107 protein-coding genes and 1 riboswitch (2 of these 108 cut by a window edge) are annotated in these 115,343 nt (G+C 45.5%); of the genes, 67 read left to right on the top strand and 40 right to left on the bottom strand.

Going from position 1 to position 115,343, the window contains the following annotated elements:
- From AB4384_RS07280 to AB4384_RS07265, 4 genes are all read left to right on the top strand, one after another.
- Positions 1-687 carry the 3' portion of an ABC transporter permease gene (locus tag AB4384_RS07280; RefSeq protein ID WP_017060134.1) on the top strand. 291 nt of this gene lie to the left of the window's left edge, so only the last 687 of its 978 coding nucleotides appear in the window; the start codon falls outside the window, past its left edge; it ends in the stop codon at positions 685-687.
- Between the two features lie 2 nt (positions 688-689).
- On the top strand, positions 690-1,628 hold the full coding sequence (locus tag AB4384_RS07275; protein WP_017060135.1) for an ABC transporter permease: 939 nt from the start codon (positions 690-692) through the stop codon (positions 1,626-1,628).
- Between the two features lie 187 nt (positions 1,629-1,815).
- Entirely contained in the window at positions 1,816-2,778 is a 963-nt protein-coding gene (locus AB4384_RS07270) for an SPOR domain-containing protein (RefSeq protein ID WP_372129209.1), read from the top strand.
- 199 nt (positions 2,779-2,977) lie between these two features.
- A complete protein-coding gene (locus AB4384_RS07265; RefSeq protein WP_372104531.1) occupies positions 2,978-4,219 on the top strand; it encodes an NADH:ubiquinone reductase (Na(+)-transporting) subunit B in 1,242 nt (413 codons plus the stop codon).
- 92 nt (positions 4,220-4,311) lie between these two features.
- Here AB4384_RS07265 and AB4384_RS07260 read toward each other — a convergent pair whose 3' ends face one another.
- The 4 genes from AB4384_RS07260 to AB4384_RS07245 form a co-directional block, all read right to left on the bottom strand.
- A complete protein-coding gene (locus tag AB4384_RS07260) occupies positions 4,312-4,563 on the bottom strand; it encodes a DUF6482 family protein (protein WP_017070091.1) in 252 nt (83 codons plus the stop codon).
- 146 nt (positions 4,564-4,709) lie between these two features.
- A complete protein-coding gene (locus AB4384_RS07255; protein ID WP_372129208.1) occupies positions 4,710-6,428 on the bottom strand; it encodes a hypothetical protein in 1,719 nt (572 codons plus the stop codon).
- A gap of 201 nt (positions 6,429-6,629) precedes the next feature.
- Entirely contained in the window at positions 6,630-7,985 is a 1,356-nt protein-coding gene (gene gorA / locus AB4384_RS07250; protein ID WP_136978536.1) for a glutathione-disulfide reductase, read from the bottom strand.
- Between the two features lie 188 nt (positions 7,986-8,173).
- Entirely contained in the window at positions 8,174-9,013 is an 840-nt protein-coding gene (locus AB4384_RS07245; protein WP_017060143.1) for a 23S rRNA (adenine(2030)-N(6))-methyltransferase RlmJ, read from the bottom strand.
- A gap of 280 nt (positions 9,014-9,293) precedes the next feature.
- On the opposite strand from AB4384_RS07245, the gene prlC reads away from it, so the two are divergent.
- Positions 9,294-11,336 (top strand): oligopeptidase A, encoded by a 2,043-nt coding sequence (prlC, locus tag AB4384_RS07240; RefSeq protein WP_171732313.1) that lies wholly within the window; start codon positions 9,294-9,296, stop codon positions 11,334-11,336.
- Between the two features lie 91 nt (positions 11,337-11,427).
- Here the strand turns inward: prlC and asnC are convergent, their stop codons facing one another.
- The gene (asnC, locus tag AB4384_RS07235) at positions 11,428-11,892 is read right to left on the bottom strand and encodes a transcriptional regulator AsnC (RefSeq protein WP_008218581.1); all 465 of its coding nucleotides are present in this window, start codon (positions 11,890-11,892) and stop codon (positions 11,428-11,430) included.
- 126 nt (positions 11,893-12,018) lie between these two features.
- On the opposite strand from asnC, the gene AB4384_RS07230 reads away from it, so the two are divergent.
- The 3 genes from AB4384_RS07230 (at position 12,019) to AB4384_RS07220 (ending at position 16,765) form a co-directional block, all read left to right on the top strand.
- A complete protein-coding gene (locus AB4384_RS07230) occupies positions 12,019-15,141 on the top strand; it encodes an EAL domain-containing protein (RefSeq protein WP_102320130.1) in 3,123 nt (1,040 codons plus the stop codon).
- A gap of 112 nt (positions 15,142-15,253) precedes the next feature.
- Positions 15,254-16,033: a class I SAM-dependent methyltransferase gene (locus tag AB4384_RS07225; protein ID WP_017063046.1), complete on the top strand. Its 780-nt coding sequence runs from the start codon at positions 15,254-15,256 to the stop codon at positions 16,031-16,033.
- A 141-nt stretch (positions 16,034-16,174) separates the two neighbouring features.
- A complete protein-coding gene (locus AB4384_RS07220; RefSeq protein WP_017060147.1) occupies positions 16,175-16,765 on the top strand; it encodes a hypothetical protein in 591 nt (196 codons plus the stop codon).
- A 112-nt stretch (positions 16,766-16,877) separates the two neighbouring features.
- Here the strand turns inward: AB4384_RS07220 and AB4384_RS07215 are convergent, their stop codons facing one another.
- On the bottom strand, positions 16,878-17,756 hold the full coding sequence (locus AB4384_RS07215; protein WP_372129206.1) for a carboxylate/amino acid/amine transporter: 879 nt from the start codon (positions 17,754-17,756) through the stop codon (positions 16,878-16,880).
- 52 nt (positions 17,757-17,808) lie between these two features.
- The gene (uspA, locus tag AB4384_RS07210) at positions 17,809-18,243 is read right to left on the bottom strand and encodes a universal stress protein UspA (protein WP_017060149.1); all 435 of its coding nucleotides are present in this window, start codon (positions 18,241-18,243) and stop codon (positions 17,809-17,811) included.
- 189 nt (positions 18,244-18,432) lie between these two features.
- On the opposite strand from uspA, the gene ftnA reads away from it, so the two are divergent.
- The 3 genes from ftnA to AB4384_RS07195 all read left to right on the top strand — a co-directional run bounded on the left by ftnA (position 18,433) and on the right by AB4384_RS07195 (position 20,796).
- On the top strand, positions 18,433-18,960 hold the full coding sequence (gene ftnA / locus AB4384_RS07205) for a non-heme ferritin (protein ID WP_004735556.1): 528 nt from the start codon (positions 18,433-18,435) through the stop codon (positions 18,958-18,960).
- Positions 18,961-19,028: 68 nt separating this feature from the next.
- Positions 19,029-19,352 (top strand): universal stress protein UspB, encoded by a 324-nt coding sequence (gene uspB, locus AB4384_RS07200; RefSeq protein ID WP_004735557.1) that lies wholly within the window; start codon positions 19,029-19,031, stop codon positions 19,350-19,352.
- Positions 19,353-19,602: 250 nt separating this feature from the next.
- Complete coding sequence (locus AB4384_RS07195) at positions 19,603-20,796, top strand: NAD(P)/FAD-dependent oxidoreductase (protein ID WP_102320562.1); 1,194 nt, start codon at positions 19,603-19,605, stop codon at positions 20,794-20,796.
- Between the two features lie 145 nt (positions 20,797-20,941).
- On the opposite strand, the gene AB4384_RS07190 is transcribed toward AB4384_RS07195, so the two are convergent.
- On the bottom strand, positions 20,942-21,835 hold the full coding sequence (locus AB4384_RS07190; protein ID WP_102320563.1) for a DMT family transporter: 894 nt from the start codon (positions 21,833-21,835) through the stop codon (positions 20,942-20,944).
- A 138-nt stretch (positions 21,836-21,973) separates the two neighbouring features.
- On the opposite strand from AB4384_RS07190, the gene rmuC reads away from it, so the two are divergent.
- The 7 genes from rmuC to tatC all read left to right on the top strand — a co-directional run bounded on the left by rmuC (position 21,974) and on the right by tatC (position 28,309).
- Positions 21,974-23,506: a DNA recombination protein RmuC gene (gene rmuC, locus AB4384_RS07185; RefSeq protein WP_102320564.1), complete on the top strand. Its 1,533-nt coding sequence runs from the start codon at positions 21,974-21,976 to the stop codon at positions 23,504-23,506.
- Between the two features lie 65 nt (positions 23,507-23,571).
- Positions 23,572-24,351: a bifunctional demethylmenaquinone methyltransferase/2-methoxy-6-polyprenyl-1,4-benzoquinol methylase UbiE gene (gene ubiE, locus AB4384_RS07180; RefSeq protein ID WP_026012235.1), complete on the top strand. Its 780-nt coding sequence runs from the start codon at positions 23,572-23,574 to the stop codon at positions 24,349-24,351.
- A gap of 98 nt (positions 24,352-24,449) precedes the next feature.
- A complete protein-coding gene (locus tag AB4384_RS07175; protein ID WP_102320565.1) occupies positions 24,450-25,055 on the top strand; it encodes an SCP2 domain-containing protein in 606 nt (201 codons plus the stop codon).
- Positions 25,052-26,686, top strand: coding sequence for a ubiquinone biosynthesis regulatory protein kinase UbiB (gene ubiB / locus AB4384_RS07170; RefSeq protein WP_102320566.1), 1,635 nt, complete (start codon positions 25,052-25,054; stop codon positions 26,684-26,686). The genes AB4384_RS07175 and ubiB overlap by 4 nt, the downstream gene beginning before the upstream one ends.
- Positions 26,687-26,739: 53 nt before the next feature.
- Positions 26,740-26,994, top strand: a complete 255-nt coding sequence (gene tatA / locus AB4384_RS07165) for a Sec-independent protein translocase subunit TatA (protein WP_017060154.1) — start codon at positions 26,740-26,742, stop codon at positions 26,992-26,994.
- A gap of 3 nt (positions 26,995-26,997) precedes the next feature.
- Positions 26,998-27,405: a Sec-independent protein translocase protein TatB gene (gene tatB, locus AB4384_RS07160; protein WP_017060155.1), complete on the top strand. Its 408-nt coding sequence runs from the start codon at positions 26,998-27,000 to the stop codon at positions 27,403-27,405.
- 148 nt (positions 27,406-27,553) lie between these two features.
- Entirely contained in the window at positions 27,554-28,309 is a 756-nt protein-coding gene (gene tatC / locus AB4384_RS07155; protein ID WP_017060156.1) for a twin-arginine translocase subunit TatC, read from the top strand.
- 288 nt (positions 28,310-28,597) lie between these two features.
- Here tatC and AB4384_RS07150 read toward each other — a convergent pair whose 3' ends face one another.
- Positions 28,598-29,359: a TatD family hydrolase gene (locus AB4384_RS07150; protein WP_017063053.1), complete on the bottom strand. Its 762-nt coding sequence runs from the start codon at positions 29,357-29,359 to the stop codon at positions 28,598-28,600.
- Positions 29,360-29,567: 208 nt separating this feature from the next.
- On the opposite strand from AB4384_RS07150, the gene hemB reads away from it, so the two are divergent.
- The 3 genes from hemB (at position 29,568) to polA (ending at position 34,601) form a co-directional block, all read left to right on the top strand.
- Positions 29,568-30,611: a porphobilinogen synthase gene (gene hemB / locus AB4384_RS07145; protein ID WP_017060158.1), complete on the top strand. Its 1,044-nt coding sequence runs from the start codon at positions 29,568-29,570 to the stop codon at positions 30,609-30,611.
- 76 nt (positions 30,612-30,687) lie between these two features.
- On the top strand, positions 30,688-31,122 hold the full coding sequence (locus AB4384_RS07140) for a GNAT family N-acetyltransferase (protein ID WP_017063054.1): 435 nt from the start codon (positions 30,688-30,690) through the stop codon (positions 31,120-31,122).
- A gap of 680 nt (positions 31,123-31,802) precedes the next feature.
- Positions 31,803-34,601 carry a DNA polymerase I gene (polA, locus tag AB4384_RS07135; protein WP_137002246.1) on the top strand — a complete coding sequence of 933 codons (2,799 nt, stop codon included), beginning with the start codon at positions 31,803-31,805 and terminating at the stop codon, positions 34,599-34,601.
- 507 nt (positions 34,602-35,108) lie between these two features.
- Here polA and AB4384_RS07130 read toward each other — a convergent pair.
- Both AB4384_RS07130 and yihA read right to left on the bottom strand, forming a co-directional pair.
- A complete protein-coding gene (locus AB4384_RS07130; RefSeq protein ID WP_137002245.1) occupies positions 35,109-35,708 on the bottom strand; it encodes a GTP-binding protein in 600 nt (199 codons plus the stop codon).
- A gap of 218 nt (positions 35,709-35,926) precedes the next feature.
- Entirely contained in the window at positions 35,927-36,586 is a 660-nt protein-coding gene (yihA, locus tag AB4384_RS07125; protein ID WP_017060162.1) for a ribosome biogenesis GTP-binding protein YihA/YsxC, read from the bottom strand.
- 148 nt (positions 36,587-36,734) lie between these two features.
- On the opposite strand from yihA, the gene AB4384_RS07120 reads away from it, so the two are divergent.
- The 5 genes from AB4384_RS07120 to hemN all read left to right on the top strand — a co-directional run bounded on the left by AB4384_RS07120 (position 36,735) and on the right by hemN (position 41,275).
- Positions 36,735-37,352: a cytochrome c gene (locus AB4384_RS07120; RefSeq protein WP_012602993.1), complete on the top strand. Its 618-nt coding sequence runs from the start codon at positions 36,735-36,737 to the stop codon at positions 37,350-37,352.
- Between the two features lie 557 nt (positions 37,353-37,909).
- Positions 37,910-38,548, top strand: coding sequence for a class I SAM-dependent methyltransferase (locus AB4384_RS07115; RefSeq protein ID WP_010433503.1), 639 nt, complete (start codon positions 37,910-37,912; stop codon positions 38,546-38,548).
- Positions 38,548-39,105 (top strand): Der GTPase-activating protein YihI, encoded by a 558-nt coding sequence (gene yihI, locus AB4384_RS07110; RefSeq protein ID WP_017060163.1) that lies wholly within the window; start codon positions 38,548-38,550, stop codon positions 39,103-39,105. Before AB4384_RS07115 ends, yihI begins: the two co-directional genes overlap by 1 nt.
- Positions 39,106-39,111: 6 nt before the next feature.
- The gene (locus AB4384_RS07105; RefSeq protein WP_017060164.1) at positions 39,112-39,600 is read left to right on the top strand and encodes a DUF2489 domain-containing protein; all 489 of its coding nucleotides are present in this window, start codon (positions 39,112-39,114) and stop codon (positions 39,598-39,600) included.
- Positions 39,601-39,883: 283 nt separating this feature from the next.
- A complete protein-coding gene (gene hemN / locus AB4384_RS07100) occupies positions 39,884-41,275 on the top strand; it encodes an oxygen-independent coproporphyrinogen III oxidase (protein ID WP_102320569.1) in 1,392 nt (463 codons plus the stop codon).
- A gap of 83 nt (positions 41,276-41,358) precedes the next feature.
- Here the strand turns inward: hemN and AB4384_RS07095 are convergent, their stop codons facing one another.
- From AB4384_RS07095 to glnA, 5 genes are all read right to left on the bottom strand, one after another.
- Positions 41,359-43,941 (bottom strand): EAL domain-containing protein, encoded by a 2,583-nt coding sequence (locus AB4384_RS07095; RefSeq protein ID WP_372129203.1) that lies wholly within the window; start codon positions 43,939-43,941, stop codon positions 41,359-41,361.
- A gap of 108 nt (positions 43,942-44,049) precedes the next feature.
- Entirely contained in the window at positions 44,050-45,453 is a 1,404-nt protein-coding gene (gene glnG / locus AB4384_RS07090; RefSeq protein WP_017059224.1) for a nitrogen regulation protein NR(I), read from the bottom strand.
- Between the two features lie 121 nt (positions 45,454-45,574).
- A complete protein-coding gene (glnL, locus tag AB4384_RS07085) occupies positions 45,575-46,651 on the bottom strand; it encodes a nitrogen regulation protein NR(II) (RefSeq protein ID WP_019826501.1) in 1,077 nt (358 codons plus the stop codon).
- Positions 46,652-46,819: 168 nt separating this feature from the next.
- A complete protein-coding gene (locus AB4384_RS07080) occupies positions 46,820-47,389 on the bottom strand; it encodes a DUF4124 domain-containing protein (protein ID WP_017059222.1) in 570 nt (189 codons plus the stop codon).
- Positions 47,390-47,781: 392 nt separating this feature from the next.
- Positions 47,782-49,191, bottom strand: coding sequence for a glutamate--ammonia ligase (gene glnA, locus AB4384_RS07075; protein WP_017059221.1), 1,410 nt, complete (start codon positions 49,189-49,191; stop codon positions 47,782-47,784).
- A gap of 562 nt (positions 49,192-49,753) precedes the next feature.
- On the opposite strand from glnA, the gene typA reads away from it, so the two are divergent.
- Positions 49,754-51,589: a translational GTPase TypA gene (typA, locus tag AB4384_RS07070; protein WP_017059220.1), complete on the top strand. Its 1,836-nt coding sequence runs from the start codon at positions 49,754-49,756 to the stop codon at positions 51,587-51,589.
- A gap of 144 nt (positions 51,590-51,733) precedes the next feature.
- Here typA and AB4384_RS07065 read toward each other — a convergent pair whose 3' ends face one another.
- On the bottom strand, positions 51,734-52,264 hold the full coding sequence (locus AB4384_RS07065; protein ID WP_372129201.1) for an AAA family ATPase: 531 nt from the start codon (positions 52,262-52,264) through the stop codon (positions 51,734-51,736).
- 31 nt (positions 52,265-52,295) lie between these two features.
- Positions 52,296-52,937: a DUF2959 domain-containing protein gene (locus AB4384_RS07060; RefSeq protein ID WP_372129199.1), complete on the bottom strand. Its 642-nt coding sequence runs from the start codon at positions 52,935-52,937 to the stop codon at positions 52,296-52,298.
- Between the two features lie 42 nt (positions 52,938-52,979).
- Here AB4384_RS07060 and AB4384_RS07055 point away from each other — a divergent pair, with 42 nt between their 5' ends.
- The 3 genes from AB4384_RS07055 to AB4384_RS07045 are packed head-to-tail and all read left to right on the top strand — an operon-like array spanning position 52,980 to position 55,279.
- Positions 52,980-53,921 carry a virulence factor BrkB family protein gene (locus AB4384_RS07055; protein WP_019826491.1) on the top strand — a complete coding sequence of 314 codons (942 nt, stop codon included), beginning with the start codon at positions 52,980-52,982 and terminating at the stop codon, positions 53,919-53,921.
- Positions 53,893-54,327, top strand: a complete 435-nt coding sequence (gene dtd / locus AB4384_RS07050; RefSeq protein ID WP_004735590.1) for a D-aminoacyl-tRNA deacylase — start codon at positions 53,893-53,895, stop codon at positions 54,325-54,327. Before AB4384_RS07055 ends, dtd begins: the two co-directional genes overlap by 29 nt.
- A gap of 16 nt (positions 54,328-54,343) precedes the next feature.
- A complete protein-coding gene (locus AB4384_RS07045; protein ID WP_102394592.1) occupies positions 54,344-55,279 on the top strand; it encodes a bifunctional GNAT family N-acetyltransferase/hotdog fold thioesterase in 936 nt (311 codons plus the stop codon).
- Between the two features lie 47 nt (positions 55,280-55,326).
- Here the strand turns inward: AB4384_RS07045 and AB4384_RS07040 are convergent, their stop codons facing one another.
- The 4 genes from AB4384_RS07040 to hslR all read right to left on the bottom strand — a co-directional run bounded on the left by AB4384_RS07040 (position 55,327) and on the right by hslR (position 60,713).
- Entirely contained in the window at positions 55,327-57,297 is a 1,971-nt protein-coding gene (locus AB4384_RS07040; RefSeq protein WP_372129197.1) for an AsmA family protein, read from the bottom strand.
- A gap of 154 nt (positions 57,298-57,451) precedes the next feature.
- A complete protein-coding gene (pckA, locus tag AB4384_RS07035) occupies positions 57,452-59,077 on the bottom strand; it encodes a phosphoenolpyruvate carboxykinase (ATP) (protein ID WP_017062492.1) in 1,626 nt (541 codons plus the stop codon).
- Between the two features lie 337 nt (positions 59,078-59,414).
- Positions 59,415-60,308 carry an Hsp33 family molecular chaperone HslO gene (hslO, locus tag AB4384_RS07030; protein WP_372129195.1) on the bottom strand — a complete coding sequence of 298 codons (894 nt, stop codon included), beginning with the start codon at positions 60,306-60,308 and terminating at the stop codon, positions 59,415-59,417.
- Between the two features lie 18 nt (positions 60,309-60,326).
- Complete coding sequence (gene hslR / locus AB4384_RS07025; protein ID WP_371707173.1) at positions 60,327-60,713, bottom strand: ribosome-associated heat shock protein Hsp15; 387 nt, start codon at positions 60,711-60,713, stop codon at positions 60,327-60,329.
- Positions 60,714-61,044: 331 nt separating this feature from the next.
- Between hslR and gspC the strand changes: the two genes are divergently transcribed.
- From gspC to AB4384_RS06965, 12 genes are all read left to right on the top strand, one after another.
- A complete protein-coding gene (gene gspC / locus AB4384_RS07020; RefSeq protein ID WP_017062489.1) occupies positions 61,045-61,926 on the top strand; it encodes a type II secretion system protein GspC in 882 nt (293 codons plus the stop codon).
- A gap of 41 nt (positions 61,927-61,967) precedes the next feature.
- Positions 61,968-63,992 carry a type II secretion system secretin GspD gene (gene gspD / locus AB4384_RS07015; RefSeq protein WP_215920959.1) on the top strand — a complete coding sequence of 675 codons (2,025 nt, stop codon included), beginning with the start codon at positions 61,968-61,970 and terminating at the stop codon, positions 63,990-63,992.
- Complete coding sequence (gene gspE, locus AB4384_RS07010; RefSeq protein WP_372129193.1) at positions 63,992-65,494, top strand: type II secretion system ATPase GspE; 1,503 nt, start codon at positions 63,992-63,994, stop codon at positions 65,492-65,494. Before gspD ends, gspE begins: the two co-directional genes overlap by 1 nt.
- A gap of 1 nt (position 65,495) precedes the next feature.
- On the top strand, positions 65,496-66,716 hold the full coding sequence (gspF, locus tag AB4384_RS07005; RefSeq protein WP_372129192.1) for a type II secretion system inner membrane protein GspF: 1,221 nt from the start codon (positions 65,496-65,498) through the stop codon (positions 66,714-66,716).
- An 88-nt stretch (positions 66,717-66,804) separates the two neighbouring features.
- Positions 66,805-67,248, top strand: a complete 444-nt coding sequence (gene gspG / locus AB4384_RS07000) for a type II secretion system major pseudopilin GspG (RefSeq protein ID WP_017062485.1) — start codon at positions 66,805-66,807, stop codon at positions 67,246-67,248.
- 78 nt (positions 67,249-67,326) lie between these two features.
- Positions 67,327-67,920 carry a type II secretion system minor pseudopilin GspH gene (gene gspH / locus AB4384_RS06995; RefSeq protein ID WP_017062484.1) on the top strand — a complete coding sequence of 198 codons (594 nt, stop codon included), beginning with the start codon at positions 67,327-67,329 and terminating at the stop codon, positions 67,918-67,920.
- Positions 67,907-68,302: a type II secretion system minor pseudopilin GspI gene (gene gspI / locus AB4384_RS06990; protein ID WP_017062483.1), complete on the top strand. Its 396-nt coding sequence runs from the start codon at positions 67,907-67,909 to the stop codon at positions 68,300-68,302. The genes gspH and gspI overlap by 14 nt, the downstream gene beginning before the upstream one ends.
- On the top strand, positions 68,289-69,056 hold the full coding sequence (gene gspJ / locus AB4384_RS06985) for a type II secretion system minor pseudopilin GspJ (RefSeq protein ID WP_017063073.1): 768 nt from the start codon (positions 68,289-68,291) through the stop codon (positions 69,054-69,056). Before gspI ends, gspJ begins: the two co-directional genes overlap by 14 nt.
- Positions 69,040-70,089 carry a type II secretion system minor pseudopilin GspK gene (gene gspK, locus AB4384_RS06980; RefSeq protein WP_017062481.1) on the top strand — a complete coding sequence of 350 codons (1,050 nt, stop codon included), beginning with the start codon at positions 69,040-69,042 and terminating at the stop codon, positions 70,087-70,089. The genes gspJ and gspK overlap by 17 nt, the downstream gene beginning before the upstream one ends.
- The gene (gene gspL, locus AB4384_RS06975; RefSeq protein WP_372129191.1) at positions 70,058-71,287 is read left to right on the top strand and encodes a type II secretion system protein GspL; all 1,230 of its coding nucleotides are present in this window, start codon (positions 70,058-70,060) and stop codon (positions 71,285-71,287) included. The genes gspK and gspL overlap by 32 nt, the downstream gene beginning before the upstream one ends.
- Before the next feature lie 20 nt (positions 71,288-71,307).
- The gene (locus AB4384_RS06970; protein ID WP_017062479.1) at positions 71,308-71,796 is read left to right on the top strand and encodes a type II secretion system protein M; all 489 of its coding nucleotides are present in this window, start codon (positions 71,308-71,310) and stop codon (positions 71,794-71,796) included.
- 1 nt (position 71,797) lies between these two features.
- Positions 71,798-72,577, top strand: coding sequence for a type II secretion system protein N (locus tag AB4384_RS06965; RefSeq protein WP_017063075.1), 780 nt, complete (start codon positions 71,798-71,800; stop codon positions 72,575-72,577).
- A 119-nt stretch (positions 72,578-72,696) separates the two neighbouring features.
- Here the strand turns inward: AB4384_RS06965 and cysQ are convergent, their stop codons facing one another.
- From cysQ to AB4384_RS06945, 4 genes are all read right to left on the bottom strand, one after another.
- Positions 72,697-73,524 (bottom strand): 3'(2'),5'-bisphosphate nucleotidase CysQ, encoded by an 828-nt coding sequence (gene cysQ / locus AB4384_RS06960; RefSeq protein ID WP_017062477.1) that lies wholly within the window; start codon positions 73,522-73,524, stop codon positions 72,697-72,699.
- Positions 73,525-73,560: 36 nt separating this feature from the next.
- The gene (nudE, locus tag AB4384_RS06955; protein WP_017062476.1) at positions 73,561-74,112 is read right to left on the bottom strand and encodes an ADP compounds hydrolase NudE; all 552 of its coding nucleotides are present in this window, start codon (positions 74,110-74,112) and stop codon (positions 73,561-73,563) included.
- Positions 74,113-74,401: 289 nt separating this feature from the next.
- Positions 74,402-74,986 (bottom strand): Fe-S biogenesis protein NfuA, encoded by a 585-nt coding sequence (nfuA, locus tag AB4384_RS06950; RefSeq protein WP_004741449.1) that lies wholly within the window; start codon positions 74,984-74,986, stop codon positions 74,402-74,404.
- A 109-nt stretch (positions 74,987-75,095) separates the two neighbouring features.
- A complete protein-coding gene (locus AB4384_RS06945) occupies positions 75,096-75,809 on the bottom strand; it encodes a ComF family protein (RefSeq protein WP_170962812.1) in 714 nt (237 codons plus the stop codon).
- Positions 75,810-75,902: 93 nt separating this feature from the next.
- Here AB4384_RS06945 and bioH point away from each other — a divergent pair, with 93 nt between their 5' ends.
- Together bioH and AB4384_RS06935 are read left to right on the top strand one after the other, a co-directional pair.
- Positions 75,903-76,679, top strand: a complete 777-nt coding sequence (gene bioH, locus AB4384_RS06940; RefSeq protein WP_017063077.1) for a pimeloyl-ACP methyl ester esterase BioH — start codon at positions 75,903-75,905, stop codon at positions 76,677-76,679.
- A gap of 355 nt (positions 76,680-77,034) precedes the next feature.
- A complete protein-coding gene (locus AB4384_RS06935; RefSeq protein WP_372129190.1) occupies positions 77,035-77,508 on the top strand; it encodes an ATP-dependent Lon protease in 474 nt (157 codons plus the stop codon).
- A gap of 252 nt (positions 77,509-77,760) precedes the next feature.
- Here the strand turns inward: AB4384_RS06935 and AB4384_RS06930 are convergent, their stop codons facing one another.
- The gene (locus AB4384_RS06930; protein ID WP_372129189.1) at positions 77,761-80,091 is read right to left on the bottom strand and encodes a Tex family protein; all 2,331 of its coding nucleotides are present in this window, start codon (positions 80,089-80,091) and stop codon (positions 77,761-77,763) included.
- 663 nt (positions 80,092-80,754) lie between these two features.
- The gene (gene greB, locus AB4384_RS06925) at positions 80,755-81,237 is read right to left on the bottom strand and encodes a transcription elongation factor GreB (protein ID WP_372129188.1); all 483 of its coding nucleotides are present in this window, start codon (positions 81,235-81,237) and stop codon (positions 80,755-80,757) included.
- Between the two features lie 178 nt (positions 81,238-81,415).
- Here greB and ompR point away from each other — a divergent pair, with 178 nt between their 5' ends.
- Entirely contained in the window at positions 81,416-82,135 is a 720-nt protein-coding gene (gene ompR, locus AB4384_RS06920; protein ID WP_008218409.1) for a two-component system response regulator OmpR, read from the top strand.
- A 153-nt stretch (positions 82,136-82,288) separates the two neighbouring features.
- Positions 82,289-83,584 (top strand): two-component system sensor histidine kinase EnvZ, encoded by a 1,296-nt coding sequence (envZ, locus tag AB4384_RS06915; protein ID WP_372129187.1) that lies wholly within the window; start codon positions 82,289-82,291, stop codon positions 83,582-83,584.
- 77 nt (positions 83,585-83,661) lie between these two features.
- Here the strand turns inward: envZ and recG are convergent, their stop codons facing one another.
- From recG to gmk, 4 genes are all read right to left on the bottom strand, one after another.
- Entirely contained in the window at positions 83,662-85,740 is a 2,079-nt protein-coding gene (recG, locus tag AB4384_RS06910; RefSeq protein WP_102249009.1) for an ATP-dependent DNA helicase RecG, read from the bottom strand.
- Between the two features lie 177 nt (positions 85,741-85,917).
- Entirely contained in the window at positions 85,918-88,044 is a 2,127-nt protein-coding gene (gene spoT / locus AB4384_RS06905) for a bifunctional GTP diphosphokinase/guanosine-3',5'-bis pyrophosphate 3'-pyrophosphohydrolase (protein WP_372051182.1), read from the bottom strand.
- Between the two features lie 53 nt (positions 88,045-88,097).
- Positions 88,098-88,370 (bottom strand): DNA-directed RNA polymerase subunit omega, encoded by a 273-nt coding sequence (gene rpoZ / locus AB4384_RS06900; RefSeq protein ID WP_009848003.1) that lies wholly within the window; start codon positions 88,368-88,370, stop codon positions 88,098-88,100.
- A 119-nt stretch (positions 88,371-88,489) separates the two neighbouring features.
- Positions 88,490-89,113, bottom strand: coding sequence for a guanylate kinase (gmk, locus tag AB4384_RS06895; RefSeq protein ID WP_017062466.1), 624 nt, complete (start codon positions 89,111-89,113; stop codon positions 88,490-88,492).
- A gap of 348 nt (positions 89,114-89,461) precedes the next feature.
- A riboswitch (purine riboswitch) is annotated at positions 89,462-89,561 on the top strand.
- 58 nt (positions 89,562-89,619) lie between these two features.
- Between gmk and AB4384_RS06890 the strand changes: the two genes are divergently transcribed.
- The 3 genes from AB4384_RS06890 to AB4384_RS06880 all read left to right on the top strand — a co-directional run bounded on the left by AB4384_RS06890 (position 89,620) and on the right by AB4384_RS06880 (position 92,160).
- A complete protein-coding gene (locus AB4384_RS06890) occupies positions 89,620-90,990 on the top strand; it encodes an NCS2 family permease (protein WP_017062465.1) in 1,371 nt (456 codons plus the stop codon).
- Positions 90,991-91,211: 221 nt separating this feature from the next.
- Positions 91,212-91,637, top strand: coding sequence for a phosphate-starvation-inducible protein PsiE (locus tag AB4384_RS06885; protein WP_017062464.1), 426 nt, complete (start codon positions 91,212-91,214; stop codon positions 91,635-91,637).
- Between the two features lie 310 nt (positions 91,638-91,947).
- Positions 91,948-92,160: a cold-shock protein gene (locus AB4384_RS06880; RefSeq protein ID WP_017071067.1), complete on the top strand. Its 213-nt coding sequence runs from the start codon at positions 91,948-91,950 to the stop codon at positions 92,158-92,160.
- 332 nt (positions 92,161-92,492) lie between these two features.
- Here the strand turns inward: AB4384_RS06880 and AB4384_RS06875 are convergent, their stop codons facing one another.
- Positions 92,493-93,359 carry a YicC/YloC family endoribonuclease gene (locus AB4384_RS06875; RefSeq protein ID WP_017063084.1) on the bottom strand — a complete coding sequence of 289 codons (867 nt, stop codon included), beginning with the start codon at positions 93,357-93,359 and terminating at the stop codon, positions 92,493-92,495.
- Positions 93,360-93,607: 248 nt separating this feature from the next.
- Here AB4384_RS06875 and rph point away from each other — a divergent pair, with 248 nt between their 5' ends.
- Positions 93,608-94,324 (top strand): ribonuclease PH, encoded by a 717-nt coding sequence (rph, locus tag AB4384_RS06870; RefSeq protein WP_009847983.1) that lies wholly within the window; start codon positions 93,608-93,610, stop codon positions 94,322-94,324.
- Between the two features lie 107 nt (positions 94,325-94,431).
- Positions 94,432-95,073, top strand: coding sequence for an orotate phosphoribosyltransferase (gene pyrE, locus AB4384_RS06865; RefSeq protein ID WP_017059267.1), 642 nt, complete (start codon positions 94,432-94,434; stop codon positions 95,071-95,073).
- A gap of 77 nt (positions 95,074-95,150) precedes the next feature.
- Here the strand turns inward: pyrE and lpxL are convergent, their stop codons facing one another.
- The 3 genes from lpxL to coaBC all read right to left on the bottom strand — a co-directional run bounded on the left by lpxL (position 95,151) and on the right by coaBC (position 98,142).
- Positions 95,151-96,131 carry an LpxL/LpxP family Kdo(2)-lipid IV(A) lauroyl/palmitoleoyl acyltransferase gene (gene lpxL / locus AB4384_RS06860; protein WP_017063085.1) on the bottom strand — a complete coding sequence of 327 codons (981 nt, stop codon included), beginning with the start codon at positions 96,129-96,131 and terminating at the stop codon, positions 95,151-95,153.
- Positions 96,132-96,170: 39 nt separating this feature from the next.
- On the bottom strand, positions 96,171-96,761 hold the full coding sequence (gene slmA, locus AB4384_RS06855) for a nucleoid occlusion factor SlmA (RefSeq protein WP_004741428.1): 591 nt from the start codon (positions 96,759-96,761) through the stop codon (positions 96,171-96,173).
- A gap of 139 nt (positions 96,762-96,900) precedes the next feature.
- A complete protein-coding gene (gene coaBC / locus AB4384_RS06850; protein WP_372129186.1) occupies positions 96,901-98,142 on the bottom strand; it encodes a bifunctional phosphopantothenoylcysteine decarboxylase/phosphopantothenate--cysteine ligase CoaBC in 1,242 nt (413 codons plus the stop codon).
- A gap of 223 nt (positions 98,143-98,365) precedes the next feature.
- Here coaBC and radC point away from each other — a divergent pair, with 223 nt between their 5' ends.
- The 6 genes from radC (at position 98,366) to AB4384_RS06820 (ending at position 102,386) form a co-directional block, all read left to right on the top strand.
- Positions 98,366-99,040: a DNA repair protein RadC gene (gene radC, locus AB4384_RS06845; RefSeq protein ID WP_017071069.1), complete on the top strand. Its 675-nt coding sequence runs from the start codon at positions 98,366-98,368 to the stop codon at positions 99,038-99,040.
- 291 nt (positions 99,041-99,331) lie between these two features.
- A complete protein-coding gene (rpmB, locus tag AB4384_RS06840; RefSeq protein ID WP_004728407.1) occupies positions 99,332-99,568 on the top strand; it encodes a 50S ribosomal protein L28 in 237 nt (78 codons plus the stop codon).
- A 13-nt stretch (positions 99,569-99,581) separates the two neighbouring features.
- Complete coding sequence (gene rpmG, locus AB4384_RS06835) at positions 99,582-99,749, top strand: 50S ribosomal protein L33 (RefSeq protein ID WP_002535344.1); 168 nt, start codon at positions 99,582-99,584, stop codon at positions 99,747-99,749.
- A 204-nt stretch (positions 99,750-99,953) separates the two neighbouring features.
- On the top strand, positions 99,954-100,478 hold the full coding sequence (locus tag AB4384_RS06830; protein ID WP_032546317.1) for a hypothetical protein: 525 nt from the start codon (positions 99,954-99,956) through the stop codon (positions 100,476-100,478).
- Between the two features lie 2 nt (positions 100,479-100,480).
- Entirely contained in the window at positions 100,481-101,290 is an 810-nt protein-coding gene (mutM, locus tag AB4384_RS06825) for a bifunctional DNA-formamidopyrimidine glycosylase/DNA-(apurinic or apyrimidinic site) lyase (protein WP_372129185.1), read from the top strand.
- 91 nt (positions 101,291-101,381) lie between these two features.
- Positions 101,382-102,386 carry an NAD-dependent epimerase gene (locus AB4384_RS06820; RefSeq protein ID WP_010433784.1) on the top strand — a complete coding sequence of 335 codons (1,005 nt, stop codon included), beginning with the start codon at positions 101,382-101,384 and terminating at the stop codon, positions 102,384-102,386.
- A gap of 72 nt (positions 102,387-102,458) precedes the next feature.
- Here AB4384_RS06820 and coaD read toward each other — a convergent pair whose 3' ends face one another.
- A complete protein-coding gene (gene coaD, locus AB4384_RS06815; RefSeq protein ID WP_371714009.1) occupies positions 102,459-102,941 on the bottom strand; it encodes a pantetheine-phosphate adenylyltransferase in 483 nt (160 codons plus the stop codon).
- A 1-nt stretch (position 102,942) separates the two neighbouring features.
- Positions 102,943-104,025 carry a glycosyltransferase family 9 protein gene (locus AB4384_RS06810; RefSeq protein WP_372129184.1) on the bottom strand — a complete coding sequence of 361 codons (1,083 nt, stop codon included), beginning with the start codon at positions 104,023-104,025 and terminating at the stop codon, positions 102,943-102,945.
- Positions 104,026-104,121: 96 nt separating this feature from the next.
- On the opposite strand from AB4384_RS06810, the gene AB4384_RS06805 reads away from it, so the two are divergent.
- The gene (locus AB4384_RS06805; protein ID WP_017071073.1) at positions 104,122-104,835 is read left to right on the top strand and encodes a 3-deoxy-D-manno-octulosonic acid kinase; all 714 of its coding nucleotides are present in this window, start codon (positions 104,122-104,124) and stop codon (positions 104,833-104,835) included.
- Positions 104,836-104,875: 40 nt separating this feature from the next.
- On the opposite strand, the gene waaA is transcribed toward AB4384_RS06805, so the two are convergent.
- Positions 104,876-106,138 (bottom strand): lipid IV(A) 3-deoxy-D-manno-octulosonic acid transferase, encoded by a 1,263-nt coding sequence (waaA, locus tag AB4384_RS06800; protein ID WP_372129183.1) that lies wholly within the window; start codon positions 106,136-106,138, stop codon positions 104,876-104,878.
- Between the two features lie 132 nt (positions 106,139-106,270).
- Here waaA and AB4384_RS06795 point away from each other — a divergent pair, with 132 nt between their 5' ends.
- The 9 genes from AB4384_RS06795 (at position 106,271) to pseI (ending at position 114,784) form a co-directional block, all read left to right on the top strand.
- On the top strand, positions 106,271-107,302 hold the full coding sequence (locus AB4384_RS06795; protein WP_372129182.1) for a UDP-N-acetylglucosamine 2-epimerase: 1,032 nt from the start codon (positions 106,271-106,273) through the stop codon (positions 107,300-107,302).
- Positions 107,303-107,311: 9 nt separating this feature from the next.
- Positions 107,312-108,091 carry a glycosyltransferase family 2 protein gene (locus AB4384_RS06790; protein WP_136981785.1) on the top strand — a complete coding sequence of 260 codons (780 nt, stop codon included), beginning with the start codon at positions 107,312-107,314 and terminating at the stop codon, positions 108,089-108,091.
- Between the two features lie 10 nt (positions 108,092-108,101).
- Complete coding sequence (locus AB4384_RS06785; protein WP_372129180.1) at positions 108,102-109,181, top strand: glycosyltransferase family 4 protein; 1,080 nt, start codon at positions 108,102-108,104, stop codon at positions 109,179-109,181.
- 74 nt (positions 109,182-109,255) lie between these two features.
- Positions 109,256-110,269, top strand: coding sequence for a UDP-N-acetylglucosamine 4,6-dehydratase (inverting) (gene pseB, locus AB4384_RS06780; RefSeq protein WP_372129178.1), 1,014 nt, complete (start codon positions 109,256-109,258; stop codon positions 110,267-110,269).
- On the top strand, positions 110,266-111,441 hold the full coding sequence (gene pseC / locus AB4384_RS06775) for a UDP-4-amino-4,6-dideoxy-N-acetyl-beta-L-altrosamine transaminase (RefSeq protein WP_016797626.1): 1,176 nt from the start codon (positions 110,266-110,268) through the stop codon (positions 111,439-111,441). The genes pseB and pseC overlap by 4 nt, the downstream gene beginning before the upstream one ends.
- Positions 111,441-112,130, top strand: a complete 690-nt coding sequence (gene pseF, locus AB4384_RS06770) for a pseudaminic acid cytidylyltransferase (protein ID WP_016789203.1) — start codon at positions 111,441-111,443, stop codon at positions 112,128-112,130. Before pseC ends, pseF begins: the two co-directional genes overlap by 1 nt.
- A gap of 3 nt (positions 112,131-112,133) precedes the next feature.
- Positions 112,134-113,204 carry a UDP-2,4-diacetamido-2,4,6-trideoxy-beta-L-altropyranose hydrolase gene (gene pseG / locus AB4384_RS06765; RefSeq protein WP_372125260.1) on the top strand — a complete coding sequence of 357 codons (1,071 nt, stop codon included), beginning with the start codon at positions 112,134-112,136 and terminating at the stop codon, positions 113,202-113,204.
- On the top strand, positions 113,185-113,742 hold the full coding sequence (gene pseH / locus AB4384_RS06760; RefSeq protein ID WP_372125258.1) for a UDP-4-amino-4,6-dideoxy-N-acetyl-beta-L-altrosamine N-acetyltransferase: 558 nt from the start codon (positions 113,185-113,187) through the stop codon (positions 113,740-113,742). Before pseG ends, pseH begins: the two co-directional genes overlap by 20 nt.
- Positions 113,735-114,784: a pseudaminic acid synthase gene (pseI, locus tag AB4384_RS06755; RefSeq protein WP_372125256.1), complete on the top strand. Its 1,050-nt coding sequence runs from the start codon at positions 113,735-113,737 to the stop codon at positions 114,782-114,784. The genes pseH and pseI overlap by 8 nt, the downstream gene beginning before the upstream one ends.
- A 4-nt stretch (positions 114,785-114,788) precedes the next feature.
- Here pseI and AB4384_RS06750 read toward each other — a convergent pair whose 3' ends face one another.
- Positions 114,789-115,343, bottom strand: partial view of a hypothetical protein gene (locus AB4384_RS06750; protein WP_372125254.1) — the 3' portion only. Its footprint extends 546 nt past the window's final position; 555 of the gene's 1,101 nt are visible here — the last part of the coding sequence; its start codon lies beyond the right edge, outside the window; it ends in the stop codon at positions 114,789-114,791.

Below are 115,343 nucleotides of genomic sequence, written 5' to 3'. Positions count from 1 at the left end.
CTTGAGCTTGTGTTCGGCGCTTCTCTGATCATTGTTTGTCTGTCGATTCCACTTGGCGTTTATTCTGCAATACACCCAAAAAGCTTCTTCACTAAACTGGTGATGGCGGGCAGTAGTATCGGCATTTCTGTGCCTGTTTTCTTAACCGCAATCATGTTGATGTATGTATTCTCTATTGAGTTAGGTTGGCTGCCGTCGTTTGGACGTGGTGAGACCGCAAACTGGTTTGGCTGGGAGTCTGGTTTCTTAACGCTCGATGGCCTTGCACACTTAGTGCTGCCGAGTATTGCTCTAGCATCTATCATGCTGCCTCTGTTCATTCGTCTAGTACGCTCTGAAATGCTAGAGGTTCTTAGCTCTGAATATATCAAGTTTGGTAAAGCAAAAGGCCTAGCGCTGAACAAGATTTACTACCAACACGCTTTGAAAAACACAATGCTGCCAGTACTAACGGTAGGCGGTGTTCAAATCGGTACTATGGTGGCTTACACCATTCTTACTGAAACTGTATTCCAGTGGCCGGGTACCGGCTTCCTATTCCTTGAAGCGATTAACCGAGTGGATACACCACTGATTACCGCATACGTTATCTTCGTTGGCCTGATCTTCGTAGTAACTAACACCATTGTTGACCTGCTATACGGCATCATTAACCCAACAGTGAACATCACAGGGAAAGGAGCATAATCATGGAACAAACAACAACAGCTCCATCTCGTTGGGAGCGATTCAAGCAGTCAGACATTCTGTACTACTTCTTACGTGACAAAGTGGCAATGGTGAGCTTCGCTATCTTTGCAGCTTTCCTTGTTATGGCATTAGCGGCACCTATTCTAGCGCCAACAGACCCGTATGACGTGACGTCTATCGACATCATGGATTCTGAGTTGCCACCATCTTGGATGGAAGACGGCGAAGAACGCTTCCTACTGGGTACTGATGAGCAGGGTCGTGACATCTTATCTACGATGCTTTACGGCTCGCGTCTGTCATTGACGATCGGTTTCCTAGCGGTAGGTCTTCAGCTGACTCTCGGTATCATCATTGGCTTGTCTGCAGGTTACTTCGGTGGTCGTATTGATAGCTTCCTGATGCGTTTTGCCGATGTTCAGCTTTCGTTCTCAACCATGATGGTTGCGATCATTGTCTCGGCCATCTTTAAGGCGAGTTTCGGTAGTGACTTCTACGCGCAATATGCGGTTGTTATGCTGGTGGTGATCATCGGTATTGCTGAATGGCCGCAGTATGCTCGTACGATTCGTGCATCGGTATTGGCAGAGAAGAAGAAAGAGTACGTAGAAGCGGCACGTGTGATGGGCTTTAGAGCGCCTCGCATCATGTTCCGCCATATTCTGCCTAACTGTTTATCACCGATTTTGGTTATCTCTACGGTACAGGTGGCAAATGCCATCATGTCAGAAGCGGCACTTTCTTTCCTCGGTTTAGGTCTTCCGGTAGACCAACCGTCACTCGGTGCCCTGATCAGTACTGGTTTTAACTACATTTTCTCAGGAGCATGGTGGATCACAGCATTCCCAGGTGTGCTTTTGGTAACATTGGTTCTCGTTATTAACCTATTAGGCGACTGGTTACGTGACGTGTTTAACCCGAAAATTTATAAAGGGTGATAGCCCGGTTTGATTTTTAGTAAAAAAAGTCACTAAATTAAGAGCCGTAAGCAATTACGGCTCTTTTTTTGCTTAATGGATCTGGAACTTAGTATTATTGACAGTGTCAATAATAGTTAAAATGGAATTCATGTTTTATCGATATAGATTCGGTAATAATTAGCCCGCAAGGGTTTAAGTGGTGGTTATGAAATTGACAATGAATGCTGTATGTCGTGCTGTGACGAGACATTATCGTATGGGGCTTATCGCTGCATCTCTTTTGGTATCGAGCCAAGTGAATGCAGAGTCGGTTCTATGTGATGCAACTCAGGCAAGCACCAACCAATTACCACAGCTAGAGCAATCATGTCCGATCGGTAAGGGTGTATGGGGCAGTAAAGCGCCTAAACGTCATTCAGATAACGAACTGTTTTGGGTTCAATGTGGCCTGCTGAATAAGCCTCTGTCACTGAGCCGAGCAAAGCCCCTATATGAGAAAATCTCGACCAACGTGTGGATGAAGCCGGAAGGCGGAGACTACCGTTGCTTAATCGGACCTTACTCTACCTTCTCTGATGCGAGAAAAGACCTAGCTCAGGTGCGTAAGGTTCCTGGTTACGGTGAAGCGTTTATTCGTATGGTCGATAAGTCGAAAACCTCATCACAGCCTATTGTGGCAAAACCAGCAGAGCCAAAAATGGTTAAGCCTAAGGCTCCTGCAAAAGTAGAATCTAAGCCTGCACCGAAACCTGTGGCTGCTAAGCAAGCGGCGGCGGTAACGAGTACTGCTGCTATTCAGACATTACCAAGCGGCAACGTGAGCTCAGACGATGATCTAGAGATCGAGATTCGCGTGAAAGCAGACATTGCGGGTAGCCAATATGCTATTCCTTACCTTCTAGATCATCAACAACAGTTCTACATGGAGCAAGGTAAGCCTTGGAGTCGCCTAGATTACGCCAGTGCTGAGTTAGTGTGTAAGCAGCTCAACATGAAGCTGATGACTGAAAAGCAATGGCAGAGCATCTTAGGTTCGAAGGTAATGGAGAAACAGAACTGGCCAATGCACCTACCTTACTGGGGCGCAGATAAGAAAGGTCTGTTTACCAACGGTAACGTGAATCAACTAAAAGGGTCTTCACTTCTCAATGTGATGTGTGTGAAATAACTCCGACATGCAGCAATACCAAATAAGCCTCAGCCATCGCTGGGGCTTTGTTGTTTATACGCCTCTCTTTTTCAACATCGGTTCGACTTTTAGACACTCGTTCTTCAAGACGAATTTGATTAAAAATTGTTAAAAATTGTTCAAATAGCGCGGCTGATGCGTAGAAAACCATAACTCAAGCAATAAGGTGATTGAGATTATGAGTTTAAAAAAACGATTAGAAGACGTGGCTCCACGCTTTGAAGCCGGAGGGAAGTACGAAAAGCTCTACCCAGTGTATGAAGCTTTCGCGACAATATTCTATACACCCGGAAACGTAAACCGCGGTATAACCCATGTTCGTGACAGCATTGACCTAAAGCGCATCATGATTCTGGTATGGCTGGCGACTTTCCCGGCAATGTTCTGGGGGATGTATAACGTCGGACACCAAAGCGTCCTCGCATTAACCTCCAGCTATCAACTTAACGAACTTGCCTCGGTTATTGAAAGCAGCTGGCGTCTGTCGTGGGCATTTGGTGATGCGCAGTCATTGGTGGCAAGTGGCTGGGAAAGTCAGATGTTGCTTGGTGCACTCTATTTCCTACCCGTTTATGCCACGGTGTTTGTGGTAGGTGGCTTCTGGGAGGTTTTATTTGCCGTTGTACGAAAACATGAGGTGAATGAAGGTTTCTTTGTTAGCTCGGTACTATTCGCACTCATTCTTCCGCCAACCATCCCGCTTTGGCAAGCCGCTTTAGGTATCACCTTTGGTATCGTTGTCGCCAAAGAGCTGTTCGGTGGTACAGGACGAAACTTCTTGAACCCAGCCCTTGCAGGCCGCGCGTTTCTCTATTTCGCCTATCCAGCCAACATGTCGGGTGGGCTTGTGTGGGTTGCCGCTGACGGCTATTCAGGCGCGACACCGCTGAGTCAATGGTATGAAGGCGGCAGCACGTCACTCATCAATAACATGACTGGCGAGGCGATCACCTGGATGGATGCCTTTATCGGTAATATTCCAGGTTCGATGGGTGAGGTGTCGTCACTGCTGATCATGCTGACGGGGTTGATTTTGATTGTGATGAAGATAGCGTCTTGGCGCATTGTCGCCGGTGTGATTGTCGGCCTTGTCGTGACGTCGAGTTTACTGAACTGGATAGGGTCGGATACTAACTCGATGTTTTCGATGCCGTTTTACTGGCACTTTGTGTTGGGTGGTGTTGCCTTTGGTACCTTCTTCATGGCAACAGACCCTGTATCTGCCGCGTTTACCAATCAGAGTAAATGGGCCTATGGGATTTTGATCGGCGTGATGACGGTCGGTATTCGAGTGCTTAATCCAGCCTACCCAGAGGGCATTATGCTGGCTATCTTGTTCGCCAACCTGTTCGCTCCGCTATTCGACGTTGTAGTGAAAGAGCAGAACATTAAACGAAGACTTAAACGGACATCGCGCTAATCTAGGTGATTAAAAGTGAAAGTGACTCCCATAAGAAAGGCTTGCATTGATGCAAGCCTTTCAATTTTTATCGCGATTGATTTGAGGTTGATTTAACTCCACTTCAAATCAATCTCGAAAGGCTGTGTGCTACCACAATGCTCACCACACATCTCGTCGTAGGCACTGTTGTGAACCAACATTGCCGATGCTACGCCTTGGTCGCTAAAGTGATCGCGTGCTTGGTTAATACTCAAAAACTTCATAGGGTGCTGGTGGTCATCTTTGATTAATTGTTTTTGCTCGCCAATAACTTGGTAAGCCAAGTAAATCCCGCCTTCAAATGATTCGATCAGTAGATTCATTACAAACTCCGTTGTTGTTTTGGATCGCTAAGATTTTGTTTTTGTATCTACGGGGATGGGGGCTTGAAGGTTCATCTATACTAAAAATGAAAAAAACCAGAAGCGTGCTTCTGGTTTATCTAGAGGTAAACGAATCAATTTAGCGATTAGTTGATTTTCTGCATGATGCTAGAGCTGCCGTTGCTATTACCGAAGCTGTCCATCTTACGACGAATCAGTAGGCCCTCATCCCAATCAGTGCCTGCTGGTTGGTATTCCCATTTAATGAAGTACTCATCGTTTGCGTGGCACGCTGTACCTGCTACATAGTCACCAGCGTCACAGAAGCGCACGACCGTGTTCAACTCAGTCAAGGTTGCTTTCGACTCGCGGCCCGCTTGGTTGAACCACCAGTAGTCGATAGTCGCTAATTCAGCGTAAGTATAAACAGACTCGCCCAAATCTTCCGGTGATGAAGGAGCACCATTTTGGCTTTCACACTCTGCGCCAGATATTGTGATTGCTAAGTCTGAGAAGACCATTCTCATGACTGCACTTTGTCCATCGCCACAAATCGCGGTGGTGTCCCATGTACCTGTGAAGTCGACGTAGCGCTCGGCATCTTTTGAATCAACTTCATAATAGTAACCAACGCGCTCTGTTGCACGAGATGGGTCATTGTTAGGGTCATCGCCTAGTGTTTCTTTTTTAACGATCTCGGAATAAATACCAGTCACAGGGTCAAAAGAGCCAGAGGTTGTGCTGCGAATCCATTTTGGCGTGCCGTTCTTACCATCATCCCAAACATGGTTGGCGGTGTAATGGTTTAGGTCTGATGCCTTTTCAGCATCAAACGGCATCCAGTCGATGTCCGAGTTTGTAAATTCTTCATCTGCCGTTGAAGACTGTGCTAGATCTCGAAGTCTGTATGCAAAAGGGTTGTTGAGCACAAACTGACTATCCGGTGTAAGATCGCCATTCTCATGGTCTATTTGGTTATCACCATCAATATCACAACCCTTCCTTTCTGGATCTTCTTCTTCGATCCATTGGTGCGCAGCGTTAGAAACACAGGTGAGGTACTGTTCTGCGAAGTTTTCCGACAATGAATAATCGTTCGATCCAGCCAGCATAGAGACGGAGTCAGCTGAGTTCACCTTGAATGTCATCTCGGTCATGCCACGAGTACGTTCAAACATTTCTGATTCCATAAGCTTATCAGCATGAACGTAGGTGAACTTTTCAGAGTTTTGAGTCACATCAATATAACGAACGATTTTACCTTCAGCCATAAAAGGATTAACGGTGTCTTCGCCGCGAGTCATTGAACCAAACGCATTTTGCATATGATCAAGAGCATCTTCTTCCGAAGTGATGTTTGCAGAGTCTACGCCCATTTCGTCTAAGAAGTCGATCACGCTATCACGATCATCTAAGCTTAGATCTTCCATCTTAGCTAGAGTCGTTGCATCAGGCGATCGCAGCGCATCTGGAATGGTCAGCACATCATCGGACGAACTACCAAATTCGTTATCTAAAGATTGAAGTAAAATCGCTAGGTTAACGGCACGTGCATATTTGCCCGCAGCTTCAAATGGAGTCAATACATCACGGTTGGATGCTGCGCCCACTTTTAAGCCATTTTCACCACCAATAAAGAAGGTCACTGTGTCGTTAGTTTTAGCGGTAAATTCGCCTTCGCTATTTGTAATACCGTTTAAGCCAGAACTGGTGTTGTAGTAGATACCTTCAACAGCGGCATCGATAAATTTGTTGGTTGTTGTTGATGGTTCTGTCGGTGTTGTGACACCTGAATTAGAACTGTCGCTACCACAACCTGTTAAAGCCACTGCAATCGCCGCTGCGAGAATACTCACTTTTTTCATTACTCGTATATCCTTTCTGTAATAGAGCTATTTGTTATTTTTATGCGTGTAATTTTATAGCGCGCGATTGTAGCGTGATCTTTCTTCCAAGTTAAGTGTGTAAAATGCTGCTCGGTTAATAAACATTCAAACATACGGTAAAAAACACAAAAAGCCGACAGATGTCGGCTTTTTCATAATATTTCTTTGACTTACAAAGGTTTAACGCATCGTCACAAATTCTTCGCTGCCCGTTGGGTGAATCGCCACAACAGAGTCGAAATCTGCTTTGGTTGCGCCCATCTTCATTGCAACGCCGAAGCCTTGAATCATTTCATCAACAGTGAAACCGATGCCGTGTAGGCCAACTACAGTCTCTTCTTCGCCAGCACATACTAGCTTCATCTTACAAGGTTGACGGTGCTGAGTGACTGCTGTGTACATTGCAGTAAAACCAGACGTGTATACCTTGATGTTGTCTTTGCCGTATTGCTCTTCAGCTTCTTGAGTCGTTAGACCAATGGTGCCGATAGGTGGGTGGCTGAATACAACAGTAGGAACGAGCGTGTAGTCCATCTTCGCGTTTGATTGACCGTTGAATAGGCGCTCAGAAAGCTGACGACCGGCTTTAACAGCAACAGGTGTTAGCTCGATGCCGCCTTCCATGATGTCGCCAACACAGTAGATACCAGGAACGTTGGTTGCTTGGAACTCGTCTACTTTGATGTAGCCACGATCGTTCGTCTCAACGCCAGTTGATGCTAGGTTGATAGCGTCAGTTGCTGGATGGCGACCGATAGCCCAGATTAGGTGGTCAACGTTTTGAGTGTTGCCGTTCTCTAGGTGTAGAGTCAGTGTGCCATCCGCTTCTTTCACAACTTCTTTAGGCACTGAGTGCGTGTGAAGTGTTGGACCTTCTGCTTCCATTACTTCTACTAGCGTTTCGATGATCATTGGATCGAAGCTACGTAGTGGAGATTCTTTACGACAGAACAAGTGTGTTTCTGTGCCTAGTGCGCTTAGTACACCTGCGATCTCAACTGCGATGTAGCCAGCACCGATAACCGCAACGCGTTTTGGTTGCTCCATTAGGTCGAAGAAGCCATTTGAGTCGATGCCGTATTCTGCACCTGGGATGTTTGGAATTGTTGGACGACCACCTACCGCGATCAGGATGTGATCTGCTGTGTAGTGTTCACCGTTCACTTCAACTGTCTTTTCATCAACGAACTTAGCAAAGCCTTTGATTACGTTTACTTTGTTGTTACCTAGTACGCGGTCGTAAGATTGGTGGATACGACCAATGTACGCTTGGCGGTTTTCAATCAGCTTGCTCCAGTTAAAGCTTTTTACTTCAACGTCGAAGCCGTAATCTTCAGAGTATAGGTTGATCGCTTCAGCAACTTGAGCGCCGTGCCACATTACCTTTTTAGGAACACAACCAACGTTTACACAAGTACCACCAAGGTCTTGAGCTTCGATAAGTGCAACCTTTGCACCGTGCATTGCTGCGCGGTTTGCTGATGCGATGCCGCCTGAACCGCCGCCGATACAGATGTAATCAAAATGAGTCGCCATTACTTTCTCCATTTATTGAAGGCTGTGGGTACAGTGAGCGCACTGAACACCTACGTCCTATAGATTCTTAAATTGTATAATTATTATATTGAGGGCAGATCGGTTGAACTCAATCTCCCTGTTTAAAATTTATTCGTGTACGTCACAATCTGCTTAATATTTGTCAGAGCATGACGTTAAGTTCGAGATTACTCGGGTACGATCCACTCTACTTTGAAGTGACCGGTCGCCGGCGCAATTGCTTCCTTCAAGAATGGAAGAATCTCTTTCATTTGGCTTTCTAGCTTCCAAGGCGGGTTGATCACAATCATGCCTGATGCTGTCATGCCGCGCTCGTTGGTGTCTGGTGATACGCCAAGTTCGATTTGTAGAATCTTGTTGATGCCTAAGCCTTCGAGACCTTCGATCATATCTTCGATATCGCAGCGATTTACTACCGGGTACCAAATTGCGTAGATACCGGTTGCCCAGCGCTTGTGGCTTTGAGCGATTGCAGTCACGACATCACGGTACTCTTTTGCCAGCTCGTAAGGCGGGTCGATCAGTACTAAACCACGACGTTCTTTTGGTGGCAGGCTGCCCTTTAAGCGCTTAAAACCATCTTCTTTGTAGATAGATACCTGACGATCACGGTGGAACTCTTGCTCAAGCAGCGGGTGATCGGCTGGGTGAAGCTCAGTCAGTACCATGCGGTCTTGGTCACGCAGGTGTGCACGTGCAACACGTGGAGAGCCCGGGTAGTAACGCAGTTTCTCGCCATTATTGAGAATGGAAATAGACTCAAGGTAGCTTTGAATGTCTTCAGGAAGGTCTGTTTGCTCCCACACACGAGCAATACCTTGCTTGTATTCACCGGTTTTTTCAGACCATTCATGCGTTAAGTCGTAACGACCTACACCAGAGTGAGTGTCATGATAAACAAAAGGCTTATCCTTCTGTTTCAAAGAATTAAGAATAAGGCTCTGTACGATATGCTTTACTACGTCGGCATGGTTACCTGCGTGGAAGCTGTGGCGATAACTTAACAAATTAAACTCTCGTAACACTCTCGATTTAGAGTGTGGTTAGTGTAGGTGGGGTTAATCAGACCATTATAACCCTCAATGGACCATAAATTCTCGAACAATTCAGGGACAGTCGTTCGCAATATGTGGTTAGTTATTGGTTCTACTATTGAAATTTGCCTTATTGGGCACTATTTAATAACTATTCGCAGGTGATTTTTTTAGGGCGAACCTGAGCCTGATGACTGTAAGACGACCTCATTACAAAAAAGACGAAAGTCTCTAAAGCCAAAGGAATGTTTATATGTCTAATCCGCTATTAACCTTCACGGACTTACCTCCGTTTTCACAGATCAAGCCAGAGCACGTAAAGCCTGCAGTTGAGCAAGTGATTGAAGCGTGTCGCAACAAGATAGAACAAGTACTTGAAGGTAATACTTCACCAAGCTGGGACAACCTAGTTGCTCCAATTGAAGAAGTGGATGATCGTTTAGGTCGCATTTGGTCACCTGTAAGCCATATGAACTCTGTCGTGAACAGTGACGAACTGCGTGAAGCGTATGAGAGCTGCTTACCTGTGCTATCTGAATACGGCACTTGGGTTGGCCAACACAAAGGCTTGTTCGAAGCGTATAAAGCGATCAAGGCGAGTGAAGCATTCTCTGCACTGAACCGAGCTCAACAAAAAACTATTACCGACGCACTGCGCGACTTTGAATTGTCGGGCATTGGCTTACCTGCAGATGAACAGCATCGTTACGGCGAGATCAGCAAGCGCCAGTCTGAGTTAGGCTCTCAATTCTCAAATAACGTGCTTGATGCAACCATGGGTTGGAGCAAGCAGATCACAGACGTAGCTGAGCTGGCAGGTATGCCTGAATCAGCACTGGCGGCAGCTCAAGCGGCGGCTGAGTCTAAAGAGCAAGAAGGCTACCTACTGACTTTAGATATCCCATCATACCTACCTGTGATGACCTACTGTGATAACCAAGAACTGCGTAAAGAGCTTTATGAAGCGTACGTAACGCGCGCTTCAGATCGCGGTCCAAACGCAGGTAAGTGGGACAACACTGAGATCATCACCGAGCAACTTAAGCTGCGCCACGAGATCGCGCGCATGCTTGGTTTCAGTACTTACAGCGAAAAATCACTGTCGACTAAGATGGCAGAAACGCCAGACCAAGTGCTTGGCTTCCTAAACGACCTAGCAGTAAAAGCCAAACCGCAAGGTGAGCGAGAAGTTGAAGAGCTGCGTCAGTTTGCAGAGAAAGAGTTTGGTGTTTCTGAGCTAAACCTATGGGACATCGCTTACTACAGCGAAAAGCAGAAGCAGAACCTGTTCGAGATCTCTGATGAAGAGCTTCGCCCATACTTCCCTGAATCGAATGTGGTTTCAGGCCTGTTTGAGGTGCTTAACCGTGTGTTTGGTATGTCGGTAACAGAGCGTCAAGGCGTAGACACTTGGCATGAGTCAGTGCGTTTCTTTGATATCTTTGATGCGACTGGAACACTGCGCGGTAGCTTCTACCTAGACCTATACGCACGTGAGCACAAACGTGGCGGCGCTTGGATGGATGACTGTCGTGGTCGTCGTATTACTGAATCTGGCGAGCTACAAACGCCCGTCGCTTACCTAACGTGTAACTTCAACAAGCCAGTTGGTGATAAGCCAGCACTGTTTACTCATGATGAAGTCGTGACTCTGTTCCACGAGTTTGGCCACGGTATCCACCACATGCTAACGCAAGTAGAAGCGGGCGCAGTTGCGGGTATCAATGGTGTGCCTTGGGATGCGGTTGAGCTACCAAGTCAGTTCCTAGAAAACTGGTGTTGGGAAGAAGAAGCGCTGTCGTTCATCTCTGGTCACTTCGAAACGGGTGAAGCGCTACCAAAAGAGATGCTAGAGAAGATGCTAGCGGCGAAGAACTTCCAATCTGCGATGTTTATCCTGCGTCAGCTAGAGCTTGGTTTGTTCGATTTCACGCTACACACAGAATACGACCCTGAAGTGGGTGCTCGCGTACTAGAAACGCTAGCGGATGTTAAGTCTAAGGTGTCGGTACTGCCAAGCCTAGATTGGAACCGTTTCTCACACAGCTTTGGTCACATCTTTGCTGGTGGTTACAGCGCGGGCTACTACAGCTACCTGTGGGCAGAAGTGCTATCGGCAGATGCGTTCTCAGCATTTGAAGAAGAGGGTATCTTCAACACTGAAACGGGTAATCGCTTCCTGAACAACATCCTTGAAATGGGTGGCAGTGAAGAGCCAATGGAGCTGTTCAAACGCTTCCGTGGTCGTGAGCCGCAAATCGACGCAATGCTGCGCCACGCGGGAATCAACGCATAATCACGGTAACTATCTAGTTTATTGCGAAAAGAGCCTCTAGTTAGAGGCTCTTTTTTTGTCTGTGCGTTATGCCAAGCAAGGCGAATCAATGTTATGGATTCACATTGCGGTTGATAGGGTTCTGCAATGAAATCAGTGTCTCTGTCGACTGAACTTCATCGATCGCTTGCAGCTTATCGATCAATACAAACTGCAGCTCTTCTATCGACTTACACATCAGCTTTACAAAGATATTGTAAGCACCAGTGGTGTAGTACGCCTCAACCACTTCGTCTAAGGCATTCAGCTTAGCGATCGCCGAGTGGTAATCTTTGGCAGCATTAAGGTTGATGCCAATAAAGCAACACACGTCGTAACCCAGTTTTTTGGTGTTTACCACAACTTCCGTTCGCTCGATAATGTCTGCCGATCTCATCTTTTCGATGCGAACGTGAATCGTCGCAGGGCTGACATCGAACTGCTTTGCCATTTCAGCGTAAGGAGTTCGTGCATCTTCCATCAAGGTTTTGAGAATGGCACGGTCTAGATCATCTAGACGAGCTGTGGTTGTGGACATGCATAATCCTTAGGTTGAATGAAAAACATACCGGCTTGAGTACACATCATAGCCAAGGGTGATAATATTAGCAGTAACTATAGGGTTAGGGTGAATTCAGTGCGATTTTCGTTATTTTTTATTGTGATGTGTTGGAGTGTTTTTGCTTCAGCTCAGGCAAAAGATGTGTTGGTTATTCACTCTTATCATCAAGGCTTTTTCTGGACAGATGATTTCCATAAAGGACTATCTGATGAGCTCGATCGCGATGGGTTATCTTACCGGGTTGTTTATCTCGATACCAAGCGAACTCAAAACGCTGAATACTTAGAGCGAATTTATCAGCTATACCGCACTAAGCTGTCGCATGAAGAGTTTGCCGCTGTAGTCGTCAGTGATAATAACGCCCTCAATCTGATGAAACGCTTAGCGCCCGAACTCAATGGCACGCCCGTTATTTTTGGTGGCATCAACAATTTTTCTCCGCAAATGATTGAAGGCTTGCACGCAACCGGTATCACTGAAGATATTGATATGGCGAGCAATATTGAGCTGATCAATCGACTTCAATCGACGGTTAAAAAAGTTTACGTGGTTACCGATCACTCGGTAACGGGTGAAGCTATTCGCGCTCAAGTGGATTTATTTCTACAAAAACGCCCTGAGTTTTCTGGGATGGTGGAGCAATATACGCCTGATTCTTATCAAGAACTGATGACGTTCGCGCAACGCGCTGATCTAACTAAAAGCTTGTTGTTCTGGGCCTACTACCGCGACATCAATGGTCGGGTCAGCAGCAAAGAAGACTGGCGTCAGCTCAACAAAAAAACTCAGATGCCATTGTATATTGTGCAAGATTTAGGACTTGGGTTTGGTGCGATTGGTGGCGTGATCCACAGTGGAGAAACGCAAGGTCGAGACACGGGGCGCGTGCTGTTGAGCGTGCTGAACAATCCTAAGGCTCCATTGCCATTGGTGGTTGCTGGCGCGCCAGAAATCAAACTCGATTACCAACAGATCTCACGTTGGGATTTGGGTGCAGAGAATGAAGCCTCAGTAACCTTCCTCAATAAGCCGAAGTCATTCTTAATGCGCTATCGCGATGAAATTCGCACCATCGGTTTAATGTTCTTGAGCATGTCGTGTGTTATCGCGGTGTTGGTGTATTACCTTAACCGTCTGAAGAAGAGCGAACGTGCAAGTCGCCAAAGCCAACGACTGTTGGAGTCGATATTTGATCAGAGCCTGCAATTTATGGGCATCATTGATAAGGGTGGCGTGCTGCTGTCGAGTAACAGCAAGTTACATGAGCTGCTTTATAATCAAGGCTATAAACTGGGAACGCCGCTGCAACAACACCAACATTGGGAAAGTTCTGCGCGAGAAGTGCTAGCCGAATATTTCATCGCAAAAAGTGAGCACCCAGCCTTACGATTTGAAGCCGAGGTGTGGTGTCGAGATCGCGGTGCGATGGTGTTGGATATTTCATTGAAGCCGATGCCGGGCAGTGAAGACGAAGACATTCAGTTTCTCTTTGAGGCGCGCGACGTGACCTCACGTAAGCTTGCTGAGAATAAGCTGTTCCAACGTGAAGCAAACTTGAAGCTGTATTACGACAAACAGCCGGTGATGATGATTACGCTCGATGGCAATAATCGCATTCAACAAGTGAACCAGTTTGCCGAAGAGCTTTTGGGATACCCTCTCGATCAGTTGTTGGGCCATCGCCCTAGAGAATTCTATGTTGATGAGAACGCGATGATTCCTCGTCATATCTTGCTGCAACCTCAGCATAAGATTCGTGGTGTGTGGCGTCGTGATATCGAATATCGCCATGCCGACGGCAGCAAGAGCTGGATTCGTGAAAATATCCGCCCGTTGGTGGAGTCTGATCAGCTGTTGATTGTGGGTGAAGACATCACCGAAACGCACGAGCTTTCTGAAAAGCTAGAGTATCAGGCTCGCTATGACCTACTGACTGACACCTTTAACCGCAACCACTTTGAGCAAGAGCTGCAAAAGGCGCTGAAAGAGGTTGAGAGCCACATGCGAACTCACGCAATGTTGTTCCTAGATTTGGATCAGCTGAAAGTGCTGAACGATACCGCAGGACATGAAGCGGGTGATGCTGCGATCTTGTTTAGCGCCAAACTGCTAGAAGACGTACTGCCTTACAATGCGGTGTTAGCGCGAATGGGTGGTGATGAGTTTGCTGTGCTGATGAAAGACTGTACTGAACGAGATGCGGTGAATGTGTGTCGCAGTATTATCTCGATGATGAGTGAGAATCCATTCTTGTGGGATGATATTCGACTCAACCTGACGTGCTCTATCGGTATTCGATTGATCGACCATACAGCAGCTTCACCACAGATGGTGCACGCTCAGGCGGATGCAGCTTGTCATGCCGCTAAAGAAGAAGGTCGCAATCGCTATCATCTTTACCATCAAGATGATGAAGACCTGCGTCGTCGCCATCTTGAGATGGAGTGCGTTAACCTAGTGCATGAGGCCTTGGCTAACGATCGCTTAGAGTTGTTTGCGCAGCGAATTCTTGGCCTAGATGAAGACAGCGATAAAATGCACTTTGAAATCTTGGTCCGCATCAAGAACATCCAAGGGGAATACATCTCCCCGGGGATCTTCATGCCAGCCTCAGAGCGTTATAACATCGCGCATTTGATTGACCGCCAAGTCGTCAGTCAAACCTTGGGTTGGTTGGAGCAACGCCCTGAGGTTATTGAGGAACTGGGGATGTGTTCAATCAATCTTTCCGGTCACTCGATGGGTAACCGTGAGTTTGTCGAATTTTTGATAGATAGCCTGAGCGATTCATCGATACCGTGTCATAAGATTTGTTTAGAGATCACCGAAACAGCGGCCATGAGTAACATGAAGCAGGCGATCAAGTTCTTCACTCGAATCAAAGAGCTTGGCTGCATGATTGCATTGGATGATTTTGGCTCAGGGCTATCGTCATTTGGCTATCTGAAAAAGCTGCCTGTCGATATTGTGAAGATCGATGGCTTGTTTGTACGTGATATTGATGTGAATGAGATGGACCATGTGATGGTTCGCTCGATCAATGATCTTGCCAAGCAGATGGGCAAGCACACCGTGGCTGAGTTCGTTGAAAATACCCAGATTATCGACAAGCTTATCGAACTGGGTGTGAACTACGCGCAGGGCTACATCATAGGGCGACCTAAGCCACTCGCAGAGCTTGTTGAAGAGTTAAGACAAGAGCGAGAGACAGAGCCATTGGTTTAGGTAAGCCGACTTTAGCTGGGAATACTTTTCACCGCTAATATGTATTGTTGAGGCAATCAGGTAAACTGGTTGCCTCTTTTGTTTTGAATACTACTGTCTGTTGGAGACGACCTTGCAACTACAACTGATTTGCGAAGATGCTACCCAAATCGATCATTTGAATGACTTAGCGACCCGCTGGAACTTATCTCATGATGAAAGCAGCGATTTTGCTTTGGTACTGACTAGTGAGCGACTTGAGCTACGTAAAGTCGATGAGCCCAAGCTTGGCGCTATCTTTGTTGATTTAGTGGGAGGCGCAGTTGGTCACCGACGTAAGTTTGGCGGTGGTAAAGGTCAGGCGATTGCCAAAGCAGCTGGTTTAAACAAAGGCGCAACGCCAACTATTCTTGATGGTACTGCAGGCTTAGGGCGCGATGCGTTTGTGTTGGCTTCTCTAGGTTGTAAGGTGCAAATGGTCGAGCGTCACCCCGTTGTGGCCGCACTGCTTGATGATGGCTTGCAGCGAGCGCAACAAGACCCAGATATCGGTGGTTGGGTAACTGAACGCATGAAGTTGATTCACGCATCCAGTCACGATGCTTTAGACAAGCTCAGTAACGATCCTGACTTTGAACAACCTGATGTGGTGTACCTCGACCCTATGTACCCACACCCAGAGAACAAAAAGAAATCGGCTCTGGTCAAAAAAGAGATGCGCGTATTCCAATCTTTGGTGGGTGCCGATCTGGATGCTGATGGCCTATTTGAGCCAGCGATGAAGTTGGCATCGAAGCGAGTTGTGGTTAAAAGACCGGATTACGCAGCTTGGTTAGACGAGCAAAAACCGAGCATGGCGATCGAAACCAAAAAGAACCGTTTTGACGTCTATGTGAAAGCATCAATGACTTAATTGAAGCATCAATAACTTAGATACACGCTAAGAAAATTTCCCGTCATAAATACGATAAATTGCCATTTAACACTTGCGATAGTCGCGTTACAGATGTATATCTAACTAAGAATTATTATTATTCTTAGCTGGAGTTGAAGCATGGCTAAACGCTTTTGTAAGTTAAACCGTCGAGATATCACCGAACACTTGGGCGAGATCCACAGCTTAGTGACTGAACCTAAGTTCGTGTGTCGTTCTTGCGCGCGTTCTTCGGCGGATCAAGCGAATCTATGCAAACCCACCGCAATTCCACCTCTTGGTTGTCAAAACAAACCCGTTGAAGAGAAAGTCGCATGCGGCCTGCTAGCGGAAACATTACCTGCACCAGAACTGTCGCTTGCGGAAATCAACGAGGCAATTGAACCGAGCGTACAAATGTTCGATCCAGCCGCCGCTGATATGGCCCCTGAGCTTGCCAAAAAAGAAGCCGCACAGAAAAAAGCCAAGCTGAAAAAACTGATGGCGAAGGCGAGCGGTGATGAGAAAGCTGAACTCAAACAAGCGAAGAAAGCGGCTAAGAAACAAGAGAAGTACAATAAGAAACTGGCGAAGATGATTAAGAAGCAGCAAAAGCTGTTTAAGAAAAGTCAGAAGCTGGAAAGTGAATTGGAACGAATCAACCTACAACTTGATGATGTTGCCTTCACTGAAACCAAGACTCAGGTAGTGAGCCACAATCAAATCCACTGAAGTTGATTTGAATGGTTTATTGCTACAGCGATGATTTAAAAAGAGCGACCTTAGGTCGCTCTTTTGCTTTTTGGGGTTATCCGAGCTGACTCATGTAGCTCGTTCAAATCAGCTAAGCGTTGCTTGCGGATCTTGCTACGCGCTTCTTCACCCACGTCTCATTGACGAATAAAGAGAATAAGATAACGGCGCCACCAATAGACAAGCGAACCAAATCGACATCTCTGTTCCAAATCAGGATATTCACCACCAGACCAGCAGGAACCAAGGCATTGTTCATCACTGCCAGCGCGCCAGCATTCACCATGCACGCGCCTTTATTCCACATAAAGTAACCCAGCCCCGACGCAATCAAGCCAAGGTAGATCAGGATTCCCCATTGAAGTGTGGTGGTGGGCAGTTTCTCTGGGTTGCCTAGTAGCATGAAAGCAACGGAAGCGACGCATAACGCCCCTAAGTAGAAGTAACCAAATACGGTTCTCTGAGGTAACTCGGTCGATTCCTTCTCCATTATCACCTTATAACCCACCTGACCAATAGCAAAGCACAGGTTAGCGCCTTGTACGACAAGGAAACCGACTAAAAAGTTGTCATTGATGCCAGCAAATTTAATGAATACCGCGCCCAGCACTGCAATAGCGGCGGTCACGAGATACCAAGGTGAGAATTGCCCTTTGAGAAAGTCATAAATAAGCGTGACGTAAATTGGGGTAAAGACGGTAAACAAAAGGACTTCAGGTACGGACAGCAGTAAGAAAGATTGATAGTAGAAGCAATACATCAGCCCAAGCTGAATACCACCAATCGCCATCAATTTGCCGATCAGTTTGCGCGAGACACCGCGAAACTTAAGAAAAGGAAGAAACACGATGCCGGCAAGGGCTACGCGCATTAGTACAGAAAACCAAGAATCAACCTGACCAGCGAGGTAAACGCCGATCAGGCTAAAGGAGAAGGCCCATAGGAGGGTAACACCAGCTAAATAGCTCATAGTAAAACTTCGTTAATAAGATATGAGCTGTATGTTACCTAACCTTAAATCATTAGTCTTCTGAATCTCTTAGAGGCACGACCAGCATATCAACCGGAGAGGCGTTGATCAGTTGGCGTGTTGAAGAGAGCAGCTTGCTCCAAAAGTCTTGATGGTGACCGCAAACCACGAGATCAACATTGAACTCGTTGATGGTGTCACACAGCTCATGACTCAAATCACCACTGCCTACTAGGGTATGGGTGATCGGGTATTGGGCGTGCTCCGCAAAATTTTGCAGCTGAATACGAGACGCTTCCATCGCGTTGTGCTGGGTTTCGGCCATGTTGATATCAATCAGGCCGGTATACAGCTCTGCGTAGTTAATATCGATATGGATAAAAGAGACTTTGGCTTCCAATGGCTTAGCCAATGCTACCGCTTTATCCACAATTAATTTGCTGTCTTCTGATAAATCGACCGCGACCAAAATATGTTTGTAACTCATATCGCTACCTCCTTTATTCATTGTCTGATTTAAGATTAGCACTATGCGATGGTTTTTTTTGCTGAAGTGATCTCATATCCACTGTCTTGCGTAATGACAGCTCGAAATATTGGTTAACTAATGGCCTGCGAGATATTCATTAAATAGTGATATAGTAGAGAAAATTGAGGATGTAATTAGGAGTCTTAAATGCTGTCAAAAACTATGGTTGAGCAACTGAATGATCAAATTAACCTAGAATTTTTCTCATCCAATCTATACTTACAAATGAGTGCTTGGTGTGAAGACAAAGGATTTGAAGGTGCAGCAGAGTTTCTGCGTGTTCATGCAGTAGAAGAAATGGAACATATGCAGCGTCTTTTCACTTACGTAAGTGAAACAGGTGCAATGCCAATTCTAGGTGCGATTGAAGCGCCAAAACATGAATTTGATAGCCTTGGTGCAGTGTTCCGTGAAACTTATGAACATGAGCAGATGATTACTCAAAAGATCAACAAACTGGCTCACGTTGCTTTCAGCACACAAGATTACTCAACCTTTAACTTCCTGCAATGGTACGTTGCAGAGCAACACGAAGAAGAGAAGTTGTTTAAAGGTGTATTGGATAAGCTAGAGCTTGTTGGTGAAGACGGTAAAGCACTGTTCTTTATTGATAAAGACCTAGCGCAATTGGCAAAAGATGGTTCATCTTCAATTATGGAAGCTCCTGCCGTTTAGGTAGTACGGGAAAGACACTGATTATCTTTTTCTTTTGAGTTTTCTTATGAAGATGTAGGGAGGAAAGGATGATCAGCGGCGACACTATTCTATTTGCACTAATGGTTGTGACTTGCGTGAACTGGGCGCGATATTTTACTGCGCTAAGAACACTCATTTATATAATGCGAGAAGCACATCCTCTACTTTATCAACAAGTAGACGGAGGTGGATTCTTCACAACTCATGGCAATATGACCAAGCAGGTTCGCTTGTTTAGTTACATCAAAAGCAAAGAGTACCACCATCATCACGACGAAGTGTTTATGTCGAAGTGTGATCGCGTAAGACAGTTGTTTATACTTTCTTCCGCTCTGCTGGGTGTAACGTTGCTGTCTTCTTTCATCGTCTAAGTTATTTAGTACGTGTGAAGTAGAGTTTAGGTTTTGGTGTAAAGCTTCGGTTGTTGGTTCGCTAAGCCAAGTAGTGGTTTTGCTGCTGTCTGCAAATTGTACAATTGAACATCAATTGCAAAGTTTAAAATTGCCGCTAGAATAGCGAGCAATTAGTAAGGATGTGCTGTTTATGCACATCCTTTTTTATTGATGGCATTTCGAGAACAGGGCGTACTCGAGGTGCAAAAGTGAAGAAAGCAGAACCCCAATGAGTGAAAAGTTTGATGTAATCGTAATTGGTGCGGGCGCCGCGGGCTTAATGTGTGCTGCGGAAGCGGGTAAACGTGGCCGACGAGTGCTGGTGGTTGATCATGCAAAGAAACCAGGCAGAAAAATTTTAATCTCAGGTGGCGGCCGTTGTAACTTCACTAACTATGATGTTTCAGCCAACAACTTCCTATGTAACAACCCTCACTTCGTGAAGTCAGCCTTATCTCAATACACCAACTGGGATTTTATCTCGATGGTGAGCAAGTACGGTATTGAGTTCGAAGAGCGAGACCACGGCCAATTGTTCTGTGTGAATGACCACACTGCAAAAGACATCGTGAGCATGTTGCTTGAAGAGTGTAAGCAGGCGAAAGTTGAACAGCGCTACCGTTGTGATGTTCACTCCATCGAAAAAACAGACGCTGGCTTTAAGATGCACCTTAATACCGACGAAGTTGAGTGTGACTCACTTGTCGTGGCGACGGGCGGTTTATCGATGCCGAAACTAGGCGCGACGCCATTTGGCTATAAGATTGCCGAGCAGTTTGGCTTGTCTGTGATGCCGACTACAGCCGGTTTGGTGCCATTTACTCTGCATAAAGAAGACAAAGAAGCCTTTGCTGAGCTTTCAGGAATCGCGATTCCTGCCGAGATCACCGCGCAAGACGGCACCTTATTCAAAGAAGCGTTGCTGTTTACCCACCGCGGCTTATCTGGTCCTTCGGTATTGCAAATTTCTTCGTTCTGGAAAGCGGGTCAATCGGTTTCGATTAATCTAGTACCAGAAGCTGATGTGACTGAGTTGTTGGCGAACTCTCGTGAGAAGCATCCAAATCAGAGCTTAAAGAACACATTGGCAAAAGTATTACCTAAGCGTTTTGTTGAGGTATTGATTGACCGTAAAGAGCTGGAAGACAAACCGCTTAAGCAGTTCAACGAAAAGCAGCTTAATGGCATTGTTGAGCATCTAGAAAACTGGAAAATCGCACCAAATGGCACAGAAGGTTACCGTACGGCGGAAGTTACTCTTGGTGGCGTTGATACCGATCACCTCTCTTCAAAAACCATGGAATGTAAGAACATCAAAGGCTTATTCTTCGTTGGTGAGGTGATGGACGTAACGGGCTGGCTTGGTGGTTACAACTTCCAATGGTGTTGGAGTTCAGGCTTTACTGCTGGTCAGTGGGTTTAAGCTTTTAGCTTACTCACTAGATTTTAAATTATATAAAAATGGCGAGTTATACGACTCGCCATTTTTGTATCTAACATTGTGCTCTAGCTCTAGATTCGACTTTATCGATAGCTTTTCGTGCTCAATTGAATCTTTTAGCTCTTATTTACGCCGGTTTGTTTTTTGAAAACTTGATCTGCTGGATAACAAGGCCGGTAATGATCAGTACCAAGCCAAACAGGGTCGCTGGGTGAATCTCTTCGCCGATAATCGTGGAAAGTAGCATCAACGAGATAAACGGTGAGGCAAAAATCAGATTGCTGATACGCGCTGTGTTGTTGGTCAGTTTTAATGCCGAGAGCCACAAGACAAAGGTAATGCCCATCTCGAACAGGCCTACGTAAGTCACAGCCATCCAACCTTTTGCTGTGATTTGACTAAAGCTCTCGCCTTCGTAAAGGGTTAAACCGATCGCGAAAGGTAATGCCACTAAGAAACCAAGCAATACGCCAATCACAGGGTCAGCCTTGTTTTTGGTGTTTAGAATCCAGTATCCCGCCCAAAGCAGAGTAGAAAGCAGCGCCAGTGCCACACCGAGTGGGCTATCGAACTGCATGCCTAACACATCGCCTTTGGTGGCAATAACTACCACACCCGCATAGCTGAAGGTACACGCAATCCAATCTTGCTTACGAATCTTTTGCCCCAGAAAAACCGCCGCCATTAAGGTTAGCGTGATAGCCCAGCTGTAGTTGATGGCTTGAGCTTGAGAAGCGGGCAGCAGGTCGTAGGCTTTGAATAGAATCAGGTAATAAGCCAATGGGTTAACCAAGCCGAGCAGCAGGTAATACCAAGGGTTTGAAAGGAACGTTGTACTCAGCTGAGAGAGCTTACCTTGAAAGGCGCAGACTGCGATCAGCGCAATCGACGACACAATACTGGCAATGGTCAGCATTTGAATCGGTGAAAACTCAGCAAGGGTCAGCTTAAAAGCAGTAGCGACCGTTGACCACAGCAGTACTGCGGAAAGGCCAAAGCCCAAGGCACGACGTTCGTTCATGGCAACTCATTCTAATTTGATGGGACAGAATACGGAGCGCCTAGTCTATCTGTCGAATTTTAATACGGCAAACTGGACATTTATCCAGTATCAAAATACCATTTAATGAGTTATTTCAAATTAGGCTAAATCATTATCATGCAATGGATTATCGAACATCAAGCACCGCTTATTGCTGCTATTTCTGGCGCGCTCGTCAGCGGCGGTGTGGTGGGTTGGTGGATCAAACAGAAGTTCTCTTTTCAACAGCGACTTCTTGAACAGCAGCTAGAGTCCGACCGTTTGCTGCATGAATCTCAACAATCTCAGCTCAAGTCCTCGCTCGCAGAGGCGCAACAAGAGCTTAATGAGTTGGATGATGACCGAGACAAAGCGGCATTCGAGCTCAAGCAGGCGCACGGTAAGGTGATGGCTGCAATGGAAAAACTGCGCTACTTTGAGGCGGTAAAGCAAGAGCGCCAGCAGTACGCTGATGAGATCAATGTGCTTAAAGATCATAAGTCTGAATTAGAAGCCGAGCTGCGCGAGCAAGAAGCAAGGCATGACCAAGAAAACCTCGCCAATAGCGAAAAGCTGCAGTTGCTAGAGCAAGCTGAATCACGACTTAAGCAGCAGTTTGAATTGTTAGCGAACCAACTGTTTGAAACCAAAACCGCCAAGGTTGATCAGCAGAACAAGCAGAGCCTAGAAGGTTTGTTGTCACCTTTGAGAGAACAGCTAGAAGGTTTTAAAAAGCAGGTTAACGACAGCTTCAGCCAAGAAGCCAAAGAGCGTCATACTTTGGTGCATGAGCTTAAAAACCTGCAGCGTCTTAATGAGAGTATGACGCGTGAAGCGGTGAACCTGACTCAAGCGCTAAAGGGTGACAACAAACAACAAGGTAACTGGGGCGAGGTGGTGCTGGCTCGCGTGCTTGCTGAATCAGGACTGCGCGAAGGCCACGAATACCAAACGCAAGTGAACCTGCAAAACGATGCGGGCAAGCGTTATCAACCGGATGTGATTGTGCATCTGCCACAAGACAAGCAAGTGGTGGTCGATTCAAAAATGGCGCTGGTGGCATTTGAACGCTATTTCAATGCCGAAACCGATCAGCAACGTGATGCTGCATTACGTGATCACTTGGCTTCATTGCGCGCACACATTAAAGGCTTGAGCCAGAAGGATTATCATCAGCTCAAAGGCATACAGAGCTTGGATTACGTGTTGATGTTTATTCCGGTAGAGCCTGCGTTTCAGGTGGCGATTCAAGCCGACCCTAGCTTAGTTAAAGATGCGATGGAGCAAAACATTATCTTGGTCAGCCCAACCACCTTGCTGGTGGCACTGCGTACCATTGATAACTTGTGGCGCAACGATAGACAGAACCAGAACGCACAGGTTATCGCGGAACGTGCGAGCAAGCTTTACGACAAATTACGCCTGTTCGTTGATGATATGGAAGGTCTTGGCAGCTCATTAGATAGAGCCAACCAAAGCTACCAAGGAGCGATGAATAAGCTATTGACTGGGCGTGGCAATGTGATCCGTCAGGCGGAAAGCTTCAAGCAACTCGGTGTTGAGGTGAAGAAACCGATTTCGGTAGGCTTGGCTGAAATGGCGCAAAATGAGGCTTTTTCAGAAAATGCCTCCTTAGTAGAAAGACAACCCGCTGAGGATAAAGTAAACTAATCGGCCGCAGCGCCTCTAAACACGGAGCGTGCTGTCGATGAGAACTTACCATGGTAGATAACAGCATTATGGACACAAGCGTGCAGACAAATTCAGCAGTAGAGTCAGAAACCACACACTTTGGTTTCGAAACAGTCGCGAAAGACGAAAAAGTCGCGAAAGTAGCAGAGGTATTTCACTCTGTAGCCGCTAAATACGACATCATGAATGACTTAATGTCGGGTGGTGTTCACCGCTTGTGGAAGCGATTCACGATTGATTGCAGTGGCGTTCGCCCTGGTCAGCGTATCCTAGATCTTGGTGGTGGTACTGGCGACCTTACTGCGAAATTCTCGCGTATCGTTGGTGAAAAAGGCCACGTGGTTCTTGCTGATATCAACAACTCAATGCTGAATGTTGGCCGTGATAAGCTGCGTGATAGCGGCATTGTTGGCAACGTACACTACGTACAAGCGAACGCTGAAGAGTTGCCATTCCCAGATAACTACTTCGATTGCATTACGATCAGCTTCTGTCTGCGTAACGTAACCGATAAAGACCAAGCGCTGCGTTCTATGTACCGCGTACTTAAGCCGGGTGGCCGTCTGTTGGTTCTTGAGTTTTCTAAGCCAGTGCTTGAGCCACTATCAAAGGTTTACGACGCATACTCTTTCCACCTGTTGCCAAAAATGGGTGAGTTGATTGCTAACGATGCAGACAGCTACCGTTACCTTGCAGAATCTATTCGTATGCACCCAAATCAAGAGACTTTGGAAGGCATGATGCAAGAAGCGGGCTTTGAAAATACAAAATACTTCAACCTAACGGGCGGCATTGTTGCGCTGCACCGCGGTTACAAGTTCTAGTCGAGCTTGGTAGCAGGCTCGCTGAGCGTGCTAAACAATAAGAATAAAGATAGAACGGATAGGTTAAGGCTTATCCGTTTTCAAAGGTAAGGACAGTCATGCCACTTGATCCATTGGTAACCGCGGTTATTGAAACCTCTTTAAATACTTTCGTGAACGATGATCCAGCACTGGTTCGTCGTTTGTCTCGTTTAAAGGGGCAGATCATTCAAGTCAATTTGAAAGAGTTGAATAAAACACTCACTTTCGTTTTCAGCCAACAGATTGATGTGTTGTCAGAATACGAAGGGCAGCCTGACTGCTACCTATCTTTGAACCTATCGGTGTTACCTGAACTGCGTGAGCAATCGAACATCACCAAGCTGATCAAGCAAGATAAGCTGATCTTAGAAGGTGATATTCAACTGGCTCAGAAATTCGCTCAACTGATGACAGACTGCAAGCCTGATTTGGAAGAGTGGTTATCGCGCGTAACGGGTGATGTGGTTGCGCATACCTTGGTGCAAGGCGTTAAAAACGTCGGTGGCTTTGTAGCAAAACAGGCAACTAAGCATCAAAATCATGTTGCTCAAGTTCTGACTGAAGAGTGGAAGATCGCACCTGCACCGTTAGAAGTCGCGCATTTTTGCGACCAAGTTGATGACGTAAAAAGCTCTGCTGCTCGTCTTGAAGCTAAGTTGAACGCTCTGTTGGAGAAAGCATGACCCCAGCAGAACTGAAACGTCTTTATCATATTATCAAGGTACAGTTGGAATACGGCCTTGATGAGTTGATGCCGGAACACCAACTGACTAAAGCCCCTTTGTTGGCGCGAAAGTCACTGTTTTGGCTCAAGAACAAGCATCAAGATAAAGAGTTGGGTCATCGCTTGCGCCTTGCGCTGCAAGAACTTGGTCCAGTGTGGATCAAGTTTGGACAGATGATGTCGACACGTCGTGATCTGTTCCCTCCTCATATCGCCGATCAGTTGGCGTTGTTGCAAGACCAAGTTGCGCCGTTTGATGGTCAATTGGCGAAGCAAGATATGGAAAAGGCGTTGGGTGGCAGTTTAGACAACTGGTTTACCGACTTTGATATCGAGCCACTGGCTTCTGCTTCTATTGCTCAGGTGCATACCGCAAAGCTTAAAGAGAGCGGTCGCGAGATTGTTCTGAAGGTCATTCGACCTGATATTCGCCCGGTGATTGACGCAGATCTAAAACTGATGCACCGAATGGCGCGTATAGTCGCTAAGTCGCTTCCTGAAGCACGTCGTTTGAAACCGGTTGAAGTGGTTCACGAGTACGAGAAAACGTTACTTGATGAACTCGACCTGCGCCGTGAGGCGGCCAATGCCATTCAACTGCGACGTAATTTTGAAGGCAGTGAAGAGCTGTATGTTCCAGAGGTTATCCCTGATCTAAGCAGCGAAACCCTGATGGTGTCAGAGCGAATCTATGGTATTCAAGTCTCCGATATTGAGACGTTAAACTCCAACGGCACCAACATGAAATTGCTCGCGGAACGCGGTGTGACGGTATTCTTTACCCAAGTATTCCGAGACAGCTTTTTCCATGCAGACATGCACCCGGGCAACGTATTTGTTAACCCAGAGAATCCAGATAACCCTCAGTGGATTGGTTTGGATTGTGGCATTGTCGGCACGCTCAACAGCGAAGATAAGCGCTATTTAGCAGAGAACTTGTTGGCTTTCTTCAATCGAGATTACCGTAAAGTTGCCGAGCTGCACGTGGATTCGGGGTGGGTGCCACACGACACCAACGTCAATGATTTTGAGTTCGCGATCCGTATGGTGTGTGAGCCAATCTTTGCAAAACCACTTGGCGAGATCTCATTTGGCCATGTGTTGCTAAACTTATTTAATACAGCAAGACGTTTCAACATGGAGGTTCAGCCTCAGTTGGTACTTCTACAGAAGACCTTGTTGTATGTGGAAGGCCTAGGTCGTCAGTTGTATCCGCAACTTGATTTGTGGGCAACCGCCAAGCCTTTCCTTGAAACCTGGATGATGAATCAGGTGGGGCCGCAAGCTGTGATCAACGCAGTAAAAGAGCGCGCGCCATTCTGGGCAGAAAAACTGCCAGAGCTGCCAGAGCTACTTTATGACAGCTTGCGCCAAGGTAAAGCGATGAACCACAGAATGGATCAGCTTTATCAAGGTTACCGAGATAGTAAGCGTCAGCAAGCAACTGGAAAGTTTTTGTTTGGCGTTGGAGCCACTTTAGTCGTATGCTCCGCAATATTAGTTTCAAGCCCTTATGAGCAGCTATCTATGGGCTGTGGCATCGCAGGTGTCACATTTTGGTTGCTTAGTTGGCGAGCTTACCGTCGTTAGACAGTAGACTCTCTTAATATTTTTATGTGTAGACAGACCCGAGGACAATGACAATGGGTGGTATCAGTATTTGGCAACTTCTAATCATTGCTGTAATTGTAATTTTGCTATTCGGAACAAAGAAACTGCGCGGTATGGGTGGTGACTTAGGTTCAGCGGTTAAAGGCTTCAAAAAAGCGATGAGCGATGAAGACAAGCCTGCAGATAAGAAAGATGCAGACTTCGAACCAAAGAATATTGAACAGCAGAAGACAGAAGCTCACGCTGAAACAACTGCTGAAACAAAGAAAGACAAAGAGCAGGCGTAAATCGTGTTTGATATCGGTTTTTGGGAACTGGTATTAATATCTGTCGTTGGGTTAGTGGTTTTAGGGCCTGAGCGTTTGCCCGTGGCGATTCGCAGTATTTCCAAGTTTGTTGGACAAGCGAAAAGCATGGCAAACAGTGTGAAAGATGAACTTTCTCATGAGCTTAAGGTGCAAGAGCTGCAAGAAAACCTACGCAAGGCGGAAAAAATGGGTATGGAAGATTTATCTCCAGACCTTAAAGCGTCAGTCGATGAACTCAAGCAGGCCGCTGCTGAGGTTCAACGTCCGTATGCTAAGCCTGAGTCTGATAAGCCAAGTGAGACTAAACCTAGTGTCATGGAAACTGTGGAATCTGAAACCATTCAGGTCAACAGCGAAGCTTCAGCACCGTCAGATAAGAAAGCCGAATAGTCTCGCAAGGAGGAGTCGCCGGATACTTGATTCGCTAGATGTTTAAATAGATATCTATTCAAGTAAATAACTATTCAAGTGGATACCAATTCAACTGGATAGATACACGCGCGGCTCCTTTTCGATCTTCCTGTTTAAGAGGTTTGACATGTCTTCGACTGAGCAGACACAGCCTTTAATTAGCCACCTTCTAGAACTACGTAATCGCCTACTACGTGCGATTGTCGCGGTGCTAGTGATATTTGTCGGGCTAATTTATTTTGCTAATGATATTTATGAATTCGTATCAGCACCTTTGGTAGATCGTCTACCGGAAGGGGCGACGATGATCGCAACCGATGTTGCATCGCCATTTTTCACACCGCTGAAATTAACCTTGATCGCGTCTATATTCCTCGCGGTTCCGTTTATTTTGTATCAGGTGTGGGCTTTTGTTGCTCCGGGTTTATACAAGCATGAAAAACGCTTGATCATGCCGCTATTGGCTTCAAGTTCATTGCTGTTTTACTGTGGTGTGGCGTTCGCTTACTTTATTGTATTCCCGTTGGTATTTGGCTTTTTTACGGCCATATCATTAGGGGGAGTAGAGTTCGCAACCGACATCTCAAGCTATCTTGATTTTGTACTCGCGCTGTTCTTTGCTTTTGGTATTGCCTTTGAAGTGCCTGTTGCGATTATCTTGTTGTGTTGGACGGGGGCAACAACGCCTCAATCTCTGTCTGAAAAGCGTCCTTACATTGTGGTGGGTGCTTTCATCATCGGTATGATGCTGACACCACCAGATATGATCTCGCAAACACTGTTGGCGATTCCAATGTGTATTCTGTTTGAGATTGGTCTGTTTTTCGCACGCTTTTATACGCGTAAGCCAGATGCGGATGAAGAGGAAGAAGCTGAATCTTGATTCGGAATGCTTCAGTAAAAATCACATAATAAAAAAGCGGCCTAGGGCCGCTTTTTTATTATGTCTGTTTATCGAATCTTTAACTGATAGCCACAGTTCTGACATATATAGGGCTCTTTGATGCCCAAAATTTTATGCCATAGGGTTCGATGTTGACGTTGTAAGTGTTGTGAATGGTCACACATAATCAACTACCTCTATATGCAGGTGGTTGATACTATACATGTCACTTAGCTTTCTCAAATAAATTCAGGAAAAATCCGTAATAATTACTTATTAATAGATTTGTCATAAATTAAACAATGCCTTAGCATTTTTGGTGGTTATGTTTTCGACTTCTTCAAGGGTAATTCCGCGTAATTCGGCGATGCGTTTTGCTACTAATTCTGTGTAGGCTGGTTCATTGCGTTTACCGCGATTCGGTGTTGGTGCCAAGTATGGGCAATCTGTCTCTAGAATGACGTAATCCATATCGAGATGTGGGATCACCTTGTCCATCCCAGAGTTCTTAAAGGTCGAAACGCCGCCTAAACCTAAATGAAAGCCTAGCTCGTTGATCGCTTGAGCTTCCTCTAAGCTGCTACCAAAGCAGTGGAATACCCCGCGTAAGCTGCCATCTTGTTCTTTACGAAGTAGGGCAAGTGTCTCTTCAATGGAATCACGAGTGTGGATCACCACAGGTAGATCAAGCTCTTTTGCCCACTGCAGTTGAGTCACAAACGCCATCTCTTGTTCAGCCTTGAAGGTTTTATCCCAGTACAAGTCGATACCAATCTCACCCACGGCGATAAAGTCATGCTTATCAAACCAAGCTCGAATGGTTTTGAGGGTTTGCTCGATATTCGCATCCACATAACAAGGGTGTAAGCCCATCATTGAACGGCACACATCAGGAAACTGCGCTTCCGTTGCTAACATTGGTTCGATAGATTCTAAATCGATGTTCGGCAATAGAATGGTATCAATCCCTTGAGCCAGTGCGCGCTGCACAACTTGTTCGCGGTCTTCATCGAATTCGCTCGCGTAAATATGAGCATGGGTGTCGATCATTGTTTTGTCCTGAAAGCGGTCTTTACTGAGTTGTCATGAGTATACGGCAGTGTGAGGAGAAGGTCATTTTTTGCCATTTATCCCTATTTTTGATTGGGTTTCATATTTTACTGCTAGCGTCCTGAGCCATCAGTGATATGCTTTTGCCTGTATTTAGCACTTTTCATATCTAAGTATTTCGGTGCTTAGACTAGGCAAGGAGAATCTAGTGTCTGTTTCAATTCAAGGTCAATTCCCAGGTCGCCGTATGCGCCGTATGCGTAAGCACGACTTTAGCCGTCGCCTAATGGCAGAAAATCAATTGTCTGTGGATGATCTAATCTACCCAATGTTTATCCTGATGGGTAAAGACCGCCGCGAGCCTGTCGAGTCAATGCCAGGTGTTGAACGCTTGTCGATCGACTACATGCTTGAGGAAGCAGATTACCTGTCAAAGCTGGGTGTTCCTGCGATTGCTCTATTTCCAGTCGTGAACCAAGATGCTAAAAGTTTATGCGCAGCTGAAGCTCATAACTCAGAAGGTTTGGTGCAGCGCGCTGTACGTTTACTAAAAGAGCATGTGCCAAACATTGGCGTTATTACTGACGTAGCACTAGACCCGTTCACCACTCACGGCCAAGACGGCATCATCGATGAAGATGGTTACGTGATGAATGACGAGACGACTGAAGTCTTGATCAAGCAAGCATTATCACACGCTGAAGCGGGTGCGGATGTGGTTGCACCGTCAGATATGATGGATGGTCGCATTGGTAAGATCCGTGAAGCGTTAGAAGAAGCGGGTCATATTCATACCCAGATTATGGCGTACTCTGCGAAATACGCATCGTGCTACTACGGTCCATTCCGCGACGCAGTCGGCAGTGCTTCGAACCTGAAAGGTGGTAACAAGAAGAACTACCAGATGGATCCTGCGAACAGCGATGAAGCGATTCACGAAGTTGCTATGGATCTTAATGAAGGTGCGGACATGGTGATGGTGAAACCAGGCATGCCTTACCTTGATATTGTTCGTCGTGTTAAGCACGAACTGCAAGCGCCTACGTTTGCTTACCAAGTATCTGGTGAATACGCGATGCACAAAGCGGCGATTCAAAATGGCTGGCTGAAAGAGCGCGAAACCGTCATGGAATCACTGTTGTGCTTTAAGCGTGCTGGCGCTGATGGCATTCTTACTTACTTCGCTAAAGATGTCGCAGAGTGGCTTGCTGAAGATAACGCACAAGCTGCTGAGCATTTAAAAGAAAAGTAACAGTGTAGATCTCACTTAAGTGATCAGTAAAGGGTTGGCCATTGTGCCAGCCCTTTCGTTTATAAGGATGAATAAGATGTCAGTTGTCGTACGTGAAGGTTCTTTAGAAGAAGTGGTGTCTGTGGTCGAGCAGATCTCTGAGTTCGCTAAAAAAGAGAGTGTCGCTTCTCTGTCAGAGCGGCTGGCAGGGAAAAAGAGCCTTATCTTAGTGGCTGAAGAAGCTGGCGTGTTGCTTGGCTTTAAGATCGGCTATGAATTGGATCAAGATACTTTTTACAGCTGGTTTGGTGGCGTGTCACCGCTCGCGAGGAACAAAGGCGTTGCACAGGCGCAATTAGACGTTCAGGAACAGTGGGCGAAAGAGCAGGGCTACAGACAGTTAAAGGTTAAGTCTCGTAACCAGTTCCCTGCAATGTTGCGCCTGTTATTGAGAAACGGTTACCTAATCGAAAGATTTGAAGAAAAAGAAGACATTAATGACCATAGAATCCATTTTTTGAAGCAAATTTAAGCACTGCTGTTAACGGTTTATAAATCAAATGAGATTTATTATCATTTAATTGTTGACTATTAAATGAGAATCATTATTATTAACTTCGTCTTAGGGAATGAGGAAATGTTCACAAGGATGTTAAGTACTCAAGTATCTACTTGGTTACCCAACAGAATTCTCGCGAACTTGTACTAAGTTCTTTTTGACACGACATTGCTCACATTGCTTCCAGTGTAATTTATAGCTTTTAGGTAAAGCTGTGGTATTCAATTTGAATGGCTTTACCGGTTTTTGCTAGGCGACATCTTCGGGTGTCGCTTTTTTTTATACCTACCATTTCAACATGATGCATATTTAGTGGCACGTATTTTTATGAATAAAACGCCATCAGCATTCTTTTCCACAACGCAAGATCGAGAAAAGATCGTTGATCATCTGTTCGATCTGTAAAATTATTCTTTATTTTCAGTTATTTATTGGTGTTTTTTGAGTTGTTCACCGTAGTTCTCAACAGGGTGGGTAAATAATATAAACAGAGTTATCCACAGAACGCTTGCGTCTAAGAACAAAAAATAACAACAAATCGATTATAACGAACACAACCGAGTGAACGGATACAGATCGACAACGTGGAATCCAACCAACAGACGTGGCATTCTTAACAGATAATTTCTGTACTTACTGGATACACAAACATTATGGCTCGTATTCCTGATAATCCATTGATTCTGATCGATGGCTCTTCTTACCTATATCGCGCGTTTCATGCTTACCCTGGCACCATGAGCAATGGTGATATCCCGACTAACGCGGTTTACGGTGTAGTTAACATGCTGCGCAGCATGATGCGTCAATTTGCTTCTGATCGTATTGCGGTTATTTTTGATGCAAAAGGAAAGACGTTCCGTGATGACATGTACCCAGAGTACAAGGCTAATCGTCCACCTATGCCGGATGATCTACGTTGTCAGATCGAACCTTTGCACAATGTGATTCGTGCAATGGGTTTGCCACTTATCTCTATTCCCGGAGTTGAAGCGGATGACGTGATCGGTACGCTGGCTTCTCAAGCTTCTGCGATGGGTATGCCTGTGCTTATTAGTACTGGCGATAAAGATATGGCGCAGCTTGTCGATGACAACGTTACTCTGATTAACACCATGACCAACGTGGTAATGGATCGTGAAGGCGTGATTGAGAAGTTTGGCATCCCACCAGAGCTTATTATCGACTACCTTGCGCTGATGGGCGATAAAGTCGATAACATCCCAGGAGTTCCGGGTGTCGGTGACAAGACAGCGACTGCTCTGCTGCAAGGCATTGGTAGCATCGAAAAGCTGTATCAAAACCTGGATGATATTGCCGCTCTTGGCTTCCGTGGTTCAAAAACCATGGCTAAGAAGCTGATTGATAATAAAGACAACGCTGAGATGTCTTATGAGCTTGCAACGATCAAACTGGACGTCGAGTTAGAAGAGACACCTGAGTCGCTTGTAAAAGCACAACCAAACACGGATGAGCTGATTAAGCTATATGGTCAACTGGTCTTCAAGTCTTGGTTGAACGAGCTACTTGAAGGTGGCAGTGGTGTGGTTGAGGCGGATGAAAAGTCGGGCGCAGTGCACAGCAATACGGCATCAACCACTTCTACCGTAGAAATGAACACCTCTGCAGTGACGATTGATCGCAGCAACTACGAAACCATCTTAGATGAAGCCTCTTTTAATGCGTGGCTAGAGAAACTGAAAGCGTCAGAGGTGTTTGCCTTTGATACTGAAACAGACAGCTTGGACTACATGGTGGCTAACCTTGTTGGTCTATCATTCGCAACCGAAGAAGGCGTTGCCGCTTACGTACCGGTTGCCCATGATTACCTAGATGCACCTCAGCAGCTAGATCGCGATTGGGTACTTGAACAGCTTAAGCCGGTTCTTGAAGATGATGCACAAGCAAAAGTAGGTCAGAACCTTAAGTATGATATGAGTGTGCTAGCGCGCTACGGTATCGAGATGAAAGGCATCAAGCACGATACCATGTTGGCGTCTTACGTTTTCAATAGCGTAGGTGGCAAGCATGATATGGACAGCCTAGCGCTGCGTTTCCTTCAGCACAGCTGCATCTCATTTGAGCAAATCGCAGGTAAAGGTAAGAAGCAGCTTACTTTCAACCAGATTGAGCTGGGTGAAGCGTCTCCATACGCAGCAGAAGATGCTGACGTGACTTTACGTCTTCATAACCGTTTGATGGAAAACATTGAGCAAGATGAAAAGCTAAAAGCCATCTATGAAGAAATCGAAGTACCACTGATCCCTGTTATGTCTCGCATTGAACGCACTGGCGTATTCATCGATGACATGCTGCTAGGCGCTCAATCGCAAGAGATTGCGGTTCGATTGGATGAGCTAGAACAGAAAGCCTACGAGATTGCAGAGCAAGAGTTCAACATGAACTCGCCAAAACAGCTGCAAGCGATCCTGTTTGAGAAAATGGGTCTGCCTGTTATCAAGAAAACGCCATCAGGTGCACCTTCAACCAACGAAGAAGTGCTGCAAGAGTTGGCTCTTGATTACCCGCTACCTAAGCTGATCATTGAGTATCGTGGCCTTGCGAAACTAAAGTCGACCTACACAGATAAACTACCGAAGATGATCAACGCTGAAACGGGTCGTGTTCATACGTCTTATCACCAAGCGGTGACAGCAACGGGTCGATTGTCTTCAACAGATCCAAACCTGCAGAACATCCCAATTCGTAATGAAGAAGGCCGTCGTATCCGCCAAGCATTCGTTGCACAACATGGTTGGAAGATTCTAGCGGTCGATTACTCTCAAATTGAATTGCGTATCATGGCGCACCTTTCGGGTGATAAAGCGCTTCTGGAAGCATTCCAACAAGGCAAAGATATCCACGCGGCAACGGCTGCTGAGATCATTGGTGTTGATATTGAGAGTGTGACCACTGAACAACGTCGTCGTGCTAAAGCCGTTAACTTCGGTCTTATCTACGGTATGAGTGCCTTTGGCTTGGCTAAGCAACTGGGTATTCCTCGTGGCGAAGCACAGCACTACATGGACACTTACTTCGAGCGTTACCCTGGCGTAATGCAGTATATGGAAGACACGCGCAGTGCTGCTTCAGAGCAAGGCTTCGTTGAAACCATTTACGGTCGTCGACTGCACCTTCCTGAGATTCAATCTCGTAATGGCATGCGTCGTAAAGCTGCTGAACGCGCGGCGATCAATGCGCCAATGCAAGGTACAGCGGCAGATATCATCAAGAAAGCGATGTTGTTAGTCGATGAGTGGATTCAAGCCGAAGGCGATGGTCGTGTGAAGCTATTGATGCAAGTACACGATGAATTGGTGTTTGAAGTGGAAGAGTCAGCTTTAGCCGAAATTGAAAGTAAAGTACAACAATTGATGGAATCCGCGGCAGAACTAGAAGTGCCGCTTGTGGCGGAAGCTGGCCACGGTGATAACTGGGATCAAGCCCACTAATCAGTTTTTGACCTTATTAAGCAAATTAGTATGAGCCAGTGCACAAACACTGGCTTTTTTTTGTCTCGAATAAAGATAAGCTGTGAAAAGAACTTAGATGTTTTAATAAAACATTCATGAAAAAAAACTACAAAAATTGTTTTCATTTCTGAGCAATTGTTGTACATTAAATCTTGTAGGGTACAGAGGTAAGATGTTCTATCTTTCAGACCTTTTGTTTCACGTTATTGGATTAGGCTGATTCAGCCGCCCCAGTCAGTATTTGACTGGGGCGTTTTTTCTTGTGCGAAAGAAAAATATTTCCAACCTACCATTCCCCCGTAAAACCTCTCATTTTTAGTGCCTTTTATTACACTTTCTCAAGCACAGTGATAAGCCCCTGATTTGCCTTAGATCTGGAATTCGATCAGCTTTTGGTAATTTAAATCCGTCTCTAAGTCGATTGTTTTATCACTTGAAATAACTTTTATTTTACAAGTTATCGATAAAGGATTGATGGCTCACGCCTTATTTATCAGTGTATTGAGTCGGTGAATGCTCAATGTAATCCATGATTTTCTGTTGCTTCTCGGTGCTGTATTTCAGTGCTTCGGCGGTGATCTGGATGGATTGTGCCATCGAAGAGATATTGTTGGTCGCTTTTACCAAGGTTTGCTGCATGGGTTTCAGGATAAGCAGATAGATAGCGGTCAAAGCGATAATAATGACGGCGATAACGGCCGCTAACGCAATGATGATCTTGGTCTGAACATCATCCAACAGCATTTGACTGGTTTGTTTAAAGGCGAGTCGAGATTGGTCTAAGGCTTGTGGTAGTTGATTGAGTGATGTCTTGGTGGAGCTCGCAAGCTTATTGATACTTTCAACGGTTTGATTGAGGGCTTGTTGCTGGTCGTCGCTTAGGTTGGGGTTGTTGACTATCGCCTGCAAAGATTGCGATATCACCTCAAGAGACTCACTCGCATCTTGGGCGTACTTTTCCATGCCATCGAGGTCTAAGGTCATATCGACATTGATCAGTGGGGCTTGTTCTTGTTCTGCTTCAGAGGCAAACCCTGTCAGTGAGACCAACATAAGTGCAATGATGGCCAATGGTATTTTCCACATGAGTATTCCTTTCTCATTGTTCTGATTATTTAGATGTGTCTTTTAGTATGGTTCACTTCTATTGGTTTTAGTGGCTAAATCCGATTTTTAACACTAAAAACTTAGGCTTAACTCACTCATTTTTGGGCAAAAAAATACCCCACCTATATAAGGAGGGGCATTGATAAGGCTAAATCACGTGTTGTAAGTGCTCTAACCTATAGCGATAAGTAGAGGAACTACTCTGAGTCGTTGTGCTCTTCGTCTGCTAACTCATCAATGATTTGATCAGCAAGCGCAGGCGCAAACCACTCATCCATCTTGGCACGCAGTTGGTCAACGCCGATGCCCTTCATTGAAGAGAAGACATCAACCGCAACATCACCACCGAAAGATTTTGCATCGTTACGGATTTTCAGTAGCTGTGCTTTACGCGCACCACTTTTCAGTTTGTCTGCTTTTGTTAACAAAACCTGTACTGGGATGCGGCTATCGATAGCCCAGTAGATCATTTGTTGGTCAAGGTCTTTCATTGGGTGACGGATATCCATCAATACCACTAAACCTTTCAGGCTTTCACGTCGTTGTAGGTATTCACCTAGCGACTTCTGCCATTTTTTCTTCATCTCAAGTGGTACTTGAGCAAAGCCATATCCAGGTAAATCGACGATATGACAACCGTCCGTTACCTTAAATAGGTTGATTAGCTGAGTTCGACCGGGTGTTTTACTGGTTTTCGCCAAGCTTTTTTGGTTTGTAACGCGATTTAGCGCGCTAGATTTACCAGCATTGGAGCGTCCTGCAAACGCAATTTCGATCCCTTCGTCTTCTGGTAAATGACGAATATCAGGTGCACTGGTAATGAAATGCGTGTTTTGATAATGAATTTTTACGCTCACTGTTAACTCCATCTCGACTTTGTGTAGTCGATTGATTACTTTTTTGTGAATTTGTGTAAAATAACCGTGCTCGGCATAAGGTCGCCTATTGTACCATGAGTGGCAACATAGAGTGGTACTGGAAGCTTGATAATTATAATGGAATGTCATGAAGAAATTAGCGCTAATTTTGAGTCTTTTAGCCAGCTGCTCAGTATGGGCTCAAGGTAGTATTGAAGCTGGTAAAGCCAAATCACAAACATGTGTTGCCTGCCACGGTGCTGACGGCAACAGCCTGATCACTCAGTACCCTAAGCTGGCTGGTCAACATGAGAAGTATCTAGAGAAGCAGTTAAAAGAGCTTAAGCTAGGTATGACAAGTGGTGGTAAGCAAGGTCGTTACGAACCTGTAATGGGTGCAATGGCGATGCCTTTATCTGAAGAAGATATGGCTGACCTAGCGGCATACTACGCCTCTCTACCTATCTCTAGTAACTCTACTCCTGAAAATGTAGTAGATGAAGGTAAGGTTCTTTACACAGCGGGTAACGCAGAACGCGGCGTAACGGCGTGTATTGCTTGTCATGGCCCTCGTGGTAATGGTACCGAACTTTCTGGTTTCCCTAAGATTTCAGGTCAGCACGCAGATTACATCAAGGCTCAACTTGAAAAATTCCGCGATGGTGACCGTAATAACGACATGAATGCGATGATGCGTGATGTAGCTAAAAAGTTAACAGACGCTGATATTGATACCTTATCGAAGTACGTTGGTGGTTTACACTAATTTGTCGGTTTCTTGCTCTTAGCCAGAGTAAAGGAATGTACGTTCGAGCGAGATTGAAGAGACGCCCCGATCAGTAATGGTCGGGGCGTTTTCTTTTGTATTGGTTTTATTAATGCGTTTTGTGTTTATGTCTGATTTATCAATGTGTGATCGATTTGTGTACAAAAGTGTGAAGTCGCACTCTTGTAGTCTTTTTGTAACACGGTAAAGTAACCGCCATCAGCTAGGAGCTGACTTAGATATGGATGATCATCTAGTCTAACGGTATAGACAGAAATGGATCAGGCTAGGACAGCCCAGCAACAAGGTGTTAGAAAAGGATAGCCAAAACTCATCAGGACGATGAACAACAAACAAATTTGGCATGGAAAGCACCAATAACAAATGGAGATTTGTGTACCAAGTTGAGTATGCAAATTTTGGCCGATATAGGCAGATTTAGAGAGCGATAGGTTTTCCTATCGCTTTTTTTATTGATTTGATGAAAAAACACCCAATACCTCTCCACTATAAACTCAGTTTCTGGTATGTTTCGCATCCCTGTTTAAGGATGTGCTATGTATACTTGTCCCTTATGCCATCACCAAGGCGTGAATCACTATTTTGAAGACAAACGCAGAGCCTATCTGCAGTGTCAGCAATGTGAACTGGTATTTGTTAAACCTGAACAAAGGTTAGAAGCAAAAGAAGAAAAAGCACACTATGATCTCCATGAGAACGATCCTAGTGATGCAGGCTATCGCCGCTTTTTATCTCGCATCGCGGATCCACTAACAGACAAAATTTCATCTAACTCACACGGGTTGGATTTTGGTTGTGGCCCAGGCCCTACGCTATCTATTATGTTAGAAGAAGCCGGACACACCATGGAGTTGTACGATATCTATTACCACCCAGAACCCTCTGTGTTGGAAAAAACGTACGACTTTATGACTGCCACGGAGGTGATAGAGCATCTTTATCACCCAGACAAAGTGTGGCAGCAATGGTTGAATTTAGTTAAACCCAAGGGCTGGATTGGTCTTATGACTAAACTAGTAATAGACGTAGACGCGTTTGCTGGTTGGCACTACAAGAATGACCCGACACATGTCGTCTTCTTTAGTCGTCAAACATTCCAGTTTTTGGCAGAGCGGGATAAGCTCGAACTAGAATTTTTTGGAAATGATGTAATTTTACTGAGGAAAGTGCAGTAATGGGTCGTAGTAAGAAATCAAGAAAGCCGGGAGCACTTGGCGCTCCGGAGCCTATGGTTACTCGTAACCGTAGTGAATCTGATGTTGAAGGTCGTGAACGTAAGCGTGTTAAAAAGCGTAAAGGCCTTAAGTCTGGCAGCCGTCACTCAGATGGTAGCGAAGCAAAACAGCGTAAAGCTGCACAAGCTCGTGATCCACGTTTAGGCAGCAAGAAAAAAATTCCGCTGATCGTTGAACCAGCGAAGAAGCCGACTAAACAAGAGCGCAAGCTATCTAACGAACAAGAGTTAGAGATGCTTGAGAATGACGCTCAACTGAACACACTCCTAGATCGTATCGAAAATGGTGAAAACCTAGGTGCTGGTCTACAGAAGTTTGTTGATGAGAAACTTGATCGTATCGAACACCTAATGGGACGCTTAGGTCTACTAGAGCCAGAAGACGATGAAGAAGAGATCTTCGAAGAAGCACCGGTTGCCTCTAAGAAGAAAGCGAGCTCTGACGAAGACTTGCTATCTCAATTCGAAGATTTCGATTTAGACAGCTTTAAAGGTTAATAGCCAGTGAACGTAACCTTATTAGCAATTGCTGGTGGAATTATCATTCTCGGCTTGGGCTCTTACGCAGGTTACCTTCTACTTCAAGTGAAGAAGCAGACGGAGTTGCAAAAGCAGCATCAAGCACTAGCCATTGAAAAACGTAACGCGACGATTTACGAAAACGTAAATACTTTGTGCTTAGCGGGTATTCAAGGGCAATGTGACTTACCTGAGATCAGTATCCGAGTGTGTATCATTATGGATAATGTTCAGGGTGATGAGCGTGTCGATTTTGATTCTGAGTATCCTGCTCTTTCTGAGCTGTACCATATCGTAAAAGATATGGCGCGCGGAGAGGCAAGACAGGAACTGACGAAGAAAGAACGCATGCAGCAGAATCTCACGCGCCATAAGGCAGAGACTCGCTTGAATGATGCGGTCATTGAAGATCTGAAAAGGTTGCAAGAGAAGGTTAAACCTCTCAACAACCAAATCAACATTCAGATGATCTAGTCGCTAAGACTTTTAAAATAGAGGCTTGTTTAATACAGGGTGTTCTAGAGACACCTTATCTTTAGAGATAGTGTTAAATGAGCCTTCTTACCTTTTGCGTCTCGTTAATCCCGACGCTTTGTTAGTGATCAAGCTAGCAGTTCTGAGTTTTTGTCTAAAAAATTGATTTTGTCTTGGAACGACCTTACAGGTCGTGTGGCAAAATAACCCGTCTATATTTTAATGTATGTAAAATGATTTGAGAGACCTTAGGTTCTCGCGGATCTAAATTGGAAATACCGCTATGTCGAGCAAGCCAGTAACAACGAATCAGCAAATCGTTTGGGATCAAGAGATCTTAAACAAGTACAACTATTCGGGACCTCGTTACACCTCATACCCAACTGCGTTGGAGTTTCATGAAGCGTTTACCGTCGCTGATTACGACATGGCGTGTACTCAATATCCTGAGCGTCCACTCTCTCTTTACGTGCATATCCCGTTCTGCCACAAGCTTTGTTACTACTGTGGTTGTAATAAAGTCATTACTCGTCACTCGCATAAAGCGGATGAGTATCTTGATGTGATTGAACATGAAATCCGCCAACGCGCCTCTTTATTGAATGGTCGTGAAGTGACGCAATTGCACTTCGGTGGTGGCACGCCAACGTTCTTGACTAAGACACAAATCACTCGCTTGATGATGATTCTGCGTGATGAGTTTAACTTCACCGCTGACGCTGAAATTAGTATCGAAGTTGACCCGCGTGAGATTGAACTAGACGTACTCGACCACCTACGTAACGAAGGCTTTAACCGCCTGAGTATTGGTGTTCAAGACTTCAATAAAGAAGTACAGAAGCTGGTTAACCGTGAGCAAGATGAAGAGTTCATCATTGCAATGGTTCAACGTGCCAAAGAATTAGGCTTCCGCTCAACTAACCTTGATTTGATTTACGGCCTACCAAAGCAGACTCAAGCTTTGTTCGCTGAAACATTGAAACAAGTGCTAGAGATGAAACCAGGTCGTTTATCGGTATTTAACTACGCACACATGCCTCAGCTGTTTGCGGCACAGCGTAAGATTAAAGACGAAGACCTACCTGAAGCGAAAGAGAAAATGGCGATCTTGCAAGATACCATCGAGACGCTAACGGGGGCGGGTTACCAGTTCATCGGTATGGACCACTTCGCTCAACCTGAAGATGAACTAGCGGTTGCACAGCGTGAAGGTATTCTGCATCGTAACTTCCAAGGTTACACTACCCAAGGTGAAGCTGACCTAATTGGCTTCGGTGTTTCTGCTATCTCTATGGTCGGTGATGCTTACGCTCAAAACCAGAAAGAGCTGAAGAAGTACTACGCTCAGGTGAATGACCTGCGCCATGCACTTTGGAAAGGCGTGGCACTAGACAGTGACGACCTTCTACGTCGTGAAGTGATCAAGCAGCTTATCTGTAACTTTAAGCTTGATAAAACGATGATCGAATCTGAGTTCTCGGTTAACTTTAATCGCTACTTCAAAGAAGATTTAGAGCTTCTACAAACCTTCATCAACGATGATTTGGTTGAAGTCGATGACAAAGAAATCCGTGTTACTCTGCGTGGCCGCTTGCTGATCCGTAACATTTGTATGTGTTTTGATAAATACCTACGTGCAAAGGCTCGCCAGCAGCAGTTCTCTCGCGTTATCTAATCGCTCGACAGAGAATAGAACAATAAAAAATGCCAGCATTATGCTGGCATTTTTGTATCTGACTCATTCGATTTCTGCCTGACTTAGGTGAGACTCTCAGTAGTATTTTGTTTGACCTTGGCACTTTGCTTGGAGTTGATGAGGTCGGTAGGCCATTGGTCAAACGGAACTGGGCGACTGTATAAGAAGCCTTGAGCAAGCGGGCACTGCAGCTGCTTGAGAAGTTCAGCCTGTTGCTGTGTTTCAACGCCCTCTGCCACCAAGCTTACTTTGAAGCCCTTAGTGATGTTAACGATGGCCGCGACGATGGATCTATCTAGGTTCTCTTTATCAAGTTTGCTGACAAAGCTGCGATCGATCTTTAAGCAATCAAATGGCAGTTTGTGTAAATAAGCCAGTGACGAATAGCCGGTACCAAAGTCATCAATCGCAATTGATATCCCTAGTGCTTTTAGAGTCAGCATGTTATCGATGATGGTCGGGTCGTTGTCGACGATGCGTGATTCGGTGATCTCTAGTGTCAGGTTGCTTGCTGGCAGATTTGTGTCTCGCAACGTGCCTTTTACTTGTTCCACAAAGCCACTTTCGCTTAGCTGAACGACCGACAGGTTGACGTGAATCGAGAAGTCCTTGCTCCATTTTCCTGACTCAATCGCGATGGCTGTATCTCGACACGACTTATGCAGAATTTGTTTTCCGATATCGTCAATGAGCCCGCTCTCTTCCGCGAGAGGAATGAACTCGAGTGGCGAGATCACCCCTTCATCCGTTATCCAGCGAGCTAAAGCTTCTGCTCCTATGGTCGAGCCAGATTCCAGATCAATAATAGGTTGATAGAAGGGTTCGAACTGTTGAAGTTCAATCGCTCGGTTCATCCGCGCCAGCATCTTAGTGCGATGTCTTGATGCTTTACCCATCTCAGGGCTGTAAATGCTGACACTAGCTTTGTCTTGTTTTGCGTTGCTCAAAGCAATGCTACTACTACGCAGCAATAGCGCAATGTCGTGGACGTTAGATACACCGACGACGCCCATCGATACCTTAATGACGACACTTTCTGATTCCATTGAAAATGGGGAAGCGAAGGTTTGAAGTAAGCGGTTAGTCAGCAGCTGAACATCATCGCTTTGCGTTACGTTTGGCGCGTAGATGGCAAACTCATCACCACCAGTGCGAGCTAGTAGGTATTCGGATGGCAGTGTGCCTCTTAAACGAGCGGCCGCAATGATAAGTAGCTGGTCGCCATTGTAATGACCTAGGCTGTCATTGATGTCTCGGAAGCGATCAATACCAATCAAATATAGTGTGCCTTTTTCGTTGTCGGGGTGTTTCTTGGCAGCGTCAATAAAGCCTTCACGGCTGTATAGCTTGGTTAATGAGTCATAGGTAAGTTGAGACTGTAATGCATGAAACGAAGCCTTTAAGTTGTTGGTCATTTCATTGAATGACTCGACCAACATGCTGGTTTCATATATATGCCCTGTTTTTGGCATGCTCGCGTCCCAATCGCCCTTAGCAAGGCGTTTTGCCGCATCCGCTGTCGAGGTGATGGGTTGGGTTGCGCGATTAAAGGCAATTAATCCTGCAATGACCCCAATGCAGCTCAGTGCTAGCCCAAGCAACCAACTGTTTCTTTGATTTTCTGGCAATTCACCGAGCAGATTGCTTTCAGGGATCGACACCCCAATAAACCACGTGAGCCCGTGCTCATCTTCGTATGGGGTGATTTGGTTGAAGTAGCGTTCGTTGTCTAGGCTAAAACTAAAGCGCTGCTCGCCCAAATTCTCGATTAGGTGGAATTGCTCTACGTAGCTAGCACTCTCACGTATGACTGGATTAGCACTCTCTGTTGCTAGTTTGCGTTGCCCTTTGTTGGTTTGTCCTGTGCCCCATGAAACGACACTGCCTCCGCCTGAGTGCGCGACCAAGCGTTGCTGTTTATCGATGATGTAAACAGAGGCATCCGTTCTATCTTTGAGTTTTCTGAGAAACGCATTGAAGGTATTGATCTTGATGTCGCTGACGACGACGGCTTTGAATTCGTTATCATCATAGATAGGCGCGAGAGCAGATAAGGTGATTTCTTGGCGTTCGTCAGCATTGGCATAAATTGGTGACCATAACGGTTTTTTCTGTGTCGCAATGGGTGTGTACCAAGGACGGATTCTAGGATCGTAACCTGAAATCACCGATCGAATGTCTTCACTAATTTTGCTGCCACGGTAAATGACCAGCTGATCATTGGTGCGTTCGTCTTGCACCATCAAGGTGTAGCCTTTGTTGGCTTCTTTGCGGAAACCGACGTAGTTACCATCTTCAGAACCAAAGCCGATCGCATCGAGTTGAGGTACAGCAGTGTAATGGTCTGAAAACGTATAAAAAATATAGTCTTGGACCTTACTAAGATTGCCTGCTTGATAAAGATGGTGGTAGCCGATGTTATGGCTGAGCGAGAGGTTGGCGTGAAATGGCTTTTCTAAAAAATTAGACAGGCTTTGATGAACATTGTCAGTCAGTGATGTCAGCTGGCGTGCACTAACATCACTCACCATCTCTTTGTAGCTTAGCTTTTGAGTGAAAACCATTACACCCATAGTGAACAGAAAAATCATCACGAATGGCAGAACCACTGCGGTTCTCAAAGTAATTTGTGTTTTCAAAGACATCTTTAGCTACAACTTTGGTGAATAGTGTACTGTAATTGTACCGACACTATTCAAACCAAGCGACACTTTTTTGGTTAAAAAGTAGCTGCATCGAGAATCATATAAGGTCTAGTACAGTTCTTTGAGTTTACGAGTTAGGGTGTTTCTTCCCCATCCCAAAACCTTAGCTGCATCCTGTTTATGACCATTAGTGTGGTGGAGTGCAGCTTCTAGCAGTATACGTTCAAATTCTGGCAGAGCATAAGTTAGCAGCTCTTTTTCTCCTGAATCAAGCGCACACTTTGCCCAATTAGCGAGCAGTTGTTGCCAGTTATCTCCAGTTCCTGAGGTGGTCACCACTTTTTCTTCTAGCAGCTCTGGTGGCAGGTCTGAAGGAAGAATTTCGCTGCCGCTGGCCATCACGGTAAGCCAACGACAAATGTTTTCAAGCTGACGCACGTTACCCGGCCAATTGAGCTGGTTGAGCTTCAAAATGGTCTCAGGATGCAGTGTCTTCACTTCAACACCGAGCTCTTCGGCGGCGGATGCTAGGAAGTGATGAGTCAGCTTTTCAATGTCTTGTTTACGTTCGCGAAGTGCCGGGATATGGATTCGGATAACGTTGAGTCGGTGGAAAAGGTCTTCACGGAAGTCGCCTTCATGCACTAAGCGCTCAAGATCTTGGTGGGTTGCGGCAACGATACGAACGTCTACCTTAACTGCAGAGTGACCGCCGACACGATAGAACTGACCATCAGAAAGTACACGCAACAAGCGAGTTTGGATATCGAGTGGCATGTCACCGATCTCATCCAGAAATAGGGTGCCGCCGTTGGCTTGTTCAAAGCGTCCTTGGCGAACGCTGTTAGCACCGGTAAAGGCACCTTTTTCGTGGCCAAACAGTTCAGACTCGATCAGATCTTTGGGGATTGCTGCCATGTTCAAGGCAATGAAGGGCTTCTTAGCTCTTGGGCTGTGACGATGCAGAGCGTGAGCGACCAATTCTTTACCGGTACCCGATTCACCATTGATCAGCACGGATATGGATGAGCGAGACAAACGGCCAATCGCTCGGAAAACCTCCTGCATTGCCGGTGCTTCACCGATGATTTCTGGCGCGTTGGTGTCTTCAGCGACCTCACTGGCTTGTTCGCGTTTCTGCTCTTGGCTGTGCGCGATCGCTCGTTCGACTAGAGTCAGTGTTTCATCAATATCGAACGGCTTTGGAAGATATTCAAAGGCGCCTTTTTGATAAGCATTCACCGCCGCATCAAGGTCTGAGTGCGCGGTCATAATGATCACGGGCAGGTCGGGAGAGCGTTGATGAACCTGATGCAACAGCTCAATCCCGTCAATGCCGGGCATGCGAATGTCAGACACCAATACGTCCGGTGTCTCGCGCTCAAGCGCAAGCAACACGCTCTCAGCATCAGCAAATGTTTCACACTTAATATCCGCAGATGAAAGTGTTTTCTCTACTACCCAGCGGATAGAGCTGTCGTCATCGACGACCCAAACGTATCCCTTACTCATAATTCAATTCCTTTGCAGCCAAATCTATTGTGATAATCATTGTTGTTTTTATGATGTCTTAATCTTTGTGTTACCGAGCTAAGCCTTTCATCTCGCTGTCCAATAGCGAGGTTCTTATGACCTAAATCGGTAGATAAATCGTGAATGTGGTGTTGCCTGGCCAGCTTTCAACATCAATTTTCCCATTGTGTTGATCGATCAGGTTTTGAGAAATCGATAGCCCCAGCCCTGTTCCACCTTCTCGTCCGCTGACCATTGGGTAAAACAGCGTGTCTTTTAAATCATCGGGGATGCCCGGACCGTTATCGCTGATCTCAATACGAGCCGCGAGTTTGTGTCGCTGCCCGTGAATATTTGCTTGATGCACCGTTCTGGTGCGAATGGTGATTTTGCCAGAATCTTGAGTCTTTAGAATCTGCGCTGCATTGCTCACGATATTGAGCATCGCTTGTTCAACCTGTGCCGAATCCATCAAGATGTCCGGTAGGCTCGGGTCGTAATCCCTTTCGATGGCGAGCGTTGAACCCGATTCGAGCTCTACGAGCTGCCTGACTTTCTCAAGTATCTGGTGAAGGTTCTCTTCTGATTTAGTCCCCGGCTTCTGTGGGCCAAGCAGACGGTCGACTAATGCTCTTAAGCGGTCGGCTTGCTCAATAATGATCTGCGTATATTCATTAAGAGACTGATCAGGAAGCATTTTCCCAAGTAACTGCGCCGCACCTCTTAAGCCACCGAGTGGATTTTTGATCTCATGTGCTAACCCGCGTACCAGCAACTTAGCCGCTTGTTGTTGTGCATGTTGGTTGAGCTCTTGGCTAAGGCGTCTTTGCTGGTCTATCTTGCGCATCTCAACCAATAACAGCGTCTCTCGCTGCCAAGATATTGGGCTAACCGTGACTTCAAGCATCAGTGGGCGGTTATCAACAACGAAGGTAACGTCACTGTCGGTAATGCTCTGGCCACTTTGTAGCGGTTGCGTCAACAGTGCCAAATCAAGTGAAGCGTGTTGGATAAGTTGGCTCAGTGGATGATCAACGATGCGTCGTGCGCTCTGTGAAAAGAGCTGCTCAGCGGCCGGATTGGCGTATCGGACATACAATTGCTCATCGAGCATCAATGTCGAAGTCACCATATTGTCGAGAATGGCGCTGGAAAGATGATGTGTATCTATGCTGTCGCTTTTGGCTGATCGATTCACTATTTCGTCCTTGAACTGGTGTTTTTCTCACTGCACCAAATTGGTGCGTGGCTAAGTTCAAGTATGGCGCATATCAACCAGAAGCTAAAGATAATTCATTAGAGTCGCTGAAAGCTGCTTCGATTAGGTGAAAAGTAGAGGTTATTTGGCCTCTTTTAACACATTGGCCTACTTGAGCGTCGCTCGATGTAAATACACGGTGACTGGACTAGTAGATGCAATAAGCTTGCCGCTTCTATGTGCTTGAATTGCAATGGTGTGAGTACCTCGATCGATACCTTTTAATTCCCAAATAGGCTGGGTCTGTGGGGCGCCATATCGACGGCCATCAAGCATCAATTGTAATTGCTCCCCAATACCAAGTTTTCGGTTGAGTTCTATCTGAATCGGGATTAAGCCGCGATTACTACGAATGGTTTGATCATGAACTGGAGTCAACATGGTGAGGGCTAATTGAGTAGGAACCTCGCGCTTTGTGGTTTCGGTTTCTGCCTGAGTTTTGGCTGGCGTTGCCGTTTTAGTTGTAGAGGAAGCAGCAGCGTCAACCGGAGTTGAGGCCTCAAATTTAGGGGCGGGTGCTGAAGCTTGCACATCTGGCAGGCGAAGAGCCTCGGCATCTTGAGCGCTAGGGTTATCACTAAAGTGGAGCACGCCATCTTCATCTATCCAGGTATACACCGTTTGAGCAGAGCACGAGAGCGCGACTGTTAACCCGATTAGGAACAGTATGTTTTTCATATCTTTAGCCTCTTTTCACCGCTAGGTGATTTCACGTTTGGCGTTGGTTTTATTGTATTTAGCGCGACAGCCTCTGAGGGCTTTTGTTAAATGCCAATCACAGTAAGTTAATGCTCAGAAATAGCGCAGGAAAAAGGCTTGAGAACGAGGCAGCCCTGCTCGGCAAAAATAGTTTCGATAAGTAGTTATTCTACAATCAAAAAACCTAACGATGTTATCGAGTGTTTTAACAAGCTAGGCTGAGTAGTTATTTACTACGATTGGTATCTAGTATGGTACGAGGAAGCGGGGGGAGGGAGAATATAAAAAAGGCCCGCCTGCGAGGCGAGCCTAATATTTAGTCAGCGATTCTTACAAGGTTGCAGTAAGAAATGGCTTATCTCTACAGGAGATTAAACTGAGTAGTACAGTTCAAACTCAAGTGGGTGTGTAGCCATGTTCACGCGTTGTACGTCGTCAGATTTCAGAGTGATGTAAGAATCGATGAAATCGTCAGAGAATACGCCGCCAGCTGTTAGGAACTCACGGTCTTCGCTAAGCGCTGCTAGAGCTTCTTGTAGAGATTCTGCAACTGTTGGGATTTCAGCTGCTTCTTCTGCAGGAAGGTCGTATAGATCTTTATCCATAGCTTCGCCTGGGTGAATCTTGTTCTTGATGCCGTCAAGGCCAGCCATAAGCATTGCTGAGTAGCATAGGTATGGGTTAGCTGCTGGGTCACCAAAACGTAGCTCGATACGACGTGCTTTAGGGCTTGGTACTACTGGGATACGGATAGAAGCAGAACGGTTACGTGCTGAGTAAGCAAGCATTACAGGTGCTTCGAAACCAGGTACAAGACGCTTGTACGAGTTAGTTGATGGGTTAGCAAACGCGTTGATTGCACGAGCGTGCTTGATTACACCACCGATGTAGTAAAGAGCCATTTCAGATAGGCCGCCGTACTTATCACCAGCAAACAGGTTAACGCCGTCTTTTGCTAGAGATTGGTGAACGTGCATACCAGAACCGTTGTCACCAACTAGTGGCTTAGGCATGAATGTCGCTGTTTTACCAAATGCGTGAGCAACGTTGTGTACAACGTACTTGTAGATTTGAGTTTCATCAGCTTTCGCTGTTAGCGTGTTGAAGCGAGTAGCGATTTCGTTTTGACCCGCAGTTGCTACTTCATGGTGGTGAGCTTCAACAACTAGGCCCATCTCTTCCATTACTAGACACATTGCTGAACGGATGTCTTGAGATGAATCTACTGGAGCTACTGGGAAGTAACCGCCTTTAACGCCAGGACGGTGACCTTTGTTACCGCCTTCGAAGTCAGAACCTGTGTTCCAAGCTGCTTCTACGTCATCGATCTTGAAGAAAGAACCAGACATGTCGTTTGAGAACTTAACGTCGTCAAATAGGAAGAATTCTGGCTCTGGACCAACTAGAACTGTGTCTGCGATACCTGTAGAACGTAGGTACTCTTCAGAACGTTTAGCGATAGAGCGTGGGTCACGGTCGTAGCCTTGCATTGTTGCAGGCTCAAGGATGTCACAACGGATGTTTAGTGTTGCGTCTTCTGTGAATGGGTCCAGTACAGCAGATGCTGCGTCTGGCATCATTACCATGTCAGATTCGTTAATGCCTTTCCAACCAGCTACTGAAGAGCCGTCAAACATTTTGCCTTCTTCGAAGAAGTCTGCATCAACTTGGTGAGAAGGAATAGAGATATGCTGCTCTTTACCTTTTGTATCAGTAAAACGTAAGTCGATAAATTTAACTTCGTTCTCTTGGATCAGGGATAGTACATTTTCTACTGACATCTTGGATAACCTCCAGTGTTATTAATTCGGTATTAGCTCGATTCGGTTGAAACTAGCATTGATTAATGTCTATAAGTGCATTAATCGATGCTGATTTATCTATAGCCAAAAACGTGCCAAAAAAATTATTCCATTAATTTCAATGATTTACTTGTTTTTCGGTTTTGCTTAATTTGGTTTTTGCACCAAAATGATCTCCGGTCGCACCTTATTGGTGCAATTGTTTGTCTGTGCACCAATATGAGACATAAGCGAGCACCATTCAGCAATGAATTGCCTAAGTTGTCAATCCACTTTTGTTATTTTGCGGGAGATTTGGTTCGCCACTCGCAGGTGATACTTTTTTAGAGTCCTACGAATTGGGCTGTTCAACACTGTACTGAATCAAAGTTAAGCGGATATGAATCGCTAATAAAGAAAAAAGCCCCGGTTCAGATCACATATTTCTGGGTTTTTGTCTAGAATCTGGTATATTATTGACCGTTTTTTAAATCAAGCTAGCGGTTATTATCCAAACTTTTGAGATAAGTGACGGCTACTTTTATGAGTGAATCGAGAATCCATGTCTACTCCACAGATTGATAAGTTAAGAAATATCGCGATCATCGCGCACGTTGACCACGGTAAAACGACTTTGGTTGATAAACTGCTACAACAGTCAGGCACTCTTGAGTCTCGTGGTGAAGCTGAAGAGCGTGTCATGGATTCGAATGACATCGAAAAAGAGCGTGGCATTACCATTCTTGCTAAGAACACAGCAATCAACTGGAATGATTACCGCATCAACATCGTAGATACTCCGGGACACGCGGACTTCGGTGGTGAAGTTGAGCGTATCATGTCTATGGTTGACTCTGTTCTGCTTATCGTTGACGCAGTTGATGGCCCAATGCCTCAAACTCGTTTCGTAACGCAAAAAGCATTCGCACACGGTCTTAAGCCAATCGTTGTAATCAACAAGATTGACCGCCCAGGCGCTCGTCCTGATTGGGTTATGGATCAAGTATTCGACCTTTTCGACAACCTAGGTGCTACTGATGAGCAACTAGACTTCACAGTTGTTTACGCTTCAGCTCTAAACGGCTGGGCAACAATGACTGAAGGCGAAACTGGCGAGAACATGGAACCATTGTTCCAAGCTGTTGTTGATACAGTAGACGCGCCTGCAGTTGACCTTGACGGTCCACTACAAATGCAAATTTCGCAACTTGATTACAGCTCTTACGTAGGTGTTATCGGTGTTGCTCGTGTTACTCGTGGTTCTGTTAAACCAAACCAACAAGTAACTATCGTAAATGCAGAAGGCAAAAAACGTAACGGTAAAGTAGGTACAGTTCTTGGTTACCTAGGTCTTGACCGTCACGAAGTTGAGCAAGCTAACGCTGGCGACATCATTGCAATCACTGGTCTTGGTGAGCTGAAAATTTCAGACACTATCTGTGACGTAAACAATGTTGAAGCAATGACTCCGCTTTCTGTTGATGAACCAACAGTAACAATGACGTTCCAAGTAAACACTTCTCCGTTCGCGGGTAAAGAAGGTAAGTTCGTTACTTCACGTAACATCCTTGAGCGTCTAGAGAAAGAACTAGTACACAACGTTGCACTACGTGTTGAAGAAACTGATAACCCAGATCGTTTCCGTGTTTCAGGTCGTGGTGAACTTCACCTATCTATCCTGATCGAAAACATGCGTCGTGAAGGTTTCGAGCTAGCTGTATCTCGTCCAGAAGTTATCATCAAGAAAGACGAAGATGGCAACCTAACTGAACCGTTTGAAACTGTGACTATCGACGTGCTTGAAGAGCACCAAGGTGGCATCATGGAAAACATCGGTCTACGTAAAGGTGAGCTAACTGATATGTCTCCAGATGGCAAAGGCCGTGTTCGCATGGACTTCATGATGCCTTCTCGTGGTCTTATCGGTTTCCAAACTGAGTTCCTAACTCTAACGTCTGGTTCTGGTCTTCTTTACCACTCATTTGATCACTACGGTCCTCACAAAGGCGGCGTAATCGGTCAACGTAACAACGGTGTTCTAATCTCGAACGCAACTGGTAAAGCTCTGACTTACGCACTATTCAACCTACAAGAACGTGGTCGTCTATTTGCTGAGCACGCGGATGAAGTATACGAAGGTCAAATCATCGGTATTCACAACCGTTCAAACGACCTAACAGTAAACTGTCTGAAAGGTAAGCAGCTAACGAACGTTCGTGCATCTGGTACTGATGAAGCACAGGTTCTTTCGCCACCTATCCGTCACACTCTAGAGCAAGCTCTTGAGTTCATCGACGAAGACGAACTAGTAGAAGTAACGCCAGTAAGCATTCGTATCCGTAAGAAGCTTCTTACTGAAAACGAACGTAAGCGTGCAGCACGTCCAGCTAAGGCTTAATTGCCAGCTGACTAGCTTCTAGCTAAGTAGATAAGAAAGCCCCGAGTAGCCTAGCTGCTCGGGGCTTTTGTTTTTTAGTTTGTTTAGATACGGTTAAACGAGATTTCGTCATCCTCAAGAGGGAGGAACGACCGAGTTGGGGATCTAGCTTTTGATACCTAAGTAACGCTCAACGAATTGAAGCCGTTCTTCGACTGGCATAAACGGCACTTCAACCACCTCATAACCAAGTTCTTGGTAGACTCTTTCTAACGCGTGGTGAATCTCTAACGCCTCCTCAAACGGATAAGGTCTCACATCATCTTGTACATAAATTGAAGCCTCAGGGCGACAGAACAACACTTGGGGGTGATAACCTTGGCTCGCTTCTCGGTAGGTTGTGTTTATCTCTAGTTTCGCCTGAGTCAAGTAGCCACAGATATCTGGAATGGCGCGATCGAGAAAGGCAACAGGATGCTGACTGGCTTGGTCTTTGTGTTCGCTCATGACGGTTAAACATAGGCGAGCAAAGCCTGGAAGGTCTAACCAAGGTAAGATACCGTTCTCAAGTTGACTCTGCTGTTCGATTAACTGGCGAGAGGACTCAGCGAATATCGGGTAACCCATGTCACCCAAGGCATTAATTAGTGTGGTTTTACCAGCCCCTGGGCCGCCAGTAACAATGATTGGGTTCATACGGGCTTATCTTTATTTGTGCCTACGGGCGTTATTTCTGGTTTAGTTGAGCAAGGAACTTATCCGATTCGGCGATCGCAGCATTCATCTGTTCTATTGCGTAGGCGATGTCTTTTTCTAAGCTCATAAACTCACCTTGCAGCGAGCCGACAGCGCTCGCATTTAGGTTGTGCTTGAGATAAAGCGTATTGTCGCGAAGGGTGTTGAGTACAGGGTCCATCTTTTTCTCGGCACGTTTCATCGCTGACAGCATCTTTTGGTAAGACGATTTAGTTTCACGAAGCTTTTGCTCGCTCGAGCGGCGCAGTGAATCACTGGTGTAGAGATCTAACTCACTCTGCCACTCTTCAAACAGCGCATCCGACACATCTTCAATCGCAGCAATGCGGTCACTGACATTTTGCGCGGCTTTCTCGCTGTCTTGGTATTTATCGTTGATTTGGTTGTACATGTCTTCAAGGTCGCCGCCGCTGAAATTAGTCAGGCTACTCAAGGCTTCAAGTGCTCTGGTAAACTCTTCCTGAGCATCCTGCTGCGACTCTTTAGCGTCTTCCACTCTATCGACCATAATGTCACGCTTGTGGTAACCCACTTGCTCCATGGCGGAGTAATAAGCTGACTGGCATCCAGTAAGAGTAAAAATAGAGAGGACTATAACTATTAAATAAGGCATCCTAGTTTCCTATAGTTAAGTAACGGAATATTAATTAGGACTATGAACGAGTTACAAGGGAGTTACAAGTTGAAGATAAAAAAGGTCGCCACACTCAGTATTCAGTTTTCTCGCTATCTTTTGGCGCGAATGACGCACGATAGAGTCAACGTGAATGCGGGCTACTTGGCGTACATTACTTTGCTCTCGATCGTACCGATGTTGACGGTTCTGCTCTCTATCTTGTCGTCATTCTCCATCTTTGCTGATGTTGGTATCGTGATTCAAAACTTCGTTATTACCAACTTTGTTCCCGCGTCTGGGGATGCCGTACACGGTGCCTTGTTAGAGTTCGTTGCCAATACCGGAAAAATGACGGCGGTCGGTAGTGTGTTCTTATTCATTGCAGCGCTGATGCTGATCTCGAATATTGATAAGAACTTAAACTACATCTGGCGTGTCGATGAGAAGCGACGTGCGGTATTGTCGTTCTCAATGTACTGGATGGTGCTCACGCTTGGACCTATTTTAGTTGGGGCGAGCATTGCAGCCACTTCTTATGTGACATCATTGAGCTTGTTGCAAAACGAAGTGGTGTCTGGCGCCTTTAACACCGTGATTCGCAAACTTCCTTTGATTCTCTCTTTCTTTGCGTTTTTCGGTCTGTACCTGTTGGTTCCCAACAAAAAGATACACTTTTCTCATGCGGCTGCAGGTTCTCTAGTGGCGGCTCTGTTGTTCGAACTCAGTAAGAAAGGCTTCGCGGCCTACATTACTCAATTCCCTTCTTACCAGTTGATTTATGGCGCATTGGCGGCAATACCAATTCTTTTTGTCTGGGTTTATTTGTGCTGGTTGATTGTGCTGGTGGGTGCTGAGGTGACCGCTGCATTGGGTGAGCAGGAACAGTGGAGTGACTCGAAAGAAATGGTACACTCGTCGGATAAAGACAAAATCACAGAGCAAGGAAACAACAGTGATAGCACTGATCCAGAGAGTAAGTGAAGCTGCCGTCCGTGTTGATGGCGAAGTAGTTGGTGAGATTGAGCAAGGCTTATTGGTTCTGTTAGGCGTAGAAAAAGGTGATGATGAAGCCAAAGCTAAACGTTTGATGGAACGAGTGACCACTTATCGTGTCTTTGGAGATGAAGACGATAAAATGAACCTCAACGTGAAGCAGGTAGAAGGTAAGGTATTAGTGGTGTCTCAATTCACTCTGCCGGCCGATACCAAGAAAGGGACTCGAGCAGGGTTCTCTCGTGGTGCTCACCCAGAAGATGCTGAGCGTCTTTATAACTATTTCTCTGACCAGTGTGAATCAGTGTTACCAACGGAACGTGGCCGATTCGCAGCCGACATGAAAGTGTCTTTGGTTAATGATGGCCCAGTGACATTCTGGCTGCAGGTTTAGGCTTAAAGGAATAAGCATGTTTAAACTCATAACACCAACCACCGAAAATCAGCTAAACAAGTATTACCATTTTCGTTGGCAGATGCTCCGTGAACCTTGGCGAATGCCGGTAGGTTCTGAGCGCGATGAATATGACCCAATGAGTCACCATCGCATGATTGTTGATGGTCGTGGTCGCCCGATGGCGATTGGTCGTCTGTATATCACCCCAGATCTGGAAGGTCAGATCCGCTATATGGCGGTGAAGAAATCTCGCCAAAGTAAAGGCATGGGTTCGTTGATTCTAGTCGCACTTGAGTCATTGGCTCGCCAAGAGGGTGCTAAGCGCTTGGTGTGTAATGCACGTGAAGATGCGATCTCATTCTATGAGAAGAATGAATTTGAACGTCGCGGTGAGATTAACGATCAACGTGGCCCTGTGCGTCACCAACAGATGGTTAAGCATCTTGACCCAATGGCAGACGTTCTACGCAAGCCTGAGTGGTGTAATGAGCTTCAGCAGCGCTGGGAACATCAGATCCCGATCAGTGACAAGATGGGCATCAAGATCAACCAATACACGGGTTACCAATTTGAGTGTAGTGCTCAGCTGAATCCCAACTTGAACCCGCATAATACCATGTTTGCAGGCTCTGCCTTTACCTTAGCGACCTTAACTGGTTGGGGGATGACTTGGTTATTGATGAAAGAACGCGGGCTGACCGGTGATATCGTACTGGCAGACAGTAATATTCGTTATCGTCACCCAGTCGAGCAAAACCCAGTCGCATCCACTTCATTGGATGGGATCAGTGGCGATTTAGATCGCCTCGCGTCTGGCAGAAAAGCTCGTATCATCATTCATGTGACCATTAACAGTGGCGATGTGGAAGCGGTTGAGTTTACGGGAACCTATATGCTGATCCCTGATTATAAAAAGATACTCTCGACAGATTCTAATGTGAGCGAATAGCCCACATCTAGCACTCCGTTGATTTGGTAAGATATTGATTAAAAGCGCTACTCCTGTGGAGTGGCGCTTTTTTGTTGGCAGTCGTTAATCTCCGAATACTCAGCTTGGGTGAGCTTTCCTGAGATTTGATGGCATGGGTCCGATAGGGTAATCGAGAGGGTGTGTTGCTCAGCTTTAAGCAAGTCGAGTTCTCCAGAAGCCTCGCCATTGAGCGTTTGAACCCTTTGTTCGCCTTGCTCTGCTGATGATGCACCAATAATATGCATCGGTTCGAGAGTGAAGCGCCCACGGTCAAAATGCGCATTAAGCTCTGGAATTTCAAACACGTTATCAGTCGATGTTTCAGAAAGCTTGTCATTAAAGGTCATCACACCCTGGCGAACGCTGCCAGTGAGTTGCCCTGTGGTTGAGTAACCGAGCATCAGTGAGTCGCCATATAAACCTGCGGCTTGAAGTTCAAACTCGCCATAGCCGGTTGCATCGAGTGGTAATTCAAGTCGCTGCAGCATAGGCGCAATGGGTAACCCATCGGCAGAAATATCTAAGCTCCATGGCTTGCTGATTTGGTTAAAATCGAGCGTTGCATTGGCTTCAATGTAGCCATTCCTGAGTGGTGCAAACAGGCGAGTCAGCGTCCATTTTCCTTGTTCGCTATTCATCTCAACCACAGGCTGTGCGCTGAGAATATTTTGGTAGCTGGCATCATTGGCGCTCGCCATCAGCTTCCCTTGCCACAAGCCCAGTTTTCTATCTTGCAGCAGTTGAACTTGATGCCCCTCGACATGTAATCCAGAGACCTGCCAGTAAGGCGTTTGTGCTAGTTGGATAAGTTGGCTGCGTTCTATATTAAGTCGGTTAATCTCGACGTTCTGGAGTTGTGTAAGCCAAGGTATTAGTCGAGCTGCGACTAGAGGGCTATCTTGGTTTTCGGTAATCCACTTGATGCCTTGTAGGTCGAGTTGCGCTAATTCAATGCTGCTAGGGGTGACTTCGCCATTGAGCTGAACAGTGCCTTGCAGGAATTGAGTATAGAAATCTTCAATCAGAATCTGGTTTGTTTCTAGGTTGAGCTTGAGGCTTGGCTCGATGAACATGTCATCATCAATGGTCACTCCTTCAGCTTGCAGAGAAAAAATGGCTTTCTGTTGTTTCCAGATTTCAAAAGGCAGTTGGATATTTTCTAGTGAGGCATCAAAGGCAGCGAGGTGCCCATCTTGCCACTCTACGTCGCTGCGTAGAATATCTAAGCTATTGATGTGATTGATCTGAATACCTGCCACATCCCATTCTTTGCTTAGTAGGTTTTGGGTCTGTTCCTGATTGAGTCGTAAGCCATCGACGGTCACGTTCACCAACGACCAATCTTGTTGATACTGCTCTGCTTGACCGGAAATCTTGGCGCCACGCCAGTCAAATGAAGCACCATAAAGCGTGCTATCACTCGGTTTTAGGTCTAAGTCTATCAACAGATTATCGAATGCTTCACCTTGCCAATACAATTGCGAGGCGGAGAGTTGGGTTTTGCCATAGGGCAGCAGTGAACGGTTGTCCCCCCAAATGGGTTCGGAGATCTGGAGGTTGATGCCTCGTGTATTAAACTCTGGCGTCGAAAAGTCGAGATTGTTGATGGCCAGCTGGTGGAGCTTGATGTTTGGTTGGGTAAATAAAGAAGTCAGTGTTTTTAGATCGTCTTCCTCTAACTGTAGGCCGCTGATCAAAACAGATTCAAAGACCAGTTTGGCCTCTGTCATCGAGCTGGGGCTGAACCAAAGATCGATCTTGTCGATATACAGAGGTGTTTGCTTTTCTGGTTGGCTTTGGGTAATGCCCATTAAGGTGATGTGATAAGGCGCCTGATACTCAACATCTTCAATGAATACAGGTTGTTCAATCGTATGTTTGATAAAAAAGTTGGCAACATCCGCACGGTATTGGGTCTGCAGGCTTAATAGCAGCGCTGCGATAGTTGCAACGGCGATAGCCAACACAATGCCGAACACCATGAATACCTTTTTCATTCCCTGAAAGCCTTAAATTTCAATAGTCTTAAAACAGAGTGGAACAAAAAGGGTCAAGCATCAACAAAAAAGCCCCTCAAAAGAGGGGCTTGCTACAAAAATATCATTTTAAATTGGGCGTTTGCTTTTGGCTAAGCCCGAGCAGATGGTTGGATTAGTCCAGTTGAGGACCAGCTGCAACCAGTGACTTACCTTCAGCGTTGTCTGTGTACTTATCAAAGTTGTTGATGAAGCGCTCGGCTAGATCTTTCGCTTTGCTTTCCCATTGTAGAGGGTCAGTGTACGTATCGCGTGGGTCAAGGATCGCTGGGTCAACATCGTGCAGCGCTAGCGGTACTTCTAGGTTAAACATAGGGATAACCTTAGTTTCAGCGTTGTCGATTGAGCCATCTAGGATAGCGTCGATGATGCCGCGAGTGTCTTGGATAGAGATACGTTTACCAGTACCGTTCCAACCTGTGTTCACTAGGTAAGCTTCAGCGCCTGCCGCTTCCATACGCTTCACAAGCACTTCAGCGTACTGAGTTGGGTGAAGAGTTAGGAATGCCGCACCAAATGCCGCAGAGAACGTTGGTGTTGGCTCAGTAATACCACGCTCAGTACCCGCAAGTTTTGCAGTGAAGCCAGATAGGAAGTGGTACTTCGTTTGCTCTGGAGTCAGCTTAGAAACTGGTGGTAGCACACCGAATGCATCCGCAGTTAGGAAGATAACCTTTTGAGCGTGACCTGCTTTTGATACTGGTTTAACGATGTTGTCGATGTGATGGATCGGGTAAGAAACACGTGTGTTTTCTGTTTTAGAGCCGTCATCAAAATCGATAGAGCCATCGCCACGAACCGTGACGTTTTCTAGTAGTGCATCACGACGGATTGCGTTGTAGATTTCAGGTTCAGCTTCTTTAGATAGACGAATCGTCTTCGCGTAACAACCACCTTCGAAGTTGAAGATACCATCGTCATCCCAACCGTGCTCATCATCACCGATTAGCTCACGCTTAGGATCGGTTGAAAGCGTAGTTTTACCTGTACCAGATAGACCGAAGAAGATGGCTACATCGCCTTTCTCGCCGACGTTTGCACTACAGTGCATTGAAGCAATGCCTTGCAGAGGAAGCAGGTAGTTCATCATTGCGAACATGCCTTTCTTCATCTCACCGCCGTACCAAGTACCACCGATGATTTGAACGCGCTCTGTTAGGTTGAAAGCAACGAAGTTTTCAGAGTTTAGACCCTGCTTTTCCCAGTTAGGGTTAGTTGTTTTAGCACCGTTCATTACCACGAAATCAGGTTCGAACGTTGCTAGCTCTTCGTCAGTTGGACGAATGAACATGTTCTTAACGAAGTGCGCTTGCCACGCTACTTCAGTGATAATACGCACGCTTAAGCGCGTATCAGGGTTAGCACCACAATAACCGTCGATGACAAACAGGCGCTTGCCAGATAGCTGAGTTGTCACAAGCTCTTTCAGCTCATTCCATACTTCAGTTGTAATCGGTTTGTTGTCATTTTTGCCTTGATCTGACCACCACATGGTATCGCGGGTCGTGTCATCTTTAACAATGTACTTATCTTTTGGTGAGCGGCCAGTAAAGATACCAGTGTCTACCGCAACAGAGCCTAGTTCCGTTACTACGCCTTTTTCGTAGCCTTCCAAACCTGGCAGTGTTTCTTCAACGAATAACTGCTCGTAGCTAGGATTACGAAGAACTTCAGTAACGCCAGTCAGTCCGTGCTTAGTTAGATCAATTTGTGCAGCCTTTGTATGTTCCATAACGGTCATAGGTGCTCCTTGTAGGATATTTTGTAGGGATTTTGTATTAATTTTTTATTGTTATCTGCTCACCATGCTAGCAACGAGACTCGGGGGAAACAGGGATATAGCTCAAAAAATATCCATATTAGCCATGGGGTTTTAAGCGTCTCGTCACATATTGGCCCAACTAGTCTATCCTGTACGCAAACCTTTGCGCTAGGGGCGAGAACATTATTAATTGATTAAAATTAAGCGGTGATTTTATTACGAGATGTTACGGAGTTTGCGCTATTTTGATCACAAAAAAGGCCAGCTGAGGGCTGACCTTTTTGGGGTAAATTACGTGTTTTTGGTACGCCGTAAATTAATGAACCGTATTGCTGCCTTTATCTGCTGCTTCTGCGTACAGTGCATCAACATCATTCTTGTCGAACGAGTAGTTTGTGCCACAGTAATCGCAGTGTAGACCAACGCTTCCTTCGGTGCTTAGGATGTCGTAGATCTCTTCTTGAGCAACAGTAATGATTGCTGCTGCACTTCGATCGCGTGAACAGCCACAGAAGAACTCAACCGGTTGTGGTGTGAATAGCTGTACTTTCTCTTGGTTGTACAAACGGTAAAGCAGTTCGTTCGCTTCTAGAGTGAATAGCTCTTCGTTTTTCACGGTGTCTGTTAGTTGCTCTAGGTGCTCAAAGTCGTCTGGAGTACCGGTGCCGTCAGGCATTACTTGTAGCAACATACCTGCAGCGTGTGCTTTGCCTTCATGCTCGCCAGTGCGCAGCCATAGACGAGTCTTAAGCTGTTCAGAGTTAGCGAAGTAGCCTTCAAGCACTTGTGCAAGCGTGTCACCTTCAAGACCAACGATACCTTGGTAACGCTCACCTTTCTTAGGATCGATAGTGATCACTAGATGACCTTTACCCATTAGGGCGTGTAGACCTGCGTCGTCTGCGATATCGCCTTCAAAGCGAGCAACACCACGGATCTTCTGATCGTGATCGCCATTGATAACTGCTAGAGATACTGGGCCGTCACCTTGCAGCTGCATCGTGATAGAACCTTCAAACTTTAGGGTCGCCGTTAGTAGCGTCGTTGAAACCAGTAGCTCACCCAACAGCTTTTGTACTGGCGCTGGGTATTCCTTGCTAGAAATAATCTGTTGGTACGCTTCGTCCATTTGTACCAATTCACCACGAACTGATAGGTCTTCAAATAGGTAGCGATTTAAAACATTACTTGTAGACATTGGGTTGGCCATTTGGCTATTCCTTCTAGCTTATTGAGTCTTGAACTTGATGATGTCACGACGTTGCTTTTTATCTGGGCGACGTTCTGGTGCAGGGCTATGAGCATTCAGTTTGCGTTGTGTTGCAAACTCTTCTCTCTTTGCCAAGCTCTCGGTGGTTTCTTCATAGAGGGTTTGAGCTATAGGAGCTCCACCACGATGGGCCGAGATTTTCTCGATTGTCACCGTCTTTTCTTCATTACCTTGGCGCAGGGTAATCACTGCTCCAAGTTCGACAATTTTACTTGGCTTGCTGCGCTGACCATTATAGTGGACTTTGCCACCATCGACCATATTGCGAGCAATAGACCGGGTTTTGTAAAAACGAGCTGCCCACAACCATTTATCGAGTCTGACAGCTTCATTAGCAGTTTTCATATAGGGCTGTGCCTTATTAAGTGAGAAATGAATGCGGTTTAACTGTAACGAACAGTGCGCAACATGTTTTTGATGATGCTTATCACATTAAGTAGAAGCTTAAAGTGGAGGCGGTTGGCATTTTTTTCAAGTCATAATACAAAATAGCCATGTTATGCCGATTTATCGATTTGCTATGATATAGTTCAGGATCTTATTGCTTAAATAAGCTTGGTATCGAACGAATGAATAAAAAAGCTGAAAGTTTAATGATTTGCAGCGTTTGTCGTCATGAAAAGGGACTAGGAAAGTGAACTTTTTAGAGCTCAAAAATCGCGTAGGGAATTCTCCTATGTTGAGCCGCTTATTAGAGAATGGATTTGTACTTCAGCAGAAACTAAGCTTAGCGACCTGTTGTGTATTGATTGCAGCTTCCGCATGGATCTTAGGGCAGCTTGCATGGTTTATCGAACCTGCTGAGCAAACTATCGCGCCTTGGACAGCAACGGCTTCATCGTCTTCAGCACCTCAATCGACCCTTGATATCTCTTCTTTGCAGCAGAGCAACATGTTTGGTGCTTACAACCCAAGCACGCCCGCTGTGGTTGAACAGCAAGTTATCCAAGATGCGCCTAAGACGCGATTAAACCTCGTTTTAGTGGGTGCAGTCGCGAGCTCGAATCCAAAACTGAGCTTAGCGGTGATCGCCAATCGCGGCACGCAAGCGACCTACGGAATTAATGAAGAGATTGAAGGCACTCGAGCCAAGTTAAAAGCGGTATTAATCGACCGCGTTATCATTGATAACTCAGGACGAGACGAAACCTTGATGCTTGAAGGTATTGAGTACAAGCGTTTGGCTGTATCAGCGCCTGCGCCACCTCGTAGCTCTTCTTCGGTTCGTGGTAATAATCCGGCTTCAGCAGAAGAGAAGCTTGATGAAATTAAAGCGAAGATAATGAAAGATCCGCAACAAATCTTCCAATATGTTCGACTGTCTCAGGTGAAGCGTGACGACAAAGTGATCGGTTATCGTGTGAGCCCTGGCAAAGATTCAGAACTTTTTAACTCTGTTGGGCTCCAAAACGGAGATATTGCCACTCAGTTAAATGGACAAGACCTGACAGACCCTGCTGCTATGGGCAACATATTCCGTTCTATCTCAGAGCTGACAGAGCTAAACCTCGTCGTCGAGAGAGATGGTCAACAACATGAAGTGTTTATTGAATTTTAAAACTTTGCGTCTAACGAAGGACGAAAGTGTAGGAGAAGTACGTGAAGCATTGGTTTAAGAAAAGTGCATGGTTATTGGCAGGAAGCTTAATCTGCACACCCGCAGCCATCGCGAGTGATTTTAGTGCCAGCTTTAAAGGCACTGATATTCAAGAGTTTATTAATATTGTTGGTCGTAACCTAGAGAAGACGATCATCGTTGACCCTTCGGTGCGCGGAAAAATCGATGTACGCAGCTACGACGTACTCAATGAAGAGCAATATTACAGCTTCTTCCTAAACGTATTGGAAGTGTATGGCTACGCGGTTGTCGAAATGGACTCAGGTGTTCTTAAGATCATCAAGGCCAAAGATTCGAAAACATCGGCAATTCCAGTCGTTGGAGACAGTGACACGATCAAAGGCGACAATGTGGTGACACGTGTTGTGACGGTTCGTAATGTCTCGGTACGTGAACTTTCTCCTCTGCTTCGTCAACTAAACGACAATGCAGGCGCGGGTAACGTTGTGCACTACGACCCAGCCAACATCATCCTTATTACAGGCCGAGCGGCGGTAGTAAACCGTTTAGCTGAAATCATCAAGCGTGTTGACCAAGCGGGTGATAAAGAGATTGAAGTCGTTGAGCTAAAGAATGCTTCTGCGGCAGAAATGGTACGTATCGTTGATGCGTTAAGCAAAACCACTGATGCGAAAAACACACCTGCATTTCTACAACCTAAATTAGTTGCCGATGAACGTACCAATGCGATTCTTATCTCAGGTGACCCTAAGGTACGTAGCCGTTTAAGAAGGTTGATTGAACAGCTTGATGTGGAAATGGCAACCAAGGGCAACAACCAAGTAATTTACCTTAAATACGCCAAAGCAGAAGATTTAGTCGATGTGCTGAAAGGCGTGTCGGACAACCTGCAATCAGAAAAGCAATCTTCAACCAAAGGCAGCTCATCGCAACGTAACCAAGTGATGATCTCCGCTCACAGTGATACCAACTCGTTGGTGATTACCGCACAACCGGACATCATGAATGCGCTTCAAGATGTGATCGCACAGTTGGATATTCGTCGTGCTCAAGTATTGATTGAAGCCTTGATCGTTGAAATGGCTGAAGGCGATGGCATTAACCTTGGTGTGCAATGGGGTAACCTTGATACTGGTGCTGTGATTCAGTATGGCAACACAGGTGCGTCAATCGGTGGCGTAATGGTTGGTTTAGAAGAAGCGAAAGACACTGAAACGACCACCGCAGTCTATGATGATAATGGCGCCTTTTTGCGTAATGAAACGACCACAGAATCCGGTGACTACTCAACGTTAGCTTCTGCTCTTTCTGGCGTTAATGGCGCGGCAATGAGCGTAGTGATGGGTGACTGGACTGCCTTGATCAGTGCAGTAGCGACCGATTCAAATTCAAATATCCTATCTTCTCCAAGTATTACCGTGATGGATAACGGTGAGGCTTCATTCATTGTGGGTGAAGAGGTGCCTGTTTTAACTGGCTCGACCGCAGGTTCAAGCAACGACAACCCATTCCAAACGGTTGAACGTAAAGAAGTGGGTATCAAGCTTAAAGTGGTGCCACAAATCAACGAGGGTGATTCGGTTCAACTGCAAATAGAACAAGAAGTCTCTAACGTATTGGGCGCCAATGGTGCAGTTGATGTTCGTTTTGCTAAGCGTCAGCTAAATACGTCAGTGATTGTTCAAGACGGTCAAATGCTGGTGCTTGGTGGCTTGATTGACGAGCGAGCACTGGAAAGTGAATCTAAGGTGCCGTTCTTGGGTGATATCCCTGTTCTAGGACACTTGTTCAAATCAACCAGTACTCAAGTTGAGAAAAAGAACCTAATGGTCTTCATCAAACCAACCATTATTCGTGATGGTATGACAGCCGATGGTATCACTCAGCGTAAATACAACTTCATCCGTGCTGAGCAGTTGTACAAGGCTGAGCAAGGACTGAAATTAATGGCAGACGATAACATCCCGGTATTGCCTAAATTTGGTGCCGACATGAATCACCCGGCTGAAATTCAAGCCTTCATCGATCAAATGGAACAAGAATAATGGCTGAATTGGTAGGGGCGGCACGTACTTATCAGCGCTTGCCGTTTAGCTTTGCGAATCGCTACAAGATGGTGTTGGAATATCAACATCCAGAGCGCGCACCGATACTTTATTATGTTGAGCCACTGAAATCGGCGGCGATCATTGAAGTGAGTCGTGTTGTGAAAAATGGTTTCACGCCACAAGCGATTACTCTCGATGAGTTTGATAAAAAACTGACCGATGCTTATCAGCGTGACTCGTCGGAAGCTCGTCAGCTCATGGAAGACATTGGTGCTGATAGTGATGATTTCTTCTCACTAGCGGAAGAACTGCCTCAAGACGAAGACTTACTTGAATCAGAAGATGATGCACCAATCATCAAGTTAATCAATGCGATGCTGGGTGAGGCGATCAAAGAGGGTGCTTCGGATATACACATCGAAACCTTTGAAAAGTCACTTTGTATCCGTTTCCGAGTTGATGGTGTGCTGCGTGATGTTCTAGCGCCAAGCCGTAAACTGGCTCCGCTGCTTGTGTCACGTGTAAAGGTTATGGCTAAATTGGATATTGCGGAAAAACGCGTGCCACAAGATGGTCGTATTTCTTTGCGTATTGGTGGCCGAGCGGTTGATGTTCGTGTTTCAACCATGCCTTCTTCGCACGGTGAGCGTGTGGTAATGCGTCTGTTGGACAAAAACGCCACTCGTCTAGACTTGCACAGTTTAGGTATGACAGCAGAAAACCATGAAAACTTCCGTAAGCTGATTCAGCGCCCACATGGCATTATCTTGGTGACTGGCCCGACAGGCTCAGGTAAATCAACGACCTTGTACGCTGGCCTGCAAGAGCTTAACAGCAACGAACGCAACATCCTTACCGTTGAAGACCCAATTGAATTTGATATTGATGGCATTGGTCAAACACAAGTGAACCCTAAGGTTGATATGACCTTTGCGCGTGGTTTACGTGCGATTCTTCGTCAAGATCCCGATGTGGTAATGATTGGTGAGATACGTGACTTAGAGACCGCAGAGATCGCTGTTCAAGCCTCTTTGACCGGTCACTTAGTGATGTCGACCCTTCACACCAATACGGCAATCGGTGCAATTACGCGTCTGCGTGATATGGGCATCGAACCCTTCTTGATCTCTTCTTCGCTGCTGGGTGTTTTGGCTCAGCGCTTGGTTCGCACCCTGTGTAACGACTGTAAAGAACCTTACGAAGCGGATAAAGAACAGAAAAAACTGTTTGGGTTGAAGAAGAAAGAAAGCCTGACGCTTTACCATGCCAAAGGTTGTGAAGAGTGTGGCCATAAGGGTTATCGAGGTCGTACTGGTATTCATGAGCTGCTGATGATTGATGACTCAGTACAAGAGCTGATTCACAGTGAAGCGGGTGAGCAGGCGATTGAGAAAGCAATTCGTGGCACAACACCAAGTATTCGAGATGATGGCTTGAGCAAAGTTCTGAAAGGGGTAACGTCCTTAGAAGAAGTGATGCGTGTGACCAAGGAAGTCTAGTATGGCGGCATTTGAATACAAAGCGCTGGATGCCAAGGGTAAGAGCAAAAAGGGCTCGATTGAAGCGGATAACGCTCGTCAGGCTCGCCAGCGCTTAAAAGAACAAGGCTTGATGCCGGTTGAGATGACCGAAGCTAAAGCTAAAACGACGAAAGGTGCTCAGCCTTCGACCAGCTTTAAGCGTGGTATCAGCACGCCAGACCTCGCTTTGATTACTCGCCAAATTTCCACCTTGGTGCAATCAGGTATGCCGCTAGAAGAGTGCTTGAAAGCCGTTGCCGAACAGTCTGAAAAACCTCGTATTCGAACCATGTTACTGGCGGTTCGTTCGAAGGTAACGGAAGGTTACTCGTTAGCCGATAGCTTAGCTGATTACCCTCACATCTTTGATGAACTGTTTAGAGCCATGGTCGCAGCTGGTGAGAAATCGGGTCACTTAGATGCGGTATTGGAGCGATTGGCTGATTACGCAGAAAACCGCCAGAAGATGCGCTCTAAGCTGCTACAAGCGATGATCTACCCTGTGGTGCTGGTGGTGTTTGCGGTGACGATTGTTTCGTTCCTGTTGGCAACCGTGGTACCTAAGATCGTTGAGCCTATTATCCAAATGGGCCAAGAGCTTCCTCAATCGACACAATTTTTATTGGCATCGAGTGAATTTATCCAGAATTGGGGTATCCAATTACTGTTGTTGATCATTGGTGTGATTGTGTTGATTAAGACCGCGCTGAAAAAACCGGGCGTGCGCATGAGCTGGGATCGCAAGCTATTAAGCATTCCACTGATCGGCAAGATCGCGAAAGGGATTAATACCTCTCGTTTTGCACGAACACTCTCTATCTGTACTTCGAGTGCGATTCCTATTCTTGAAGGGATGAAAGTAGCGGTCGATGTCATGTCGAATCACCATGTTAAACAGCAAGTAACACAGGCGTCAGATAGCGTTAGAGAAGGGGCAAGTCTGCGTAAAGCGCTTGATCAAACCAAACTCTTCCCTCCAATGATGCTGCATATGATCGCCAGTGGTGAGCAGAGTGGTCAGTTAGAACAAATGCTGACAAGAGCGGCGGACAACCAAGACCAAAGCTTTGAATCGACCGTGAATATCGCGTTAGGTATCTTTACACCAGCACTTATCGCTTTGATGGCAGGCTTAGTACTGTTCATTGTGATGGCGACTCTGATGCCGATGCTTGAAATGAATAATTTGATGAGTGGTTAATCAACTGCTCATAAGACGTTAGTTTTTGGATTAACGAGAAGAAGGACATTATTACCTTCAACTCGCTGTCTGTAATTTGGAGAAAATAATGAAAAACAGAATGAAGAAACAATCAGGCTTTACCCTATTAGAAGTGATGGTTGTTGTGGTTATCCTTGGCGTATTGGCGAGCTTTGTTGTACCTAACCTATTGGGTAACAAAGAGAAGGCTGACCAACAAAAAGCCATCACTGATATTGTGGCGCTAGAGAACGCGCTAGATATGTACAAACTGGATAACAGCGTTTACCCAACAACGGATCAAGGTCTTGATGCATTGGTTTCTAAGCCAAGCAGCCCAGAGCCTCGTAACTACCGCGACGGTGGCTACATCAAGCGTCTGCCAAACGACCCATGGGGTAACGAGTACCAATACCTAAGCCCTGGTGATAACGGCACTATTGATATTTTCACTCTTGGTGCTGATGGCCAAGAAGGTGGTGAAGGTATTGCGGCGGATATCGGCAACTGGAACATGCAGGATTTCCAATAAGCTTCAGCTTATTGTTTGATTCGTTATTGATGCTTGATACGTTATTGATGGTAGGACGTAAACAGATGGAGTCTAAAGGTGAAAACTAAGCAAACACAGCCAGGTTTCACCTTGATTGAGATTCTCTTGGTGTTGGTACTACTGTCAGTAACGGCGGTTGCGGTGATCGCGACCATTCCTACCAATAGCAAAGATGTTGCTAAAAAATACGCTCAAAGCTTTTATCAGCGAGTTCAATTACTCAATGAAGAGGCTATTTTGAGCGGCTTAGATTTTGGCGTTCGAGTTGATGAAAAGAAATCGACCTATGTACTGATGGCGCTTAAGTCTGAAGGCTGGCAAGAAGTCGATTTTGAAAAAATCCCCTCTTTAACTGAACTACCGGAAGAACTCGCATTGTCACTGACCTTAGGTGGTGGCGCATGGGAAGACGATGATCGGTTGTTCAACCCAGGAAGCTTGTTTGATGAAGATATGTTTGCTGATCTTGAAGAGGAAAAGAAGCCGAAACCACCACAGATCTACATCTTGTCGAGTGCTGAAATGACGCCATTTGTATTGTCGTTTTATCCAAATACCGGAGACACCATACAAGATGGTTGGCGTATTCGAGTATTGGACAATGGTGTGATTCGACTGCTAGAACCGGGAGAAGAAGATGAAGAGGAATAACCGTTCTCCTTATCGTTTTCGTGGTATGCCCCTTGGTTCTCGAGGAATGACGCTGCTTGAGGTATTGGTTGCGCTCGCTATCTTTGCGACTGCGGCGATCAGTGTGATTCGTGCTGTTACTCAGCACATCAATACCCTCAGTTATCTCGAAGAAAAAACCTTCGCGGCTATGGTCGTTGATAATCAAATGGCTTTGGTGATGCTGCATCCTGAGAAGCTAAAAAAAGCGCAGGGCACACAAGAGTTGGCCGAGAGAGAGTGGTTTTGGAAGGTCACGCCAATCGATACTAGCGATGATTTATTAAAGGCGTTTGATGTGAGTGTGGCAACCAGTAAACAAGCTTCTCCAGTGGTCACGGTGCGCAGCTATGTGGTCAAGTAAAAGCGTGTCGTTAGCTCAGAGCAAGTCGCTAAGTAAGAGCATGTCCGCCAATAAGCGTGTGCCTCGTAAACAAGGACTATCTTCGAAAGGGAGAGGCTTTACCTTAATTGAGGTTTTGGTCTCGATCGCTATCTTTGCCACGTTAAGCATGGCGGCTTATCAGGTAGTAAATCAGGTTCAGCGCAGCAACGAGCTTTCAATCGAGCGCAGTGCTCGTTTAAATCAACTGCAACGTAGCTTAGTCATTTTAGATAATGATTTTCGCCAGATGGCGGTGCGACAATTTCGTACCAACGGTGAAGAAGCATCATCTAAGCTGATCTTAATTAAAGAGTATTTACTGGATTCCGACAGCGTTGGCATCATGTTTACTCGCCTTGGCTGGCATAACCCACAGCAGCAGTTTCCTCGCGGAGAAGTCACCAAAGTGGGTTACCGCATTAAAGAAGAAACGCTTGAGCGTGTGTGGTGGCGCTACCCCGATACTCCTGCAGGACAAGAAGGTGTGATTACGCCTTTGCTTGATGATGTTGAAAGCTTGGAATTCGAGTTTTATGACGGAAGCCGCTGGGGGAAAGAGTGGCAAGCCGACAAATCGCTACCGAAAGCGGTAAGGTTAAAGCTAACCTTGAAAGATTATGGTGAGATAGAGCGTATTTATCTCACCCCTGGTGGCACGCTAGATCAGGCCGATGATTCTTCAAACAGTGACTCTTCAAGTAGTAATGAGGGGAATAATGACTCATCGAACTAATAAGTTTGCACTGACAAGGTCTGCCATGGGGCGCAAGCAGCGAGGTGTTGCGCTGATCATTATCCTGATGCTACTGGCGATAATGGCAACCATCGCAGGCAGTATGTCGGAACGCCTGTTTACTCAATTTAAGCGCGTGGGCAATCAACTGAATTACCAACAGGCTTACTGGTACAGCATTGGTGTCGAAGCGCTGGTGCAAGACGGCATTAGGCAAAGCTACAAAGACAGTGATACCGTCAACTTGAGTCAACCATGGGCGTTAGAAGAACAGGTATACCCGTTGGATTATGGTCAAGTTAAAGGCCGTATTGTTGATGCTCAGGCATGTTTTAATCTCAATGCGTTGGCTGGTGTGGCGACGACTTCAAGTAACCAAACACCTTATTTAATTACGGTTTGGCAAACCTTGTTGGAAAACCAAGATGTTGAGCCTTATCAGGCCGAGGTTATTGCACATTCAAGCTGGGAATTTGTTGATAGTGATACCCGAACCACCTCTTCAGCTGGTGTAGAAGACAGTACTTATGAGGCGATGAAGCCATCTTATTTGGCAGCGAATGGCTTAATGGCCGATGAGTCCGAGCTACGCTCGGTTTATCAAGTCACTGGTGAGGTGATGAATAAGGTTCGCCCCTTTGTTTGTGCTCTGCCGAGCGACGATTTCCGTTTGAATGTGAATACTCTTACGGAAAAGCAGGCGCCGTTATTGGAAGCGATGTTTGCCCCCGGCTTAAGTGAATCGGATGCCAAACAGCTGATAGACAAACGCCCATTCGATGGTTGGGATACGGTGGATGCGTTTATGGCTGAGCCTGCTATTGTGGGTGTGAGTGCCGAAGTCAGCAAAAAAGCGAAAGCATATTTAACTGTAGATAGCGCCTATTTTGAGCTAGATGCAGAGGTATTAGTTGAGCAGTCACGTGTACGTATACGGACGCTTTTCTATAGTAGTAATCGAGAAACAGTGACGGTAGTACGCCGTCGTTTTGGAGGAATCAGTGAGCGAGTTTCTGACCGTTCGACTGAGTAGCGAACCACAAAGCCCTGTGCAGTGGTTAGTTTGGTCGACAAGCCAACAAGAAGTGATAGCAAGTGGCGAACTGTCTAGCTGGGAGCAGCTGGATGAGTTAACGCCTTACGCTGAAAAGCGTAGCTGTATCGCTTTATTGCCGGGAAATGAATGCTTAATTAAGCGTGTTGAGATCCCGAAAGGTGCTGCTCGCCAGTTCGATTCTATGCTGCCGTTTTTATTAGAAGACGAAGTCGCACAAGATATCGAAGACTTACACCTGACTATTTTAGAGAAAGACGCAACGCACGCGACAGTGTGTGGTGTGGAACGTGATTGGCTTAAGCAGGCGCTGGATACTTTCCGCGAAGCGAACATTATCTTTCGTAAAGTATTGCCTGATACCTTAGCGTTGCCTTTAGAAGATCAGGGCATCAGTGCGCTGCAGATCGACCAACATTGGTTATTGCGTCAAAGCAACTATCAAGCAGTGTCGATCAATGAGGCGTGGCTAGCGATGTTCTTACAAAGCGATTGGGTTGCCTTAGATGACGAAGAGCAATCACCAACGATTTTTAGCTACACCGCACTGCCAAGTGATGACGTTCAACTGCAAAGTGGCATTGAGTGGCAAGCTAAACCTGCGGAACTGGTGATGTCTTTACTGAGCCAACAAGCCATTACAAGTGGCGTAAACTTACTGACTGGCACCTTTAAAACCAAATCTTCATTCAGTAAGTACTGGCGTGTATGGCAAAAAGTAGCGATCGCAGCTTGTTTGCTGGTGGCGGTGATCGTCACTCAGCAAGTCTTAAAGGTTCAGCAGTACGAAGCACAAGCCGAAGCGTACCGAACGGAGAGTGAACGTATTTTTAGAAGCGTACTTCCGGGCAAGCAACGTATTCCGACGGTCAACTACCTTAAGCGCCAGATGAACGACGAAGCTAAGAAGTATGGTGGCTCGGGTGATGGTGATTCCTTACTTGGATGGCTAGCGTTACTGCCAGAAACTTTAGGACAAGTGAAAGCCATCGAAGTGAATAGTATTCGCTACGACGGCAACCGCTCAGAGGTGAGATTGGAAGCGAAAAGTACTGACTTCCAATATTTCGAGACTGCGCGAGTGAAACTTGAAGAGAAGTTTACCGTTGAGCAAGGGCCATTGAATCGTAATGGTGATGCCGTATTTGGCAGCTTTACTCTTAAACCCCATCAATAACCTGCGTAAGGAGATCAGTGATGAGAAATATGATTGAGCCACTCCAAGCGTGGTGGACTTCAATAAGTCAAAGAGAGCAACGACTAGTGATTGGTTGCTCAATTCTATTGGTGGTCGGTGTCGTTTATTGGGGGCTAATCCAGCCACTCAGTCAGCGAGCTGAACTTGCGCAGACCCGCATTCAAAGCGAGAAGCAACTACTGGCTTGGGTAACCAATAAAGCCAATGAAGTGGTTGAACTACGAGGCAGTGGCGGCATTAGTGCCAGTCAACCTCTGAATCAATCTGTGCCTGCTTCTATGCGTCGCTTTAATATCGAGCTGATACGTGTGCAACCACGTGGCGAGATGCTGCAAGTCTGGGTGAAACCTGTGCCTTTTAATCAGTTCTTAGATTGGCTGACATACTTGAAAGAGAAGCAGGGTGTCGAAGTTGAGTTTATGGACATTGATCGCTCCGATAACCCAGGGGTTATTGAGGTCAACCGACTACAGTTTAAACGAGGTTAATGTGAAACGCGGTTTATCTTTGAAGTTAGGTTTACTTTTTGGCGGCATCTTTATTGTCTTTTTCTCGGTTAGTCTGTTGCTGCATCTACCGGCCTCTTTTGTACTCAAACATGCACCGGCTGTGCGTGGCTTGAATATTGAAGGTGTTGAAGGAACGGTTTGGCAGGGCAGCGCCAATAATATCGCCTGGCAGCGTGTTAATTACGGTTCAGTGCAGTGGGACTTCCAGTTTTCTAAGCTATTTCAAGCCAAAGCAGAACTGGCGGTTCGTTTTGGTCGTAACAGCGACATGAACTTGTCAGGTAAAGGGCGTGTCGGGTACAGCATGAGTGGCGCGTATGCAGAGAACTTAGTGGCCTCAATGCCTGCTATGAACGTGATGAAATACGCCCCAGCCATTCCAGTCCCGGTTTCAATTGGTGGAAAGGTTGAGCTGACGATCAAGCATGCGGTTCATGCTCAACCTTGGTGTCAGTCTGGTGAAGGTACTGTGGCTTGGTCTGGTGCTGCAGTCGATTCACCTGTTGGTTCGTTAGACCTTGGTCCTGTGATTGCGGACATAACCTGTGAAGACAGTACAATTGCAGCCAAAGGCGTTCAGAAGAGCACTCAAGTAGACAGTGAGTTCTCAGCGAGTCTAACATCTAACCAGCGCTACACATCTGCAGCGTGGTTTAAACCGGGTGTTGAATTCCCGCCAACGATGCAAAATCAGCTTAAATGGTTGGGTAATCCTGATAGCCAAGGTAAGTACCAGTTTACTTATCAAGGTCGTTTTTAGCTAAACGGCTAAGGGTCACTAAATTACGAGATATAAAAAACGGGCACCTCACTGAGGTGCCCGTTTTGTTTGTTCTGAGAATCTAGAGGATATCTGACAGTTAAAGGGAGCAAACTCGCCTAGTCTTTGCCTTGCAAAATTTCTACCCACGGTAAATCTGCATCACCGAGTACAATGAAGTTCGGGTTTTCTAGCGTTTCTCTTTCATTGTACGAAAGCGGTTCTAGTTGAGTACTTAAGATACGTCCGCCAGCTTCTTCAACAATGCACTGCGTTGCGGCGGTATCCCACTCTCCGGTTGGTCCAAGGCGCAGATAACAATCCACAGCGCCTTCTGCGACTAAACAGGCCTTAAGCGCTGCTGAGCCTAGAGGAACCAAATCATAATTCCATGCTGAGCTCATACGGCTAGTGATGCGATTGATGTCCTGGCGACGGCTGATCGCCATGGCGATTGACTGGTTTGGCAGCTCGTGACGATGCGTTTTGATTTTCACGCTGTCATTAAGGTCTGGGATCTTCCAAGCGCCTTTGCCACTGTAAGCGTAATAGCTCACACCTGAAACGGGTGCGTATACCACGCCCATCACTGGCTTGTTATGCTCGATTAGGGCGATAATTGTCGCGAAATCACCACTTCGTGCGATGAACTCCTGGGTGCCGTCCAGTGGGTCAACTAACCAGTAGCGATCCCATTGAGAGCGTTGCTCTAGGCTGATGTCGGCGTCTTCTTCGGATAATACGGGAATATCAGGCGTCAATTCACTGAGTTTTTTTAATATCAGCTTATGTGCTGCAAGATCGGCACTGGTTACTGGAGTGTCATCACTCTTAATGAACTCTTCGTAATCCTTTTTCTCGTAGATCTCTAAGATGAGTTGACCAGCAGAGCGAGCAATCTCAATGACAGAGGGTAGGAGGTGAGACAAATCTTTTGTTATTGGCATAAATGTTCTCTTACTCTTAGAGCGAGCCTGAATGTTCTAGTTATTGTTTAATACACGAAGGCTTAAAAGCAGGGCTGTAATACTCCGAGCCTCACAGAAATCGAGATGTGTTAACAGTTCTTCGGCTTGAGCAAGTGGCCAGCGCACAATATCGAGAGGCTCTGGCTCATCACCTTCTAGCTTTTCTGGGTAGAGGTCTTCTGCAATAAACAGCGTCATTTTGCTAGAGAAGTAAGAGGGTGCAAGGATCACTTCCTTCAGCGGAGTAAGCTTGTTGGCACCGAAGCCTATCTCTTCTTTGAGTTCGCGAACGGCGGCTTCGTTTGGCTGCTCACCTGGATCAATCAGCCCTTTTGGAAAGCCAAGTTCGTAGCGTTCAGTTCCCGCTGCATATTCACGTACTAATAGAATATCGCCTTGCTCAGTAATAGGAACCATCATCACTGCGTTGCGCCCGCTGGGCTTCATGCGTTCGTAAGTGCGCTCTTCGCCGTTTGAAAAGCGTAAGTCGAGAGACTCGATAGAGAATAGTCTTGATTGAGCGACAGTTTGTTTAGCCAAAATCTCTGGCTTGGTCCTTTTCGTCATTGCGCTCGCTCCTTAGCTCATTGGAATTCTTTCTTATAAAGTCATTCTAATATAGGGGAAATGACCTTGAGTTCCTAGATCCGAGTTTTCATATCCGAAAATTATTGAAGCAGGAATCGATTACGATCACTTGAATACCTTACTCAAGATGGTAACGAGGTGAAAATATGGTTGTATAGCAAAAGAGTATAGAGAGAGCGCGATAGTCCTAACTTGCTTATCCACATAACAAAAAAGGTTGATGCTTGCGCATCAACCTTTCAAATAACAACTAACACTAAATCAGTGATTAGTAGTAAGAGTGCTCACCACGATCGTGCTCAGTTGCATCACGAACAGCAGTCAGTTCACCTTCAAACTGTTGAAGAAGTTCTTTCTCGATGCCTTCTTTTAGCGTTACATCAACCATAGAACAACCGTTACAACCACCACCGAATGCTACAATAGCTGCGCCGTCTTCAGTGATTTCTACCAAGCTAACGTGACCGCCGTGACCAGCAAGTTGCGGGTTAACTTGTGTTTGAATTGCGTATTCAACACGTTCTAGAAGTGGTGCATCGTCTGCGACTTTACGCATCTTAGCGTTTGGTGCTTTAAGCGTTAGCTGAGAGCCCATTTTGTCAGTAACGAAGTCAATTTCAGCTTCATCTAGGAACGGTAGGCTTAGCTCATCTACGTATGCAGAGAAAGCTTCGAATTTAAGCTCTGTGTCAGACGCTTCGATAGCATCTGTTGGGCAGTAAGAAACACCACACTCTGCGTTTTGTGTACCCGGGTTTACCACGAACACACGAATGTTTGTACCTTCAGGCTGCTGTGACAGCAGATTGGCAAAATGAGTTTGAGCTGTTTCTGTAATAGTAATATTTGACACGACGAATACCTGAGTAGATTTGTAGGTTATTAGCGCCATTCTACTCCTGTCAGATTTGTAATTCAGCCCTTTTTTGTTGGATTGCTGTACAAGTAGTGATTCACAGCTTTTATCCAGAGGGCTCAGGAGTGCGGCAGATGCAGTAAATATCAATCCTTTTAACGTCCACTTCAAGTAGTAATTGGCATAATTGATACACAGTACTGCCGGTGGTTACAACATCATCAATTATCGCGACGTGAGAGGGGATAGTTCCTTGAACGTCTTGTTTTCGCAGCGCAAAAGCGCTCTTTAGATTGTGTAATCGTGCGGATTTAGTCAGCCCCTGCTGGGAAGCCGTTGAGCGAATTCGACGAAAGAGCACATCACTTTCAACGCCAAGCTCTTGAGCCGTGTAGTCGGCTAGCAGCTTACTTTGATTAAAGCCGCGATGAGTATATCGACGCCAATGCAGCGGCACGCTGGTGATCAGCGGAGCAGGATATTCGATACGTGATGCCAATAGCTTAGATAGATCACGTGCAAACCAAAACTTATCAGCGTACTTCATTTGCTGAATGTAACCTGCTGTAGGGAAGGTGTAATCGCCGACACAGTAGAGGCGATGCCAAGGTGGAGGTTGAGATAAGCACTGTCCGCACTGCTCTACTGTGAGCAGTGTTTTTAAACCACATCGTTGGCAGCGTGGTACTGGCTGAAAGAGTTTGAGACAAGAATTGCACCATCGAGGATGTGTATCACTGGGCAGTTTATCAAGTTTGCACAGGTGGCATTGAGGTGTGACCAGACGTGGTGTGTGTTTTTGTAGCCAATCGGATAACATAGCTCGTGATGCTTTTGGGTTATGGTGTTCCTTTTGCTCACCATACTGAAAAGCGCGGATTATCGCTGATGGAAAAAGTAGGGAATATTGAGAATGAGTGACGCGTTATATTGGCATGTTTCTGGGCAAGGGCCTGATTTAGTACTGGTTCACGGCTGGGGAATGAACGGTGCGGTATGGCAACAAACCGTTAATGCATTACAAGCTGATTTTCGAGTGCATGTTGTCGATTTACCAGGGTATGGACACAGCGCGCACTGCCACGCTCAAGATCTTGAAGAGATTGCTCAGCAGCTTTTGGCCGAAGCACCAAAGCAAGCGATTTGGGTGGGTTGGTCACTTGGAGGCTTGGTCGCAACGCACATGGCTCTCCATCACTCAGATTACGTGAGCAAGCTGGTGACTGTCGCCAGTTCTCCCAAATTCGCCGCTGCAAAAGAGCCCGTGTTATGGCGAGGCATTCAGCCCAACGTATTAAGCGCATTCACTGAGCAACTGGTTGAAGATTTCCAAACCACCATCGAACGCTTTATGGCATTGCAAGCCATGGGCAGCCCTTCAGCAAGGCAAGATGTAAAACAACTCAAGCAAGCGGTGCTGTCTCGCCCGTTGCCGAACCCTGACTCATTATTGGCAGGATTAAAGATGCTGTCGGATGTCGATCTGCGTGAACAACTGCCTGAGATTTCAGTACCAATGCTACGCTTGTATGGTCGATTAGATGGATTGGTGCCAATCAAGGTTGCGAAAGACTTAGGCACAGCCTTGCCTCATACCGAGCAATACATATTTACCCAGTCTTCGCATGCACCGTTTATGACCGAAGCGGATGCCTTTTGCAGTGAGCTTGTCAGCTTCGCACAAAAATAATTGCTAAATATATATCCGGCTTGGTCGATATATAAGCTAATACCAATCACAGTAAGTAAGTGTTCAAAAATAGCGTAGGTAAAAGGCTTGAGAACAAGGCAGCTTTTTTTTGACAAGTAGTTTCGATAAGTAGTTATTCTACAATCAAAAAATTTAACGCCGTTATCGAGCATTTTAACAAGCTAGGATGATCAGTTATTTACTACGATTGGTATAACACCAACGTGTTGCTTGATACTCAGACCTAACTCTCTCCTGAGCTGATTGCGGTAAGTTGGGCTATGCCTGTTGTGCTGACTCACAGTACAACAGCGTTATAGCAAAAACGATGGGCGATTCTTGAGGAGAGTTCGCGATGATTGTGTCACCTGCAACTGCAGTGAGTGTGCCACTAATCGCCCCGTCCGTTAATGTGCAAACAGAGCAAGTTGCGCGTGATAATAGAGTCCGAGAGCCTGTTGCTCCCGCAGTAGCATTGGCGAGAACCAATGCAGAGCGTAAGGTAAAATCAGACGATAAACGAAGGCAGCAGTCGGCTTGGGATCCTTCAGACTATCCAGGTTATGAAATGGAGAACGAGTCAGAGGCCAATTCGGTTAGCCAAGAAGAGCCACAAGACCCTTTTGATCGGCTGTTCAGCTTATTGGCACTGAAAACATACAGTGCTGATCAAGGCAAAGGTTATACCATGCGTTTCCGCCTGCCAAAGCATGTTTTAGATGCGGCGATTCAGGAAGGACAGATGGAGAAACGACGTAAGGTCATAAAGTATCATTATGGTCATGCTGTTGCGCCTCATGCTCCGTCAGAGATGTTGGTCGTATTATAATTATACTCTTCATACTTGAAGCTGCAGCGTTGTTAACTGCGTAAGTTCACCCTAATCACATAGAACCCCTATGCTCATAGGGCTGAACTTACTTGTTGCCTAGCTGCAACTCCAATTATTTTGAGTATAAACACGAAGAATACAACCAAGCTTCGATGTCTTTTTTGAACACATAATAAAAAAACCTGCATACCCTAAGGGATGCAGGTTTTCTGTTTTTAAGCTAATCCGTTTTTTAGGTGAGCTAACGGATTACTTTTTCGCTTTAGCAAAAGCGGCAGCGAATGCTCCACCCATTGCAGCGTTTTGTTGCGGCTCTTCACGACGGCGTTGGCCACCTTGCGAGTTTTGATTCGAGCGGTTTTGTGTGCGAGGTGCACTTGAACGTTGAGCACGGTTGTCTTGTCCCGGCTCGTCCTTCATACGCATGCTTAGTGCAATACGTTTACGCTGAACATCCACTTCCATCACCTTCACTTTCACGATGTCGCCCGCTTTAACCACTTCACGTGGGTCAGAGACAAAGCGATCGGTGAGTGCTGAAATATGAACTAAGCCATCTTGGTGAACACCAATATCAACGAAGGCACCAAAGTTAGCCACGTTCGATACCACACCTTCTAGAATCATGCCTGGTTCTAGGTCTGAAACGCTGTTTACGCCATCTGCGAAGGTTGCAGTCTTGAACTCAGGGCGAGGGTCGCGTCCCGGCTTATCCAGCTCTTTGATGATGTCGGTTACCGTAGGTACACCGAAGTTCTCATTGGTGTAATCGATGGCGTGTAAGCCACGTAAGAAGTCTGTGTTACCCACCAGAGATTTGATGTCTTTGTGGTTTTTCTCAGCGATGCTTTTCACTACTGGGTAAGCTTCTGGGTGAACCGATGATGCATCCAGTGGGTTTTTGCCATCCATAATGCGTAGGAAGCCGGCACACTGTTCAAAGGCTTTTGGACCTAAACGAGCCACTTTCTTCAACGTAGTGCGCGCTTCAAAACGACCATTCTCGTCACGGAAATCCACGATGTTCTGAGCAATGGTGCTAGACAGACCAGCAACACGAGTCAGTAGCGCGGCAGATGCGGTATTCACATCAACACCAACTGCGTTTACACAGTCTTCGACAATCGCATCTAGGCGCTTAGCAAGCATGGTTTGGCTCACATCGTGTTGGTATTGGCCCACACCGATCGATTTAGGGTCAATCTTCACCAGTTCTGCCAGTGGATCTTGCAGACGACGAGCAATAGACACCGCACCACGGATTGATACATCCATGTTCGGGAACTCTTTTGCTGCTAGTTCAGACGCAGAATACACCGATGCGCCTGCTTCGCTAACAATGATCTTTTGCGCTTTTAGGTTGCCGCGTTTAATTACGTCAGCCACAAAGCTGTCGGTTTCGCGTGAAGCCGTACCGTTACCAATCGCAATCAAATCAACATTGAATTGACGAACCATCTGCTCAACCACATGTGCCGATTTGTCGTATTGCTTTTGAGGTGGGTGAGGGTAAATAGTTTCTGTTGCCAAAACCTTACCGGTTGAATCCACGACAGCGATTTTCGAACCGGTACGTAAACCTGGGTCCAAGCCTAAGGTTGCTCGAGGACCAGCTGGCGCTGCCATGAGTAGGTCTTTTAGGTTGGTTGCGAATACTTCAATCGCTTCGATCTCTGCACGCTCTTTCATTGCGCCCATCAATTCAGTTTCCATGTGCATAGAAACCTTGATGCGCCATGCCCAGCTAATCACTTGCTTACGCCAAGCATCCGCAGGAGCACTGCTCAGAGTAATGCCGTAGTGATCAGAGATAATGTTCTCACAGTAAGAACCACGAGCGCCTTCTTCTTGCTCAGGATCGGCATTCATCGCCAGTGTTAGGAAGCCTTCATTGCGGCCACGCAGCATGGCAAGTGCACGGTGAGACGGCACTTTGCTGAGTGTTTCGTTGTGCTCGAAGTAGTCTTTGAACTTCTCGCCTTCTTGCTCTTTACCTGTCACTACACGAGCGACTAGCTCTGAGTTGCGTGTTAGGTGTTGGCGAATCTTTTCTAGTAGGTTTGCGTCTTCCGCAATGCGTTCCATGATGATCGCACGAGCACCATCGAGAGCAGCTTTGGTATCGGCAATGCCTTTATCGTTGCTGATGAAGTTCGCCGCTTCCGTTTCTGGATCGTGCTGTGGTTCATTCCACAGTGTGTCGGCAAGTGGTTCTAAGCCTGCTTCGATAGCAATTTGACCTTTAGTGCGACGCTTTGGTTTGTATGGCAGGTATAAATCTTCTAAGCGAGTCTTGCTGTCAGCCTGAGTTATATCACGCTCGAGTTCTGGCGTGAGTTTTCCTTGGTCTTGAATCGACTTAAGAATTGTTTGGCGACGATCGTCTAGCTCGCGAAGGTATGAAAGGCGGCTATCAAGGTTACGTAGTTGGGTATCGTCTAAGCCACCCGTAACTTCTTTACGGTAGCGGGCAATAAAGGGAACGGTGTTACCGTCGTCAATTAGGTTTACTGCGGCAGTGACTTGCTCAGAACGGACATTCAGTTCTTCAGCGATCAGTCGACAGATAGCTTGGCTCATCCGATGAATCTCTTATTTAATATCATGACAAATACATGGGGGTGAGCGTACGCTTTTTCTAGCTTTGGCTGTGTAATTATCCTGTCAGAAGTCGAATTTCCGTTTCTGATACCCGCTTTGTGCGAGATCTCTTACAAGTGATGTGAGACTAAGTCGCTTTAGACCGATGAAATCGTCTTGATGTTACACTAAGTTGCTGATTTTATTTGATTGTGTGTTTGTGGGCGTATTTCTCACCTGAAATGTTTTTTAAGACTATCTAGGAAACACGGCCATTTGCCGTAATATTTAACTTGTCGACAGGGAGTTGGCAGGAACAGGAAAAAGCCTAATGGACTAGGTATCTTCAGGATGAAGATTTGATTACTTAGGATGAGTGGTCAGCAAGGAAGTGATAATCTCTGGATGAGATTCGCCAGTCAGGATGACAGGCTAGAATGGACACCGCTAGGATGGCGATGAACAAAAAGGAAATTGGTTAAAGGATTTAGCCACTATCAAGGAAAGATGCAGGGAGCACCTTATCTCGAAGAGATAAACAGTAGCCGGATTGCTGCGATAGAGACTTAACCCCGCTAGGCGAAAGCCTTGCGGGGTTTTCTTTTATCTGGAGTTTGGGTTTGCTGAACACTCAGTTTATCGCTAAGTGTTTATTAAGTTTGGTTATTCGTTGTCTGCGTAGCGAATCGAGTTAATGAACCACTCTTTGTCGCCTTCCGGTGTTTTTACCGTAAACTCGTCATCTACTTCTTTCTTGAGCAGAGCTCTAGCCATTGGTGAGTCGATAGAGATATAGCCTTTAGCATCGCCGTAGATCTCTTCTGGGCCGACAATTCGAAACTTCTTAATTTCCCTATCATCATTCTCAATTTCGACCCAAGCACCGAAAAATACCTTACCTTCTTGTTGTGGCGAGTAATCAACGATCGTGACATCAGGTAGGAACTTTCTTAAAAAACGCACTCGGCGATCGATCTGACGAAGTAGACGCTTATTGAAGGTGTAATCTGCGTTTTCTGAGCGATCTCCAAGGCTTGCCGCCCAAGTGACTATCTTAGTAATTTCAGGGCGTTTCTCGTGCCATAAGTGGTCATGTTCTGCTTTGAGCTTGTTATAACCTTCTCGAGTAATAAGTTTGGTTTTCATAAATCTGACTTAATGAAATGATGATCTAAGATAGAATATATAGAAAGGCAACATACGTTAACAATTATTTAGGCGACTTTTTCTCCAATAATGTTACATTTTTAATGTCTTATACCAATATACAATTTACCAAGAATGCTTAACCTTAGGTTTAAGCTTTAATAGGTGGAACCATTACATGCAAGAAAACTACAAAATTTTAGTGGTCGATGACGATGCTCGTTTACGTGCACTGTTAGAGCGCTATCTGTCAGAGCAGGGCTTTCAAGTGCGTAGCGTGGCAAACAGTGAGCAGATGGACCGCCTGTTAACCCGTGAAAATTTTCACTTGATGGTATTGGATTTAATGTTGCCGGGCGAAGATGGTCTATCGATCTGTCGTCGTCTACGAAACGCAAACAACTCGCTACCAATCCTGATGCTTACTGCAAAGGGTGATGAAGTGGATCGCATTGTGGGCTTGGAAGTGGGTGCTGATGATTACCTGCCAAAACCATTTAATCCACGTGAACTGCTTGCTCGTATTAAAGCTGTACTGCGTCGCCAAGTCATTGAAGCACCGGGTGCACCAAGCACAGAAGAGTCTGTGGTTGAGTTTGGTGAGTTCCGCTTGAACTTAGGTACTCGCGAAATGTTCCGCGGTGAAGAGCCAATGCCGCTTACTTCGGGTGAATTTGCGGTTCTTAAGTCCTTGGTAACGAATGCTCGTGAGCCAATGTCTCGCGATAAGCTGATGAACATGGCTCGTGGCCGTGAGTATTCAGCAATGGAACGTTCTATCGATGTTCAGATTTCACGTCTGCGTCGTCTAGTTGAAGAAGATCCAAGCAAACCTCGCTACATCCAAACGGTGTGGGGCTTGGGTTATGTATTCGTTCCAGATGGCAAAGCTGTGTAATTCAGCTTAATAAGCTCTACAGTAGCTTTATCGATTCTGTGAATCTTACGGGTCATCTCATTAATATGCGATGGCCCGTTTTCTATTCAGCACAATGGTTTAGAGTTATAGTCATATAACACTTTCTTTATCTTTCTACATCTCGGGTACCCCATGCGTATACGTAGCTCCTTTACTCAGTCGATAGTGCTTTTCTTAACGCTATTGGTCGCTAGCCAAATTTTTTCTTATTACGCGGTGTTTAACTATGCGTTGATGCCAAGTTTGCAGCAGTTTAATAAGATTTTGGCTCACGAGCTAAACCTGGTATTGGACCAAGGCAGTGATATCGAGATCGATGCGCCATTGCGTCAGCGTGTGCTTGAACAGCTCGGGGTAACCGTTCACGCCAAGGGCAGCGAAGCGGCGGGTGAGTATTACCATGCGGTCGCAATCGACCTGATGAGTGAGGAGATGACCAAGGAGCTGGGTTCTGAAACTGAAGTGCGGCTGATCTTGGGTAAAGAGAGCTATGTGCTTTGGATGGACATTGCGCAGTTACCCAACTCTTTAATTCGTATTCCGTTATCAGAGCTGCAAGAAGAAGACTTTGCCCCGCTATTCCGCAACAGCCTGATCACGGCGTTGTTGATTGTTGCGGGTGGTTGGCTGTTTATTCGCTTGCAAAACCGGCCGTTGATAGCGCTAGAGAAAGCGGCGCAAGGTGTTGGGCGAGGTGATATTCCACCGCCATTGCCAGTTCAAGGTGCACAAGAGATTCGCTCGGTAACTCGAGCCTTTAACCAGATGTCTAAAGGCATCCAAGAGCTAGAGGAAGACCGCGCCTTGTTGATGGCAGGTATCAGTCATGATTTACGTACTCCGTTAACGCGTATTCGCTTAGCGACTGAGATGATGTCACCAGAGGAAGCCTACTTAGCCGACGGGATCATCAGTGATACTGAAGAGTGTAACGAGATCATCAGTCAGTTTATGGATTATTTAAAACCCGTTGATCGAACTTCATTCCAAGAGGTATTTGTCGATGATATTGCTCGTGAGGTATCGAGCTCTGAGGGTGGCTACGAGGTTCAGATTGAAACCGATATTCCAGAATCGATGAAGCCAGCGCTAGGTAATCCGATCGCGATGAAGCGTGCCGTGAGTAACTTGGTGGTGAATGCGCTGCGTTACGGTAATGGTTGGGTCAAGGTATCAACTGGTATGACGGCGGATAACAAGCTTGCTTGGGTGACGGTAGAAGATAACGGGCCGGGTATTCCACAAGACCAGATCGGAAAGCTGTTTGAACCTTTCACGCGTGGTGACACGGCTCGTGGTAGCGAAGGAACGGGCTTGGGCTTAGCAATTGTGAAACGTATCGTTAGCCAGCATCAAGGTGCTGTTGTGGTCAATAACCGCAGTGAAGGTGGCTTAAAAGCGCAGATCAGTTTCCCTGTTAAGCCCTAGAACTGAAAGTTTACTAGCACTAAAAAGGCTTCCTTGAAGGGAAGCCTTTTTGTCTTTTTATGCAGTCTCAGCGTTAGCTAAGCCTTGGAATAAACATCGCGCTCGCCTAGCCAGCGGTTGATGATCGCCTTGGCGTTGTCTGGGTAGCTATCGTGAATATGACGAGCAATACGCTGCACTTCAGGGATCAAACGTTGGTCTCGCACTAAGTCGGCAATCTTAAAATCGGCCAAGCCTGTTTGTTTGGTACCAAGCAGTTCGCCGGGGCCACGGATCTCTAAATCACGCTGAGCTATCACAAAGCCATCGTTACTTTCACGTAGCACACCTAGGCGTTTCTGAGCGGTTTTAGACAGCGGAGAGTGATACAACAATACACAATGACTTGCGACCGAACCTCGGCCGACACGGCCACGCAGTTGGTGCAGTTGCGCTAGGCCAAGACGTTCTGGGTTCTCGATGATCATTAAGCTCGAATTCGGAACATCCACACCAACTTCAATCACGGTTGTCGCAACCAATAGATGCAGCTTGTTCTCTTTGAATTCCTGCATTACTGCTTGCTTCTCGGCGGGCTTCATTCGGCCGTGCACGAGACCAATTTTGACGTCAGGCAGTTTGCGTTGCAGCTCTTCAGCAGTATCAGCTGCAGCTTGAGCTTCCAGTACTTCCGATTCATCAATCAGCGTACATACCCAGTAGGCTTGTTTGCCTTCATTGAGACACGCATTTTTCACACGTTCAACAATGTCATCGCGCTTGGTATCAGGAATTGCCACGGTTTGAATTGGGGTTCGTCCCGGTGGCAGTTCATCAATAATCGAAGTTTCGAGGTCGGCATAGGCCGTCATTGCTAACGTTCGTGGGATTGGGGTAGCGGTCATGACCAACTGATGGGGGTAGTAGCCTTGCTTTGCGCCTTTCTCACGTAGCTCTAATCGCTGGTGGACACCAAATCGGTGCTGTTCATCAATGATCACTAAACCAAGGTTTTTGAACTCGACATGCTCTTGGAACAGGGCATGAGTACCGACCACCATTTGCGCTTCGCCACTGGCAATACGTGTTAGTTCAGTTTCACGAGCTTTGCCTTTGAGCTTACCTGCTAGCCATCCAACTTGAATACCCATTGCCTCAAACCAGTTGGCAAAGTTAATCGCGTGTTGTTCTGCGAGTAGTTCAGTGGGTGCCATAAGTGCTACTTGTTGACCGTGTTCCAATGCGCGAACCGCCGCCAGTGCAGCGACTAAGGTTTTACCAGAGCCCACATCACCTTGCACTAAACGCATCATAGGATGCGGCTTTTCCAAGTCAGCTTCGATCTCTTTGGTCACTCGTGCTTGGGCATTGGTTGGTGAAAACGGCAGCTGAGCCAGTAGCTTATCTTTAAGGGTGTTTACTGGAGGAAAAGGCATTGCCTTGTCTTGCTGCCCTTTGCTACGAACAGACAACATAGACAGGTTTTGAGCCAGTAACTCTTCCATAATTAGGCGCAGTTGCGCAGGGTGCTTGCCTTCATCAAACAGCTCTAGGTCAATGCCCGGGGGCGGCCTGTGAATGGTATGCAGTGCTTGTGCGAGGGTAATTTGGTGGTCGTATAAACCTGATGGGAGAAGCTCGTTAACTGCGGCCTTGTCGATTAGCTCTAAGGCTTGATCGGTAAGATTACGCAGCGTGACTTGTCTTAGCCCTTCGGTGGTTGGGTACACCGGAGTCAGATTGGCTTCAACGTCTGGCTGTTGCCTCGGCGCAAAGAATTTGTAGTCAGGGTGGACGATCTCAAGCCCCATATTACCGCGCTTGATCTCACCATAAGCATGCACTTGTTTGCCTTCGGCAAAGTTATTCTTCATGCCTGCAGTGAAGTTGAAAAAACGCAGTGTAATAGTGCCATTACCATCACTGATCTTTACTGCGAGCATCTTACGTTTACCGAAAATGGTATCGACGTGCATTACCTTGCCTTGCACTGCAGCCCATAAGCCCGCGTGCAGTTTTACGATGGGGTAGATACGTGTTCTATCTTCATAGCGCAAAGGGAGGTGAAAAAGCAGATCTTGTACGTTGTTAAGCCCAACCTTTTCCAGTTTCTCTGCGACTTTAGCGCCGACTCCAGATAAAGAGTTGAGAGGGATAGCAGATAAAAGCTGTGACATAACAAGGCTCATAAACGTAAGAGAGATGATCTATTCAAGCATTTTACTGGATTTTTGTACAGGCAGGAATGGGAGGGAGCGCGGTAAATACTAGGATTACGGTTATAAAAATCCCCTTAAGCGATAAAGCATTAAGGGGATTTAAATTCTTGGCAAAACTATTATCAAGTTTAAACGTTAGTTCTTACGACGTCTTACTTTCAGCGCGTGTGGCATCACACGTAGCTTTTTCATAATACTTGCAAGATGAACACGATCTTTGGTGGTCAGCAAGATAGTCACTGTGTACAGGCGACCATCACGTTCTTCAGTTGAAATACCGTGAATGTTCGAGCCTGTTTTCGAGATAACGTTAGTTAACTCAGCCAGTGCACCTTGGTGATTCTGCAGATCAACCTGAAGTTCAGCAGTGAACTCTTGGTCGTAATCGTCAGACCATTCAACCGCCATGTATTTGTCTGGTTCTTTCTGGTAACCACGAACGTTTGGACACGTTTCACGGTGAACCACAAGGCCACGACCTGGCGATACATGGGCAATGATGTGATCATCTGGAATTGGGTGACAACAGTTAGCGAACGTCAGTAGTAGACCTTCAGCACCACGGATAGCCAATTTCTTCCTTGGTGTGTCGCTGTTGTTTTCCACTTCAGTCAGTTCGTCAGCATCACCCAGTAGACGACGAGCAATAACGATACTCATCAGCTCACCAAGACCAATCGATGCCAGTAAGTCTTCAACGCTTTCTAGGCGTAAGTCAGACAATACATGGTCAATATTCTCTTGGCCGATATCGGCAATAGAGTGTTCGCCAAGTGCATGATTCAGTAAACGACGGCCTAGCGTGATCGACTCTTCACGACGCATGGTTTTTAGAACCTGACGGATCTTTGTACGTGCGCGTGAGGTCACTACGTAGTTGAGCCATGCTGCATTCGGACGTGCGCCCGGAGCACTGATGATCTCAATAGTTTGACCGTTCTTCAGCGATTTGCTGAGTGGGTAAGGGTTCATGTCTACACGAGCACCTACACACATGTTGCCGACATCGGTATGTACCGCGTAAGCAAAATCGACCGCTGTTGCGCCCGCAGGAAGTTCGACAATGCGACCTTTCGGCGTGAACACAAAGATCTCATCAGGGAACAGATCAGACTTAACGTTTTCAATGAATTCGAATGAGTTACCCGCGCTTTGTTGCAGCTCAAGTAAGCTCTGCATCCAACGTTGTGCTTTAACCTGTGCGGTTGTGCCATTACTGCTGCGTGAGCCGTTGCCTTTGTAAGACCAGTGCGCTGCGACACCTTTGTCTGCCATTTGATCCATATCTTCAGTACGGATCTGAACTTCAACTGGCACCCCGTGAGGGCCGATCATTGACGTGTGCAGAGATTGGTAGCCGTTGGCTTTTGGTACCGCAATGTAATCTTTCATGCGGCCAGGGCGAGGCTTGTACAGGCTGTGAGCCTGACCAAGTACGCGATAACAAGTATCTGGGGTATCAACCACGACGCGGAAAGCGTAGATGTCCATAATGGTGTGGAAGCGCTGCTCTTTAGTTTTCATCTTGTTGTAGATGGAGAACAGGTTTTTTTCACGACCAAGTACGCGAGCAGGCAAACCGACCTCTTCAAGGCGGCCTTCAATTTCGCTATGGATACGTTGGATCATTTCCTTACGGTTACCACGCGCAGCTTTCACTACGTTTTTAAGTACGCGATAACGGTTAGGATAGAGGGCTTCAAAGCCCAGCTCTTCTAGTTCGGTCTTGATGTTATGAATACCAAGACGGTGAGCTAGTGGAGAATAAATCTCTAGGGTTTCACGAGCAATACGACGCTTTTTGTCAGGACGAAGTGCCCCAAGCGTGCGCATGTTGTGAGTACGGTCAGCTAATTTGATCAAGATAACGCGGATGTCTTGCACCATGGCGAGAACCATCTTGCGGAAGTTCTCTGCTTGCGCTTCTTTGCGATCACGAAATTTAAGCTTATCCAGCTTAGATACACCATCAACCAATTCAGCAACGGTATTGCCAAATTTTTCCTCTAGATCTTCTTTAGTGACATCACAGTCTTCGATGACATCATGAAGCAGAGCAGCTTGCAGGGTTTCGATATCCAGACGCATTTCTGCCAGGATTCTTGAAACAGCTACAGGGTGGATAATGTATGGTTCACCGCTTGAGCGGGTTTGCCCTTCATGGGCGTCTCTCGCTACCACATAAGATTGACGCAGAGCCTCAATTTGAGGCTCTGTTAGGTATTCTTGGGCAACGTCTTTGAGGCTATCGAATAGATACAAATTAAAGGCCCGGAAGGTTAATTAGTTCGAATGACGCTTTTTGCGAATATGAGCTAACGAGTGTGAGCGATGCTGCTTACTGCTGCAAGTTCAGCCGCTTCTTGCTCTTGTTGCTCTTGACGTTCACGAGCATCTAGTACGTCTTTAGTGATAAGACCTTCTTCGATTTCGCGAAGAGCGATAACCGTTGGCTTATCGTTTTCTTCAGGCACTAGTGAATCTTTACCGCCAGTTTGCATTTGACGTGCGCGGCGAGCCGCAATAAGAACTAGGTCGAAACGGTTGCCAACTTTTTCAACAGCGTCTTGAACAGTTACGCGTGCCATGAGGACTCCAAATAGTAATTAACTAATAAATTTTTGATGACGAGAAAGTATACAAGTTTAACTAGATACTTTCTAGATCACCGTATACTTATCTCAATAGAAAATCTAGGGGATCTAGATTATTCCGCTAATAAAGCAGTAAGCATGCCGCTGTATTTAGCTGCTTGCTTATCTTCTTTCAAACGTTCCGCACGAATGATTGCTCTGAAGTCCATTAAGGCTGCATCAAAGTCATCATTTACGATCACATAATCGTATTCTGCATAGTGAGAAATCTCAGATTTTGCTTCGCTCATGCGTTTCGCAATAACTTCGTCGCTATCTTGACCGCGAACATTCAAACGACGCTCTAGCTCACCATTTGATGGTGGAAGAATGAATACACTCTTCGCTTGAGGCATTTGTTCACGGATCTGACGAGCACCTTGCCAGTCGATATCTAGGAACACATCGATACCGCGGTTTAGGTTTTCTTCAATCCAAACGCGTGAAGTACCGTAGTAGTTGCCGAACACTTCAGCGTACTCTAGGAATTCACCTTTAGTAATAAGGTCTTCAAAATGATGCTTCTCTACGAAGTGGTAGTGAACACCATTTTCTTCACCAGGGCGCATACCGCGAGTGGTGTGTGAAACAGATACCTTCATTGCGTAGGTTGGATTGGTTTCTAGCATTGCTGAGATCAAGCTCGACTTACCTGCGCCACTAGGTGCAGATACGATGTAAAGAGTACCTTTGCCCATCTGTATATTTCCACTGTTGGTTGGATTGAGTGAAGGCAATAAACCTACACTTTAAAAGATAGCACTGACTCTAATTTTTGTTCCGATGGCGCATCTACTAATTGTGCCGTTGGTTACGTCTATAAAGAGATAACGAGTAAAACTAATAGAAGCAACTGGTGAAAATTAGGTCAGAAAAATGGAGGCGAAGAGTAGCATATTTAGATGATTGAGAACAACTGGCTTGATCGTTATTTATCAGCAAATGATCTTCTCAAGGATCTTTGTATAAATGTAATGACTCGTCATCGGTACTTTTTTATGTGATCTGGACAAAATTTGTTGAAGTTTTAATCTCAATCCTTACAATCCGCGCAAACGATTAAATGCTGTATATATCTAGTGATATGGACTAGATGTTTCTACTACCGAGCCTACCTTGGTGACTACAGTTTTTAGTGTAGAGACCTCTCTATTCACACAGCATTTGAATCACCAAATTCTTAATTTATTGCAAAGGTTTTGTTGTGAGTACCGATTCCACCCTGAAAGCCCAGAACACCTCTGGCTCGCTTGATTCGATGTTTAAAATCACTGAAAGAAAAACCACGATTGGCACTGAGCTGTATGCGGGTTTCATTACTTTCTTGGCGATGAGTTACATTCTGGCGGTTAACCCAGCAATTTTGGGTGATATTCCAGGCATGGACAAAGGTGCCGTGTTTACTGCAACGGCTCTGTCTGCGGCAATCGCAACCCTAATTATGGGCATTTGGGGCAACTACCCTGTAATGCTAGCGCCGGGCATGAGTATGAACGGCTTTTTCAAAGGTCTGCTGTTAAGTGGATCTGTTGCCGTGCTTTGGAATGAAGCGCTGTTCGGTATCTTCCTATCTGGTATTTTGTACCTTGCGTTCTCATTGACCAATATTCGTAAATCGATGATTGAATCGATTCCTGAAGATTTGAAGTTGGCGATTACCGTGTCTCTCGGACTGTTCATTGCTTTCTTAGGTCTTAAGAATGCGGGCATCATCGTTTCTAACCCATTCGTATTGGTAGGCTTAGGCGACATTTCTGATCCAAAAGTGATCATCGCTTACGTGAGCATCTTCATCGCACTGGGTTGTATGGTTCGTGACATCAAGCTAGCAACGTTCATCTCATTCGTTTCTGCTATCGTGTTGACGATTCTTGCTGACGTCTTCATGGGCACTTCAAACGCACCAATCCCAGAGCAGTTCATTGCTATGCCACCAAGCATGGCTGGCAGCTTCGGCGCTATCTTCGATTTCTCTGCTTTCACGCCAGAGAAAATGTTCGACTTACTGTTCATCGTACTTATCTTCTTGATTGTCGATTTCTTTGATGGCTTGAGCACCATTGTCGGCGTTGGCCGTGATGCGGGTATCATCGATAAAGACGGCAAGGTGCCAAACGCGAAATCGGCTCTAGTAGCAGATGCGGGCGGTACTGTGATTGGTTCAATTCTTGGTACCACATCGATCACTGCTTTCTCTGAGTCTGGCATCGCTTCTTCTCAAGGTGCAAAAACGGGTTTGGCAGCAGTCATGGTGGCTGGTCTGTTCCTAATCTCGCTATTCCTATACCCAATCTTCTCTATCTTCTCGGCTGCAATGGTTGCACCGGCGATGGTAGTAGTCGGCATCTACATGGTAGGTCGTCTTGGTCAGATCAACTGGGAAAAGAAAGAGTCACGCATTGCAGCCTTCTTTACCATCATGTTCACAGTGCTAAGCTTCTCTCCAGCGAACGGTATGGCGATGGGCTTCATCAGCTACGCATTCACAATGGTTGTGGCAGGTAAGCGCAAAGAAGTACACCCGCTTATCTACGGACTGTGTGTGGTGTTCTTAACTTACCTGATTCTGCTTTAAGGCTAATTAGTCACTAAGAAGTCGCTAAGTAAAAGACAAACAGATGGCTCTGCAGTGAATGCGGGGCCATTTTTGTATTTGTTGCTTTTTACCGTTGCTTCTTAATGTTGGTTACCGATGAGTTGATGGCGTTAGCCTAAAGTCGGTGCTTTGACAGTACGCGACTTATATTGATGCATGCTATTGTAGAGACTGGATTAATTATTTTTTGAAGAGTGACTATGCCTTCTCACTTACCTAAATCTTTTAGTAAGCCGTTTTTAAAAGTATTCCACATTATGGAAGCGGTATTGCTGGTGGCGATCACGCTCGCGACCTTGTTTGCGATGGTCGAAGAGTTCATGCATGTCTTCGCTGAACGCCGAGTGCAATTGACCGACATTCTGCTGATGTTTATCTATTTAGAAGTGTTGGCGATGGTTCAGCAGTTTGTGATGAACGGTAAGATCCCAGTGCGATACCCAATCTATATCGCGATGATGGCGATTGCTCGTTACATCACTTTGGGCATGAAAGAACTCGATGCGGTATTGATCGTTTGGTTATCTTTAGCGGCATTTATCTTAGCAGCAGCAACTCTGTTGATTCGAGTCGGTCACCATTACTGGCCATATGTCGATCTCAGAACTAAGCAGCCGGACGAGTAAATTTTTTGAGATCAAAGTCTTACAAATCAAGCCCGGCGACCTAGCTGGGCTTGAATTCAAGCCAACCGAACAAAAAAACATCAATTATTTTCAAATAAAGCTTTACAACCCGACCCAGATCACCAAGAATGGCCTCGCTCTGTTTTCAGAGTTATTAAATGAAACATCAGTTGTAAAGTAAAACCCTTAGTATTGCTTCATTGTTATTCTCAGTGTTTCCCTTGGCTTCATAGATACATTAAATAATTCAAGCTTTCAGCGCATCGCACTTTTGGCGATTAATTTTTTATTTTTATATAAGGGACACATCATGTCTAACAAAGTAAACGGCGTAGTAAAATGGTTTAACGAAGAGAAAGGCTTCGGTTTCCTAACTCAAGACAACGGCGGCGCTGACGTATTCGTACACTTCCGTGCAATCGCTTCTGAAGGTTTCAAGACTCTTAAAGAAGGCCAACAAGTGTCTTTCGAAGTAGAGCAAGGCCAAAAAGGTCTTCAAGCTGCAAACGTTGTAGCTCTATAAGATTTTAAGTCGGCGCAGGTTGCAACAGCAACTTGCGTCACTTTCTCTCTCAAATTTGTTTCCCCCCTCAGTTTTACCGCAACACTCTTCTCCATTAGCAATACCCTCTCTAAGTATTCAAAAATCCTGTTTTACGTCCGTTATCTCGTTCTAACTATCGTTGTATCTGTTCTTTGCTCTAACTCAACCTTCTACGTAACAACCAGTCACTTGCTCATCCTGATTACTATTACTGTATCCATAAAAAAAAGCCCCTAAAATTAGGAGCTCATTTTGATCTAATCAACACTGATTAAGCTGATTATTCTTTATCGTGTACAGCTTACAGACTGTTATTCAATGTTTTGGATCTGCTCACGCATCTGTTCGATAAGAACCTTAAGCTCTACGCCCGATGCTGTGATGTCTGTGCTGATAGACTTAGACGCTAGCGTGTTTGACTCACGGTTGAACTCTTGCATCATGAAGTCTAGCTTACGGCCACAAGCGCCGCCTTTCTTCAGTACTGCATTCGCTTCTTTCACATGAGAATCTAGACGGTCTAGCTCTTCTGCTACGTCTGACTTCTGCGCTAGCAGGATAAGCTCTTGCTCAACACGAGAACCTTCAAGTTCGATTTTCGCATCTTCAAATTTGGTAAGAAGACGCTCACGTTGCCACTCTAGGATCTCAGGCATGCGTGCACGAACTTTCACTACTTCTTCAGTGATTGCATCTAAGCGCTGTACGATTAGCGCCTTCATGTTCTCACCTTCACGAGCACGAGCATCAATGAACTCTGCGATAGCATCGTTGAATGCTTCAAGTAGGTCTTTGTTGATGGCATCCATGTCTTGCTCTGGCGTTTCCATCACACCAGGCCAGTTCATGACTTGGAATGGGTTCAAACGGCTCTCTTCGCCAGTCATCGTCATTACTTGGTTCGCCGCATTGATTACTTGCTGAGCCAAACCTTCGTTAATGCTTAGTTCGCCCTTTGCAGCAGGGTTTGCTTCAAAGCGTAGGTTACATTCAACCTTACCGCGCGCTAGACGCTTACGGAAACGCTCACGCAAGATTGGCTCTAAACCACGGAACTGTTCAGGCATACGGAAGTAAGTTTCTAGGTAGCGTTGGTTTACACTACGGATTTCCCATACTGCGCTGCCCCAATCGCCTTTTACTTCTTTGCGTGCGTACGCGGTCATACTATAAATCATCGAATTTTCCTGTCTTTTATCATTCTGAAAATAACGCGCACGCATAGTATCACGATATGGTGTGCTCTCGAAGCTTGTCGCTTTTCACTGTAAATAGCCTTTCGTGATAAATAGCTTTGAACGGTAAATAGATTTGCACGATAAACTGCTATATAATCTTGCCCCAATCAAAACTGTCTCACCCCTTTCTTAGGTGATGCACTCTTTCGATAGTAAATCACTTCAGACTGTTAATAAGGTAGATACCAATGCGTCCAAATGACCGCGCTGTAGATCAAATTCGTCCAATTAAAATTACTCGTAACTACACAGCTTATGCTGAAGGTTCTGTATTAGTTGAGTTCGGCAACACTAAAGTTCTATGTAATGCGACGGTAGAAGAAAACGTACCGCGTTGGTTAAAAGGCCAAGGAAAGGGTTGGGTAACGGCTGAATACGGCATGCTGCCACGTGCAACGCACACTCGTAACCGTCGTGAAGCGGCGAGCGGCAAGCAAGGTGGTCGTACGATGGAAATCCAACGTCTGATCGCTCGTAGCCTACGTGCTGTTGTTGACCTGAAAGTAATGGGTGAAATTATGATCACTGTCGATTGTGATGTTATCCAAGCAGACGGCGGTACTCGTACTGCTTCTATCTCAGGTGCAAGCGTTGCAATGGCTGATGCTATCAACAGCCTACTAGCAAGCGGCAAACTGAAAAAGAACCCAATGAAAGGCCACGTAGCGGCAGTTTCAGTGGGCATCGTTGGTGCACAAGCACTGTGTGACCTTGAGTACGTTGAAGACTCAGCAGCCGATACCGACATGAACGTTGTAATGACGGAAGACGGTAAGATGATTGAGATTCAAGGCACAGCAGAAGGCGAACCGTTCAGCCACGAAGAGCTGATGCAGCTTTTAGCCCTGGCTAATAAGGGCATTGCCGATATCGTCGAAGCGCAGAAAGCTGCGTTGGCCGACTAGTCATTTTTAATAGCTCCCAATTTGGGGGCTATTTTTTTGTCTGTAAAACCTGAAAGGGTGGTACAGGGCGTAAGTTAAGTTTTATTGAGTAAACATAGAGGATGAGCATGAAAGCATATCAACGTGAATTTATTGAATTTGCACTAGAGAAAGAAGTACTTAAGTTTGGTGAGTTTACTTTAAAGTCTGGCCGCAAGAGCCCTTACTTCTTCAATGCTGGATTGTTTAATACAGGTCGTGACCTAGCGCGCTTAGGTCGCTTCTACGCAGCAGCATTGGCTGATTCTGGCATTGAGTTTGATGTACTATTTGGTCCTGCATACAAAGGTATCCCAATTGCAACGACGACAGCGGTTGCACTAGCGGATCACCACGATGTAGACACGCCTTACTGCTTCAACCGTAAAGAAGCGAAAAACCACGGTGAAGGTGGCAACCTTGTCGGTAGCGCGCTTGAAGGTCGCATCATGTTAGTGGACGACGTGATCACTGCAGGTACTGCGATTCGTGAGTCGATGGAAATCATCCAAGCAAATGGCGCTGATTTAGCGGGCGTGCTTGTTGCTATCGACCGTCAAGAGAAGGGCAAAGGCGAACTGTCTGCGATTCAAGAAGTTGAGCGTGACTTCGGTTGTGCGATTATCTCAATCGTTAGCCTGACTGACTTGGTGACTTTCCTTGAAGAGAAAGGCACAGACGCAGCACACCTAGAGTCAGTAAAAGCGTACCGCGCTCAATACGGCATCTAATACTACTCGTAATTAGACTATAGAATGCACAAGGGGCTGATGATTCATCAGCCCCTTTTCTTTTGGTTCAGTATTCATTATTTATAACGAATGCCGCGCTCCACTTCTGGGTCTTCCATGGTCTTAAAGCGCTTGTGCAGCCACATCCACTGTTCTGGTGCTCTTAAGATAATCTTCTCAAGGTAGCGGTTCATGTAGGCGGCAGCCGCTTTCTCATCTTTCTGTGGATAGTCATCTTCGATCGATTCATCGGCCATGATCTCATACTTGCCATCGGCATTTCTAAAACCAGAACCCGGAACAAGTGCGCATCGGCTCGTATAAGCCAGAATACTAGTGCCTGTTGTAGTACATGCATCTTCTACAGCGAAGAAAGGCACAAACACAGACTTGTTACGACCGTAATCATGATCCGGTAGGTAGAAAAGGATCTCACCCTGACGCAGGATTCGAATCATACGCTTCACGTCTTTACGGTGAATCAGGCGGTTGCCGTTTTGAGTACGACCACGGTATTGAATGAATTCATAAGCCGGATTGTTGTGCGGGCGATAAACACCTAAACCTGAAATACCGAGAACAGCCATTGCTCGCGCAGTGATCTCTAGGTTTAAGGCATGCACACAGCATAGAAGAACACCTTTACCGTTAGCTTTGTGCGTACGCAGTGTTTGGGTGTCTTTATCTACTAGGATGCGCTTGAAACGCCACGTTGGCCAGAACCAGGTAATGCCGGTTTCGATGAGTGCCATACCTGTGTTCTTAAAGTTCTCACTGACCATTGCCGCGACTTCATCTGCTGGCTTGTCTGGGAAGGCGAGCTCCAAGTTACGTGTTGCTACCGCGACGCGCTTTTTACCATAGCGAGCACCCAAAGAGCCTAACGATCGGCCTAACAGCAGTAAGAGGCGATAAGGGAGAACGTTAACAATAAGCGCCAATAACCCAAAACCAAACCATACACCCCAATATTTAGGGTGAAGTAGAGCTAGAGTAAAAGGCGGCTTAGTAATCACGTGTTGTGCTGTGCCGTTTGCTGAAGAAGTTTTCGTCGTCATAACCATCACTTAAGATTTGATTGCCACTTAATTTGATTGCTACTTAATCTGAGCGCTTAGCAGTGCCCAATAAGCATCAAAGTTTTCTGTTGGTTGATATTTGAAGTCTGAGCGAACAAATCGATTCAAGCTGCCTTCAACTTGACCGAGCAGTTGAGCGGCTAAGATTTTCTCATCAACCGGGAATGATTTCCCTTCACGAAGCTTTCTTTCACGCAGGATCTGGCGAAGTTGCGTCTCAATGCGTTCGAAAAGTTGGTTGATGCGATCACGCAGGCGTTCATTTTCAAACATTAGAGCATGACCAGATAAAATTCGAGTCAGGCCTGGGTTACGTTCTGAGAAAACTAAGATAAGTTGTAGTACTAGGCGTATGCGCTCTAGCGTGTCTTTCTCTTCATCCAGAATACGGTTGATTCGAGACATCAACGCTTCTTCAATGAACTCGATCAGGCCTTCAAACATGCGGGCTTTGCTTGGGAAGTGGCGGTATAACGCAGCTTCAGAAACACCCACTTGCTTGGCCAACTTTACCGTTGTGATACGAGAAGCACCTTCGGTCGATTCCAACATTTGTGCGAGAGCTTGTAGGATTTCTTCACGACGGTTTGATTTTCGAGTACCAGCCATCTATTTACTTCCTTTCCTAAAGATGAGGATTGAGTGAAGAAGGATTATAAACACCATTCAATTCTGTTTCCTAGTTTTGTAAGCCCTAGGTCAACAGAATCGAGAGGTGTCAGCAGATTATCAGAGCAAATTTGTGCGTTTATACATTAATAAGCTGTTGGATCTGATCGAGGATCTGGAAACCAAGTGTGTCTTTGCTTTCCAGTGGCAGAGATTTATCGCCGCCTTTCCAATAAAGGTGCAGCTCATTGCTACTGCTATTGAAGCCTTGGCCTTCAACTGAGACGTCGTTGGCGCAGATCATATCGAGGTTCTTTCTTTCCAGTTTACCGCGTGCGTACTTCTCAACATCTTGAGTTTCTGCTGCGAAGCCGACAGTAAATGGGCGACCTTCGGTCATTGAAGCGACAGAAGCGACAATATCTGGGTTTTTAACCATTTGAATGGTCATGTCGTCTTTACCGTCGACCTTTTTAAGCTTTTGGTCTGCAATGGTCTCAGGGCGGTAATCGGCAACTGCGGCGCAGCTGATGAAAATATCGTGTTGAGAAGCGTTAGCAGTAACGGCATCAAACATCTGTTGTGCGCTGTCGACATCAATACGATTAACTTTATTTGGCGTTGCTAATGAAACAGGGCCGCTGATTAGAGTCACTGTTGCGCCTTGTTTCGCGGCTGCTTCAGCCAGTGCATAGCCCATCTTGCCCGAGCTGTGGTTGGTAATGTAACGCACCGGGTCAATCGCTTCACGAGTCGGGCCTGCAGTAATAAGCACAGAACGGCCAGTAAGCGGCTTAGGTTGGAAGAAGTCTTCACAGCGATGCACGAGCTGCATTGGCTCTAACATACGACCCATACCGACATCACCACACGCTTGCTCGCCAGCCGCCGGTCCCCAAATCTCACAACCACGACGTTTTAGTGTCGCAATGTTCTCTTGAGTCGCAGGGTGGCTGTACATTTGCTGGTTCATTGCTGGAGATACCGCAACTGGCGCATCGGTTGCTAAAACCAAAGTGGTCAGTAGGTCGTTACCCATACCAGCTGTCATGCGAGCAATCAGGTCTGCGGTTGCTGGTGTTAGTAATACCAAGTCAGCCCACTTTGCGAGCTCAATGTGCCCCATGGAAGCCTCAGCAGCAGGATCAAGCAAACTATCAGACACCGGCCTTCCAGAGACGGCTTGCATGGTGAGAGGAGTGATGAACTCCTTGGCTGCATTTGTCATCACGACTTGTACTTGCGCCCCACGTTCAATTAAGCGTCGAGTCAGTTCGGCACATTTATACGCAGCGATACCACCACTAATGCCAAGTAGGATTTTTTTCCCAGCTAGGCCTTGTAGGTCAGCGTTATCCAGTTGATTAACCAATGTTTGCATGATTCTGTTCCTTAATTTCTCTGGGACTTACGATATCAGAACAAAGGATTAGTGCCTAGAAGCAGAATTAGAACAGAGTTGACGCTCATCAAGTTGGTGTTATCAAACTTATCAATTACACGATTTTGTTAGTGTCTCGTTTCCTTTGATCTCTATCGAAGGATCTCTGATTACGATCTCATTAAGGTGATGGGTTGTGTTCATGACCAATGATTGTCTTTATATGCCAATAGATAAAATACCTGCCGAATCGATGCCGAGAGAAAAGTTGTTAAATAGAGGGCCTGATTCTTTGAGTGATGCTGAACTGCTCGCGATATTCCTGCGAACAGGGACACAAGGAATGAACGTGTTGGAACTCGCTGACAAGTTGATCAAAGACTTTGGCTCACTCCGTCATCTTTTTTCAGCAACACAGGAAGAGTTTTGTGCTCATAAAGGGATGGGGCAGGCCAAGTATGTTCAATTGCAGGCTGTATTAGAGATGACGCAGCGTTATCTAGCAGAGACTTTATCTCGTGGAGATGCGCTTACTAGCCCAAGTCATACTAAGCTTTATCTCTCGAGCATGTTGCGCGATCGCCAGCGAGAAGCCTTTTATATATTGTTCCTTGATAACCAAAATAGGGTAATAAAGGACGAGGTGATGTTTGAAGGAACCATCGATGCCGCATCGGTTTACCCGCGGGAAGTGGTTAAACGGGCACTTCATCATAATGCGGCGGCATTAATCTTAGCTCATAACCATCCTTCAGGTGTTGCTGAGCCCAGCCAAGCGGATAGGCGGATTACACGCCGATTAACCGACGCATTAGCGCTGGTGGACATCCGAGTTCTCGACCATTTTGTCGTTGGAGATGGTGAAGTTGTCTCTTTTGCAGAGCGTGGATGGATTTGAATCACATTTTAGGTTGTTAGTTGCGTTAAATCTGCTATTATTCCGGCCACATTTTTAGACCTAAAATCAGCTCTGATTACTCAAGCAAGCTGCGCTGCACAAAAAAAGATCACGAAATCCGTAAAAAGGATCTGTTCGGGTCTTGAGCAATGCGTGTCAAGTTAGTATAATGCGCGACCTTTGATAGCCTTGTATGGATTTTCCATAACGGTTTTTACCTTCTATTTTAATTGATAGAGAGGTTCGGCCACCAAGGTTGATATCGAGCTGAAACGATTGGAGAAGACATTCATGTCCCGAGTATGCCAAGTAACTGGTAAGCGTCCAGTAACGGGTAACAACCGTTCACACGCACGCAATGCTACTAAGCGCCGTTTTCTGCCGAACCTACAAACTCATCGTTTCTGGGTAGAGAGCGAAAAACGTTTTGTTAAACTACGTCTAACTGCTAAAGGCATGCGTATCATTGATAAGAAAGGCATCGATGCTGTTCTTGTTGATATCCGTGCACGTGGCGAAAACGTTTAAGAGGAATTAAGCAATGGCTAAAGGCATTCGTGAGAAAATTCGTCTAGTATCTTCTGCAGGTACTGGTCACTTCTACACAACTGATAAGAACAAGCGTAACATGCCAGGCAAATTTGAGATCAAAAAGTTTGATCCAGTAGTTCGCCAACACGTTATGTACAAAGAAGCTAAAATCAAGTAATTGATGCTTTTTTTGCTCTTCTTCAGTAGAAGAAAGAATTGAAAAACCCAGTTTAATCGCTGGGTTTTTTTATATCTACAATTTGAGGAACTCAATTATTCTTGCTTGATATAGCCTCTGATAGATAGAAATCTGTACAACATAGAAAGTATTGCCACTTTCACGATATACTGAATGTTCAATAGGTTAGATGAGCAGAATCAGATGAGATATCGTGGACGCCGGTGGAACAACATACTCATGTTCAGTGTGATCGCTTTTATTGGCGTGTTAAACCTTCCAACATTGATCAAAGCGTACCTTATCGAGCCTGAACCGCAGGTTGATAGCCCTTATCCTTATCTCCTGAACCCAACAGCAAAGCTTCAAGCGTTACACTTTGCTAAGTGGTCTGTCATTCAACAAGATAATCAATGGGTTTACCAGTTCGAAGATACTGACTTTCCTCAAGCCACCAATGCACAAGAGCTGTCACAACGTTGGAAAGAGCTTGTGGGCACGGAAGTCGACTCACAGACCTACACAGACCTTACGCCTCGGTTAAATACACCACACACCATCGAAGTATGGTATCAAGACCAAGAAGAGCCCCAGCGTATTACCTATTATCAATTGCCTGAGTTCTGGTTGTTAAAAAACTGGAATGATCAGTGGTTGGCGGTGTCTATTGAAGAGAGCTACCTGTTTCCAAGCTTTAACGCTAACCACTCCTCTAAATCGGACGACTAACTATGCCTGAATTACCCGAAGTCGAAGTAAGCAGAATGGGGATCTCGCCTCATTTAGTCGGTGAGACCATTAAAACTCTTACTTTTCGCACGCCCAAGCTGCGTTGGGATATCCCACAAGAGTTAAAAGCATTAGAAGGGCAGATGATTCGCTCCATCTCGCGCCGTGCAAAGTACCTATTGATTGAAACGGATACTGGCACTGCCATTGTTCACCTTGGTATGTCTGGCTCACTACGCGTATTAGACGCTGACTTTCCAGCAGCCAAGCACGATCACGTGGATCTTAAGCTCACCAATGGCAAAGTATTGCGCTACAACGACCCTCGCCGCTTTGGCGCTTGGTTGTGGTCGGCGCCTGATGAAGTCCACTCTGTGTTGCTTGGTTCTGGTCCTGAGCCGTTAACGGACGACTTTAACGCTGATTACATCGCTGAGAAAGCAGAAAAGCGTAAAGTCGCAGTCAAGCAGTTCATCATGGACAACAAAGTAGTGGTCGGTGTCGGGAATATCTACGCTAACGAAGCCTTGTTCTCTGCAAAAATCCACCCGTTACGATCGGCAAACAAAGTGACAAAAGCAGAGTGGGCCTTGTTGACCAAAGAGATCAAACAAGTGCTCGCCACCGCCATTAAACAAGGCGGTACTACCTTAAAAGATTTCGCACAAGCAGATGGCAAGCCCGGGTACTTTGCCCAAGAGCTGCAAGTGTATGGGAAAGCGGGTGAAAAGTGCCCAAGCTGTGAAGCTCTGATTCAAGAATTGAAAATAGGGCAAAGAAATACGTTTTTTTGCGAAGAGTGCCAAGTATAAAAAAACTGAACGCGCGTTCACTTTTTACTGCTAGTAGATATAAGTGCTAGTCGCTACAATTACATTAATGATATGAATTGAGAATAGTAGAATGAAATATTTAGTAACTGGCGTTGCCGGTTTTATCGGATCTGCAGTGTCAGAGCGACTATGCGCAGCAGGCCATGAGGTTGTCGGTATTGATAACTTGAATGACTACTACGAAGTCTCTTTAAAGCATGACCGCCTTAAACGTATCGAACATGAAAACCTGACCTTTATTGAGCTGGATCTTGCTGATAGAGAGGGCATGGCGAAGCTGTTTGCTGAGCAAAAATTTGACCGTGTGATTCACTTAGCGGCGCAAGCTGGCGTTCGTTACTCAATTGATAACCCAATGGCGTATGCCGATAGCAACCTTGTCGGTCACTTAGCTATTCTTGAAGGTTGTCGCCATAATAAGGTTGAACACCTCGTTTATGCTTCATCGAGTTCCGTTTATGGCTTGAATCAAAAAATGCCATTCCATACAGCAGACAGTGTTGATCACCCGATTTCACTGTACGCCGCGACTAAGAAGTCGAATGAGTTGATGGCGCATACCTATTCTCATTTATACGACGTACCAACGACAGGTCTTCGCTTCTTTACGGTTTACGGCCCTTGGAGTCGCCCTGATATGGCGATGTTCAAGTTTGCGAATCTAATCGTAGCGGGCAAAGAAATCGACATTTATAACAATGGCGACATGATGCGCGACTTCACTTACATCGATGATATCGTTGAAGGTATTATTCGTGTTCAAGACCGTATTCCAGCTAAGCAGCCAGATTGGACGGTTGAGCAAGGCTCACCAGCAACCAGCTCAGCACCATATCGCGTATTTAACATCGGTCATGGTAGCCCGGTTAAATTGATGGACTACATCGAAGCATTAGAAGGTGCTCTAGGTGTTGAAGCGAAAAAGAACTTCATGCCAATGCAGCCTGGTGATGTGTACGCGACTTACGCTGATACGGAAGATTTGTTTGAAGCGGTTGGCTACAAGCCTCAAGTTAAGATCCAAGAAGGAGCGAAAGCTTTCGCGGATTGGTATAAAGCTTATTACTCGCTGTAGTAATTGATAGCTTTGAATTAAAAATAGCGCTCAATGAGCGCTATTTTTGTTTTTCGGAGTAGATAAAGAGAATTATTTGGCTGTTTTTATTGTGATTTCGTTTGCTACTTTTTGAGGTACAAACTGGCTAATATCCCCTCCGTGTATAGCGACTTCACGAACAATGGTTGAAGAGAGGAAAGCATACTCTTCTGAAGGGGTCAGAAATACGCTTTCAAGGCCAGGTAGGAGCTTACGATACATGCTAGTGAGACCAAACTCGTACTCAAAGTCCATGGTTGTTCTTAGACCACGTACTAATACGTTTGCTTGCTGCTGTTTAGCAAAGTCGACTAGTAACCCTGAGAATCCCTCTACAGATACGTTAGGTAAGTGAGACACCGCATCACGTAACAACTCTACACGTTCATCTAACTCAAACATGGTTTTTTTACTTGGGCTCGCTGCTACTCCAACAGTGATATGGTCAAACATGCTAGCGGCACGAACAATGATATCAAGGTGGCCATTGGTCACCGGATCAAAAGTTCCTGGATAAATAACGTGTGTGCTCATTTTAGCTGTCCTTGCTTAATGTAGTGTTCGAATTCGGTACTTTACTAGAGTTTAAGGCCTTATCGAGTTGCTGCTTTACCATATCGAGTGTGATGTCTTTCATCAGGTCATCGCCTTTAGCACGGGTTCCCCATGGAAGGTCTGCGACTGGTTTACCTTGTTGTGCTTCTACGTGCTGTTGATAAACACTCACTACGATATCGAGATCGTTGTAAGGTCCTGTTCTACGAGGGTCGCTGTGTGCGTACAAGCCGATTACAGGCGTTGACTGCGTAGTTGCCAAGTGGGCTGGGCCAGTATCAGGTGCCAATACCACCGTTGCATGTTTCAGTACGGCAGTCAGTTGCTTCAAGTTCGTTTTGCCAATCAAGTTGGTTACTGGCGACTGGCATAATTTTTCGATGTCGCTACCAAGGTTAACTTCTCTTGGTGCCGGAGAACCACATAACACCACTTGCATGCCTTGTTCGACAGCATAATCAGCAATAGCTGCATATCGCTCAGTTAACCAATTGCGTGAATCTTTGCTTGCAGCTGGGGAGATAACCAAGGTCGGCTTGTCTGCCATGGTGCTAATTGCGAGTTGTTCATCTTCAGGTGTTAAAGGGATATCCCATTGAGGCTTATCGAAGGGGGCACCAATGTAGCGAGCAAATTCGGCAAAGTTATCCAACACATGAAACTTATCTGAAATAGGTAGATGGTGGTTGGTAAAGAGTGACTGCATTTCACGAGTACGGTTTTTGCCAAATCCCACTTTGCACTTCGCCTTTATTCCCCAAGATAGCACGCTGGCTCTGAGTGCGGCTTGCATATGCAGAAGTGCATCAAATTTACGATCAGATAGCTGACGCCATAATTCACGCATTCCTTTGAAGCCTTGTTTCTTATCGAAAACAATCACCTCAATACCGGGTAGATCGCCGATCAGCATGGCTTCTATTTTGCCCGTTATCCAAGTGATTTTCGTTTCAGGCCACTGCTTCTGGATGGCTTGAACCACAGAAATAGCATGACAAACATCGCCAATCGCGGAGAGGCGAAGTATGCAAAGAGATTGAGGTGCAGTTGAGAACAGTGACATAAAGTGCCCGAAAAAAGTGAATAACATCAGAATTATGCAGATACTCGCATTAGTTGTAAAATAGCAATGACGAAAAGCGACCCAAAGGCCTCATAGATGGAAACGATTAGCACCAAGAACCAAACAATTTGGTACGACCCTGAACTTTTGGCTCAGGTACCAGAGGGCGATATCGCTCAGATTTTTGAGGCTGAATATTGGCAGCAACAAGACGCCATTTCAGGCAGTGCTCAAGGACGCGGTACCACATGGTTCATTCAGCTTGATGGAATACAGGCCGCATTGCGCCATTATCGCCGTGGCGGATTGTTTGGGAAGCTAGTCGAAGACCAATATCGCTTCTCTGATTGGGAAAGCACGCGCTGTGCGATGGAGCTTAATGTTCTCAAGGCATTGGCAAACTCAGGTGTGAATGTACCGAAGCCCATTGCTGCTAGAGCCATTAAAAGCGGACTACTTTATCGAGCGGACTTAATGTCTGAACGAATTCCCAATGCCAAAGATCTGGTTGATGTCTTGGTCAATGGCCCGATAGATGCGGATGTTTATCGTCGAATTGGCCAAGAGGTACGCAAGATGCACGATGCTGGGGTTAATCATACCGATCTCAACATTCATAATATCCTGCTTGATGACTCGCAAAGGGTGTGGATTATTGACTTTGATAAGTGTGGTCAGCAAGCGGGTGATGACTGGAAAGAAGGCAACTTGAATCGCTTAAAGCGCTCGTTCTTAAAAGAAGTGAACAAGCGCCAGATTCAATGGCAAGAGTCGGATTGGGAGCCGATATTAAAGGGTTATCAAGGTTAGATGTTAAAGGGCTACCAAGGCTAATTAGGTCAAATAGTTGTTAGCTAAGAATGTATTCCAAGGTTTTATCCAACGCCCCTCGGTTCTGCTCAACTACTTGATAAGCCGCTAAGCCTTTAGTTTTGCGCAGCTCTGATTGTTTGAACAGTCGTTGGAGTTGGCCTGCGATATCTTGGCTATCTTGACATATAACCACGGCATTGGCTTCCAGTAGCTTGTCTGAGATCTCGCTGAAGTTAAAGTAGCTAGGACCATTCAATAAAGGTAGTTGTAGGGCTGCTGGTTCTAGAAGATTGTGGCCACCTACCTTATCGCCTACAAGGCTTCCTCCCATAAAACACACATCAGCACCACCGAGTAAGGTCAACATTTCTCCCATCGTATCAGCAATATACACTTCAACATCAGAGGCGATAGGTTGTTGACTTGTTCGAGTGATGGTGTTGAATTCTTGCTGTTTAGCCAGTTCCGTCACTTGGCTGAATCGTTCAGGGTGACGAGGCACAATCATCAGCAAGGTATTTGGATTGTCTTTAAGGAGCTGTTTATGAGCGTCTAAGATAATTTCATCTTCGCCTTGATGAGTGCTGGCTGCTATCCACACACAGCGTTCAAAGCCAATTTGTTCACGTAACGCTTTGCCTTTTGATACTTGTTCAGCTGAAACTTCAATATCAAACTTGATCGACCCAGTCACATGCACAGATGCTTTATCTAACCCTAATCGTATAAAACGCTCAGCATCACTTGGGTATTGGCAAAGTACTTGAGAGAGATTTTTGGCTAAGAGATCAAAAACGGCTTGGAATTTAGCATAACGCTGGCACGAGCGTTCAGATAGGCGAGCGTTGAGTACCGAAATGGGGATTCCAGCTTTCGCGACGCAGTGCAGTGTGTTTGGCCATAACTCGGTTTCCATGATTAGCATCTGTTTAGGCTGAACAGTCTTCAAAAAACCTCGAATACACCAAGAAAAATCAATCGGCATGTAGCGATGCTCGACTAAATCACCGAGTTTTTCTATCTGCTCTGCACCCGTGCTGGTTGTCGTGGTAACGATAATGGCTTGGTTTGGATTGCGTCGCTTCAGTTGCTTTATGATCGGTACGGCGGCAATCGATTCACCAACCGATACTGCGTGAATCCAGATAGGATTCTTACCTTGAGTTTGCGGTGTGATCCCGAAATGTTCTTTCCAACGCTGACCAAAACTTGGCTTTCCAGGTTTGCTCTTATAAAGCCCATACAGCAGTAGCGGAGAAGCTAATGACAATATGAGAGTATAGATAAGTCGTATAAGCATAAGAACAGTGACACCAGAAGGCAAAATCAATATTCAGAAGAGTATTTTCTTCAATCTCGAAAGTAAAGAGCGTTATAATTAAATGCTTAGTTGCGCTTTCAAACGGACATGGTGAATTTTATCTCATCGCTTATGCAAACCGATCAAACCTATCGTTTCTTGCTCTACGTCGAGCAAAATTATTCATTTGCTATTCTTCGCCCATTCTATGATTACGCGAAGCAACTCGGCCATGAGGTTAAGTGGTTGCTTGTTGGTGAAGACGCTTCTGAACATCTTTTACTGGATCAAGAGCAGAGCGTCTCTTTGACAGAAGCTATTGCCTTTAATCCTTCTGCCGTTCTAGTGCCCGGCGATCGTGTTCCAGCGTTTATTCCAGGGTTGAAGGTACAAGTATTTCATGGTTTGAACGAGAGCAAACGTGGGAACTTATACCCTGAACGTGGTCTATTTGATTTGTATTGCACCGAAGGCCATGAAAGAACAAGCTCGCTTGAGCCGCTAGCTAAGCAGCGCGGCTATTTTCAAGTTAAAGAGACCGGGTGGCTGAAGCTCGATAGCTTGTTTAATTATCAAACCAGTGACAAGCATTTTGAAAGACCTCAAATTCTATTCGCTTCCACTTTTTCGCCAAGTTTATCCTGTGCCGAATTGGTTTATGAAGAGCTTAAGCGCTTAAGCAAACTGAGCCAGTGGCAATGGTTAGTCACACTGCACCCTAAAATGAAGCTAGAGACACGAGAGAAATACCAAGCGTTGGAAGGTGATAATCTTCTGTTCTTCGATAATGATCGAGTGATTGAGATGCAGCATCGTGCTGATGTGATGGTATGTGACAACTCATCGATTTTTCAGGAGTTTTTGTTGCTCAATAAGCCTGTTGTTACGGTCAATAATCGAGACCCTCAAACGAGCTTCATTAATATAACCCAAGCGGAACAGTTAGAATCAGCAATTCAACAAGCGATGCTGCCTGATGAAGCAAGAGATAAAGCCATTGCTAATTATGGTCCGTCAATAACGCCATATTTGGACGGTCAATCCTCAGCGAGAGTTCTGAGTGCTATTACGGATGTGCTAGAAAGCGGTTGGCAGGATAAAAAACCAAAAAATTGGATTCGTAACTTTAAAATCCGTAAATCATTAAACTATTGGAAATTCTAGGGCTGAATAATGAGAAAACATACCCTGTCTGTCATTGTTATTACCAAGAATGAAGAAGACCGAATTGAAACTTGCCTAAAATCTGTCGTTGATATTGCCGATGAACTGATTGTTTTAGACAGTGGCTCAACAGATGCAACCGTTGAAATATGCCAAAAATATACAGATAACGTGACAATCACTGATTGGCCTGGCTTTGGTAAGCAAAAGCAGCGAGCGCTAGATAAAGCGACATGTGATTGGGTGCTATCAATTGATGCTGACGAAGCTCTCGATAAAGAGATGAGCGACGCTCTTGTTGAACTATTAAAACAAGATCAAATCAAACACACTGCGTACAAACTGCCTTGGGGAGTGACTCTTTACGGCACGACTCTAAAACATGGCCGCAGTGCTCGCGCAGTATTAAGACTGTTTAAGAGAGAAGGCTCTCGATATACGTTAGACGAGGTTCACGAGACAGTCGTTCCTGAGCAAGGCTCTACAGGTGTATTGAAGGGGTTTCTTCTTCATTACACCCATCGCGATTATGGTCACGGCCTAGATAAAGCAGCGCAGTACGCTTGGCTTGGTTCTCAAAAATATCACCGTAAAGGTAAGAAATCACATGGCCTATTCCTCGCTCTACTACGAGCGATATGGACGTTCTTCTTAGTCTATATTATCCGCCGTGGCTTTATGGATGGCAGTGTCGGTTTCATTATGGCTATGACTTACGCTCAAGTGAATTTCAATAAATATGTTGGCTTGTGGATTCTAGAAAACCGTTCAGAAGACCAAGCCAAATAGGAACCGATAGATGAAAATTTTAGTTTGTGCATCTTACTTACATGCATGGAATAGCTTACGCCCTGAAGCCGCGATCTTTATAGAGCTCGCGCGTCAAGGTCACCAAGTCACTATCATGACCCAAGGTGAGTCTGAGCATGTATCAAAGCTAGAAGAGCATGGTATCCGAGTAGTTGATGGCTATCCGAAACGTAAAATTTGTTTTGACACCATTAAAAAGATTCGCCACGAGCTGAAAACTCATGATTACGACATCTGCTATGCTTTTAACTCAAAGACGATACCTAATGCGGCGTTTGCGTGTATTGGTTTCAACGTTAAATTAGTCGTTTATCGAGGCACTACTGGAGGTTTATATCGACATGATCCAAGTGCTTATCTAACACAGCTACATCCTCGAGTAGATGGCATAGTTTGTGTTTCTGAAGCGGTTCGACAAGATGTGGTGAAGCGTGTTTGGAAGAACAAAGATAACGTTGTTACCATATACAAAGGGCATGAATTGGATTGGTATAAAGTACCACCAACCGAGCGTTCTGAGTTTGGTTTGAATGAAGATGATGTCGTCGCGATTACTGCAGCGCACGTAAGGCCAAGTAAGGGCATCTCTGTCTTACTTGAGTCGACCAAATACATTACTGCACCGAACTTCCATTTGATCTTAGCGGGCAGCGGCTACGAGCCTCATTTTGATGAGATGAAAGCAAGTCCTATGAGTGAGCGTATTCACTACATTGGTCATCGTACTGACATCCCTTCAATCATGTGTATGGCTGATTTTCAAGTTCAGCCATCGATTAGCGGAGAAGGGCTACCACGCACGATTGTCGAAGCGATGGCAAATGGCACAACCTCAGTAGTGACAACTACCGGTGGCGCTCCTGAACTCGTTGTAGATGGCGAGACTGGTTATATTGTCCCGACTGGTGACGCCAAGGCGTTAGGGGTGGCTATGGACAAGCTCGCACAAGATAAGGCAAAGTGCACAACAATGAGTGAAGCGGCTAAGAAGCGCCTAGATGAAAGCTTTAGTTCACGAGTGACAGTGAAGAAGCATTTGGAGTTTTTTGAGAAACTACTAGCCAGGTAGTTAGAAATTAATTTGAATTTAAAATTCTGAGTCTACAGACTAAGAATATAAAAGACATAATAGAGTAGTTGAATATGCTAAATAACAAAACAGTATTAATTACAGGTGGCACAGGTTCATTTGGTAAACAGTTCATTAAAACGATTTTAGAACGTTACCAAGATGTAAAGAAAATCATCATTTTTTCTCGTGATGAACTAAAACAGTTTGAAATCAAGCAACAATACCCAGCTAAGGATTTCCCTCAACTGCGCTTCTTTATTGGCGATGTGCGTGATCGTAATCGTATGATTCAAGCGTGTGAAGATGTTGATGTCATTATCCACGCCGCTGCGATCAAACAAGTAGACACTGCTGAGTACAATCCGACTGAATGTATTCGCACCAATATTGATGGCGCAGAGAATGTGATTAGTGCAGCTCTTGCGTGTGGTGTGAAAGATGTCGTTGCTCTCTCGACCGATAAGGCATGTGCACCAATTAACTTATATGGTGCTACGAAACTTGCATCGGATAAGCTATTTGCCGCTGCGAACAATATTAAAGGCTCAAAAGACATTCGTTTCAGTGTCGTACGTTACGGCAATGTTATGGGCTCTCGTGGTTCAGTTATTCCATTCTTTATGCAGAAAAAAGAAGAAGGTGTACTGCCAATTACACATGAAGAGATGACGCGTTTTAATATTTCTCTTCAAGATGGCGTGAATATGGTCATGTATGCACTTGAAAACCATTTGGGTGGTGAGATCTTTATTCCTAAGATCCCTTCGTACAAAATTCTAGACATCGCTGAAGCTATTGCGCCGGGCATGGCAACGATGGTTGTTGGCATTCGCCCAGGAGAAAAACTTCATGAAGAAATGATCACTGATACTGATTCTCTCAATACGATTGATTTAGGTCGTTATTACGCGATCCTTCCTTCTGTCTCTTTTACATACACAGAAGATGAGTACATGAATCACCATAAGGCTGAGAAAGTGCCTTTTGGTTTTAAATACAACTCAGGCACCAATACTGAGTGGGAAACGATTGAAGGTCTACGTGACCTAATCAAAGAACATGTTGATCCTAAATTTACAGTGTGAGTAGAACAGTGATTCCATACGGCAAGCAAGATATCAGTCAGCAAGACATTGATAGTGTAGTTGATGTCCTTAAATCTGATTTTCTAACTCAGGGGCCACAAGTTCCTGCGTTTGAAAAAGCGTTAACAGAACATACTGGTGCTCAGTATGCGTTAGCAGTGAATAGTGCAACCTCGGCTCTGCATATCGCTTGTTTGGCTTTAGGTTTGGGGGAAGGTGACTGGTTGTGGACAACGCCTGTTACTTTTGTTGCGTCTGCAAACTGTGGTCTTTATTGCGGAGCTAAAGTGGACTTTGTTGATATTGATTCAGCAACTTATAACATGTGCCCTAAAAAGCTAGAGCAAAAGCTAATTACTGCTAAAGCTACAGGAACTCTACCTAAAGTCGTAGTTCCTGTTCACTTATGTGGTCAGCCTTGTGATATGGAATCCATTGCTAAGCTAGCCAAAGAATATGGCTTTAAAGTCATTGAAGATGCTTCTCATGCTATTGGTGGTCAATATCATGAACAACCAATCGGTAATTGTAAGTATTCTGATATTACAGTGTTCAGTTTTCACCCTGTAAAAATTGTCACAACGGCTGAAGGTGGTGCTGCATTAACGAACCAGAAAGAGCTAGCGGATAAAATGGCTCTCTTGCGCAGTCATGGTATTACACGAGATCCTGAAATGATGACGGAAGCTTCTCATGGTGGCTGGTATTACCAACAGGTTGATTTAGGTTTCAACTACCGCATGACAGAACTTCAAGCGGCGTTGGGTGTCACGCAAATGCAACGTCTTGATGAATTTGTTGCGGCGCGCCATGTGTTGTCTAAGCGTTATAATCAAATGTTATCTGAATTACCCTTGGTACTTCCTTATCAACTTGAAAACACATACTCAGGTTTGCATTTATTCGTAATTCGTTTGAAGTTGGATGAGATATCATTAACTCATAAACAAGTGTTTGACGCCCTGCGTGAAAATGGTATCGGTGTTAATTTGCATTACATTCCTGTGCATACTCAGCCATATTACCAAGCTATGGGCTTTACTGAAGGGGAATTCCCTGAGTCAGAACGCTACTATCAAGAAGCCATCTCACTGCCAATGTTCCATGGTATGACGGAAGAACAGCAAAATACCGTTGTTCGTGTAGTAACTGAAATTTTGACAGGTAAATAATGAACGTTGCTATTATTCCTGCACGTGGTGGCAGCAAGCGTATTCCTCGTAAAAATATAAAGCACTTTCATGGCAAACCTATGATCGCTTACTCAATCGAGGCTGCACTTGCTTCGGATTGTTTTGATAAGGTTATTGTCTCTACTGATGATGCTGAGATAGCCGAGGTAGCGATAAAGTATGGTGCTGAAGTGCCATTTTTACGGCCTTCAAATATCTCCGATGACTATGCTACCACTATGGATGTGATACACCATGCAATAACTTGGTGCGCTAATAATGGCTGGGATATTGGTGATGTTTGTTGTTTGTACGCCACTGCTCCGTTTGTTTTACCTGAAGATCTTCAGAAAGGCTACGAGCTACTTAGAGGAAATAGTGTGCAATTTACATTTGGTGCCACATCGTTTCCTTTTCCGATTCAGCGTGCCATTAAGCTTGATGAGCAAGGCTATGTTTCGATGTTTTCGCCTGAGAACGAACAGGTAAGATCACAAGACTTGGAAGAAGCGTATCACGATGCTGGCCAGTTTTATTGGGGTCGTAAAGATGCTTTCCTGAATAAACTATCGGTGTTTTCCAGCCACTCTAAGGCCGTGCTCTTGCCGAGAAAACGCGTTCAAGATATTGATACCCAAGAAGACTGGGAACTGGCCGAATCTCTTTTTTCAGCATTGAGGTTAGGATAAACAATGAAGGTTACCTTCCGAGTAGATGCGTCACTATTTATCGGTAGTGGCCATGTTATGCGCTGTTTGGTGCTTGCTGATGTATTAAAGAGTAAAGGTTTTTCTGTATGCTTTGCATGTTTGCCTCAGCCTGGGAACATGATTACATATATCCGCGATAGAGGCTTTGACATGTTAGAGCTGACTCCCTCTTGCCTACAAATGACTCCCTCCCATAGCGCTGATTATAAAGCTTGGCTTCAACGTAGCGTTGAAGAAGATGCAAATGACTTTCTATCTAAAGTTGATTATTCCGAGTGGGTGATTGTGGATCACTATGCGCTGGACCATGAATGGGAAAGCATCATTATTGGTAAGCTGTCATGCGCTATTTTATCGATTGATGACCTTAACCGTGAACACTGTAGTGATATTATTCTTGACCAAAACCTATGGCCGAACATTTCAAAAAGATATTCGGATTGTTCTGCTACCAAGCTCCTTGGTCCTGAATATGCTCTTTTAAGAGAGAGCTTTTCAACATTGCGGGATTCGCCCCGAGATTCAATATCCAATCAACTCTTAGTTTTTTTTGGTGGAACAGATCCTACAAATGAGTGCGAGAAGTTTATTCTTGCAGCAAATGAGTTTAAGAGGCTCCCGTTTAATACTATTTTGATCACGGGGAGAATCAACCCTCGTTTTGATGCTTTGATAAAGCTTAATCAAAATAGCAATGTTTCTATATACAAAAATTTAGAGAGTTTTGATTTATCTTTAAGTAATAGCAAATATGCAATTGGCGCCTCAGGAGTAAGTAACTGGGAGCGGTTTTGTCTTAGGGTTCCTGCCTCGATAGTTTCCGTAGCGGAGAATCAAGTATTACTTTCAAATTACTTGTCAGATTTAGGGTTTGTTGAATACTTAGGTGAAGGTATAACGACGAGTACCGATACTTATGCAATTGAGCTAGCGCGTTTATGTGAAAGGTGGGATTACATCAAACCTTTTAGTGATTTTGAAGTTGATGGCTTTGGTGCGAATAAGGTCGCTCAAACAATGGAGAGCTTTTGTCGTGAAACAAAGAGTGATTAAATTTAGGCTACTTGAAGAAAGTGATTTAGAAGAAATTCTCGCTTGGAGAAACTCTCCAGATGTTAGAAAAAATATGTACACCTCTCATGAAATCACTATGGATGAGCACAAGTCATGGTTTTCTAGCATGTGCAAGGATAGTTCAAAAGAATATTTTCTAGCAGAGTTAAATGGAGAGCCAGCAGGTGTTGTTGGATTTACTGATATAAATCGAATTCCTGGAATCGCTTCTTGGGCATTCTATGCATCGCCCAATGCGGTAAGAGGCACAGGTTCTTTGATGGAATATCGAGCGCTAGAGCATGCATTTACTGAATTAGATTTGCATAAATTACGCTGTGAGGTTTTAGGTTTTAATCAACCGGTAGTGAAGTTACATTCCAAATTTGGCTTTAAAGTTGAAGGTACTCATCGAGATGCTTTCTTCAATGGGACTGAATATCACGATGTAGTACATTTGGGTATCTTTTCACATGAATGGAAAGGTATTAGAAACCTTATGAAAGATAAATTGAGAGTATACGAAGAGAATGAATAAAAACATATACATCGATAATCGAGAAATTGGTCCAAATTGTCCTCCATATATTATTGCTGAACTTTCTGCTAACCATAATGGCGATATAAACCGTGCTTTTCAGATTATGGAAGAAGCAAAAAAAGCAGGTGCTGATGCGATTAAACTTCAAACCTATACCCATGAAACAATCACTATGGATAGTGACTCGGAAGAGTTTCAAATTCATGGCGGTTTATGGGATGGCCAAACTTTGTATGAGTTGTATAAAGAAGCGCATATGCCTTGGGAATGGCACAAGCCTTTGTTTGAAAAAGCAAAAGAGTTAGGTATTACAATCTTTAGCTCACCTTTTGATTTCACAGCTGTAGACCTATTGGAAGAACTTGACGCTCCCGCATACAAAATAGCATCTTTCGAAGTGGTTGATTTACCTTTGATCAAGCGTGTTGCTCAAACTGGTAAGCCGATGATTATTTCAACCGGAATGGCCAACGAGGAAGAGATTGCAGAAGCAGTAAAAACAGCAAGAGACAATGGGTGTACTGAATTAGTTGTACTGCACTGTGTAAGTGGGTATCCAGCACCAGCTGAACAGTACAATTTAAAAACTATTGCCGATATAGCCCAACGATTCGAAGTCTTGTCAGGCCTTTCTGATCACACGATTGACAATGCTACTGCGGTTGCTTCGGTGACTCTAGGTGCATGTTTGATAGAAAAGCATGTCACGATGGATCGAAACGGTGGTGGCGCAGATGATAGCTTTTCTCTTGAGCCTCATGAGTTAGCTGCATTATGTAAAGACACGAAAACGGCTTGGCAAGCGATGGGGCAAGTGAACTACGAAAGAACAGAAGCTGAAAAAGGTAATGTTAAGTTCCGTCGATCTTTATATGTAGTAAAAGACATAGCGAAAGGTGAATTGTTGGTGCCTGAAAATGTTCGTAGCATCCGACCTGGGTTTGGTTTAGCGCCAAGACACTACGAAGACGTTATAGGAAAAAGAGCTTTATCCAATATAGAAGCAGGAACCCCTTTAGCTTTTGGATTATTTAAATAAAATATTATGTCATTTTAGATAGCTGGATAGAGATTCTCTCTCGAAGGCTATCTTTGTTTATTTCTAATTTACTTATGATATCTACAAAGTTAGACACTTCGCTATCAGGAATTAACTTATATATGTTACAATACTCTTCCATACCGATACCCGCTGAAGAGTTAATTGATATTATGTTAACAGTGTCTGTACTAGATAGTAAATAAAGCTCTAAAGGCTGTTTGTTCGATAAGAAAGTTATCCCTCTTTCTTTGAAAGACAAATAATCTAATTCATTTTCTTTCGGATGTAATTTTAAAACTGGTTCAAATCCTTTACTTCTACTTTTCGATATTATCAAATCATAAATTTCATGAAAGAAACCGTTATCAATAAGCTTTCCCTTCAGTTTATTGAATGTTGGCTGCGTTGCAATAATTAGTGTTTTCCTATTTAAAATATGAGAACTATCAAACTTGAAGCAGCGTTGAATATTTAAAATATTCGTTTTGTTTTCAGATAAAACTAGTTTTTTACCTTTACTTATTACAGATCTAGGTAGTTTTTCTGGATGTATCGC

This window comes from Vibrio sp. 10N.261.51.A4 (assembly GCF_041471945.1).
In the GTDB taxonomy this organism is placed as follows: Bacteria; Pseudomonadota; Gammaproteobacteria; order Enterobacterales; family Vibrionaceae; genus Vibrio; species Vibrio crassostreae_C.
The sequence above is the reverse complement of the archived record's forward strand: the minus strand, read 5'-3'. Positions and strand labels throughout refer to the sequence as shown.

What these genes read in the sequence shown, in the direction of transcription:
- AB4384_RS07275 (WP_017060135.1), top strand. Translation starts at nt 690, where the DNA reads ATGGAACAAACAACAACAGCTCCATCTCGTTGGGAGCGATTCAAGCAG.
- AB4384_RS07270 (WP_372129209.1), top strand. Translation starts at nt 1,816, where the DNA reads ATGAAATTGACAATGAATGCTGTATGTCGTGCTGTGACGAGACATTAT.
- AB4384_RS07265 (WP_372104531.1), top strand. Translation starts at nt 2,978, where the DNA reads ATGAGTTTAAAAAAACGATTAGAAGACGTGGCTCCACGCTTTGAAGCC.
- AB4384_RS07260 (WP_017070091.1), bottom strand. Translation starts at nt 4,563, where the DNA reads ATGAATCTACTGATCGAATCATTTGAAGGCGGGATTTACTTGGCTTAC.
- AB4384_RS07255 (WP_372129208.1), bottom strand. Translation starts at nt 6,428, where the DNA reads ATGAAAAAAGTGAGTATTCTCGCAGCGGCGATTGCAGTGGCTTTAACA.
- gorA (WP_136978536.1), bottom strand. Translation starts at nt 7,985, where the DNA reads ATGGCGACTCATTTTGATTACATCTGTATCGGCGGCGGTTCAGGCGGC.
- prlC (WP_171732313.1), top strand. Translation starts at nt 9,294, where the DNA reads ATGTCTAATCCGCTATTAACCTTCACGGACTTACCTCCGTTTTCACAG.
- asnC (WP_008218581.1), bottom strand. Translation starts at nt 11,892, where the DNA reads ATGTCCACAACCACAGCTCGTCTAGATGATCTAGACCGTGCCATTCTC.
- AB4384_RS07230 (WP_102320130.1), top strand. Translation starts at nt 12,019, where the DNA reads ATGTGTTGGAGTGTTTTTGCTTCAGCTCAGGCAAAAGATGTGTTGGTT.
- AB4384_RS07220 (WP_017060147.1), top strand. Translation starts at nt 16,175, where the DNA reads ATGGCTAAACGCTTTTGTAAGTTAAACCGTCGAGATATCACCGAACAC.
- AB4384_RS07215 (WP_372129206.1), bottom strand. Translation starts at nt 17,756, where the DNA reads ATGAGCTATTTAGCTGGTGTTACCCTCCTATGGGCCTTCTCCTTTAGC.
- uspA (WP_017060149.1), bottom strand. Translation starts at nt 18,243, where the DNA reads ATGAGTTACAAACATATTTTGGTCGCGGTCGATTTATCAGAAGACAGC.
- ftnA (WP_004735556.1), top strand. Translation starts at nt 18,433, where the DNA reads ATGCTGTCAAAAACTATGGTTGAGCAACTGAATGATCAAATTAACCTA.
- uspB (WP_004735557.1), top strand. Translation starts at nt 19,029, where the DNA reads ATGATCAGCGGCGACACTATTCTATTTGCACTAATGGTTGTGACTTGC.
- AB4384_RS07195 (WP_102320562.1), top strand. Translation starts at nt 19,603, where the DNA reads ATGAGTGAAAAGTTTGATGTAATCGTAATTGGTGCGGGCGCCGCGGGC.
- AB4384_RS07190 (WP_102320563.1), bottom strand. Translation starts at nt 21,835, where the DNA reads ATGAACGAACGTCGTGCCTTGGGCTTTGGCCTTTCCGCAGTACTGCTG.
- rmuC (WP_102320564.1), top strand. Translation starts at nt 21,974, where the DNA reads ATGCAATGGATTATCGAACATCAAGCACCGCTTATTGCTGCTATTTCT.
- AB4384_RS07175 (WP_102320565.1), top strand. Translation starts at nt 24,450, where the DNA reads ATGCCACTTGATCCATTGGTAACCGCGGTTATTGAAACCTCTTTAAAT.
- ubiB (WP_102320566.1), top strand. Translation starts at nt 25,052, where the DNA reads ATGACCCCAGCAGAACTGAAACGTCTTTATCATATTATCAAGGTACAG.
- tatA (WP_017060154.1), top strand. Translation starts at nt 26,740, where the DNA reads ATGGGTGGTATCAGTATTTGGCAACTTCTAATCATTGCTGTAATTGTA.
- tatC (WP_017060156.1), top strand. Translation starts at nt 27,554, where the DNA reads ATGTCTTCGACTGAGCAGACACAGCCTTTAATTAGCCACCTTCTAGAA.
- AB4384_RS07150 (WP_017063053.1), bottom strand. Translation starts at nt 29,359, where the DNA reads ATGATCGACACCCATGCTCATATTTACGCGAGCGAATTCGATGAAGAC.
- AB4384_RS07140 (WP_017063054.1), top strand. Translation starts at nt 30,688, where the DNA reads ATGTCAGTTGTCGTACGTGAAGGTTCTTTAGAAGAAGTGGTGTCTGTG.
- polA (WP_137002246.1), top strand. Translation starts at nt 31,803, where the DNA reads ATGGCTCGTATTCCTGATAATCCATTGATTCTGATCGATGGCTCTTCT.
- AB4384_RS07130 (WP_137002245.1), bottom strand. Translation starts at nt 35,708, where the DNA reads ATGTGGAAAATACCATTGGCCATCATTGCACTTATGTTGGTCTCACTG.
- AB4384_RS07120 (WP_012602993.1), top strand. Translation starts at nt 36,735, where the DNA reads ATGAAGAAATTAGCGCTAATTTTGAGTCTTTTAGCCAGCTGCTCAGTA.
- AB4384_RS07115 (WP_010433503.1), top strand. Translation starts at nt 37,910, where the DNA reads ATGTATACTTGTCCCTTATGCCATCACCAAGGCGTGAATCACTATTTT.
- yihI (WP_017060163.1), top strand. Translation starts at nt 38,548, where the DNA reads ATGGGTCGTAGTAAGAAATCAAGAAAGCCGGGAGCACTTGGCGCTCCG.
- hemN (WP_102320569.1), top strand. Translation starts at nt 39,884, where the DNA reads ATGTCGAGCAAGCCAGTAACAACGAATCAGCAAATCGTTTGGGATCAA.
- AB4384_RS07095 (WP_372129203.1), bottom strand. Translation starts at nt 43,941, where the DNA reads ATGTCTTTGAAAACACAAATTACTTTGAGAACCGCAGTGGTTCTGCCA.
- glnG (WP_017059224.1), bottom strand. Translation starts at nt 45,453, where the DNA reads ATGAGTAAGGGATACGTTTGGGTCGTCGATGACGACAGCTCTATCCGC.
- AB4384_RS07080 (WP_017059222.1), bottom strand. Translation starts at nt 47,389, where the DNA reads ATGAAAAACATACTGTTCCTAATCGGGTTAACAGTCGCGCTCTCGTGC.
- glnA (WP_017059221.1), bottom strand. Translation starts at nt 49,191, where the DNA reads ATGTCAGTAGAAAATGTACTATCCCTGATCCAAGAGAACGAAGTTAAA.
- typA (WP_017059220.1), top strand. Translation starts at nt 49,754, where the DNA reads ATGTCTACTCCACAGATTGATAAGTTAAGAAATATCGCGATCATCGCG.
- AB4384_RS07065 (WP_372129201.1), bottom strand. Translation starts at nt 52,264, where the DNA reads ATGAACCCAATCATTGTTACTGGCGGCCCAGGGGCTGGTAAAACCACA.
- AB4384_RS07060 (WP_372129199.1), bottom strand. Translation starts at nt 52,937, where the DNA reads ATGCCTTATTTAATAGTTATAGTCCTCTCTATTTTTACTCTTACTGGA.
- AB4384_RS07055 (WP_019826491.1), top strand. Translation starts at nt 52,980, where the DNA reads ATGAACGAGTTACAAGGGAGTTACAAGTTGAAGATAAAAAAGGTCGCC.
- AB4384_RS07045 (WP_102394592.1), top strand. Translation starts at nt 54,344, where the DNA reads ATGTTTAAACTCATAACACCAACCACCGAAAATCAGCTAAACAAGTAT.
- AB4384_RS07040 (WP_372129197.1), bottom strand. Translation starts at nt 57,297, where the DNA reads ATGAAAAAGGTATTCATGGTGTTCGGCATTGTGTTGGCTATCGCCGTT.
- pckA (WP_017062492.1), bottom strand. Translation starts at nt 59,077, where the DNA reads ATGACCGTTATGGAACATACAAAGGCTGCACAAATTGATCTAACTAAG.
- hslO (WP_372129195.1), bottom strand. Translation starts at nt 60,308, where the DNA reads ATGGCCAACCCAATGTCTACAAGTAATGTTTTAAATCGCTACCTATTT.
- hslR (WP_371707173.1), bottom strand. Translation starts at nt 60,713, where the DNA reads ATGAAAACTGCTAATGAAGCTGTCAGACTCGATAAATGGTTGTGGGCA.
- gspC (WP_017062489.1), top strand. Translation starts at nt 61,045, where the DNA reads ATGTTGAGCCGCTTATTAGAGAATGGATTTGTACTTCAGCAGAAACTA.
- gspE (WP_372129193.1), top strand. Translation starts at nt 63,992, where the DNA reads ATGGCTGAATTGGTAGGGGCGGCACGTACTTATCAGCGCTTGCCGTTT.
- gspF (WP_372129192.1), top strand. Translation starts at nt 65,496, where the DNA reads ATGGCGGCATTTGAATACAAAGCGCTGGATGCCAAGGGTAAGAGCAAA.
- gspG (WP_017062485.1), top strand. Translation starts at nt 66,805, where the DNA reads ATGAAAAACAGAATGAAGAAACAATCAGGCTTTACCCTATTAGAAGTG.
- gspI (WP_017062483.1), top strand. Translation starts at nt 67,907, where the DNA reads ATGAAGAGGAATAACCGTTCTCCTTATCGTTTTCGTGGTATGCCCCTT.
- gspJ (WP_017063073.1), top strand. Translation starts at nt 68,289, where the DNA reads ATGTGGTCAAGTAAAAGCGTGTCGTTAGCTCAGAGCAAGTCGCTAAGT.
- gspK (WP_017062481.1), top strand. Translation starts at nt 69,040, where the DNA reads ATGACTCATCGAACTAATAAGTTTGCACTGACAAGGTCTGCCATGGGG.
- AB4384_RS06970 (WP_017062479.1), top strand. Translation starts at nt 71,308, where the DNA reads ATGAGAAATATGATTGAGCCACTCCAAGCGTGGTGGACTTCAATAAGT.
- cysQ (WP_017062477.1), bottom strand. Translation starts at nt 73,524, where the DNA reads ATGCCAATAACAAAAGATTTGTCTCACCTCCTACCCTCTGTCATTGAG.
- nudE (WP_017062476.1), bottom strand. Translation starts at nt 74,112, where the DNA reads ATGACGAAAAGGACCAAGCCAGAGATTTTGGCTAAACAAACTGTCGCT.
- AB4384_RS06945 (WP_170962812.1), bottom strand. Translation starts at nt 75,809, where the DNA reads ATGTTATCCGATTGGCTACAAAAACACACACCACGTCTGGTCACACCT.
- bioH (WP_017063077.1), top strand. Translation starts at nt 75,903, where the DNA reads ATGAGTGACGCGTTATATTGGCATGTTTCTGGGCAAGGGCCTGATTTA.
- AB4384_RS06935 (WP_372129190.1), top strand. Translation starts at nt 77,035, where the DNA reads ATGATTGTGTCACCTGCAACTGCAGTGAGTGTGCCACTAATCGCCCCG.
- AB4384_RS06930 (WP_372129189.1), bottom strand. Translation starts at nt 80,091, where the DNA reads ATGAGCCAAGCTATCTGTCGACTGATCGCTGAAGAACTGAATGTCCGT.
- greB (WP_372129188.1), bottom strand. Translation starts at nt 81,237, where the DNA reads ATGAAAACCAAACTTATTACTCGAGAAGGTTATAACAAGCTCAAAGCA.
- ompR (WP_008218409.1), top strand. Translation starts at nt 81,416, where the DNA reads ATGCAAGAAAACTACAAAATTTTAGTGGTCGATGACGATGCTCGTTTA.
- envZ (WP_372129187.1), top strand. Translation starts at nt 82,289, where the DNA reads ATGCGTATACGTAGCTCCTTTACTCAGTCGATAGTGCTTTTCTTAACG.
- recG (WP_102249009.1), bottom strand. Translation starts at nt 85,740, where the DNA reads ATGTCACAGCTTTTATCTGCTATCCCTCTCAACTCTTTATCTGGAGTC.
- rpoZ (WP_009848003.1), bottom strand. Translation starts at nt 88,370, where the DNA reads ATGGCACGCGTAACTGTTCAAGACGCTGTTGAAAAAGTTGGCAACCGT.
- gmk (WP_017062466.1), bottom strand. Translation starts at nt 89,113, where the DNA reads ATGGGCAAAGGTACTCTTTACATCGTATCTGCACCTAGTGGCGCAGGT.
- AB4384_RS06885 (WP_017062464.1), top strand. Translation starts at nt 91,212, where the DNA reads ATGCCTTCTCACTTACCTAAATCTTTTAGTAAGCCGTTTTTAAAAGTA.
- AB4384_RS06880 (WP_017071067.1), top strand. Translation starts at nt 91,948, where the DNA reads ATGTCTAACAAAGTAAACGGCGTAGTAAAATGGTTTAACGAAGAGAAA.
- AB4384_RS06875 (WP_017063084.1), bottom strand. Translation starts at nt 93,359, where the DNA reads ATGATTTATAGTATGACCGCGTACGCACGCAAAGAAGTAAAAGGCGAT.
- rph (WP_009847983.1), top strand. Translation starts at nt 93,608, where the DNA reads ATGCGTCCAAATGACCGCGCTGTAGATCAAATTCGTCCAATTAAAATT.
- pyrE (WP_017059267.1), top strand. Translation starts at nt 94,432, where the DNA reads ATGAAAGCATATCAACGTGAATTTATTGAATTTGCACTAGAGAAAGAA.
- lpxL (WP_017063085.1), bottom strand. Translation starts at nt 96,131, where the DNA reads ATGACGACGAAAACTTCTTCAGCAAACGGCACAGCACAACACGTGATT.
- slmA (WP_004741428.1), bottom strand. Translation starts at nt 96,761, where the DNA reads ATGGCTGGTACTCGAAAATCAAACCGTCGTGAAGAAATCCTACAAGCT.
- coaBC (WP_372129186.1), bottom strand. Translation starts at nt 98,142, where the DNA reads ATGCAAACATTGGTTAATCAACTGGATAACGCTGACCTACAAGGCCTA.
- radC (WP_017071069.1), top strand. Translation starts at nt 98,366, where the DNA reads ATGCCAATAGATAAAATACCTGCCGAATCGATGCCGAGAGAAAAGTTG.
- rpmB (WP_004728407.1), top strand. Translation starts at nt 99,332, where the DNA reads ATGTCCCGAGTATGCCAAGTAACTGGTAAGCGTCCAGTAACGGGTAAC.
- rpmG (WP_002535344.1), top strand. Translation starts at nt 99,582, where the DNA reads ATGGCTAAAGGCATTCGTGAGAAAATTCGTCTAGTATCTTCTGCAGGT.
- AB4384_RS06830 (WP_032546317.1), top strand. Translation starts at nt 99,954, where the DNA reads ATGAGATATCGTGGACGCCGGTGGAACAACATACTCATGTTCAGTGTG.
- mutM (WP_372129185.1), top strand. Translation starts at nt 100,481, where the DNA reads ATGCCTGAATTACCCGAAGTCGAAGTAAGCAGAATGGGGATCTCGCCT.
- AB4384_RS06820 (WP_010433784.1), top strand. Translation starts at nt 101,382, where the DNA reads ATGAAATATTTAGTAACTGGCGTTGCCGGTTTTATCGGATCTGCAGTG.
- coaD (WP_371714009.1), bottom strand. Translation starts at nt 102,941, where the DNA reads ATGAGCACACACGTTATTTATCCAGGAACTTTTGATCCGGTGACCAAT.
- AB4384_RS06810 (WP_372129184.1), bottom strand. Translation starts at nt 104,025, where the DNA reads ATGTCACTGTTCTCAACTGCACCTCAATCTCTTTGCATACTTCGCCTC.
- AB4384_RS06805 (WP_017071073.1), top strand. Translation starts at nt 104,122, where the DNA reads ATGGAAACGATTAGCACCAAGAACCAAACAATTTGGTACGACCCTGAA.
- waaA (WP_372129183.1), bottom strand. Translation starts at nt 106,138, where the DNA reads ATGCTTATACGACTTATCTATACTCTCATATTGTCATTAGCTTCTCCG.
- AB4384_RS06795 (WP_372129182.1), top strand. Translation starts at nt 106,271, where the DNA reads ATGCAAACCGATCAAACCTATCGTTTCTTGCTCTACGTCGAGCAAAAT.
- AB4384_RS06790 (WP_136981785.1), top strand. Translation starts at nt 107,312, where the DNA reads ATGAGAAAACATACCCTGTCTGTCATTGTTATTACCAAGAATGAAGAA.
- AB4384_RS06785 (WP_372129180.1), top strand. Translation starts at nt 108,102, where the DNA reads ATGAAAATTTTAGTTTGTGCATCTTACTTACATGCATGGAATAGCTTA.
- pseB (WP_372129178.1), top strand. Translation starts at nt 109,256, where the DNA reads ATGCTAAATAACAAAACAGTATTAATTACAGGTGGCACAGGTTCATTT.
- pseF (WP_016789203.1), top strand. Translation starts at nt 111,441, where the DNA reads ATGAACGTTGCTATTATTCCTGCACGTGGTGGCAGCAAGCGTATTCCT.
- pseG (WP_372125260.1), top strand. Translation starts at nt 112,134, where the DNA reads ATGAAGGTTACCTTCCGAGTAGATGCGTCACTATTTATCGGTAGTGGC.
- pseI (WP_372125256.1), top strand. Translation starts at nt 113,735, where the DNA reads ATGAATAAAAACATATACATCGATAATCGAGAAATTGGTCCAAATTGT.